Genomic DNA, 97,508 nt, shown 5'->3' with positions numbered 1-97,508 from the left:
TGATGAGATCTGTCATGGTTTTCCAAGAAAAGAAGTCCTTAAAAATGGAGATTTAATCAAAGTTGATACGGTTATTAATTTGAAAGGAGCTTTATCAGATTCCTGTTGGAGCTATGTTGTTGGAGAATCAACTCCTGAGAAGGAACATTTAATGGAAGTTGCTCTAAAAGCTATGTATAAAGGTATTGAACAGGCACAAGTTGGAAACCGTATAGGAGATATCGGTCATGCAATTCAAACGTACGTTGAAAGTGAGAATTTGTCCGTTGTAAGAGACTTTTTAGGTCATGGTGTCGGTCCAACATTGCATGAAGATCCTCACGTTCCTCCCTATGGAGAACCAGGTAAAGGCTTACGGCTGAAAGAAGGCATGGTTATTACGGTTGAGCCTATGGTAAACACAGGAACATGGAAAGTAAAAATGGACGATAATGATTGGACAGCTCGAACAAAGGACGGCGGATTAAGTTGCCAATACGAACACACGATAGCAATTACAAAAGATGGCCCTCGTATTTTGACTTCTCAAAAAGATCAATAATTAAGACTATTTTCAGAAGAAATTAACGATTCAACGCAAAAAGGTCTGGTTTTTAACCAGACTTTTTTGCGTTGAAAATAACCTTAAACTAACAAATTTCTCAATACCCGTTTTTATCCAATATTATGTATTAAAATTGGATGCTGGATTTATCACAATAATAATTTTACTGGAGACGACTATTTATGACTAAATTGACTGAATATAAACAACTTCTTTCAAAGAATTATGATAAAGCAGTTGAATTTTTGCTTAAAAAATATGGTACAGCAGAAGATGATTATTTCAATGAAAAATCATATGAACGATTTTAAAAGGTGAAATAAAAAATATCACAAAAGGGAAGTTTTCAAAGTCTGTTGACGGCTTAGAGTGTCACCATATTGATGAAGACAAATTTTTAAATATGACAAATAAGGATTCTATAAAAGATCAGAGTATTCCTTTTGAATATCACCAAAAAGAAAAATTAGTTTTTTGTGATGTGATAGAACATACTATTCTTCATATCTTAATTGCAAAAGAAACATCATTAAGTTTTGGATCTACAGGGTATATGGTTTTTTTAATACCTAAAATACAGGACTGGTATCTTGATAAAGTTATTCCTCAAAAAAGTAAACACCATATCACTTGTTACCATAAAGCATACATAAAACCAGAAGAAGCATCTGAATTATTAGAAATAATGGACAATATATTGTTCATTACGGAAGAAAAAGCCCAACAAGAAAAGCAAGAAAAGATAAAGAACATAATAGAGAAAGGTAATTTCAAAAGCTTGAATAACGATAGTCCTAGATCTGAGATTGTTCGTGCAATGTATGATTTGAAAAAAACGGGAGCTTCTGGATATTTTTATATATTTGAAGAATTTATTTACTCAAAAGAACGCGGAAAAAGAACACTTCAGCCTGTAGAATTTGAACTTTTTGAAAGAAACATTAAAAAAATATAATCAAGACGGAATACTTAAAAATATATTATTATATATTAGCTATATTGAAGAAGAAATGGATTATCAAGAATATTCTTCAAAATCTAAGTTATACTCTAAAACAAAAGAAGAAATTGAAAATGAAGAAAGAATATAAAAAGAAAGCCTGAAAAAGCTAGAAAAGTTAAAAGCAGAAGAATTTTATTCAACTTATCCCAAATTCAAAAAAATAAATATAAATTATGATGTGAAGCGTAAAGAAATTACTGCATTGTTATTCAAACTTAATGAACAGTATAATAGCTTCATAAAATTCCAGCCAGCAATGAAAAAATATAGTATGGATGAACTTTTAAAAAAATTGCATTCGGTTGTGAAATAGTAATAACAAATTTTATAGTGTCAATTTTAAGTGTACCCAAAATTGACATAGGCAAGACGTTATCTTTTCGCTTTTTAGTGCGGATTATGAGTGACGATTAAATGCATTGAGAAAAAGGAGCGAAAAAGATGAAAGTAGGCTCTGCGCGTGTATTCACGACTGACCAAAATTCAGATCGACAAGTTGATGTCTTGGAAAGAGCTGGGGCAAAGAAGACCTTTCAAGAAAAATGACCAGAAAAAGTCTGACCGAACGATTGGAGCTACAAAAAGCACTTCAATTCCTGCGTGAGAAAGATATTCTGATTGTAGAATCTTTGGATCGGTTAGGACAGAACTACGATGATATTGTCCAAATGGTTCAGAAGCTAGATAAAAAAGAAATTGGTGATCCAAATCTTTAAAAGTTGATTCGAAACATGATTGTGCAGTTATTGTCTTAGACGGCTTAAAATAAACGTGAAGAGATTAAACGGAAACAGCAGCAAGGAGTGGAAACAGCTAAACGAAAAGGGCATTATCAAGGTTGTCCAGTGAAGTATTTAGCGGACGCGAAGAACCCGCGAAATCGGATGACCTACCATGAGATTGTGAATAAGTTGGAGCAAGATGATTGTAGAAGAAACTGGAGTTACAAGGATACGGTCTATCGCATCCGGAAAGAAGTGGAGGTTTATAAATAAAGTATATGAAGATATTCAATTCAAAAAATAACAGTAAACAAATTTATTAATTAAAGGAAAAAATTAGACGTCAAATATTTTATAATGACACAAGAACTTTAATAAGGAGTGAAAATATTGATAGAAGAAAGCATAACATCTATCGAAAATGCATCTGATTTATTATCCTTAATACCCGAGATTGTAAATCTCTTTGGAATAGCTGTATCAGCACTTGTTGCTTTCATTGTTGCAAAGGTACAATCAAAAAATACTGAGATACAATTAGATAAACAAATTAAGGCTGAAGTAGAAAAAATAAAAATTCAATATGAATTGGAACAAAAAAGAGATAATATTAATTTTCTAAATAAATTTAAGTTGGAAAAACTTACTGAATTGTACGATTTAGTCGCACAAAACTTAAGGTACATTAATAAGGTAACTCTTCTTTTTGAAAAGTTACTAAGGAGCAAGCAACTCAGTGAAATTTCAAAAGAAGAAATAGATATTTTTTTGAAAGAACGAAATATTATTGAAGAAGAGTCTTTTGAGAAAGGCATAAAAAAACAAATAAGTATAGTGTCAAATTACTTTCCAATTTTAAAAAATAAGTGGGAACAAATCAGTTCCTTGGAACATAAGATTATCGACTTGTACCCTGATCAAATATTAGGAACCTTAACTATAAAGAGAGAAGAATATTCAAGATTCCTACTTCCTGCCAGTTACACTCTAAATGATTATTTAGAAGATACCCGAGGAGTACAAAGTGAATACTTATCTTATATGGAGATAATAGCCAAAGAAATTGGAAATATAATGGATAGTCTTGAACCTTCCCATAGAACTGATTAGGTTTTGAATTTGAAACCGATAATATAAATTCGGTAAATTTTAAATCTCAAGTCAGTAATGAGAAATCTGAAAGTTAATTAGTTGATAATATTTTAGACCGAAGTAAGACCTTCGGTCTTTTTTTGTATTCATAACTTAAGAGTATTGACTATGATTTTCAGTTTCAGTGAAATCAAAACATACGACGGTGTCATATCTTATAGTTAAAAAGGAAATGGAAAAAGGGCAACAAATTCTCCACTTAAAGAGATTCTTGTTGCCCTTTCTTTATTCCACTTAGAATATGATACCCAACACAAGTGCGCCCAAGATGAACCAGTAGGAGGGAATATTCAACTTCAGGAGGCCAAAGAGAGTCACTACAAAAATGAGGAGGGCTAGCAGGCTGCCGAGGGAAGTGAACGCAGCTGGACACTGACAGATGCCATCAGAGCCAATGAGCCGATGCTCACTCCCCGTAATACAACCGAGAGAAACTGGGACTCTTGAATTTTTCCAAATAGCGGTCCGAGGAAGAAAATCAGCAGGAAAGCCGGCAGGAAAATGCCAATCGTACCCAATATGCCGCCCGGAACGCCATGCAGGAGGGTCTCAATGAACGTTGCTGTCGTGAAGACCGGTCCCGGCGTGAATTCTCCTACCGCGACGGCATCTAGGAGCTGCGACTGAGTCAGAATCTGGTAGTTCTTCACAAATTCCGCTTGCAGGAAGGCAATCAGGATATATCCGCTTCCGTACAGGACAGAGCCTATTTTTAAGAAGGTCAAAAACATCAGGCCGAGTGACATCGGTTCTATAGCGAAATTATATTTCCGACTTTCACTGAACTTGTTCAAAAGCCAGTAAGCCGCCCCGCAAATCAGCAAGGTGGAAATCTCGTTGAGACCTATGAGCAATAGGCCTATACCCAGGACAAGAACCAAGTAAGCAGGGACACCCTTCAACGCATTTCGTGATAATTTCCAGAGAGCCTGGGCGATGACCGCTACCACTACCGGCTGAATAAAGTCAAAAACGGTTTGGATGGCTGGCAAATGGCCGAAACTGCGGTAGAAAAAACCGATTGCCATCACTATCAACATGGCTGGCAGTATGAAGGCAGCGCCAGCTAGGAAGAGGCCCGGCCTTCCACCCATCTTATAGCCAATCAGGATAGCTAATTCCGTCGAATTGGGTCCTGGAATAAGGTTGGTGAACCCCATTAAATCAAGGAACTCCTTCTTTGTCATCCAATTCCGCTTGGAGACCAGCTCCTCCTCCATCATGGCGGTATGCGCAGCTGGTCCCCCAAAAGCCACGGTTCCCATTCTTAGGAACACGAGTATGATTTCCTTATGTATCTTCTTCATTATATCTCCTCCAACTTCACTCTCTTCACAGTTTTTTACCCAGTAAAGCATACCATTAAAAGTATACTTTATTAGTGTGGAGAATGTGTAAAGGTAAAGTAAAAAGGCCACTAGGGCATAAAGTAAGAGGATATATTTTTTATGTTTTGGCATATCTACGGTTTAATTTTTTGTTTTAATATTTCTACATAGTAAATGTGACTAAAATTTACAGCTCTTTTTAAGATGTCTTTTCTCTCAAAAAAAAGACTTTTGCTAATTAATGACAAAATAATGAACGTTTTCTAATTTTGTAAACAGCTTAATGAAAGGGTTTTTAGATGTAAAATTCAATCATTGCCATTTCAGTGTGAGGTAATGTTACATGGTAATTGCATATTTTAATTGATTTCTCATTAAAACATCATTATAATTTTAATTTGTACTAGAGAATAGTGCGTGAATGCTTCAAAATAATGAGATGTTCGTATTTTTTGCAAAAGGAGATGAGGCAACGTTGATTAAACTGCAAAATGTAAATAAATATTTTGGAGACCACCATGTACTGAAAGATATCAGTCTAGAGGTGGCGGAAGGGGAGAAAATCGTTATTATCGGACCTTCTGGTTCTGGTAAAAGTACGACTGTAAGATGTATGAACTTCCTTGAGGAACCGACATCAGGAGAAGTTTTTATTGAAGGCAAACAAGTGACTGCAAAAAATAAATTAGAAGTTGTGCGCAATTCTTCTGCAATGGTTTTTCAACAGTTCAACCTCTATCCGCATATGACGGTGTTGGAAAATCTGACGATTGGTCCAATAAAGCTGCAAAAAAAATCTAAAAAAGAAGCAGAAGAAACAGCCTATAAGTATTTAGATATCGTAGGACTGAGAGAGAAAGCCAATGTTTATCCGTCCACTTTATCAGGAGGACAACAGCAAAGGGTCGCTATCGCGAGATCCCTTTGTTCAGAAACGAAAATCATTTTATTCGACGAACCGACTTCAGCTTTGGATCCGGAAACGGTGCAAGAAGTGCTGGATGTTATGATCCAGCTGTCGAGTATGAATATCACGATGGTCGTCGTGACACACGAAATGGGATTTGCAAGGCAAGTAGCAGATCGAGTTATTTTTATGGATGAGGGAACGATTCTGGAAGTAGGGACTCCAGAACATTTCTTTGATAATCCGACTCATGAACGAACGAAAGAATTTTTAAGCAAAATTTTACGATAAAAAAAGGGATAATCAACTAATTAGGGGGAAAAAGAGATGAAAAAAAGAAATCTATTCGCTACATTGATGTTGTCCAGTTTGTTGTTTTTAGGAGCTTGTTCGTCAGATGAAGGTTCAGCGACTGAGCCGACAAGCAGTGCGGATCAAGTTACCATTGAATCCATCAAAGAAGCAGGCGTATTAAAAGTGGGAGTCAAAGAAGACGTTCCAAACTTTGGTTTGAAAAATACCGAGACCGGAGAAATCGAAGGTTTTGAAATCGATATTGCGAAGAAATTAGCCGAAGATATTTTAGGCGACCCAGACGCTATCGAATTGACGCCAGTTACAGCAAAAACACGTGGACCATTATTGGATAACGGCGAAGTGGATATGATCATCGCTACATTTACCGTAACCGATGAACGAAAAGAAACTTACAACTTTACTGACGCTTATTATGAAGACGCAGTTGGTTTGCTGGTCAAAAAAGACAAAAACTATGAAGGTTTGAAAGATATGGATGGAGCAACTATCGGAGTATCGCAAAGTTCAACAACAGCTGATGCTATTAATGCAGAAGCTGAACAATACGACATCACGATGGACTTTTCTGAGTACGCAACTTATCCAGAAATCAAAGCGGCTTTAGATTCTGGTCGTGTAGATGCATTCAGTGTGGACAGATCAATCTTGGCTGGTTACTTGGATGATTCTACTGTGATCTTACCAGATCGTTTTGCTACTCAAGATTATGGAATTGCGACTAAGAAATCTAATGCAGAGTTGGCAGAGCACGTAAATGAGTTGATCACTACATGGGGAGAAGACGGCACTCTTGATGGATTGGTTTCAGAGTGGGGACTGAATGAATAATGAACAGTACAAATCCGTTCGCTCTTTGGAGATGGGAGGCTCTGTTTCAAAACTTTAACAGTATTGGGACTGGTTTTTTAAGGACACTTCAAATCGCTGTTTTAGCCTTGCTGCTTTCTTTGGTGATAGGTGTATTCGTTGGTATCCTCTCCACAGCTCAAAGCTGGCTGCCGCGTTCTATTGCGCGGGTGTACGTGGAGATTTTCCAAAACATTCCGCTGGTCATTCAGATTTTCTTCATGTACAACGGTTTGGCTATGGCTGGTTTAGTGTTGAGTGAATTCACTATCGGGGTAGTAGGTGTTGGGCTGTATCACGGAGCGTATGTCGGAGAAGTCGTTCGGGCCGGTATCTTATCCATGCCAAAAGGTCAGCATGAAGCCGCCTATTCTCAAGGATTCAATTACACGCAAACGATGCGATATATCATCTTGCCGCAAATGGTGAAAAGTATTTTGCCGCCATTAACGAACCAAGCGGTCAATTTGATCAAAAATACATCTGTATTGGCGATCATCGCTGGGGCAGACTTGATGTATGCAGCTGACTCTTACGCTTCTTATTCGTTAAATTACGGACCGGCTTATGTTATAGCGGGGCTGCTGTATTTCTTATTGTGCTTCCCGCTGGCTACTTTCTCTCGGAAATACGAAGAGAAGTTGAAAAAGAATGATTCCGTAGTAGTGGATATTCCGGAGGTGATGGAATGATCGAGTCTCTAAAAACCGTGTTTACTCAGCCTAACGTACTCTTTTTATTGGATGGGTTAAAAACGACTTTGCTGATTTCTTTAGGAGTGGTCATTCTTTCCATCCTATTCGGAACTCTTTTAGGATTAGTGCGAAATTATGAAAGAAAGTTTTTTGGCAAATTAGCCGGATTTTATATCGAGTTGTTTCGTAATACACCGTTGCTGCTGTGGATGCTGGGTTGCGCCTTCTTGATTCCAGGGAGTACAATCTTATGGAAAGGGTCGTTTGCATTATTCCTGTATACGGCTGCAGTAGTGGCCGAAATCGTTCGTGGGGGATTAAACGCGATTCCAAAAGGACAATTTGAAGCGGCTCACTCTCAAGGGTTCTCATTTTTTCAAACTTTGTGGTACATTATTTTGCCGCAAACGTTCAAAAAAATCATTCCGTCTTTGTTGTCGCAAGTGATTACGACCATCAAAGATACCTCATTCCTTGCTGGGTTGGGAATCATGGAGTTCACTCGAAGTGGACAAGTGATTTTAGGGAAAGTTACTAAAACCTCAGAAGTCTTCATGATTTATGCTTTCTTAGCGTTAGTGTATTTCTTGATTTGCTTTACTTTGTCTGTTTTAGTCAGAACTTGGCATAGCAGAAATTCAGAAAATGTGTGATGGACCTATCATGAATAAAAATAGTGCATATTCCTTAGTGAAAAAGGGTATGTGCTGTTTTTTTTATTTATTTTATTTGAAAAAGAGATTAGATGATAAAATTACGTACATAATGACTTGTTTTTATAATATCGTTCGTTAGGTTGGTTAATGAATTATAAGTTTTCTATAAACATTTTATAGTATATACCAATATATAAAAGTGTTTAGTTTATAATTTATAAAGACTATTTATAAAAGGGTTTTTATTAATTTTTATATCGAAATACAAATATATACCATATTTGATGTCAGGTGTTCTGACATGCAAAGTAAGGTTTAGATAATTATTTTTGCAAATTGAATGAAATGTGTTGCAACCTTCGTTATTTGATGTTAGTTTTTATAACATGTTATAAAAATAGCTGGTCAAAAGGAGGAGTTAAAGATGTTTGAAGCAACAGATACACTTTGGGTTTTGATAGGAACGGTATTGGTGTTTTTTATGCAAGCAGGATTTGCGATGGTAGAAACTGGGTTCACTCGGGCAAAAAATGCCGGGAATATCATCATGAAAAACTTAATGGATTTTGTATTAGGGTCTTTGATGTATTGGATCATTGGGTTTGGAATTATGTTTGGACCGAGTATTGCAGGTTTTATCGGAGCTCCTGATTTATTCGTCCAAGGGAATTATGATTCAACGATTCCTGGTAACGTATTTTTAATGTTTCAAACAGTTTTTGCTGCAACTGCGGCTACGATTGTTTCAGGGGCAATGGCTGAGCGGACAAAGTTCAGTTCGTACTTGATTTATACGTTGGTCATTTCAACTATTGTTTACCCAATATCAGGTCACTGGATCTGGGGCGGCGGATGGTTGTCTGAATTAGGATTTATAGATTTTGCGGGTTCAACGGCAGTTCATATGGTAGGTGGTGTCTCAGCTTTGATTGGGGCTAAAATACTCGGTGCTCGTATTGGGAAATATGACAAAGATGGAAAAGCACGTGCTATTCCTGGTCATAGTTTGACACTGGGAGCTTTAGGAGTCTTCATTCTCTGGTTTGCTTGGTTCGGCTTTAATGGGGCGTCAACGGTATCAGCCACAGGTGACGAAACGTTGACATTGATCGGAACCATCTTTTTAAATACAAACCTTTCTGCAACAACCGCAACGCTAATAGCTATGGCAATCACTTGGATGAAATACGGCAAGCCAGACATTTCAATGACGTTAAACGGCTCGCTTGCTGGTCTTGTAGGAATCACTGCTGGTTGTACAGTCGTTACGCCAATCGGAGCAGTTGCAATCGGAGCGCTCTCTTCTATGGCTTTAGTATACGGTCTGGAATTTATAGAAAATAAAGCAAAAATCGATGATCCAGTGGGAGCTTTTGGAGTTCATGGAATAGCGGGATCTTTAGGAACGATTTTAGTAGGCGTATTCGCTGTTGATGGCGGAATTTTGTATGGCGGAAGCTTTGAATTGCTTAGCGTACAAATACTTGGAGTTTCAGCAGTTGCATTGTGGGTGGCTGTGACGATGACTGCTACGTTCCTTGTAATTGATAAAACCGTTGGACTGCGAGTCAGTAAAGAAGAAGAAATTGCCGGAATGGATGTCTCAGAACATGGCTTGAAATCTAGTTATGGAGATTTTGTTACTGTACCTTTTGGTCAAGTTCCTGTATTTAGAGGAATCAACAAGCAATCAAATGATGCTGAGCTGGCATTTGCCGGAATGAGCTTGGGAGATACAGACTTTGAGATGGAAGACAACAAGCCAGCAGCAAAGACTGGATTACCCAAATTAGAACGACCTCTTTCAGAGAAAGAGAAAATATCAAAAGTCGACATTATTGCTAATGAAGATCGATTTGAAGAGCTAAAAGATGAGCTGAACAAAATTGGCGTTACTGGAATGACGGTGACAAACGTTTACGGTTACGGGATGCAAAAAGGACACACCACTTATTACCGCGGAGCGGAGGTGGATACGAATCTACTGCCAAAAACGCGTATCGAAATCATTGTCAGCAGTGTTCCAGTAGAAAGAGTGGTCGAAGCAGCACGCAAGGTTCTTTACACGGGCCACGTCGGAGATGGGAAGATTTTTGTATTTGAGGTGGAAAATGTGATCCGTATCAGTACAGGAGATTCTGGTTCTGCAGCTTTGGATTATTCTGATAGTGCAGAAACAGTTGTTTAATAATTGAAGGAATTTAGAGACAGTACCTTGATTTCGTGTAGAGAATACAAGGTACTGTTTTGTTGTGAGAGCGTCTATTTATTTTAATGCGTACAATTGGAAATTCTCCTTCATAAGCGTTACCATAAAAGTAGATTCAAATAAAGAAGGAGGAAATATTCATGTCAATAAAAGTAGCGATTAATGGATTTGGACGTATCGGACGTTTGGCGTTGCGCCGGATGTTGGAAATGGACACAGAGTTAGAGGTAGTTGCAATCAATGACTTGACGGATAATGACGACTTAGTTTATTTGCTAAAATACGATACTGCTCAAGGACGCTTCCCTTATGAGGTAGAAGTAGGGAACGACGCGATTATTGTGGACGGAAAAGAAATCAAAGCATACGAAGAAAAAGATGCGAGCCAATTGCCATGGGGCGACTTAGGCATCGATATCGTTCTAGAATGTACTGGTTTCTATACTTCAGCGAAAAAATCTCAAGCTCACTTGGATGCAGGAGCCAAACGTGTATTGATCTCTGCGCCAGTTAAAGCTGCCGGAGCAGAAGTAGACAACACAAAAACCATTGTTTACGGAGTTAACCATGACTCGTTGGATGCAGACGACCAAATCGTTTCTGCAGCTTCTTGTACAACGAACTGCTTGGCACCGATGGCAAATGTGTTGAACAAAAAATATGGTATCAATAGTGCATTGATGTCAACGATTCATGCCTATACAGCAACGCAAGCGCTTCAAGATTCACCGGGTGGACGTAAGAACCGTGCCGGAGCGCAAAATGCGATTCCGGCTTCAACAGGTGCTGCTAAAGCAGTAGGAAAAGTTATTCCTGAATTGGAAGGTAAAATCGACGGTACAGCTGTCCGTATCCCAACCGTTACAGGTTCGATGACAGAGTTGTACTCAGTATTGAATACAAAAGTAACCGTCGATGAAGTCAATGCGGCAATGAAAGAAGCTGCAACGGATGCATTCTTATACAATGAAGATGACATCGTATCTTCAGACGTTATCGGAGTGCCAGCGGGTTCTATCTTTGACGCAACTCAAACGAAAGTTATGGATGGCGAAAGCGGCCAATTGGTCAAAACAGTTGCTTGGTACGACAACGAGTATGGTTTTGTAGCAAACATGGTCGGAACGTTGGAACATTTTGCGAATATCAAATAACTCTTTTTAATCAGCGGGAAGCAAAGAGCTTCCCGCTTTTTTTGTGCTTATTTGTTAGTTAGAGAAATAAAAAAATCAGACGGAAGTAAATGATGACAACAAATAGGCTGTTGAAATAGTTTTTTATTATTTTTCAACAAGAGCAACGTGACCCACGTAAAAGTGAGGATTGCCAGGATTATGCCTCCAGTATAAAAAGCAGCCAGAGCGTTATTTTCTCAAGCTGCAGACTGGTTCGTTAAGAAGCCTGTTTGACATCTACTCGCAAAGATTTATGCATTGAATCATTTCCGATCTCTAACATCACTGCAAAAATTACTTCGTTAATTGATTCAGTTCATCTACTATTTTCTTATTTTGATGCTTTCGATAAAAATAGAAGGCAACAATGTGTAAAACTAAGTTAAGCAGCAACATTGCCCACCAATAGGGTTTAATCATTTCAAACATGTCTTTTGAAAAAAGATAAACTGCCGCAAACCCGCTAATAAAGTTGACCAATGTCGTTACTAAAATATTTACAGGTGCCGCCCAAGTTCCATAGTTCCAAATGTAAGGATAAAGCACACCAAAAATTCCTGCGGCAATAACCGATATCCCCAAAATATGCCAAAAATAACTCAAATTTACTGCAGGGTTGCCATATCCAATTGTTAGGATTCCCATTAACCAGATGGCAGTTAGAAATCCAGCTTGCATAAATTGATTTTTTAGTCTCTTAAACATTGTAATTCCTCCTTGATTTTTTTAGCATAGTGACGGCTGACTGTATGTTTTTGACCATTATTTGTATGAACTTCCAAACGTGCGTACTGACCATTACTAAAACTCACTATTTCTGTCAGGTTGAGCAGAACTGAGTTATTGATTCTCACGATTCCGCTAATGGATAGTATCTCAAGATCTTTAAGACGGCCTTTGACATAGAATACTTTACCGTCAATTGTAAAAACTTTAGATAGATGATCCATCGCTTCAATTAAGTAAATCTCCGAATGTTTGATTTTTGATTTTCGCTCATTCTAGGGGGAAGCGGATTTTGGAAAAACAGAATCTAGCAAGTGCGTATAGAAGATTAAAAAGCCCGAATATCCGAACAAAGAAAAGAGCGTTGAAAATCCTCAAAGAGTTTAAGAGAAAAGCTAAATAGCGTTTGCTTTTTACGGAGAGCTCAAAAATTGAACGATGGAGAGGTTTAGAATGTTTGGAAAATATCGATACGATGCGTAATTATTATTAGGAGGCCAAAATCTTTCTGAAGCAGAAATCTTTAACTATATTGATCAACACCTGAAAGGAGATTGTCTGCTGGTAGTGGGAGATGAGACTTTAATCAAAGTGCACTTCCATACTAATGAACCTTGGTTAGTCATACAATATTGCGCAAACCAAGGAGAAATTTTCGATATTGTGATCGAAGATATGTTCCGCCAGGCTAAAGGTCTTAAGGGATAAGCTTACGAAAAAATCTGTCTATTTAATAAAAACCCGGCATTTTCTAGGAAATGTTGGCTTTTTATTAAATGATAGGCACAAGAAACTCTTTAATCATATGAAATAAAGAATGAATAATACTGAGAACTGTCAGTTCGCTATTCTCCAATAACAATAGATAATTTGTAGTTTGCATGGGCATTTAATTCTTCTAAAAACTGATTCATTAGTTGAGTTGATGGAAATTGACATTCCAGAAGGTAACAGCCCTCTCCGCTAATTTTATAGTTGTTAATCAAGTATTTCTCTTGCATCTTTATAAACCTTAAATAAGGTTTATGAGAAATACTATTTGTCATAATGGTAATGAAAGCATGGTTAAAATAACCTAACTTAGTTTGATTGATTTTAATGGTGTAAGCATCAATGAAGCCATTCTCTTCTAATTTTTCTACTCTTGCTGAAGTGGCAGGGCCTGTTAAATGGACTTTTGAACCCAATTCTTTCATTGTGATGCGACTATTTTTAGTCAACTCTTCTAGAATCAGCCTATCGGTATTGTCTAACATATGCAAAACTCCTTTCATAAATAAAGTCAAAGGGTGATAAGACTTTATTTATTCCGTGTAACTGTCACTGAGTATAGTATAAACTAATTCTAGTATAAATAATATCTCAGAAAAGAGGCTCATTTAGATGGATATACATCACATTCGCAACGCAACTATTATCGTGGAATACGTTGGTAAAAAGTTCTTGATTGATCCAATGTTAGGTGATAAAGGGATTTACCCACCTTTTCCAAATTCATTAAGACAAGATCAAAAAAACCCATTAACAGAATTACCAACTACAATTGAAAGTATTGTTAAAGATACAGATGCAGTTATCGTAACTCATCTGCACTATGATCATTGGGATGAAGCTGCAAAAGAGGTCCTGCCGAAAGACATCCAAATATTTGCTCAAAATGAAGAAGATACAAATGAAATCAAAAGTGCAGGTTTTAAAAATGTTGCTGTTTTACAAGAAGATACGGTCTTTGAAGGCGTGCTGTTGATTAAAACAAAAGGCGAACATGGAAGAGGGGAAATTTTAAAGCGTGCAGGACAAGTATGTGGAGTGGTCTTCAAACATCCAGATGAAAAAACGTTATATGTAGCAGGGGACACTGTTTGGTATGATGCTGTGCAAGAAGTTCTCGACATCCATAAGCCAGAAATCATTGTAGTAAATGCGGGAGATAATCAGTTCTTTGAAGGCGGCTCACTTGTTATGGGGAAAGAGGATGTTTATGAAGTCTGCAAAGCTGCCCCTAACTCTAAAATCATTACTGTCCATATGGAAGCCATCAATCATTGGACATTGTCTAGAGAAGAATTAAAGAGTTTTGTTAACGAAAAAGGCCTAATGACTAACGTGATCGTACCAGATGACGGAGAATTTTATACTTTTTAAGCTGAAAATAAGTATACTGTACGCTAGAGACGTTTATGATATTTTCTAAAGAATAAATACTAATCAATTAAAACAAAGACTAATACAAAATTTATAAGAAAGCAATTATTCCCCTTGTTTGTTACCTAGCTTTATCAAATGTGGGAATAATTTTTTATGCTTAATTTGTACTAATGTGATGGAGAAAATCGAGTTTTACTTTTTGTCTCAGAGCCAATAAATAAAAAGTTGACAAAATAATTAAAAGTAAGTATGCTTCTTTTATACAATTAAATAGTCTTCAGGGCAGGGTGAGATTCCCGACCGGTGGTATAGCCCACGAGCCGAAAGGCAGATTCGATTAGATTTCGAAGCCGACAGTACAGTCTGGATAAAGCGGAGACAACATATAAAATGTGTAAGATTGACACAATAAGTGGCTTTTTTTTTGAGTTGCTTGCAAGATTTCTTATACGACAATTTATACATAGATGAACGCATGAGCCCTGGAATAATTTTATTCCAGGGATTTTTTTATGCTATCAGTTTTTTTGCCGACGAGTTTTTAACTCGAGGTGAATTTTTTTGGCAGGTTCATTTTTGTTGGATTGTTTCACGAATGTTTGTAAGCCCTGATGATTTTCATCAGGGCTATTTTTGTGCGAAAAAGGAGTTGATGGATATGGATAGAGATGAGTATTACATGCGATTAGCATTGAGTCTAGCAGCAAAAGGCAGGGGGGCTGTTGCTCCCAACCCCATGGTAGGGGCTGTCATAGTAAAAAGTGGTCGCATTATCGGACAGGGGTATCATGAGAAATATGGCAATCCCCATGCTGAGGTCAATGCATTTGATTCGATTACTGAGGATGTAGAAGGGGCAACTATCTATGTTACTTTAGAACCTTGCTCTCATTATGGAAAAACGCCTCCGTGTGCAGATCTTATTATCCAGAAAAAAATAAAACGAGTAGTCGTAGGATCTTTAGATCCCAATCCTTTAGTATCTGGTCGCGGTATCAGAAAGTTGCAAGCAGAAGGAATTGAAGTTGCAACAGGTGTTCTTGCTAAGGAAAGTCAAGAATTGAATGAAGTATTCATGAAATTTATCACTACAAAACAACCTTTTGTGGTACTTAAAACAGCTATGAGCTTGGATGGGAAAGTTGCCACACGAACCGGAGCGTCTAAATGGATTTCGGGAGAAGAGTCAAGAAGAAGAGTTCATCAAGAACGTGGTTATCTGTCGGGAATCATGGTGGGAATAAATACCGTTTTAAAGGATGATCCAAAGTTGACAGCTAGAACTCCAGGCAGCAAGAATCCTGTTCGAATTGTGGTAGATAGTCAGTTGAGAATTCCTTTAGATGCAAATGTAGTCCAACAACAAACTGAAGCACCAACCATTATTTTGACTACAAATAAGGCTGATTCAGAAAAGAGGAGTCTTCTTACTGAAAAAGGCATCACTATCCTTATTATTTCGGAGCGGAGCGGACAGGTAGATCTGCAAGATGGAATGACAAAACTAGGTACAAGAAACATTGACAGTATCTTACTTGAGGGAGGATCTGAATTGAATTATTCTGCTTTAGAAGCTGGAATCGTCGATAAAGTACAGATGTATATTGCGCCTAAAATTATCGGAGGCTCAACTTCTTTTACTCCTGTAGGTGGAAAGGGGATCGAGCAGTTGAGTGAAGCTTTTCCGGTGAAGCGGATCACCACTAGAACCATTGGAGAAGATATTCTTATCGAGGGATACCTTAGTGAAAGCAATTATAATAAAAGGGGCGAATGAACGATGTTTACAGGAATTATAGAAGAAATAGGGAAAGTAAAGGATGTCAAAAACGGAAAAAAATCTTCTGTTTTGACGATTGAAGCAAAAACAGTATTAGAAGGCACGTCTATTGGAGATAGTATCTCAGTCAACGGAGTTTGTCTTACGGTGACCCGATTGCTGTCCAACTCATTTGAGATGGATGTGATGGCAGAAACATTAAGTCGCTCCAACATTGGGCAATTAACAGTTGGAGGAGAACTCAATCTGGAAAGAGCACTTAATTTAGAAAAACGATTAGGCGGGCACATAGTTAGCGGACATATCGATGGTATAGGGACTATTCAAAAGTTCCAAGAGGATGACAATGCAGTATGGGTTACTATAGCGACTAGTTCAAATCTTTTGCATTATATTATCGAGAAGGGGTCAATAGCAATTGACGGTATCAGCCTTACGGTAGCTGCAGTAGATGATAGTTCCTTTGCAGTAGCAATCATTCCTCATACTGCTGAACAAACTACTTTTTTAAAGAAAGCAGTTGGTGATACAGTCAACTTAGAGTGCGACATGATCGGAAAATATGTGGAAAAGTTGCTGGGGACAACTTATTCCTCAGCCAACCAATAACGTTAATAACCTTAAGGGTGCGAAAGGAATAAAAGTGATGTTTAATACAATTGAAGAACTATTGGAAGATTTAAAAGCAGGAAAGAATATACTCTTGGTGGATGACGAAGATCGGGAAAATGAAGGTGATTTGATCTGTGCGGCTGAATTTGCTACACCAGAAAATATTAATTTCATGGCTACGCATGGAAAGGGGCTTATTTGTATGCCAATGGCAAAAGAATACACTGAAAAACTGGCATTACCTCAAATGAGCTTATACAATACAGATCATCATACGACTGCATTTACTGTTTCGATTGACTATATTGATACTACGACAGGGATTTCGGCTCATGAACGCTCTTTAACAGCGATTAAATCTGTAACGGATGATGTTGGACCAAATGATTTTCGTCGGCCGGGACACATGTTTCCACTTGAATCAGTTGAGGGAGGTGTACTTGCACGCAATGGTCATACAGAAGCTACTGTTGATCTTGTCCGTTTGGCGGGAATGAAACCAGTAGGACTATGTTGTGAAGTGATGAAGGAGGACGGATCTATGGCACGACGAGATGACTTGCTTTTGATGGCGAAAGAACATGACCTTAAAATCGGAACCATTCAAGATCTAATTGAATATCGAAAAGCTAACGAGTCATTGATAATCCGCGAATCAAAGGCAAAACTGCCAACTGAGTATGGTGAATTTGACGTTTACGCTTATCAACATGTTTTCACAGGAGAGCATCATGTTGCTTTGGTTATAGGGGATGTTGCTGATGGAGAACCGGTACTGTGCCGCATCCACTCGGAATGTCTGACAGGAGATGTATTTCATTCGAAAAAATGCGATTGTGGACAACAACTTGATGAGGCATTGAAGCAAATTGCGGCTGAAGGGCGAGGAGTACTTCTGTACATGCGTCAGGAAGGGCGCGGTATCGGTCTAGTCAACAAAATCCGTGCTTATGCCCTTCAAGATCAGGGACATGATACGATTGAAGCCAACTTGATGTTGGGACTTCCAGTCGATCTGCGTGAATATTATGAATCCAAACAGATTTTTGATGATTTAGGAGCAAGTCGTCTGCATCTCATGACCAACAATCCGCTAAAGGTGGAGAGCATGGAAAAATATGGGTTAAAAGTAGAGAAACGAATTCCTCTTCAAGTACAAGCTTTTGCAGAAGACGAGAATTATTTAGAAGTGAAACGGACAAAACTAGGGCATTATTTAGCCTATTAAAACAGATAAAAAGGAGAAATCAGTATGAAAACATTTGAAGGAAAATTAATTGCGCGAAATTTAAAAATTGGAATCGTGGTGGGACGCTTTAACGAATTTGTAGGCTCTAGTTTATTAAAGGGCGCTATTGATGGTTTAAAAAGACATGGAATGCAAGAAGAAGACATTGAAGTAGCTTGGGTACCTGGAGCCTTTGAAATTTCAGTGGCAGCTCAAAAAATGGCTGCTTCAAAAAAATATGATGCGATTATTACGTTAGGAGCCGTGATTAAAGGCTCGACAGCTCACTTTGATTATGTGTGTTCTGCTGTAACAAGTGGAGTGAATCAGGCAGCATTGAATACGGGTATTCCGATACTATTTGGCGTGTTGACAACAGATACCATTGAGCAAGCCATCGAACGTTCTGGAACGAAAGCAGGGAACAAAGGCTATGATGTTGCCGTTTCAGCAATTGAAATGGCGAATCTTCTGAAAGAGATGTAAGAGAAGTGTGATGGGGAAAATAAAAATCACAGATATCCAAACGATTATTTTTGACTACGATGGAACATTGCATGACAGCACTGAAAACTACATCTTAGCTTTTAAAAAGGCATATGATTATTTAGTCAACCAAGAAAAGGCGAAACCTCGGGAATGGAAAGACACTGAGATCACTAAATGGTTGGGCTTTAATAGTAAGGAAATGTGGGCTGACTTCATGCCGAACTTGGAGCCGCATCATCAACAAACCGCTTCAAAGATCATTGGAAAAATCTTGCAGCAAAAGGCACAGAACAGTGAAGCGGTACTTTATACCGGAGCTTTGGAGACGTTGGAGTATTTGAAGAAAGAGGGCTATACGCTTATTTTCTTGAGCAATTGCCGACATAATTATATGGAAGCCCATCGACGTGCTTTCCAATTGGATCTTTACTTCGATGGAATGTACTGCACTGAAGACTATGACTTTGTTCCAAAACAGACGATATTTATGAAAATTAAGGATAAATACGAGTCGCCGTTTTTGATTATTGGGGATCGAATGCATGATTTTGAGATTGGGAAGGTTCACCAGGTGAAGACTATCGGCTGCAATTACGGATACGGAACGGAACAAGAGTTGATGATGGCAGATGTTTGCATTAATGATGTCCTAGAACTAAAAGAAATCCTTTAAAGCTTGTAAGTAGAATCAAAAAACAAAGAAGAGTTGAACAAATATTCCAAACTAATTGGGCTTACAAGTAAGTAATGGGGAATAGTCTTCTTTAGTTTTGTATAATGATTTTGCTGAAAATAATTAGTCAAGTCTTTTAAAGCCCTTCCTTTCTATTATCAGTACAATCCTGAGAGCAAGTTGATATAATGAATAAATACCTCTATTAATGGTCATGTAAAAATGAGTTTAATAGAGACATTTTTTATTTAGAATTATCGGTTAAACGCTAAAATCATTTCTTTACATAAAGCAATGAATTTCAAGTAAACATCTTTGTGCACGTACTCATCGATTTTATGAGCCATTTTGGTCAAACCAGGTCCAAACATCATGAACGGGAACTCGTCTCCGTTAGAGCGCAGGAAGTTGGATCCGTCAGTTACTCCTGGGGAACCGATCGTTCCGGGTTTTTCGCTGAAATATTTCTCGCTTAAATCTTGAGCGACTTCCACCAATTCAGCTTTGTCGTCTGTGAACACACTCGGCAAAGCCATCGCGACTTCTGCATCGGTCGTTGCCATAAAGCGAACAGCTTTTTCAAGTGCTTGGCTACTTCGATCTCATTTTCATTGACACTGTTGATAGTTGCAAGATCTTCTAAAATGCTTAAAAAGGGTTGTCTCTGAATAGTGAAAAGTGATAGGCTACACTGAGGTACTTATTCAATTGGGGGTATTCTGATGGATATCAAATGGAAAAATAAAATATTTATGATATACGGATTAATTTTACTAAGCATGATATTATCGATTTTATTTGTACAGCAAAACTTTTACTTATACGACCAGCCGATAGCAGAAGTGGTAGAAACTACGGTGACGGATGAAGAAGAAACGATAGATTCATTGGGCAATACAGATCAAGTGTTTGAGCAAATGGTGACCGGAGAAATCAAAAACGGTGACCAAAAAGGACAGCGCATTGTAATGGAAAACCAATATTCCGAATCAGGCGCGGCGGATCACGAATATCAAATGGGTGATAAAATTTTCGTGAATATTCAAAACGATGAAGGGACGCATTTGACAGGAAGTATCGAAGGAGCCAAACGAGATACGTATATCGTAGTCGCTGCTTGGTTGTTTATCGTAACAGTTCTATGGGTCGGGAAAAAAAGCGGTTTGTATTCATTGATCAGTTTAGTCGTCAATGTTTTGGTATTGATGCTGGTGATGAATTACTACACTGAAGGGGAAGACGTGAATTTATTCTGGATCTGCAGCGGGCTGGTGCTTTTCTTTACGGTCTTTTCATTGCTGTTGGTGAGCGGGAACAACAAAAAAACACATGCGGCTATTTTAGCTACTTTGGCAGGAACAGTCTCATCGGTGCTGATCGCTTATACGATCATCAAATTGACAGCTGGAGCAGGGATGCGGTACGAAGAAATGGCTTTTATCACCAGGAATCCGCAATCAGTGTTTTTAGCCAGTCTTTTAGTCGGTTCTCTAGGAGCCGCAATGGACATTGCCATCACGATCACTTCCTCTCTGTATGAACTGACGGAAAAAAATCAGGCGATTGCGTTAAATGACTTAAAGATATCCGGGAGAGAAATCGGCAAAGATATTATGGGGACGATGTCCAATGTACTGTTCTTTGCCTACGTGAGCGGCAGTATTCCGATGATTTTGTTGTATTTAAAAAACGGTATGGCAGTGAATTATACATTGTCGATGAATTTATCGTTAGAGTTGACAAGGGCGTTAGTGGGGAGCATCGGAATCGTCTTAACGATTCCCATCAGCATCTATACAACGATTTACTTCATCCGTAAGGGGAGGGTAATCAAATGAATGCATTGATTTTGTTGGCACTGATTTTATTTGTCCTCATGAAAGTAATCGGCGGGGAAAAAGGGACACGCTCTTTTCTAGCTTTGTTCTTCAATTTCGGAATCATGCTGATCACTATTATCCTTATGACAGACCAAGCAATCAATCCGATTCTTTTAACGATTATTGCTTGTATATTGATTAGCTGCATTAATTTATTTTACATCAATCAATTTAATTTCAAATCTCTTACGGCCTTTGTTTCAACGATCCTTACGCTGATTTTGTTGATCTTCGCTGTGTTTTTCTTGGTAGAAAAATCTAAAGTCCAAGGCTTCGGGATAGAAGAGATCGAAGAATTGTTGTCATTTTCATTTTATGTCGGGATCGATTTCGGCGACATCATCATCTCTACGATCCTCATGGGAACGATCGGAGCAATAACCGATACAGCTATCTCGATTTCTTCTGCGATGAACGAAATCTACCTTCACAATCCGACTTTAGATCGGTACCAGTTGTTCAAATCCGGGATGACGGTTGGAAAAGACATTCTGGGGACAACTACAAACACATTGTTCTTTGCTTTCATCGGCGGATATTTGGCGCTGATCATTTGGTTTAAGGATTTAGGCTATTCTTTAGGTGAAGTTATAAATTCGAAAGTGTTCGCTTCTGAAGCCATCTCGATTTTTTACACAGGGACGGGTGCTATTTTGATCATCCCGATCACAGCGTGGCTTTCGGCGTATAGCATGATCAAATACAAAGACAAGATTCGTTCCAGTGAAGCAGATCAAGAGTAAAAGACCGAGTACTTTTGATGTATGAAAAAATTAGTCTGGAGGAAACAAACTTGTTACAAAGTATTTTTACAGCCATAGCTGTTTATGTTTCTACGAGTATTGATTACTTATTTATCTTGTTAATTATTTTTTCGCAAAGTTATACCAAAAAAGGTGTCCGTCAAATCTATTGGGGACAATATCTCGGCACAGGAATCTTGGTAGCAGTAAGTTTGTTTGCTGCATATGTACTGAATTTTATTCCTCAAGATTGGGTGATTGGGCTTCTTGGGCTGATCCCGATTTATTTAGGAATCCGAGTTGCATTAGTGGGTGAGGAGGAAGAAGAGGAAGATGAAGTAGTTGAAAAATTAGAGTCACAGGGAACAAGCCGCTTGTTCTGGACTGTTGCTTTAATAACGATTGCATCGGGTGGCGATAATCTAGGTATTTACATTCCTTACTTTACCGCTCTGTCAGCTCTAGAAATTGGAGTAGCTCTAGTTGTATTTGCTATTTCGATTGCACTTCTTTGTTATATCAGTTATCGACTGGCAAAAGTTTCTTTTGTCTCTGAAACGCTTGAGAAGTATGAGCGGATCATTGTCCCAGTTGTCTTTATCGGATTGGGACTATATATTATGGTAGAGAGCGGAACTTTCCAAGCACTGCTCAACTTGTTTGCCTGATTCAAAAAATGTGAAACGGCCTCACCAGCAGATCTGGGAGGTCGTTTCTTTATTTTAGGAAAAATATCAAAACTTGATAAGGATCAATTTTTGATTCAAATAAATTGGCTATACTGCAGATGTAAGGAAGAGAAAGTAAGAACCTCTTCTGCAAATAAAACGATAAAGGAGAAATGCATCATGACAAAAGTTGTTTTAACTTTAGAAACGTTGTCTTGTCCAAGCTGCCTGCAAAAAATCGAGAGTGCTGTAAAAGGATTGAAGGGAATCGATAAAGAAAGTGTCAAAGTATTGTTCAATTCCAGTAAAGTGAAAACGGAATTTGACGAACAGATCCTTTCTATCAAAGAAATCGAAAAAGCGATCGCAGACTTGGGTTATCCAGTCCTTAAAACAACCGTTAAATCTGCTTAAACACCTATTTGAGAAAGAGGGAATTCAAGTATGACAGCATTTAAAGAAGCCGTAAACAACCATTATAAACAATTAGACTTGTTCACGTCAGCAATCATTCATGCACATGGAAAGAACCATCCTGAAGCATTTGAAGTGCGTGAATTGTTCACCAAGATAAAAGAAAAAGCACAAGCAGCAGGGATTGCGAGTCCCGATTTGGATACAGAATTTGCAAAATTACGCGAGGTCACAAACCAGTACGCTGTTCCTGACGATGTGTGCGAAACGTATGCAGCAGTGTACAACATGCTTTCAGAGATAGATCGAGCTTATCAGGTGTGACCCATCCTGTGGATTCCAGAAAGTTTTCTGGAATCTTTTTTACGCCAAAAGGCAATAAGCTTCTTAAACTTGATGGCAGTCAATTTTTAAGTTGAAGAAGTCTTTTATACTAGGTTTAACCATAAAAACAGGAGGGAAAAATCATGCAACAGTATGTATTCAGTAAGAAAAGTAAGATTACTTGGATCAGTGGAATGTTGATCATCATTGGATTGTTCAGCCACTTTGTGTTAAAAAATGTAGGAGTTTCTGAGGGAGCATTGATCATGGCGTCTATTCTAGGAGTTGCACCGATTGCTATTCAAGCCGTTCAAGCGTTGAAAGCGAAAGTCGTCAGCATCGATGTTTTGGTCACTATTGCGGTCGTTGGTGCTTTCTTGATCCAAAACTATGAAGAATCAGCTATCGTGACCTTTTTATTTTTGTTCGGGCATTTTTTGGAACAGCGAACATTGAATCAGACTCGTTCGGCGATCAAAGAGCTGACGGAAATGGCACCAGAAAGTGCTTTGCGCCAAATGGAAGATGGAGCATTTGAAGAAGTAGAGGTAGAAGCCGTTGATGAAGGAGATATTCTGCTTGTCAAAACGGGGGCGAAAGTTCCAGTAGATGGCACCGTCTTGTCAGGAGAAGGGCACATCAATGAGGCTAGTATCACAGGCGAATCGGTGCCGGTGAACAAGATGGCGGATGCTGAAGTGTATGCCGGAACGATTTTAGAGAACGGCACTTTACAAATTCGCGCCGATCGAGTGGGCGAGGATACGACATTTGGGAAAATCATTGAGCTGGTGGAAGAAGCACAAGATTCTAAGTCGGAAGCGGAACGGATTATCGATCGCTTTTCCAAATACTATACGCCGGCTGTATTGGTGCTCTCCTTTGCAGTGTGGCTGTTCAGCCAAGATATCGAATTGGCGATCACGATCTTGGTACTAGGCTGTCCTGGTGCTTTAGTCATTGGGGTGCCTGTCTCTAATGTTGCTGGCATCGGAAATGGTGCGCGCAATGGAGTGCTTCTCAAAGGAAGTGAAGTCATCCATGATTTCAGCCGAGTAGATACGATTGTATTTGATAAGACGGGGACATTGACACAGGGGAACCCCGCTGTGGCAGAAATGGAATTTTACGATGGTCAGGCAGATGAAGTTCTTGGGTATTTAGCTAGTGTAGAACGGGAATCCGATCATCCGCTCGCAAAAGCCGTTCTACAAGAAATAGGAGAAACGACTTTTTCGATAGTAGAAGATACAAAAGTTGTTAAAGGCGGCGGTATCACAGCTAAAGTGAACGGTCACCGAGTAGTGGTTGGGAATGCAGCATTGATGGAACAAGAACACGTGCTGCTGAATCAAATAGCACAACCAGATATCAAGCGATTTGAACAAAACGGTAATTCGCTTGTGTTGACAGCGGTAGACGGCGAATTGAAGATTCTGATGGGGATTCGCGATCAGGTTCGCATAGGAGTCAAAAGGGATTTAGAAGAATTGAAGCAGCTAGGCGTGAAAAATCTAATCGTTCTTTCTGGAGACAACCAAGGAACGGTGGATGTAGTAGCTCGCGAGTTGGAGTTGACCGAAGCACATGGAAATATGCTTCCGGAAGATAAAGCAGCTTACATCGCGGAATTGCAGCAACAAGGGCAAATCGTCGCGTTTGTCGGTGACGGGGTCAACGATAGTCCATCTTTAGCTTTAGCCGATATTGGAATTGCGATGGGGAACGGGACAGATGTAGCGATCGAAACGTCGGATGTAGTCTTAATGAACTCTGACTTCAGCCGTTTGCCTCATGCGCTGGGTTTGACCAAAGCTACTGCTCGGAATATGAAACAAAACATCCTTATCGCAGTTGGGGTGGTCGCAGTCTTAATGACCAGCGTCTTTTTCAGCGAAGGGATGAATATGTCGATCGGAATGTTGGTGCACGAGGGCAGTATCTTAGTCGTTATCTTTAACGGCATGCGATTGCTGAGGTATCAAATTAAAAAGGACAAAGAGCGTAAAAGCACGAATGCAGCTTTAACGACAAAGGTTACTGTCTCATAAAATAACATAAATGAGGACATTGATGAATAGCAACAAAAGCACACAAAGAAGAGTAGAGAGGTTTCTCTCTACTCTTTTTTGTGTGTATTTATTTGGGTGAAGAGTTTTATTACTTAACATTTAGGACTTGTTGGAAGGTATACACCGAATTGCTTGTGAAGTTCCAACAGAATGTTGAATAGAAGCAGTCTAAACGAAACTTGCATTAATTTTTGTCAGTAATTATCCAATAGGAATGAAATGTTTTTCTTCCAATTACTGATTTTTCCTCTTTTAACCCTCGTATAAAGAAACCATAAAGAAATCCCTGAAAGATTAACACTATCTTTATAGCTTTTTATATAAGATGAAAAACGTAAAGGAGATGGAAAAAATGGAAATCTTATTAGGGATAGTAGCGACCTTATTGATGGGGTATCTTTTTTGGTTTTTATTTAAGGGGGAAGAAGTATGAGCAGCATGATGTTTCAAGGGATGTTTTTCTTCGCAGTGTTGATTGGAGTTTCCATTCCCTTGGGGTGGTACATAAAAGAAACGATGCAAGGAAAGATTCCAAAATATGTGCGATTTTTAAAGCCAATTGAAAATGGGGTGTATAGGGTTCTTGGTCCAATCAGTGAAACAAATATGGGAGCAAAGTTGTATTTGCTGTCGGTGGCTTTTCTATCGATTGCTTCTTTTGTCTTTTTAACGGCTTTATTGATGGTACAGCATTACCTTCCCGGTGGACAGAATATTGACAACATGTCTTGGGATTTGGCGATCAATACAGCAGTGAGTTTTGTGACCAATACGAATTGGCAAGCTTATTCGGGTGAAACCAGTTTGACGAATGTGTCGCAAATGTTTGGGCTGACGGTACAAAACTTTGTCTCAGCTGGTGTCGGGATAGCTGTCTTATGCGCCTTGTTCCGCGGTATCACGCAAAAGCAAGTGAAATTGCTGGGGAATTTCTGGAAAGATTTAACGAGAAGTTTAGTGTACATCTTATTCCCAATCTCGGTGATCATAGCCATCGTTTTAGTTTCACAAGGAACCGTTCAAACGTTGAGCCAAGGAATGGCGTACACAGGTTTCGAGGGGCAAGATTTATGGATGTATTTAGGACCAGTGGCCAGTCAAGTAGCGATCAAGCAGCTGGGTACAAACGGCGGAGGATTTTTTGGAACGAACTCAGCGTATCCATTTGAAAATCCGACCTTGATCTCCAACTTTGTTGAAAATATCAGTATCTTGTTGATACCGGCAGCATTGATTTTTACGTTTGGGTATTGGGTAAAAGATTGGAAACAAGGAAGAACGGTTTTGATCACGTCATTGTTTTTTGTCATATTGGCGTTTGTTGGTGTAGTCGCTAGTGAAATGCACGGACCTGTTTTTACAAATGTAATGGACTCGATGAACCTGGAAGGAAAAGAAGTTCGTTTTGGCATCGGATGGTCCAGTATGTGGGCAATCAGTACGACAGCTGCTTCCAATGGATCCGTCAATGCGATGCTGGATAGTTTCACGCCATTTGGCGGCGCTATTCCAATGTTTTTGATGCAGCTAGGGGAGATTATTTTTGGAGGAGTCGGCAGCGGGTTGTATGGAATGATCGCATTCTTATTGTTGACGGTATTTATTGCAGGGCTTTTAGTCGGAAGAACGCCTGAGTATTTGGGCAAAAAAATCGATGCTTTCGACATCAAAATGGCCAGTATCGTTGTATTGACCCCGTTGATGCTGACATTATTGGGAGCAATGGCAATCACGCTGCATCCGGAAGTCATGAGCTGGCTGACAAATTCAGGAGCACATGGATTCAGCGAAGTGCTTTACGGTGCAACTTCCCTTGCCAATAATAACGGAAGTTCATTTGGCGGATTGACATCCGACACTGTATTCGTGAATATTCTGGGCAGTATTCTGATGGGTCTGTCCAGATATCTTCCAATCATTGCTATTTTGTTTTTAGCAGAAAATATCGGCAGCAAGAAAAAATCTGCTTTGAGTGAAGGGACATTGTCAACGACCAATACGACGTTTATCACGATGTTGATCATTGTTATTGTCGTCATTGGAGCACTCAGTTTTTTACCAGCTATGGCTTTAGGTCCGATCGCAGATTTTTTCTCTATTAAATAGGAGGAAGTAAAAAATGGAAAATATGTATAAATGGGCAGCCGGAGAATCGTTTAAAAAATTAGACCCACGTGAGCAAATCAAGAATCCTGTGATGTTTGTCGTTTATGTAGGAGCGATATTAACGACTGTTTTAAGTTTTACTGACACTTCAGTTCCCATGTGGTTCAGCTTAACCATCACGGTGTTTTTATGGTTGACGCTGTTGTTCGCGAATTTTGCAGAAGCGATCGCTGAAGGGCGTGGGAAAGCTCAAGCAGACAGCTTGAAAAAAGCGAAAAAAGATGTGGTCACGAATAAAATCGATCAATTGGAAGACGTCGAAAAGGGAAATTTCATAGAAGTTTTGTCCTCTGATTTGAAAAAAGGTGACTTGGTTTATGTACGAGCCAACGAGCAAATACCAGCCGACGGAGATGTGGTTGAAGGGGCAGCGTCTGTTGATGAGAGTGCGATCACAGGCGAATCAGCGCCGGTCATCCGAGAGTCAGGCGGGGACAGAAGCGCAGTTACTGGCGGAACAACGGTCGTTTCGGATTACCTGGTCATCCGAGTCACTTCTGAAAACGGACACTCTTTCTTAGACAAAATGATTTCCATGGTTGAAGGGACCCAACGAAAGAAAACGCCTAATGAAATCGGACTGCAGATTTTCTTGATCACCTTGACGATCATCTTTTTGACGGTCTCGGTGACGTTAGTGCCGTTCACGGATTTCAGCAGCCAGCTGTCAGGAAAAGGAGAAGCTCTATCAAGTGTCATCATCATTGCATTATTGATTTGTCTAGCTCCTACCACTATCGGTGCCTTGATTTCTTCTATAGGGATTGCCGGGATGAGCCGATTGACAAAGGAAAACGTGATTGCGATGAGTGGACGCGCGATCGAAGCTGCTGGAGATGTGGACATTTTGTTATTGGATAAGACAGGAACGATCACTCTTGGAAACAGACGAGCCAGTGAATTCCTGCCTGTTGGGGAAGTGAGCGAGAAAGAATTGGCAGATGCAGCTCAATTGTCTTCCATGGCAGACGAAACGGCTGAGGGACGAAGCATCGTCATATTGGCCAAAGAAAAATTCAACATTCGAGAAAGAGAGTTTCAGCAATCTGAAGTGAAATTTATCGACTTCAGTGCAAAAACTCGGATGAGCGGAATCGATTACCGCGGTGACGAGATCCGTAAAGGGGCTGCGGACACGATAAAGAAATTCGTGGAATCAAAAGGCAAGACTTATCCAGAGGAATGCGACAAGATCGTTGAAAAAATTGCTCGTGCTGGTGGGACCCCTCTTGTTGTAGCCAAAAATGGAGTCGTGTTAGGAGTCGTGTACTTAAAAGACATTGTGAAAAATGGTGTGAAAGATCGATTTGCCGACATGCGGAAAATGGGCATCAAAACCATCATGATCACGGGAGACAATCCGTTAACAGCCGCAGCCATTGCAGCTGAAGCGGGAGTCGACGATTTCTTGGCAGAAGCGACACCAGAAAACAAAATGAATCTGATACGGGAATACCAAGAAAAAGGACACTTAGTAGCGATGACAGGAGACGGGACCAATGATGCACCAGCGTTGGCTCAAGCAGACGTAGCGATGGCGATGAACACTGGGACACAAGCTGCTAAAGAAGCGGGGAACTTGATCGACTTGGATTCGAGCCCAACTAAACTGCTTCAAGTCGTCCGCATCGGAAAACAGCTCTTGATGACTCGCGGGGCGTTGACGACATTCAGTATTGCCAACGATATCGCCAAATACTTTGCGGTCATACCTGTCTTGTTCTACAGCATCTACCCAGAATTGAATATCTTGAATGTGATGAGTCTTGCTAGTCCATTGACGGCCATTTTATCAGCTGTCATTTACAATGCCGTCATCATAATTACGTTGATTCCATTGGCATTAACTGGGGTAAGATACCAAGAAAAACCGGCCAGTCAAATATTAAGATATAACTTATTGGTTTACGGATTAGGCGGGGTCATAGCACCGTTCATCTTTATCAAGTTGATCGATATGTTATTGGCTTTGCTTATTTTATAGGAGGAAAAACAAATGAAAAAGACATTTTTTGCAAGTATCCGTTTTTTAGGCTTAAGCATCATTTTCTTTGGCGGGGTATATACGTTGCTGATTACTGGAATCGGTCAATTGTTTTTCCCCACTCAGGCAAACGGAAGTCAAATCAAGGAGAACGAACAAGTTGTGGGTTCGACATTGATCGGTCAGCAATTTGAGGAGGAAGGCTATTTTACCGGCAGAAGTCCAGACATCAGCCAGCTCTCTCCATTTGCCGAAGAACAAGCTGAATTAGTTCAAGAACGGACAGAAATGCAGCTGGCAGCTAATCCAACGGAAACGGACGTGCCGATTGATCTTGTGACAGCTTCCGCAAGCGGCGTGGATCCGCACATCAGCATTGCAGCCGCTGAATTTCAAATGGATCGTATTGCTGAAATAAGAGATATCAGTCAGGAAGCAATCAGTGATATAATAAAACAAAATAGCCAGAGCGACTTGTTCTCAAGCCGTGAGTATGTCAATATTATGCAATTGAATCAAGCTTTAGACGAACTTCAGTAGTGAGGAAGGGTCGGCACTATGGATGAAATAAATAGAAAATCCGAAGAACTATTAAGAAAGATCCAATTTGAAGAGTCGCATCGGGGCAGACTGAGAGTGTTTTTCGGTTTTGCTGCGGGTGTCGGCAAGACGTACGCGATGTTGTCAGAAGCCCATGAGTTGATGCTCATGGGTAAAAGTGTTGTTATCGGCTATGTTGAACCGCACAATCGACCGGAGACGAATCGATTAGTAGAAGGTCTGCCAAAAGTTCCTGCCAAAAAGTTTCAATACAAGCAACTGACGCTTTACGAGCCGAACATTGATCGTGTGATTGAACTGGCTCCCGATATCGTGCTGATCGATGAGCTGGCGCATTCCAATGCCGAAGGGTCGAGAAATAAAAAACGGTATCAAGACGTAGAAGAATTATTGAACGCGGGTATCAATGTTTTCACAACGATCAATGTGCAGCACGTAGAAAGCTTGAACGACATTGTGGAAGGGGTAACTGGGATCGAAGTCAAAGAAACGGTGCCGGATACCTTTTTTACGCATGCTGTTTTAAAAGTAATCGATGTGGAACCGAATGAGTTGATTGAACGATTGGAACACGGGAAAATTTATGCCAACGAAAATGCCAAGCGGGCGCTGAGAAACTTTTTCGTTCCGGAAAAACTGGATCAGTTAAGGGGATTAGCTATTCAGCGTGCTTCAGATCACATCAATCGATTCCATTCAAAAACAAACGGAATCCAAAGCAAGCTGCTGACGATTATAGAGGATACCTATCCTAAGATGGCTGAGAAATGCATCCGGTGGACTTCCAGACTAGCTCAAGGACTGGGAGCTGAATGGATCGTGATCCAAATCAGATCGTTAGAAAACACGGCTACCACGGTTCCGTTGGCTGAAAAACTAGGTGCAGAAGTGATCAGTATCGAGGCAGAAGATAGTTTTGAAACGATCGTGGAATATTCTAAAATGGTTGGTGCCACAGATATCATCATGGGGAAAAATTTGACCAAAAAATGGTACCAAAAAGTATTTAATGAATCGTTTGAAGACCGGTTGATTAAGCGGTTGAATGAAACAGAGATCCACTTGATTCCTTATAAGGAAGTGAAAAAGCGACCGAGGTTTTCTGTTCAAAAAGTGATAGAAGGTGACAGAAAAGACCTTATGATCGCACTTGGAGGGGTAGTAGGCTCAACGTTCTTGACAGGTGTTCTGCAGACGCTGCATGTAGGCAGTCAGAATCTGATGCTTGTCTATATTTTCTTTGTGCTGATGATCGCCCGGTTGACGTCCGGTTATTTTTGGAGTGCTTTATCGTCTATCTTAGGCGTGCTGGCGTTCAACTGGTTTTTTGTCGAACCATTGTATTCATTGACCGTTTACAAAGAAGGCTACCCGATCACGTTGCTGATTATGCTGATCGTATCTTTGATGATCAGTAATTTGATGGTACGTTTAAAGACACGAGCGTTGACGTCGAAAGAAAAAGAGCAGCAAATGGAAATTTTATATGAATTGAACAAACAATATATGCTGGCGGCAACTAACCAGCAGATTTTCGATATCACGACCACTTACTTATCACGCTTATTAGATCGGGACATCGTTACGTATGACCGAACGGGTGTGAAAAGAAGTTTGAGTAAAATGACATCTGAGTCTTCTTTAGATTCTACGGAGGAATCGGCAGTAGCTTTTTGGGCTGTTAAAAATCAAAAGGAAGCCGGGAACGGGACAGATACGTTGTCTGGCGCGCAAGGATTTTATTTGCCGATCGTTTTAGAGGGAAAGAGTTTAGGAGCTTTGGGGGTCGAACGGAATCCTGAACAAAAATTAGAAAACAGCCAACTGAATTATTTGAAATTGGTTATTACACAACTAGCGATCGTACTGGAACAGTCTTATTTGAAAGACGAGAAAGAACGGATCCAGATAGAAAACGAACGGGAAAGAGTGCGCAGCAACCTGCTTCGAGCGATATCTCATGATCTTAGAACACCGTTGACAGCTATTTCAGGGATCGCAGAAACGCTCAGCGACGATGAATTGGAATTGGAACAAGAAACAAAGAAAAAATTGTTGAGAGACATCCAAGAAGAATCCCAGTGGCTCATCAGGATGGTAGAAAACTTGTTGTCGATTACTCGCATCAATATCGATACGATGAAAGTGAAAAAAACTAGCGAGTCTCTAGAAGAAATCATCGCAGCTGTTTTAAGCCGATTAAAAAAAGTTTATCCCGCACAGAAAATAAGCGTTTCACTGCCTGAAGAAATGATATTTGTGGAAGTAGATCCGATTTTGATTGAGCAGGCGCTGTTCAATTTGCTCGAAAATGCTGTGAGACATGGCGATAAAGAGCAGCCAGTCACATTGAATATCAAGAAAAGCGAAGGCAAAGTCTATTTTGAAATCATCAACTACGGGGAAATACCGGTAGCACAGTTCCAAAAGCTGCAGAATAATTTAGTGATGGACGAGGAAGCGCCGGTGGATTCGAAAAACGGTCTTGGTATTGGATTAAGCATCGTCAAAACCATCATCCACGCTCATAATGGAAAAATGGAAATAGAGACGAATGAAGGCAAAACAGTTGTCAGATTTTATTTGCAATAATTGGAGGCGGCGATCATGTACAAGCAGTTATTATTAGTGGAAGACGATCCTACGATCACAGATTTTATGAAAGTCGTTTTTAGTAAAGAACACTATCAGCTGAAAGTGGCTAAGACGGGTATGGAAGCTTTGACACTGGTGCAAATGGAGACTTTTGATCTGTTGCTGTTGGACTTGGGGCTTCCTGATATTGACGGCATCGAATTGTTGAAGATTTTCAGAAAGCGAATGACGATACCCATCATCGTGGTTTCAGCCAGAACAAATGAAGTGGAGAAAGTGAAGGCATTGGATTGTGGTGCAGATGATTATGTAACAAAACCATTTGGGACAAATGAATTGCTGGCAAGGATCCGGACGTCTTTGCGGCACGCTGGCAATCAACAAGCCATCGCGTCTCCCATTATTGAAAATAAGCATTTAAAGATCGATTTGGACAAGCAGCTGTTTTACAAAAAAGGAAAAGAAGTGCATTTGACGAAAAACGAATATCGGATCTTAACAGTCTTGTTCCAACAGTTGGGGAAAGTTGTTACGTACGATACCTTGATGACCGCAGTCTGGGGACCTTACTCTGGAGATTCACAGATTTTAAGAGTCAACATGTCCAATATTCGAAAGAAAATCGAAGAAAACACACTGGAACCAGAATACCTGACCACTGAGATCGGAGTAGGGTATCGCATGAAAGATTATAGGGAAAACTAAATGGAGTGTTGTTAAGATAAATCAATTTTTCTCCAGAACATTGCAAATAAGTAAGCGTTTTACACTTAATAAGGTTATACTGATAGTAGAATAGAAAAATATTCTGAGCATCCAATCAATTAGGCTTTGAAGGAGGAGACAAATGGGATTTAGAGAAGATTTTTTATGGGGCGGAGCAACCGCTGCAAACCAAACAGAAGGCGGATACAATGAAGGTGGAAGAGGACTGGCCAATGTCGATGTCATTCCGCATGGAGAAGATCGTTTCCCTGTGATGAAAGGACATATGAAAATGTTCGATTTTGACGAGGACCATTTTTATCCAGCGAAAGAAGCTATCGACCACTACCACCGTTATGAAGAAGACATTGCCTTATTTGCGGAGATGGGATTTAAAACGTACCGCTTATCGATTGCTTGGTCGCGTATTTTTCCAAAAGGCGATGAAACTGAGCCAAATGAAGAAGGCATGAAATTCTACGAAAACATTTTTAAAGAATGTAGAAAATACGGCATCGAGCCGCTTGTGACCATTACACATTTTGATATTCCAATGCACTTAGTGAAAGAGTATGGCGGTTGGAGAAACAGAAAAATGATCGGATTTTATGAGAACTTGTGCAACGCTATTTTCCGTCGTTACAAAGGTCTGGTCAAATATTGGCTGACATTTAATGAAATCAATGTGATCATGCACTTGCCGTTTATGGGGGCTGGGCTTTATTTTGAAGAAGGCGAAAATGAAGAGCAAGTTCAATACCAAGCCATTCACCATGAATTGATAGCTAGTGCAATGGCTACGAAAATCGCGCATGAAGTGGATCCTGAAAACCAAGTCGGCTGCATGCTTGCGGCTGGAAAATTTTACCCGTATACACCCAATCCAAAAGATGTCTTGGCTGCACAACAAGCTGATCGCGAGAATTACTTTTTTATCGACGTTCAATCTCGCGGAGAATATCCAGCGTATGCGTTGAAGAAATTTGAACAAAAAGGAATCGATATTCAAATGGAAGAAGGAGACTTAGAGCTTCTTAAACAATATACAGTCGACTTTATTTCGTTTTCTTATTATTCTTCCAGAGTCGTTGCTACAGATCCGGAAGTCGATGAAGTTGGCGGAAATATTATGTCGTCCGTTAAAAATCCATATTTGGAAGCCAGTGAATGGGGCTGGCAAATTGACCCTCTAGGATTGCGGATCACCATGAACGAAATCTATGATCGCTACCAAAAACCATTGTTCATTGTAGAAAATGGATTAGGTGCCGTGGATACGCCGGATGAGAACGGATATGTAGCAGATGATTACCGCATCGATTACCTGGCACAGCACATCCAAGCGATGAAAGATGCTGTGGAGATAGACGGAATCGATCTATTAGGGTACACCACTTGGGGACCAATCGATATTGTCAGCGCGAGCACCGGAGAAATGAAAAAACGTTATGGGTTTATCTATGTAGACCGTGACAATGAAGGAAACGGAACGCTGAAACGTTCCAAGAAAAAATCGTTTGATTGGTACAAAAAAGTCATCGCTACTAATGGAGAAGACCTTTCTTACTAAGTTAGAGTTTCAGAAGTCCATTTGCGTGCCTTTAACTCAAATTTTATGATCTAAACGGAACGCAATTTGATTTTGCGTTCCGTTTTTCTTTCTATTTGATGAAATAAGTCACGCAAATAAAAGAGTCGTGGTTTAGCAAGTTTCATCTATTCAGGAGAGCGCATTTTGATATAACAAAAAAGAATAGCTGAGTATGAAATATAAGTATTAGCCGCTAAAGAAAGCACTGTGTATGATGAGGATGAAAGAAATCAGAAAAGAGGCTGGTGAGGTACTATGAAAGATTTGTTGAAACGGATCATACGTCAAGAAATCGAGAAAGGTTCTCCGCTATTCGACGAAATCCATGTTCAAAAAGCCGGAAATGAACGATTAGTGATGGAATTGAATACAGGTTACCATTCTCCAAAAGAAGTCCTCGAAGCACTTGAAGAAATCACGGGCGAACCGATTGATCCCTCAGTCACTGTTTCTCTGCCTTTTTATACGGATTTTGGCAGACATATTTCATTTGGGAAAGAGATTTTTCTCAATCAAAATGTTACTTTCGTAGACTTGGGCGGGATTTATTTGGAAAATCATGTGCTGATTGGTCCTGGAGCTCGATTACTAACGGTGAATCATTTGACAGACCCGGGAAAAAGAAGAGGGATAATGGTGGATTCGATCCATATCAAAGAAAATGCTTGGATCGGAGCAAACGTGACCGTTTTGCCTGGTGTAACAGTGGGGAAAAATGCTATCGTAGCAGCAGATTCTACAGTGACAAAAGACGTGCCGGACAATGTGATCGTTGCTGGCACACCGGCTCGAATCATTAAAGAAATCAACTAATGGAAAAATAAAAAGACACGTGCTATGCTGAACTCAGTTGATTAACTACTGAAAGGGGATTTCAAATGAAAGTATTTGTTGTAGGTGCCAATGGAAAAGTAGCTCGTCATTTTGCCGACTTTGTGAAAGAAGACGGTGCAATTGATGAAACAGCTATGATACGTAAAGCAGAACAAGCAGGTTTCTTCGAAGAAAGAGGAATAGACACAGTTCTTTTGGACTTGGTCAAAAACTCAATAGATGAATTAGCTGAAGCGATGAAAGGTTCCGATGCGGTTATTTTCAGCGCAGGGGCCGGCGGAAGCGGACTGGATAAAACGATTTTGATTGACCTAGACGGAGCTGTAAAAGCTATGACAGCTGCAGAACAAGCAGGTGTGAAACGTTTCGTTATGGTGAGTACGTTCCGTACAGGTCGCGAAGCCATGTCACAAGAACACGATCTGCAAATTTACACCATTGCAAAAAATTATGCGGATGAATGGTTGAAAAACCGTACGCAATTAGACTGGACGATCGTGCATCCAGGAATGTTAGTCGATACAGATGGTACGAGTCAAATCAAAGTAGGCATGGGGCAAGAAATCAATGAGGTTCCTCGTCAAGATGTGGCACGCACGTTGATCTCTGTACTCAAAAATGACAATACCATTCGTAAAGAATTTGAAGTTCTGGCTGGAGACAAGACGGTTGAAGAAGCTGTCAGAGAATTGTAATCCGAAGTGAATGTTTCATAAATCAAGGAACTCCTCCAAAAGATCAATTGATCTTTTGGAGGAGTTTTATGCGTTAAAAGCTGGCAGTCAATCCTCAAGTAAACGACCGTTGTCATTCCACTGACCATACTGTTTGTTGTTTCTTGTATTCTCAATGAATTTATCTAACCGTTTGTTGAAAAGCTGCGGATCGTGTTTATAACTTTGGATGGTGTCGATTCGGATCGTTCTATACAATTCTGGAAAATCCAAAAAGTTCTGGTATACATGTTCGTCTTCTTTCAAACGTGTTTCGATCTCTTTATCAATGACGAATGATTCAGGACGCATATCAGGCAAGATTTTTAAGCCCTCTTCCGTCATCAAATCCAAACGGATCAGCCTTCTGACTCTTTCTTTATTCAATTCTGTCCAATGGCTTTTTTTCGTTCTGGGAGATAGTCTCTGTGCTAACTCAGTATCTGATAGTTTTTTCTTTGTACCATCGATCCAGCCAAAACACAAGGCTTCTTCCACAATATCAAGGTAAGGAACAGAGTGAGTTCCTTTTGTTGAATTGGTGATGACCCAGCAACAGCTCTCTGAGGTAGAATACGTTCCAAGCCATGTTCTCAGCTCTTGTCGTGTTTGTATTTTCAGCACATTTTCCATGTCCATTTCTGAGCAGCTCCTTTCTAATCACCTTTAGATTTTTTTAAATGGAGCTCTAAGTTTCCTTTGCAGAGCTTGATATGCCTTGAGTTGGCGGCGAGATCGTTCGATTCTTTTATATCGTTCAGGATTTTTTTGATAAAACTGCTGATGGTAGTTTTCTGCCGGCCAAAATGCAGTTGCAGGTTCAATAGAGGTAACGATCGGTTTCGTGTACTTGCCTGAATCAGCTAATCGTTGTTTGGAAGTCTCAGCGATACGACGCTGCTGCTCGTCTTTTACAAAAATGATGGGACGATACTGATTGCCTCGATCTTGAAATTGGCCAGATGCATCAGTCGGATCGGTCAATTGCCAGTACAGTTCCACTAAATCAGCGTATTGAATGATCCGTGTATCAAATATGATTTCGACTGCTTCTACGTGCCCTGTATATTGACCTCTAACTTGGTCATAAGTCGGATGGTCTACCTTTCCGCCAGTGTAGCCGGATAGAACTGAAAGGATTCCGTTACGGTTTTCAAATGGTTCCACCATACACCAGAAACAACCGCCCGCAAATATCGCGGAATCTTGATGAATGGAACCGTCAATAGAGTGTTTGTTGAAATCAAATGGAGTATCAGAAGTAGGGTGATCCGTAATTTTATGATAAAAATCGGTCACGTCAGGCGTTAAATTATTTCTGAGAGCCAACGGACGCAAGTCAGCTTCCAGCTGCGAAAGTTGAGTATCGAGATTCGCACCGTTCTCTAAGGCATTTTTGGCCATCAAGAGTAAAGACCGCTCCCAGTCTCGAGTTCCTGGATTGAGGATTAGGTTATAAAGAGTGGCAAGCGTTTTGTCAGAGTTTATTTTCATTTTACAGCCCTCCTGTACCTCAGATTTATAAAGATAAATGATTCAAAGTCATACTGCTTCATTCTTATTATACAACACTATACCTGAATAGTTAGCGTTGAGTTTTTAAAAGAGCAGATGTTAAAAGCATAGAACTACAGCAAAATTGCTAGTTGAGAAGTCAGGAAGGCGAGCTGTATACTAGATGGAAAAGTCGTGAGACGAGAATGTCCTTTGGCAAGAGACATTATAAGTCTATGACAACCAAAGTAAAACGATTAAAGTGTAGTTATGAGGAGCGAAACCCATGGTGAATTTTTCGGACCGACAAAAAAAAGTATTATCTTTATTATTAAAAAGTGATGATTATATTAAAAGCGATTACATTTCTGGGGAGTTGAATATTTCCACTAAAACGGTACAGCGTGAAATTAAGAGTATCAATACATTATTGTCAGAACTTAGAGCAGATAGTATAAAGTCTTTCAGAGGCAAAGGATACGTCATACTTCTAGAATCAAAAAAGTCTATCCAAATGATTTTTAAGGACTACGAGGACAAGGATGCGCTAATTCCAAATATGCAACAAACCCGTATTGAATGGATCATCAGAAAACTGGCTGTGTTAAGTATGGAAGAAAAAGAATATACCTTAGAAAGATTCGCAGATGAATTATTTGTCAGTTTGACCACTCTTAAAAAAGACATGAACAGTGTCAAAGAAATTTTACAATCGTACACTATTCACTTAGAGAAAGTTTCCAATAAAGGTGTTCGATTACAAGGAGAAGAAAGAAATATCCGTCAGCTGATTGTAGATTATTTGGTTCTTGGGGAAAGTGAATTGCATTTAGAAAAAATATTCAGCATGTCTTATACAGACAAAGCTTTTGTTGAAGAAATTGTGATACGCAATATTCGAAAGTACCACATTCCAATAACAGATATAGGATTTAGAAATCTGATTATACATGTAGAGATTGCAATCGCGAGACTTCGCTTGACGAATACCAGTATACAGCCAAAAACAATAGATATTGAAGTAAACTCGATTGAATATGAGTGTGCCAAATCTATTGCAGAAGAAATAGAAAGCAACATTCATTTGTCCATCCCAGAAAATGAAGTAGTCAATGTTTATTTGCATCTTTTAGGTCAAAAAAAGATGCTGATACAAGAAAAACCTTCAGGCATTGGAATAATAAGTCCAGAAATTCAGTTGATAGAAAGGGTACTAGTTGAGATCAACGAAATGTATCGATTGGATTTTAGAGAAGATGCAATATTAAAAAATGGATTGCTCTTGCATCTGGAAAGTGCTCTTCATAGAATTCGGTTAAATATGCCCATTAATAATGAACTTATCGAAGAGATTAAAATGAATTATCCTTTTCCAATGCAGTTGGCAAAATTGTTGGCGGGTTCTCTAGAAAAAGCTTTTAAACTCAAAATTGATCTGAATGAAATTGGTTTCTTGACACTGCACTTTTGTGGAGCTCTCGAAAGAGCAAACTCTGTTGAGTCTAGTAAAGAAATCCATGCGGTAGTGGTGTGTACGACTGGTTTGGGAACATCGGTCTTGTTGAAAGCCAAGCTTCAATCAAAACTTCAATCTAAAATAAAAGTAATGGGTGTCTATGCACTTTATCAACTGGAAGATATAGATTTTACAAATATCGACATCATTATAACGACCGTACCATTGTCAAAAAAATATTCTATTCCTGATGTCGTCATCACACCTATTGTCAGTGATAAAGATATCAAAAAAATTCAGGACCTAATCACATATGGTGCAGATGAGTTCTCTATTACAGATTTATTCTATGAAGATCTTTTCTTTGAAGAGCTGGATTGTACAACAAAAAAAGAGTGTCTGTCCGTTATGACAGAAAAACTTCTCCAATTAGGTTTTATAGACAAAAAATGTCAAGAATCTATTTTTGCTCGAGAAGAAATGGCAACTACCGAAATTGGTAATGGTGTATGTGTACCGCATAACATGGAAGGAAATGTTTTCCGTTCTTCTATCAGTGTTGGAATCGTAAAAGATCCTATTTTGTGGGAAGTTGGAAAAGTCCAACTAATCATGATGGTGATTGTCGATAAACATACTATTAAAGAATATAATGACTTATTTTTAACTATTTACGAAAAAATCGATTTTCAATATAAAGTAGACGAATTTATTAAACAAAAAAATTTTCATTACTTAAAAAAATTATTTTATTAGGAGGAAAAGAAATGAAAAAAATAATCGTAGCGTGTGGAGCAGGTATCGCAACTAGTACGGTAGCTTTAAGAAAACTACAAGATGGATTGGAAGCAAGAGGTAAGGCGAATGAAGTAAAATTTACGCAAACGTCGTTGGCAGAATTGCCGGCAACAACAAATGGGCATGATTTAATCGTGACCACTGCACAAGGTGGAAGCGGCTATGGGATACCCGTCATTTCTGGATTAGGCTTGATTACTGGAATAGGCGTAGATAAAGTAATCGATGATGTAATCAAGGCTTTAGAGTTGTAGGAGGAATGAGATGTTTTCAGAAGAATTAGTTTATATAAACGAAAGCTATCTTTCTCAAGAGGATCTTTTTGATCGTATTTCAAAAGACCTTTTGGAAAAAGGCTATGTTCATGATACTTATCAAGAAGCACTGAAACAACGAGAAATAAGTTATCCCACAGCGTTGCAAACAGAAGTGTGTGGTATTGCTATCCCGCATACAGAGGCAAATCACATTAAGAAGCAAGCCATTGCGGTAGTTAAATTAGAGGATCCTATTTTGTTTAAAGAAATGGTTGGAGATGCTAATGTACCGGTGAAGTTACTTTTCTTCTTATTAGTTAAAGAAAAACACAGTCAAGTTCAAGTGTTGAGTAATTTAATGAGTTTATTTTCCAATAATCACTTTGTGAATTCATTATTGGAATCTAAAAGTAAATCACAGTTGATAGAAAATGTCAGTAATGAAGTAAAGGAGTAAGATGATGGAGATATTAAATTATTTAGTTAATCTAGGGGCAGCGGTAATGATGCCGATCATTTTTACAATTTTTGCCTTAGTCTTAGGAGTTAAATTTGGGAAAGCCTTAAAGTCAGGTTTGATGGTTGGGATAGGATTTACGGGACTGAATGTCATCATTTCTTTGTTGACAGATAACTTGGGACCAGCAGCTGAACAAATGGTCGAAAACTTCGGGCTGAACTTACGTGTGCTTGATGTTGGCTGGCCTGCAGCGAGTGCAATTGCATTTGGATCAGCAATCGGTGTATTGATTATTCCTGTTTGTATTATTGTAAATCTAATGATGCTTTTTACGAAAACAACAAAAACTATAAATGTGGATATATGGAATTATTGGCATTTTGCTTTTACCGGTTCAATGGTTTACCTTATTACAAATGAAATTGTTGTCAGTTTAATAATGGCTGCCATCAATATGATCGTAATTATGGTTATAGCCGACCGGACAGCTCCAATGGTCGAAAGAGAATTAGGATTGCCAGGAGTATCTATTCCTCATGCTTTTACTGGTTCATTTGCTCCAATCGCATATATATTGAATGCAATCATGGATAAGATTCCTGGAATAAACAAAATCAAGTTGGATGAAAAAGAATTCCAGAAAAAGTTTGGTATATTTGGAGACCCAGCTATTCTAGGAACATTAGTCGGTATCTTATTAGGAGTAGTTGCTGGATACGATATCAAAGGCTCATTGAATCTTGCAATCGTTATGGCTGCTGTGTTGGTGTTGACCCCTAAAATGGCTGCTGTTTTGATGGAAGGATTGATGCCAATCAGTGAAACAGTACAAGAAAAAATCCAAGACAAGTTCAAAGGAAACAGCAAACTATATATTGGTCTTGATTCAGCCGTTGGGGTAGGAAATCCTGTTACTTTAACAATCTCGCTTGTTATGGTTCCTTTAACAATCTTATTGGCTTTCATTATTCCTGGAAATGAGTTTCTTCCGTTTGCCAGCTTAGCAGGACTACCATTTATGTTTGTTTTAATTGCTCCTTTATGTAGAGGAGATTTCTTCAGAACACTAGTGGTTGGTGTAATTATCGTATCTGGCGGTTTATTGATTGGAACAAGCATAGCACCTATCTTTACACAAGCCGCTTCAGCAGCAAACTTTTCTGTGCCTGAAGGATCTAGTTTGATCTCAAGTATTGACTACGGTAGTTCATGGTTGCCATTTGTTATTGTGAAGGTAGCTGAGTATAAGTGGATTGGCGTAGCTGTATCTGCTGTGATTGCCGCAGTATTGATGGTTTGGAATAGAGGATTGATCATAAAAGAAGACAAAGGTGACACCAATTTAGATCTTAAAACCAATGAAATTTAAAAAAACTACCCTTCCCTACGAACGAATCGTTCAGTAGTGGAAGGGTAGTTTTTTTATTTCCAGTATTTTCTCTATCAAAATACTTGTTTAGAATAAGTTTTTGATTTTTTCAATGTTTTTGATCATAACGGATGTAGTACCGTCTGGATTGTTGATGAACTCGACAACTTCAGGATCCTTGTACAAATCGATTGGGATACTGATCTCGATGCCGTTGTCTAACCGGAATTTTTGTTTGGAATACTTAGGTCCGGCAACTGCTACTTCAGCAGGAGCGCGGTCTACATAGCCCATCTCTTGTACTTCTTCAAAGAATTTTTCTTTTTTAGCATAGTTGTCGCCGTAAAGGGTTTCGGCGATTATTTGGTTGTCGATGACATTTTCTTCCGTCATACTGTGGACGATGGCGTCTTTCGTGTCAGCAAGAACTTGGAATTCTTCCTCATTGAAAGCTTTACTGGTTTTTTGAACAGCTTTTTTGATGATGGCTATATTCTCTTTCAAACTAGGTTGAGGTTTGTCTTCTAAAAACATTTCTGTGAAATAAAAGACTTTTTCAGCTAATTCGTCGATCAAATGTTTTTTCTCAATCACATGGTATTCCATCACATTCAAATTCAAGACCATTCCTTCTTGGATCGCTTGACGAGCGCTCGGCAGAATCGATTGATTGACCACCAATTGGTTCGTCAACTGCTCAGACTCATAAGAAATGTGATGCGTGATGCTGTTGGAGTAATTCAGTTTGAAAAGTCCCAAGTGAGGCACTTCATCCATTGTAAAATAAACAAACAACAAATCAGCCGGGGGTATTTCCGGGTTTAATTTGGTGATTGAAAAGAACTTCTCTGTTAAAGCTTTTGTGGTTTCAATAAAATCTGTTGTTAAGGTTGAAAAAGTTGAGATCATAGGGTTGCCTTCAGCCAAGACTCCCTTTTTCATATTGTCCGAATCTTCCACTTTTTCGATCATTGCGTGGATATAGTCCATGGTAAATTTCTCCGAGATATCTAATCCGGCAAAGGAAAAAATCGGTTCATTGCTATTCACATCAAAGATATGCAAAATGGCTTCTTTTATATAAATCATGTCGTTACCTCCGTTTTCAGTCACGCTTAGTAGTATCTCATAAATCTGAAAACTGCAAAAGAGATATTTTGAGAAAAAGGATTGGAAGATTGAAATTACACACAATTTACTTTTGAGAGAATGATTTATATCCCATCTCAATACCTTATTTATGCAGAAACATTCTTTTTACACTTGAGCCTATATAGCAAATATTAACTAGATGATATAGAATCATGTTATAAAGGAGTGGTTTACTTTGGTGCAAGTATTGACTAAGTTGAAAGACCAAACAAATTTTACAAACACGGAAATGAGAATTGCCGATTATGTTGTACAGAACATCACCAAGATTCCTACGATATATATTGAGGATCTGGCAAAATTAACGTACACTTCTCATTCGACGATTATCCGTCTCTGCAAAAAAATGGGGTATGATGGTTTTAGAAGTTTTAAGAATGCTGTATCTGGTGTTGTTTACAGTCAGTTGCATTTACCTAGTGAAGTGGATGCTAACTTTCCTTTTAAACAAGAAGATTTAACCATGGATATTGCTAAGAATATAGCCAATTTAACAATGGACACAATAAAAAAAACATTGAATCAATTAGATGAAGAGTTGCTGAAATCAGTGGCAGAAATTCTTTTCAAATCTAAGCATATTTTTCTATTTTCTCGTGGTGATTCACAAATACGAGCGAGAAGCTTTCAAAATAAATTAGTAAAGATTAATAAATTTGCAATTATTTCTGAAGAATATGCAGACGAGGCATGGAATGCTTCTAACCTTACTGCGGAAGACTGTGCTCTGTTTTTATCTTATAGTGGAACTAGTCCGCAATATAAGCGTATGTTACAACATTTTTCTAACAAAAATATCCCGACTATTTTAATAACCGGAAATACAGAATCTGATTTGATTTCACTAGCTGCTAAAACAATAGTGATAGTTCAGGAAGAATATGATTTTGTAAAGGTGGGCACTTTTGCATCACAAGTAGCCTTTCAATATGTATTAGATACGTTATATTCTATTTTATATGCAAAAGAATATAGAAGTAATGTGGAAAAATTAAAAGAAAAACAGTTGCTAATTCAAAATGGAATTTTGTCAGAAGAACTCTGACACGACCATCTATTGAAAAAGCATCTGTTTTTCACTTTTTAAGATTATCCTAGTGATATACCTGCAGTTTCTAATCCTTTATCTACAATAGACATGACTAGTTGACTGTGATCAAGTTGTTTGGTCATAGTTTCAAAGTCAGATTCTCTAATGATTCTTTCAAATTCAACAAATTCCTCATACATCCGATGTGTATGCACTTTAAAATCAACTATTTGGCTGTTATTTTGATGGTCTATTACAGTAAACCGATCAATGGTGCTTGTAGGTCCTTCAATAACTATTGAACCATTATTACCTTGAATTATGGTTCTTACTGGAGCTGTAGAATCTTTAGCACCTATACAGACTGCCTTTTTATCCCTGTAATCAAGACTCAGAATACCAGAAGTGTCAATTCTATTTTCCACATTTGCCGAATAGTTTATTTCTTGTGGTTCTCCAAAAATTCCTGTTACAAAATGGATGTTGTAAATGTTAATATCCATTAAAGCTCCACCACCCATTTTGGGATTGAAAGCCGGTAAGATATCCCCTTTTTTGAAGGCATCGTATCGTGACGAATACTGTGAATAATTACATTCAATAAGTTTGATATCTCCAATTGTTTTTACTGCTTCTTTTATTTTTTTGTAATTGGTCAAATATTGATTGGTTATAGCTTCTAACAGCATGACGTTGTTTGCTGAAGCCAGTTCTCTCAGTTCTTTCATTTCGGATAAATTTAAGGTAAAGGGTTTTTCACAAATAACATTTTTTTTACTGACTATGGCTTGTTTGGCAAAAGAAAAATGCAGATGATTTGGTAATGCGATATAAACGGTATCGATATTCTGATCGTTTAAACAATCAGAATAATTAGTTGAGACTTGGCGAATGCCATAGTTGGTTTTCAAAAGCTTCATTTTCTCAATACTTCTATCCGTTCCTACGATTGCCTCTAATTGAATCCCTGAAATATCCCGGACCATAGTTAAAAAATCATTTACGATCATTCCAGAACCTATAATGGCGAGTTTCATTATAAACCTTCTTTCTTAGTTGAGTCATTCCTATTTTTTAAACGAATGGATAAGTTAGTGCTTCATATTTTGAATACCTTCTTCAAGTATCTCTAGTTGGCGAATCGTTTCTTCATCTTTCACTGTTTTATCTTTTCCATTGATAATCGACTCATACAATCCTTCATAAACATGACTGTAGTCTCCGATTTCAGAAACAACTTTTTCTTCATGGTATAAACCATCAGTATCCATATAGGTCACAGTACCATAATGTTCTGGAGTATCCACGCCAAAATCAGCATTAGTAGGCATATAGAATAATTTTAAGTGTTCTTCCTGTCTATCTTTCTCTTGCTTGGTAAACATACCTTTTTTACCATACAGAACAAAACTTGGTCGCGGTTTGATCCTGAAGTAACTTGATTTAATCGAAACCTTTATTTTTGAATAATAAAAGTCCAAATCGAAATAATCGTTCATTCGATTAGATCCCAGTAATTGTCTTACATCATAATGAATAGAATCTGGATCTCCAAAATAGGAAAGAACTTGATCAATGGTATGGCATCCATGTCCATATAAATAGCTTGAAGATGCTGAAAATTCGGTGCTGTTTTCTGGAACTTCTGGTCTGAAATAATCATAATGCATTTCGACTTCCAGTAATTCACCTATCATACCGCTTTCGATAACTTTTTGAGCGGTCAGGAAATCTGAATCGTAGCGTCTGTTTTGGTAGCATTGAACGAGCAAATTTTTTGATTTTGCTAGCTTAAATAGTTCTCTTGCTTCTTCAGCAGTTTCAGTAAACGGTTTTTCAACTAGCGTGTGTTTCCCTTTTTCCAGTGATAATTTTGCAAATTCAAAATGTAATGAACCTGGAAGGCAAATTGCAACCAATTGAATTTCCGGATCATCCCAAATATCTTCTAAATTCGTTGTGTAGTGGACTCCAGGAATCTTGTCCCAAGAGCTGTTTTCATGACGAGAATAGATAGTCTTCACTGTAATATTTTCTGTTTTTAATGAAAAAGGTAAATGATAGCGATTAGTACTTTTTCCGTTGCCGATATAAGCCACTGTTAACATAAAAAACCTCCTATAATATCTAATAGTTAGATTATATAGGAAAATGATGGATATAAGCGGCTGCTTATCCATTCTGGTTCTCATGTTCTTTTTTCTTCTAAATAAAGTGATACATACTGAACATTATGTTCATAGAATTTTTTACAGGAATATTAGAATCATTCAGAAAAAACAATCTATGTTGGTAATGTAGATTTTGATACTCACCATTTGATGATATGTGAATTTTTTTAGGAAGAGACTTGCAATAAGTGATAGGGGCTTTGATTATTAGAAAACTAAACGAGCGATATTATTAGAAGAATGCATTTTAAAAAGTCCTAAAGATGACACTTCCATCAAGGCAAAGGAGAGAACTAATAAACCAGCTGTTGAATTTTCTAGATTGGTTTTTGTAAGGGGGATTTTTTTTCAGTTCATATTTTTGTAGAGTCGAAAAAGTCATCTTTATTATAGTAGAAACACACTAAAATAAAGAGTATCACAAACACACACTTCCAAAACTATGAATGATTGTGTTTGGTAGTGGAAGTATGTGTTTACCTATTTGAATTAAAGGAAGGCAGCTGTTTTTTGACAATCATTCAGGCAGAAATTGAATAGAATTGGATACTAAAAACAAGTCACTCGTTGAACACAATGGTCCTGAGTAACCTGTTTTGTATTTTCCATAATTTATTCCTCCAGTTTAAAGAGAGCCGTTTGCATATCTTTTGTAATCTCCATCATAGATTGGAAGAACTGAGTGACTTGTGGTTCGAATTGCGGGTCTTTTAAACGACTAGTATTTTCCTCGATGACCGCTTGTTCGCGGCTAGTATCCAATACCGGTAAGTCATATTCTTTTTTATACTGACCAACTTTTAAAACTGTGTTCAAACGCAATTCGAACAAACGAGTCAACTCTTGATCAATCGCATCAATGTCTTTACGGTATTGTTCTATTTCACTCATTCGATTGTCCTCCCAGCATCAAGTCCATCATACCGATAGCAGTAACCGCCTCTAGAACAGGCAGTACACGAGGTACGATACAAGGGTCGTGGCGACCTTCGACTTCCAGTTCAGTTTCAGTACCTTCTTGGATGTTGATCGTTTGCTGTTTTTTCTTGATGGAAGCAGGTGGTTTTACAGCAGCTCGAAAGACGACCGGCATCCCGTAAGTAATTCCGCCGATTATTCCGCCGTTGTTGTTAGTACGCGTTTTGATTTGGTCGTGTTCGTCATAGTAGTATTCGTCGTTGGCTTGAGATCCGCGCATTTTAGTGATGTCGAACCCTGTACCAAATTCAATCCCTTTAATCGCTGGAACGGCAAAGACTAGATGAGCCAATTGAGATTCAACAGAGTCAAAGAATGGATTTCCATACCCGGCATCTAATCCAAGGACAAACGTCTCAACAACGCCGCCAACAGAGTCGCCATCTTCTTTTGCTTCCAAGATTAAATCAGTCATCTCGGTTTCTTTTTCAGCATCAAAAAGGGGAAGTTGCTGCTCTTTTAACTGCTTGATTTGTTCCAAAGTGACGTTTTTTTGAGTTTCAAAAGGCGTGTCTTCAATCTTTCCAATAGATTGTATGTGAGCACCGATCGTAACACCCTTTTGTTTCAACCATTGTTGGCAAATAGCCCCTGCGAATACTAATGGAGCAGTAATCCGTCCTGAGAAGTGCCCGCTGCCTCGATGGTCGTTGTACCCATTATAACGGATACGTCCAGGGTAATCGGCTTGTCCTGGACGCATGACGTTTTTCAGCATACTGTAATCTTTTGAGCGTGTATTGGTGTTCCAGATGATAGCTGTCAATGGTGCACCAGTTGTTTTACCATCTAAAAGTCCGCTTAAGATCTCTGGATGGTCTTTTTCTTTTCTTGGTGTGGTCAATGCATTTTTTCCCGGTGCTCTACGCGCCATTTCAATTAAGACTTGTTCCATATCCAATTCCAAACCTGGCGGCAGGCCATTGATAGTGATTCCGATAGCGACACCATGTGATTCTCCAAATAATGAAAGTTGTAAATTGTTACCCCATATTCCGCTCATGAATTTCTCCTCCTAGTTGCTGAAATATTTCCCAAAAATCAGGATAAGACTTTTTGACACAGTCGCTGTCTTTTACGTGAATCGGATCAAGGCAGACAGTTGAAGCAATAGCCAACATCATAGCTATTCGATGGTCCTTATGGCTCCATACATCTTGACCGCCTGCTAATTGTGAAACTCCTTCAATCAACAGTGAATCTCCTATGATCTCAATTCGTGCTCCTAAAGCAGCTAACTCTTTTTGAGTAGCAACTAAACGATCGCTTTCTTTGATTCGCAATCGTTCCAGATTGGTGATCGTTGTTTTGCCTTTACTTAATGACGCAACTAAAGCAACAATTGGAATGATATCCGGTATTTGGGCTCCGTCGATGATGCGTTCGCTCTCATCAAATTCGGTATTCAATATATTTAAAACATCTATAATAGCGCGATCTCCTTGTAGAGAAGAGGAATCTAAACCTGTTACGGAAAGAGTATTTCCTAGTGCATTTGCACTCAGCCAAAATGCCGCTTGCGAATAATCACCTTCTACTTCGTATTGACGGGCAACATAAACTTGATTACCTTTGATCTGGAATTCTTGACCGTTTTCATCTTGTTTGATGACAATGCCAAATGATTCCAACACAGAAAGGGTCAAATCAATGTAGCCTTTTGATTCCAAATGAGTTGTTATCTTCAAGACAGAATCTCCATCTAGTAAAGGCAATGTCAGAAGCATACCGGTGATGAATTGTGAGCTGATATCGCCGCGCATTTCATAAATCCCAGGAGTTAGTGGCCCTTTGACAGACAAGTGCAAGTTTTTTGGACCAACCAAATGGTAAGGGAGAGATTGATCTGTAAATAGTTCTTGATAAGGTTCAAGTGGACGTTTGCCCAATTGTCCTCTACCGATAAATTGCGTTTCACCTGCAAATAAAGTCGCTAAAGGAATAAGAAAACGCAGAGTAGATCCTGACTCATTGCAATCAATCGTGCGACTCTGAAAAATTTCTCCAAAAGGTGCTCCATCAATAGTCAATGCCTTATGGTTATAGGAAATAACTGCTCCAAACGAGCGCATTCCTTCAATGGTAGCAATGATGTCATCTGATAGCTGGATATTCTTGATCGTACTGCGACCTGTTGCCAAACTGGCACAAATCACTGCGCGGTGAGCCATACTTTTAGAGGGCGGGACTGTGACCGTTCCTGTTAAATTTTTAGGAGTTAGTGTTAAATGCGTCATGCTGTTGTCCCTCCAGTTTTTAAAGAGTCAAAGAATGAAAGAGCTGTTTGGTGCCTTTGAGCAGATCCTATATCAGTTAAAATAATCACCGTCAAATGACCTTCGATATTTTTTTTGTCTTTGTTGATATAAGGCAACAATTTAGGGTAATCTTCAAGAGACGTTAATTGTGTAGGTAAATGATGCTGCTGTAGGAGCGCTACTAGTCTATCAGTGGTTCCTGCTTTAGTCAGCTGCTTTTTTTCTGCGATTCTTGATATCGCGACCATACCAATTGCAACGCCTTGGCCATGAGTGTGTTTTTCATAATGGTAGTACGCTTCTATCGCATGCCCCAATGTGTGCCCGAAGTTCAACAGCATACGTTCGCCTACATCTTTTTCGTCTGCTTGCACAACCATTTGCTTGATCGTGCAACAGGTTTCAATGACCCACTCAATGTGCTGCATGACTTCTGTTCGTGAAGACAGTTCCATAAGACGATTAAATAAATCCAGATCTTTGATGCAGCCGTATTTGATAACTTCAGCCATTCCATCTGCAAAAGCCGAATCAGTCAATGTCTCCAACACTAAAGGATCAATCAAAACAAGAATTGGATGGTAAAAAGCCCCAACTAAGTTCTTTCCTTCCAGTAAATCGACACCCACTTTTCCGCCGACACTGCTGTCAACTTGTGCGAGCAGTGTGGTAGGGATCTGAACATAGGAGATGCCTCGTAAGTAAGACGAAGCTGCGAAACCAGTGATATCACCGATGACGCCGCCGCCCAAAGCAATCATCAAGTCGCTTCGGGTCAAACCGGATTTGGCTAACGCACTATAAATTCTGGGCATCGAATCAAAAGTTTTGGTTTGTTCGCCAGAAGGAAGAACAATGCACTGCACCTCAAAGCCCACTGCTTCCAATTGTTTAGTGACAGATCTTCCATAGTGTTCATACACAGTCTCATCTGTGACAATGGCGATTTTAGCCCCAGTAAAGACTTTTGAGATTTCATGACTGATGTTGTTGAGCAATCCTTTTTCAATTTTTAAATCATAAGCTACTTCCTGTGAGGGAAGTTTAACGGTCAGTACAGACATATCTTATCCCTCATCTTCTTAGTTTGTTAGAATAGTTGATGCTTCTTGGATCGAATGTCCTTCGAGATCAGCCAGCTTGCGAGCTTTTTCCATCAGACCAGCGAATTCATCTGGTGTCAGACATTGTTCGCCGTCGCTCCAAGCATTGGCTGGGTCGTTGTGGACTTCGATCATCAATCCGTCTGCTCCGGCAACGATTCCTGATTTAGCACCTGCTTCCACCAAGTAAGACATTCCGCCAGCATGACTCGGATCGACAATGATCGGCAAGTGAGAAAGTTCTTTGATGACAGGCACGGCTTGGATATCCAAGGTATTTCTCGTTTCCGTTTCAAATGTTCGAATGCCGCGTTCACACAAAATAACATTCTCATTTCCTTCTGACATAATGTATTCCGCTGACATCAACCACTCTTTGTAAGTTGCAGATAAGCCGCGTTTCAAAAGTACCGGTGTCTGCGTACGACCAACTTCTTTCAGCAAATCAAAGTTTTGCATATTACGTGCGCCGATTTGGATGATGTCTACAGAGTCTACAAATTGATCGACCCATTTGGTAGACATCAATTCAGTCACGATAGGTAATCCAGTTTCAGCTTTTGCCACTTCCAGCATTCTTAAACCTTCTAGTTCAAGCCCTTGGAAACTGTACGGAGAAGTTCTTGGCTTGAATGCACCGCCGCGTAAGAAGTTGGCGCCAGCTTGTTTAAGTTGTTTAGCGATTGTTACAATTTGCTCTTCACTTTCTACAGAACAGGGACCAGCGATGATACTTAACTGATGACCACCAATCGTTTCGTTTCCAACAGTAATGATGGAGTTTTCAGGATGGAATTTTCTGTTCGCTCGCTTGTAAGGGTCTTCTACTCGAATAACTTGTTCCACTTCTGGAGCTGCTTTTAAGTGATGAATATCGATTCCGCTAGTATCGCCGATCAATCCTAAAAAATCACGCTTGATATCTGTAAAGTGGCTCACTGCTACTCCTTGTGTTTCTAATTTAGCCGATAATTCTTTAATAGAACTTGCATTAACTCCTGTTTTTAAAACGATGATCATGATCATTCTCCTCTGTATTGTTAGTTTATTTTGTACAAACACCACACCATTACTGGTTCGTAGCGGGCTTCTATCGTATATTCTGTTGTTTTCTCTTTTTCAAACACATCCTCGCTGATAATCGTGTATTTCAAATTTTTCTTACAAAAGGCTGACCAGGCTTTGTATTTACTATCTGTAAATTCAATTACCGTGTCCTCATTTTTTTCGGTTAAATACTTTTTCAAAAAAATAGTGGTTGCCGGATGGATCATCGCGTGGTCTTCTGCATAATAGTTATTTTTGATCAAGACCATGGGTTTAGTTTTTCGTTGAAAGACTTCTACAAGATCAACTTTATCCCAGTAATCATAATTAAATTCTTTCCAGCCATAATCTTTTCGCGCGCTTTTAAAAGCTACCGGAAACAACACATGTTGCCCGGTCATTTGATCTATGTTGTGGAGCAGACTGTCAAAAGACGGATACTCTACAATACCATCGTCTTCTGATTGCATAAAAGATTCTGCGATGGCATAACTATCGGTGCTGCTTGGACCTAACGTATGAATGATCATCTATTCTTCCTCCACTAAAATTATTGAAAAACGAAAAAACGCCACACCCGATAGTCTTGTGAAAGAACATCGAATGTAGCGTTGGGTAGATTAACTCATAAATTAAAGTTTGGTATTTACTTGTTCGCCCCATTCGATTTCTTTTAAAGAATCTATAGGGCGACTGTTGTCAACAGCTCAAATATCTCTAGCCTCCATAGATTTGTTCCTAAAGAAGCTAAAGTAATAATTATTCAATTGTAGGTCTGTAACTATTTGAAGTTGTAAGTTCATTTTAGTCTCTCCTCAATTGTTTGGTATCAGCTGCTGTCCAACTGGTGAGACCAATACTAGCAATTACAAAAATCATTGTCAACAAAAAGAAAAATATTTTGTGAAACATTTTTCTAAAAAAGCACCCTGAACCGTTGAGAGTAAACGAATCAGGAGTATGCAAAAAAATGTTTATTTATATTTCTAATTGAATTTTATATTTCTTTTGTCTATACTTCAACACATTATCAAATGATTGGAAGGGGTGCTTTATGAACTTTTACGGATTATTTGGAGAATCTCTGGCACACAGTTTTTCGCCAAGCCTCCATAAGATGATTTATCAAAAAACAGGAATAGAGGCTGCATATAAGCTTTTTGCGTTTCCTCCATCACAGTTGAAATCAGCAATAGATGGAATTCAAACACTATCGATCAAAGGAGTTAATGTCACGATTCCTTATAAAGAAGCTGTTATGCCTTATTTGGACGAGATCGATCGATTTGCCAAAAAATTGGGGTCAGTAAATACGATTGAAAATGTAAATGGGAAATTGATAGGACACAACACTGATTATAGTGGCTTTGGTTTGATTCTCAACCGTAGAAACTGGGATATAAAAGGCAAGACAGCTGTTGTTTTAGGTTCAGGCGGAGCAGCAAAAACAGTTGAAGCTTATTTGATAGACCATGGAATCAAACAGCTCTATATTGTTTCAAGGACTCCAGAGCGTTTTGAAGATACCAAAAATAAAAGGTATACCAATTATGAAGAAGCAGAAAAGCTCAGTGGAGATTATTTGATCAATACGACACCTGTCGGGATGTACCCTAACGTTAAAGTTTCTCCATTAAGCGAAACCTCTATCCAGCGATTTGATTATTTGATCGACTTGATTTACAACCCTGATCAGACAACCTTTTTAAGACTGGGGCAGAAAAACAATAAACAAACTGCTAACGGATTAGATATGTTAGTTGGACAAGCGATTCGAGCAGTGAAGATCTGGGAAAATTGTTCTATTGATGAACAAATTACGGAACAACTGATTTCACAATGGAGAGGACGAAAAGGAGAAAGCCTATGAAAATGAATCTGGTATTGATTGGTATGACAGGAAGCGGGAAGAGCAGCATTGGTGAACAGCTGAGTCAACAATTAGCTTTGCCTTTTAGAGATATCGATTTGTTTATTGAACAAATAACCAATCAGTCTATTCCAGAATTATTTGAAGTGAGCGAAGCTCATTTCAGAGCTATAGAAGCTGAAGCTTGTAAAGAAATAGCTGCAAAAGAAACCCATACTGTCATTTCGTGTGGCGGCGGCGTAATTCTTGATCCAGAAAATATAAAGGCGTTAAGAAAAACTGGCTGGATCGTTTTTATTGATCGGCCTGTTGAACAGATCATCGAAGATATTGAAATTGGGCATCGGCCTTTGTTAAAAGAAGGAGAAACCAAGCTGTACCAATTGTACGAAGAACGCTTTGAGTTATATCGAGCAGCCGCAGATTTTAGAGTGGAAAATCAGTCTACTTTGGAATATGTATTAACCGAAATCAAGACTCATCTTCCAGAAACTATTATCCCAAAAAGGAGAGCATAAAATGAAAATTGTCATTATCAATGGACCTAATTTAAATTTTTTAGGTACCCGAGAACTAGAAGTATATGGAACTCAAACTTTGGAAGAGATAGAAAGTAAAATACAAGAATATGCCGAAAAACAAGGAGTAAGCTGTTCTTTTTTTCAAAGCAACTCTGAAGGGGACTTAATTGATTGCATCCAACAAGCTCATATGGATAAAGCAGATGGAATCGTCCTAAATCCGGCTGCCTATACCCATTACAGCTATGCGATTCATGATGCAGTAAAAGCTGTGGCTGTACCAACTGTTGAGATACATTTAAGTGCAATCCACGCTCGTGAGTCGTTTCGCAAAGAGTCTGTCGTAGCGCCAGCCTGTATTGGACAAATCTCAGGATTTGGTCCGACTGGCTACTTGTTAGCTGTACAAGCACTAATAGAACGGACAACATAAGGGGGAAAAAATGAATATTGCTATTGTGGGATTAGGAGTCATTGGTGGTTCGTTTGCGATGGGACTTCAAGCAGCCGGATACCAGAACATTTATGGTATAGATATCAATGAGGAGACTTTACTAACAGCTGAAACAGAGGGCATGATTCAAAAAGGATTTAGAGATGGAAAAAATATTCTGCAGGAGATGGATGTAATCATATTATCTCTATATCCGAGTCAAATTGCTCCGTTTGTTGAACAGTACCAAAGTATACTGAAAAAGGGAGCTGTTCTAACGGATGTGACAGGGGTTAAGGCTGCCATCATAGAACAAGTCGCTGAAGTTCTACCTAGAACTGTAGATTTCGTATTTGCTCATCCTATGCGCGGAAGTGAAAAAAAGGGAATCGAGGGAGCTGATCACAAGCGGTTTATAGGAGCCAATGTATTAGTGACACCTATCTCTTCAAATAAAGAGACTTCTTTAAAAATGGTTGAAAAGCTTTATAAAGATATTGGTTTTGCTCAAGTGACACGGGTAACTCCTGAAAAACATGACGAACAAATCGCTTATGTCAGCCAATTGATGCATGCGCTGTCTGTAGCGGTCACTAACAGTGCGCAAGCTTCAGAAGAAACTTTGATTTTTGCCGGGAACAGTTTTCAAGAGTTGACAAGGATTGCAGATATCAATACAGAATTATGGAGTGAGCTGTTTCTAAACAATCGATTAGCTTTATTAAAATCAATTGAACAATTCGAACGGGAATTGAATGCATTGAAAAAAACACTAGAAGAAAATGATGAAGAAAAACTGAGAAAGATCTTCAACCAAGCTGCTCAAAAACGAAGAGAGTGGTATTGAGAGAATCATTATTAGAAAATGGTTGGCTGGATATGGTGTGACAAAACAGTAAAATTAATCCAGCCATGTTTATTTTAGGCTAAGTAAACTTTCGACAAAATCTGCATTTAAAACTGAAACAAGAAAATACATTCCCCGACTATTGGCAGGTACTTTACTACATCATGGGATAAGATAACCTAAGAATGCTATTACATAAAATTGTCTTATTATGCTAAAATGAAACCGAATTCAGTTTGAGGAGGAAAATGAATGACCGTTCAAATGAGTATGCAAGAATTAGCCAATATGGTAGACCATACTTTACTAAAAGCAGATGCACAAAAATCAGGGTTTGAAAAATTATGTCAGGAAGCTGACGAGTATGGGTTTAAAATGGTGGCAATCAATTCAGCGCCGGTAGCTCTATGTAAAGAGTTGTTAGAAGACAGTCCAGTCCATGTGGGAGCAGCTATTGGTTTCCCCTTAGGACAAACGTCAATCGCGGTAAAAGTTTTTGAGGTCAAAGATGCTATCAAAAACGGAGCTGACGAAATCGACTATGTCATCAATATCCGAGAATTAAAAGATGGGAACCTAGACTATATCAAACAGGAAATGACTGAAATCGTAACCGTTTGTCGTGAGCATGATATTTTAAGCAAAGTAATCTTAGAGAATTGTTACCTGACCAATGAAGAAAAAACTGCTGTGTGTAAAATAGCTAAAAAAGTTAAACCGGATTTCGTTAAAACATCTACTGGTTTTGGAACTAGCGGTGCCACTGTTGAAGACGTGAAACTGATGAAGGACATCGTCGGTTCTGAGGTTAAAGTAAAAGCAGCCGGCGGTATTCGAGATTTTGCGGCAGCTAAAGCAATGATAGAAGCCGGTGCAGAGCGAATAGGAACGAGTGCTGGAATTCGGATTGTGGAAGAATATAAGACAATGTATAAAGAATCATGATTTTGACATGAAAAGAAAGAGCGAGGATAAATTCCTCGCTCTTTTAATGCTTGTAGGTAATTTTTGTACTCTAAAATGTGTGAAAGCAACTCTATTAGTCAAAGGAAGAAGGAAAGCATTGTCACTTGATTAATAGAAATGAGCTATTAATCAAATGAAAGATTTAGCAGTGGTCATTTGATCAATAGAAGCAAGCTATTAGTCAAGTGAAGACTCAAGTATTCTCCATTTGACTAATAAAACCAATTTACTTATCCAATTAGAATATGTAACAGTTGTTTAGTTCCTTTCTGGAGACTCTATTATTAAATGTCCTAACAAAAATGTTAAGTATTTATGGGCTTCTTCAAGGGAAATCGGCTGTTTTTTCAAAAAAATAGCCTCTAAAATCAGCATCACAGTGTTGCTGAAGTGATCAACGACTAATTCTAACGGTATATCTTTACTGCTGAAGTCTAAGTATTCATGAAAGATGTTTTGGATGACGCGTTTTAAGTAATTGCTGAAGTGATTGATCAAAGAACTGTTGCTGGGGTTATTCTTTAAAATATCATTCAGTAAGTCATTATGTGAGGATAATAAATAATACGTCCGATCGAACAATGTACTTAGTATTTTCTCGGAAGCAGCATTGGATGGTTCGTTGAGATAAATCTGGTTGCTCAATAAGTGCCAACAGTAATTCAATAGATCGTATTTGTCGTCAAAATAATTGTAAAAAGTAGCTCGAGGGAAATTGCTGATCTCGCAAATCTCGTTCACGCTGATTGACTCAAAGGACTTTTTAGCTAACAGATTGAACATGGTTTTTGAGAAAGCTTCGAGCGTTCGTTGAGCGCCGCGGGTCGGTTTTTTGGACAGGTCATATTTCATTTTACTACCCCTCTTTTATTTGCAGATTTTTGATTTTGTCTAAATTTAAACACAGGATTTAATCTGTATCTTGCCTTCGTTTCAAATAGAATCTATCATGACTTTATGAGTTTTACAAGTGTCTAAAAATGTTCTGTTGAAAATAATTTAGGCATAGGTTAGAACAAAAGAAAGAGGGAAGTAGTGTCATGATAAAAAAAGAATGGAAATTTATCGCACAACATAAATTTCTTATCATTGTATTGAGTGTTATAGCTCTAATACCGGCTTTATATAATCTGATTTTCTTGGGTGCTCTATGGGATCCCTATGGAAATGTCGATCAGTTACCCGTAGCGGTAGTCAATAAAGATGAGGTAGTGGATTTTCAAGGAAAAACGTTGGGAATCGGAAATCAGCTGGTAGATAATTTAAAAGAGAGCAAAAGCTTAGACTTTCATTTTGTGTCGGAAAAAGAAGCGAATGAAGGACTCTCTAAAGGGGATTACTACTTAAAACTCACTGTCCCAGAGGACTTTTCTCAGAATGCCACGACATTGTTGTCCGACCATCCGGAGCAAATGGTCGTGGATTACCAGACAACACAAGGAAGAAATCTGACTGCTTCTAAAATGGCGGCTTCAGCGATCACCGAATTGAAAAGCCAAGTCTCCAATCAAGTCACAGAAATGTATACAGTGACTATATTGGAACAATTTGGCAATGCAGGATCAGGTATGGAAGAAGCGTCAGAAGGCAGTCAAAAACTGAAAGACGGAACGACTCAATTAGCGGACGCCAGCGAGTCGATTCAAACCAATTTGGAAACATTGGCTTCCAGCTCGCTGGAATTTGCAGAAGGCAGTCAAACGTTGAGTATTGGATTGAAAGACTACGTGGCCGGCGTCGCTCAAATTGATGATGGAGCAGATCAATTGTCAACAGGAATCGATGCCTTGTCAGAAAACCTCCCTGCTTTAACAACGGGTATCAATGAGTTAAACAGTGGTGGCACTACTTTGGTTAATGGAGTCTTGCAATACACAAACGGTGTGGGGTCATTGTCTACTGGTGCAGTTCAATTGAATAACGGACTTCATGGACTTTCAGAACAGATACCTCTGTTGACAACGGGAATTAGTGAACTAGATGCTGGAGCATCCAGTTTGGAAAATGGAATTCAACAGTACACATCTGGTGTGAGTGCGGTCAACGAGGGTACTGAACAGTTGAATGGCGGGTTGACTCAAGTGGTTGATCAGACAAAAAATCTGCCCACACAAGTCCATCAATTGAATGATGGAGCGAACCAGTTAGCCAATAATTTAAAGGAAGTAAATTTAACAGAAGAAAATAGAAACCAATTGCAACAATATTTGACTGGTGTACAATCGTATGTTAAACAAGTTTCACAAGTGTTAGGAGCTTCAAATTCTGAGGTTGATATAAATCCTATCGAAGCGAGTTATGAAGCAGATTTAGCAGTGAACGCTGATGCGGTCATGCAAGCTTTAACAGATAGCGGAGTGAATTTGACAGAAGAACAGCAAGCGTTGGTTTTAACAACTATGCAGAATCAATATAGCCAAACGTTGACAGCGGTAGAAGATTTGTTACTTAATAGTCAAGCAGAACCAGATCTGAAAACAGCTACAGAGCAACTAGTGAGAGTGACAGATGTACAAACAGAATCTTTGACAGCAATCGTGGATAGTGTATCTGTTCTTTCCCAAAAAGCTGCTCCTGTTGCTCAAAGTATCGCTGCAGCTACGGAACAATTGAATCAATCAGTGCCGGTATTGACAGCTTCCTTGCAACAACTGCAAGAAGGAAGCCAGTCGATTTTAGAAGGTACGAATGAATTAGCAGAAAAAAATGACACGTTAAATAGCGGCGCAGCACAAATTTCTAACGGGTTAACGTTGTTGAATGAAAAAACAGGTGCTTTGGTAACAGGCGTGGATCAACTGGTTGAAGGTTCTAGTCAAATCGCTGCCGGAGCCGATCAATTAGACCGAAATTCAGCTGGTTTGATAAGCGGAGCAGATGCCATAGCAAATGGTCTGTCAACAGTGGCGAAAAAAATCCCGACATTAAGCAATGGAGTAACGGCTTTGCAATCTGGAGCACAAACGTTGGCAAATGGAACTTCTCAATTGGCAGCTAACAGCAGTAAATTAGTAAAGGGCTCTGATCAATTATCCGATGGAGCTCAACAAATTTCATCTGGAAGCGGACAATTAGCGGACGGTGAAGCCAAAATTGCGGGATCTTTGAAAGAGGTTGATGCCGGCTTAGCAACATTGTCAGATAGTTTGACTGATGGAGCAACTCAGATTCGAGAAGTGAATACGAAGGAAGATGCAGCAGCAGCTGTTTCGGATCCTGTCACGACCCATCATACAGATAAAGACAAATTAGCCAATAACGGAACATCTATGGCCCCGTATATGATGTCCGTAGCATTATTTGTAGGAACTTTGACAGCGAATATGATGTTTGATGCTTATAAGCCGAAAACACAACCAACTTCAGGTATCGCTTGGTGGGCAAGCAAAATGTCGATTCTCGGTTTAGTGAGCATCTTGCAGGCTCTTATTGTCTTTGTTGTGTTGATTTATGTATTAGGGATGGACCCGATCTCTCCTGGAAAAGTCTTAGGTTTCTTGATACTGGAATCGATGGCCTTTATGTCATTGGTGACATTGTTCAATGTTGTCTTAGGCAAAGTAGGTGCTTTCTTGATGCTGATCTTTATGATTTTGCAGCTGGCAAGTTCTGGAGGGACATACCCCATCGTACTATCAAACAGTTTTTACCAAAACATGTATCCTTACTTGCCAATGACTTACGCAATCGAGGCTTTAAGAAATGCGATCTCGATCGGCGGATCTATGACGACAGCAGTGTGGTTGTTTGCAGCATTACTACTAGTGAGCAATGGGTTGATGATAATATACTTTGGAATCAAAAAGAAGAGCTACTCATTTGATAATGAAGAAGCAGCAGAAAGATAGATCGGTAACCATGTTAAAAATCCCTTACTGCAGCACTTGTCTGCAGTAAGGGATTTTATTATATTCTAAACAGCAGAAATAAAAGATGGTCTAGCTGACTATCTTCCCTCTTCTAATAAAGAATAAATTTGCAATAAGTCATTTATAGTATAAGTTGCAGCTGAAGACGATAGGATTTGTTCTGGATCATAAAGAACGCTATCGATTTCGACGTTTTGGGCCCCTAAAATATCAGAAGATAAACTGTCTCCAATCATTAAGCAAGATGCTTTATCTGTAATATGCAACGAATCAAATAAAGTATCAAAAAAACGAGGATCAGGTTTTTCATAGCCTATTTCTTCTGAAATAAACAGGTCATCAAAATAGGGCAGCAGTCCAGAATCCGTTAATCGTTTTCTTTGAGTAATTCCCATTCCGTTAGTACCTGCATAGATCTGATAGTTTCTTTTCTTTAATTTGCTCAAAAGTATATCGGCATTTTCAACGGTCTTGCAGCCGTCATTCAAAAATCCACGGTATAGTTTTTCTGCTTTTATCCCATCAACATCCAAGTTGTATTCCTTAAAAAATAAGGCAAATCGAGTATTGAAAATATCTTCTCTAGCGATTGTTCCTTTTTCTAAAGAAGACCACAAGCCTTTATTGATTGATTTGTATGTATCAAAGGATTCAGCAGTTTCTGGAACGTTGAATGTTTTAAATACACTCTTAAGCGCTTGTTCTTCTGTATCATTAAAGTCCAGCAATGTATTGTCTAAATCAAAAATCAAATATTTATACTTTTTCATTTCTTTCACCTCTCTACTAATTTACGCTCAAATACAGTATATTAATAGGAGATATATCCTACTATGAGGTGATAGTTTGAAAAAAATGCCCATAAAAAATATGAATCAGCTTGATATTCTAAAAGAAATTCAGACATTAGAAGAAATGATGGCAAGTAATTCAACTGCGATAGTCCGCCAAGCATCAGTAGTTGAATTTGAGCCGAAAGAAATGGTCATGAATTTGGGAGAAGAACCTGATTACCTTTACTTTGTTCTTCAAGGACGAGCTAAGATTTATATGGTCCATGAGAACGGGAAACGATCCTTGCTGCAGTTCATCAGTGCGAGGGATATGATTGGTGAACTGTCATTATTAGAGGTTGAAAAGCAGACAAAAGATATCATGGCGGCCGATACATTGGTTTGTTTGGCTATACCCATGTCAGTCGCCAAAACTGTCTTATTGAAGGACAATCAGTTTATGAATTATTTGTCTAAATATTTAGCTGAAAAACTATTGATTCGGGTCAATCATTTTACGAATGGGCAGAATTATGAATTGAAGTATAGATTGGCTACGTATCTATTAACTGTAGAAGTCGATGGAATGTACACGGAGAAAAAAACAGAGACTGCTGAATTTTTAGGAGTCAGTTACCGACATTTGATCCATACATTAAAACAATTCCAGCAACAAGGTTTTTTGGTAAAGGAAGGAACAGATTACCTCATCAACAAAAAAGAATTGAAGAAATTAGAGATAAAAAATTTTTTCTAAGAAGTAATTAGTGAGATCAAGAACACTCAGTGACTGTCACGTTTGTTAATTTTTGCCGTTCCACCTATAATTGAAATAGAAAACACTTAGTTAAATGAAGTATCGAAAAGTATTTGGAAGGGGATAGTTATGGGATTATTAGTAGATGGCAAGTGGCACGACCAGTGGTATGACACAGAAGGAAACGGAGGGCGTTTTATTCGCACGGAAGCGCAATACCGCAATTGGATCACTCCAGACGGCAGTCCAGGTCCAACCGGTGAAGGTGGATTTAAAGCAGAACCGAATCGGTACCATTTGTATGTAGCGATGGCTTGTCCATGGGCGAACCGAACTTTGATCATGCGCAAATTAAAACATTTGGAAGACATGATTTCCGTATCCGTTGTTAACCCATTGATGGCAGAAAACGGGTGGACATTTGAGCCGGCAGTGGGCGTTATCCCGGATCCTGTGATCAACGCGACTTACTTGCATGAGCTGTATACTCATGTGGACCCTAATTATAGTGGGCGAGTCACAGTACCTATGCTGTATGATTTGAAGCAAAATAAAATCGTGAACAATGAATCTTCTGAAATCATGCGCATGCTGAATACAGCTTTTTATGGCGTAGGATCCAAGGAAGGCGATTATTACCCGAAAGAACTGCAGGAAGAGATCGATGCGGTCAACGAACTAGTGTACCATAACGTCAATAATGGCGTGTATAAAGCAGGTTTTGCTACTAGTGAAGGAGTCTACCAGGAAGAAGTAGGCAGGTTATTCAAAACGTTGGACCAGTTGGAAGCTCGGTTAGAAAACCAGCGCTACTTAGTGGGCGATCAGATCACGGAAGCAGACTGGCGCTTGTTTACCACGCTGATTCGCTTTGACAGTGTGTATTACAGCCATTTCAAATGCAACATCCGACAAATCCGCGACTATAAAAATCTGTGGCGCTACACGAGGGAATTGTACAATGTGCCAGGAATTGCTGAAACCGTGAATTTCCAGCATATCAAAGAACACTATTACCGCAGCCACAAAAACATCAACCCGACAGGAATCGTTCCAGTCGGACCGATATTGGATTTTAGTTTAGATTAAACGACTTTGAATACGGCCTTCTTGGAAGCAACTACTGTTTCCAAGAGGGCTATTTGTATTGTAAGAAGAGCTATTAGTCAATTGAGGCGCGAAATGTTATTCAATTGACTAATAGAACAGGCCTATTAGTCAATTGAGACCAAAAATACTACTCACTTGACTAATAGGGGCAGTCTATTAATCAAGTGAGACGCTGATTGATACTCATTTGATCAATAGAAGAAAATCAGAATTTCTAAAACGTATTTTAATAATGAATCTATTGATTACTGAGCAAAAAGGCGGTACAATAACTGTTCGCTATTAAACAGACAGGGGGCAACACAGATGGTTGACACAGAGTTCAAGAAAGAGCAAAAGCACCTTCAGTTTGTGTACGAAAGGCTTTTAGCCGCAGAACAGACACTTAGGGATTCGATAGAGCAAAATAAGACAGAGGGAATCGCGGCATTGAAAAATATGTCAGGGGATTCCAGCTTGAATTTTGATAGTACATTGGACAATTTAGATACCTTTTTAGGGCTGGAAATGAAGAGCCGTGAGATTGACCAAATGAACATCAAACTAAAAGCAGCTCTTGTGTTATTGGAAAAAGTGGAACGGTTATTGCAGTCGCCTTATTTTGGTAAAGTGACAGTGGACTTTTTGGATGATGAACCTCATGAAGAGTTTTATATCGGGATCAATGGATTTGCGGATGAAGAAGGCGACAACTTGATTTATGATTGGCGTTCACCGATTGCGGAGTTGTTTTACAACAATATTCTGGGAGACTCATCTTATGAGGTGAATCAAGATACGATAGATGTCGAGATCAAGAGCCGCCGACAATTGATTATCGAAGCTGGACGCTTGCTGAATTATTTTGATACGACAGTGGCTATCCAAGATGATGTGCTGCTGGAAGCCTTGGAGCAAGACACAACTGAGCAAATGAAAGATATCACGGCGACCATTCAAAACGAGCAAAACGTGATCATCAGAGACACTAAGCATCCGATCTTGTTGGTGAATGGAGTTGCCGGAAGCGGGAAGACCTCTACCGTCATGCAGCGGATCGCTTATTTGCTCTATTCTTTGCGCAAAGAGATCACGTCGGACAATGTATTGATTTTGTCCCCTAACAATCAATTCATCAATTATATCTCGAATGTACTGCCATCTTTAGGAGAGAAAAATCCGTTGAACATGACGTTGCTGCAATTTGTCGGGCAACAAGTCAATTGGAAGATGGAAACAGAAGAAGAATACTTCTCGCGCATCAGCCAACCAATTGTTGATAAGCAGACGGCAGTGTTGAGAAGTCTTGAATTTGTAGATTTCATTAAGCAAGCAAATGAAGTCGTGGCTGCTGAAGGTGATCTGTTCAAAGATTTGATGCACAAAGGCAAAATCATCATTTCAAAAGAAAAAATGATGGATATTTACCGAACGACGCCGGAATCTAGTCCAACGATTGATAGAATTCAAGCAACGAAGAGCCGTCTGGCGAGTTATTGGGAAAGACGCTTGATTGCCCAATCGAAGACTCATGCGATTCAAGATCAGATCCTAGAAATGTCTGAAAAAAATCAAATGAAGCATTTTGGGGAATTGATCACAGAAGATAATGAAGAAAAAGTAATCGAATATGGAGAGCAATTGTTGCGGAAAAAATACCGCAACGTCACCAAAGGGATCGAACAAAACAAATGGGTCGATCTGCAGCAAATATTTGATGCATTGTACTTTCACTATCAAAAAGAATCGTATGTCCATGATAGAAAAGTTCTGACAGTTGACGAGGCAGTAACCTATCTGCTGATCATGAATACGTTCGTCGAAAGAATCTCATTCCCATTGATGCGATTTGTCTTAATCGATGAAGTGCAAGATTATACTCCAGCGCAAATGAGCTTGATAGCAGACTTATTTGTGAAGAGCGACTTTACGATGGTTGGAGATGAGAATCAAGCAATTTTCAATTCTTCGATCACATTTGCTGAAATCGCCGGAATCATTGAAAATAAACAAAAAAATGTTCAACGGTACGACTTAGTGAACAGCTACCGTTCCAGCGGGGCGATTACGGAAGTCTTTAGTCGTTTGATCTCAGGTGATCAGCAAATCGAGATCATACCGGTACGCCCATACGGAAATGAGCCGGAATGGTTTGAAGTATCGGATAATGCGGATTTGAAAACTGTTTTTGACCAGCTTTTATTGGAGTTGGATGGAAAAGCTTTGACGGTTATTACGAAAACCGAGGAAGAAGCAAAAGAATTAACGGATTACTTGAATATAGAATTTCCATTTGCCTACACGATCAATGTGCTGCCAATCAGCTTGTCTAAGGGATTGGAATTCGACAATGTCTTAGTTTACGATGTGTCAGAGGACAACTATACGGACGAACGCGACCAGCGCATTCTTTATACCGCTGTCTCTCGTGGGATGCAAAACTTGTTTATGACTTACAAAGGAAATAAAAGCCGTTTTTTAGCTAAATAAAACAATATGAGCTGTTGCGATTTCAGATAATGACTGAAACCGCACCAGCTCATATTTGTTGTGTGAGGACTTAGCCTTAAAATGATGAAAATAGAGTCTATTAGTCAAGTGAAGGCTGAAAAACTGTCCACTTGATTAATAGAACTACTCTATTAATCAAGTGAGACTTTATTTGATGCTCACTTGATCAATAGGACCATTCTATTAGTCAAGTGAGCATCGATTCGTCTCTCACTTGACTAATAGCGGATTATCTACGACGTAATATGTGAATCTCCGGCTGCTGTGAGAAAGATAATGACCACTCAACGCCCGTTGAACACGCTGTTCGGTGTAAATTTTGCCGCACCAGTCATGAATCTGGTTTTTGGTAACTTTAAGATCTGGAAAAAGCAGGTGAAATTCTTCTGTCGAGCGGATGATTGCTTTTGCGATCGATTCTTTGTGCCCGCATCTTGTACAGATACGAGTTTCTCGCATATTGTCATGTTCAAATGAAAAACACACTGGGCACAAAATGCCTTTTTTCAGACCGGTATACTCGTATTCTGGCAAGTCCAGCGGACGATAATCGGATACATGCAATTCGCATAATCTGTTGGCGAGCTGTTTTGTTTTTGTAGTCACTGTTGCAGAATGATGTTGCTCAGCTAATTTTTCAAAATGCGGGCTCAACTGATTTGAAAAAAGAAATGGTTTGTCTCTTGGCAAATGATACAAGTAAAAATCAGGATGGATAAAGACAACTTGCGGAACAACTTTCATTTTATAGCCTAACTTCCGAATCAGGTTATATAAAAAAGGATGACTTCTATGCACTTGAGTCAAAGGATTCACAATCACAAAATCAGATCGAGCGTAGAGAGCATCTTCTTTGTAATCATAGCTGCCGGAATAATTTTTGATTTCATATAGGTAAATAGTGTCGTTCGTCAAAATCAGCGCATCAAGTTGGACCATTGACCCGCTTTCTTTGAGTCGCAAGTCATTCAGGATCAACCAGCTGCAAGGCAAGTTTTCCAGGTAACGATCGAATTGAATTTCACCTTCATACCCTTTCAACTGATTCAAATAGTCTTTCTTCTCTAAAAAAGTGAGCATGCTTCGATAATTCAATGATTCTAAAATTTGAAGAATAATCGATTTTGTGCGTTCTTTTAAGATCACATCTAAACTCCTTTCGTAAAATAGACTTCATTCATAGTATGCGCAAAAAAGAGTTTTTTCCTTATCTAAGTAAGGAAGTTGTTGCCAAAAGATAAGCATGTTATATTTGATACAGACATTTAGAGGAAAGCCAAGCAAGTAAACAATTCTGTATTCCTCGTATTTAAATGAAAAATGGACACATAAAAGGAGATCAACAATATGAAATCACGCGCAGCAGTTGCATTCGGACCAGGTCAACCCCTTGAAATCGTAGAAATCGATGTAGAAGGACCTAAAAAAGGGGAAGTATTAGTTAAAATCACAGATACAGCTGTGTGCCATACTGATGCGTATACATTATCCGGTACAGATCCAGAAGGCGTTTTTCCAGCAGTATTGGGACATGAAGGCGGCGGGATCGTTGTCGAAATCGGAGAAGGAGTTACTTCGGTTCAACCAGGAGACCATGTTATTCCGTTATACACACCGGAATGCGGAAAATGCGAATACTGTACTTCAGGCAAAACAAACTTGTGCCAAGCTATTCGAGAAACACAAGGAAAAGGATTGATGCCTGATGGAACGACTCGTTTTTCTTACAAAGGAGAGCCAATTTACCACTACATGGGAACAAGTACGTTCAGCGAGTATACAGTGCTTTCTGAAATATCAGTAGCTAAGGTCAATCAAGAAGCTCCTTTAGAAAAGGTTTGTTTATTAGGTTGCGGAGTGACGACAGGAATTGGTGCTGTCAGCAATGCAGCGAGAGTAGCAGAAGGCGACACGATCGCTGTTTTCGGATTAGGTGCGATCGGATTAGCAGTCATTCAAGGAGCTGTCCAAGCAAAAGCAGGACGCATCATTGCGATTGATACGAATCCTGACAAATTTACATTGGCAAAAGAAATGGGTGCTACAGATTTCTTAAACCCTAAAGAATACGACCGTCCGATCCAAGAAGTGATTGTTGAGTTAACAAATGGCGGAGTAGAGTACAGTTTTGAATGTATTGGAAATGTAGATGTTATGCGTTCAGCTTTAGAATGCTGTCATAAAGGATGGGGAGAAAGTGTCGTTATTGGTGTTGCCGGAGCAGGAGAAGAAATCAGCACGCGTCCGTTCCAATTGGTTACCGGTCGTGTTTGGCGCGGTTCAGCATTTGGCGGAGTCAAAGGACGTACTGAATTACCAGGTATGGTAGAAAAAGCCATGACTGGCGAGATTCAACTAGACCCGTTCATCACACATACGTTGCCATTTGAACAAATCAACGAAGCGTTTGACTTGCTGCACGAAGGAAAATCAATTCGTACGGTACTTTCTTACTAATTATTTTCCAATTTAAATTCATACTAGGAGGATATTGATGTCTCAATTAGAATTACTTGAAGAGCATGTTGTTTTTGATGGTACGCAGTACAAATACCGTCATGATTCGACCGTCTTAGGCTGTCCGATGACGTTCAGTTTGTTTTTGCCAAACAAAGAAACATTCTCCAAACCGCCTTTATTTTGGTGGTTGTCAGGGCTAACGTGTACCGATGATAATTTCACGCATAAAGCTGGAGCACAAAAAGCAGCTGCTCGTTTAGGTGTGGCTATGATCATGCCTGACACCAGCCCTCGGGGCGAACAGATAGCCGATTCAGAGGATTGGGATCTAGGCCAAGGAGCGGGTTTTTACCTCAACGCTACGGAACAACCATGGGCACCTCACTATCAAATGTATGATTACATTACTAAAGAGTTATCCGCTATTGCTCATGACCATTTCCAATTGACCGGTCCAGAACTTATATCCGGCCATTCCATGGGAGGTCATGGTGCTTTGGTGATCGGGCTGCGTAACGCTGATCGATTCCGTTCGATTTCTGCATTTGCACCAATTGTTAATCCTAGCGAAGTACCTTGGGGAGTAAAAGCTTTCACTGAATATCTAGGCGATGATCAAGAAAAATGGAAAGAATGGGATGCAACAGAACTGCTGAAGAGTCATAACGGCAGAGAAATCCCTGTCTTGATCGACCAAGGAGATGCTGATTCTTTTTATGAAAAACAATTGCAGCCATCTAAGATTGCAGCGGCCGCGGATGAGAAAAATTATCCGTTAACGGTTCGCATGCAAAAAGGCCATGACCACAGTTATTACACGATTGCGACGTTTATCGAAGAACACTTGGAATTCCATTTGTCTCAATTAAAAAGCGACAACTAATCGAAGAATCAACCACAAAAAAAGACCGCAGTGCCAACATGAATAGGCACAGCTGTCTTTTTTTGTGGATTCCCGTTTCAAATTCTGTCTTCGATTGGTACTATATAGAAAATGAGCCGCATATCAACCAGCTCATATACTTAATTTAAGGAGAATCACTATGGATGTCAGAGTATTGCGTTACTTTATTGCAGCAGCAACAGAAAAGAATATTTCTTCAGCTGCACAGTCGCTGCATCTTTCTCAACCTGCTTTGTCAAAACAACTGAAGGAATTGGAAGCAGAGTTGGGGACTAAGCTGTTTTCAAGAGGAAATAGAGGGATCGCATTAACGGATCAAGGAAATTATTTGCTGAAAAAAGCCAAAGAAATCGTCGAACTGGTGGATAAGACAGAAAGCAACTTCAATGAACCAGAAGATGACATCAGTGGAGAGATTTTTATCGGTTGCGGGGAAACGGAAGGCATGAGATTCGTAGTGCAGACGCTTAAAAAGCTGCAAGAAAATTATCCAGCGATTCGTATCCATTTGCACAGCGGAAATGCTGATGACATCTCGGAAAAATTAAACAATGGATTATTGGATTTTGGTATTTTCATTGATCCAACAGACAAAAGCCGCTATGACTACATCAAATTACCGTATAAAGATCGGTGGGGTGTATTAATGAGAAAAGATAGTCCTCTTGTTGAAAAAGATACCATCAAACCGCAAGATCTGTTCGACAAACCGTTATTGGTTTCCCGGCAAAGTACAGTGAATAATGAACTGTCCGGCTGGTTGGGGAAAAGTATTGAAGATGTTTCTATTGTTGCTACATATAATTTGATTTACAATGCAGGGTTGATGGTGGAAGAGAGCTTTGGTTATGCGTTGTGTCTAGACAACTTGGTAAAGACAGAAGGCGATAACGAATTGTGTTTCAGACCACTCGATCCTCCGCTAGAAGTCAACTTGAATATCGTATGGAAAAAACACCAAGTTTTTTCCAGAGCCGGAAACAAGTTTTTGGAACAATTAAGAAAAGACATCGAAAACAGCCGTACACAATAAAATGAGAGTGGGAAAAAAGGCGCTTAGCCCCGAATCACTTCACGAATAATGCTCGAATGGTCGTAGACCATTCGAGCATTATTCGTGAAGTGGATGTCGGGCTGTCTTTTTGAGCATGTTTACGAAACCAATTTTGTAAAAAAGAAGAGACTGGGAGTTATTTCCCAGCCCCATTTTGGTACATATTTTTATTTAAGAGCTGCTTCTAAAGCCACATTGATCATATCATTGAAACTTGTTTGACGTTCTTCAGCAGTTGTTTGTTCACCTGTCAGTAAATGGTCACTAACTGTTAAAATACTTAGGGCACGTACATGGAATTTAGAAGCTAAGTAGTAAAGACCAGCAGTTTCCATATCTACTCCTAATACATCCATTTTAGCCATGTTTTTCATGATATCTTCATTGTCATCGTAGAAAGAATCTGAAGAGTAAACATTTCCGACATGAACGTTCATGTCCTTTTCTTTTCCGATCGTGTAAGAATTGCTGATCAATTCGTAGTTTCCGATCGGCGGAAAGTAAATAGGCGCCATTTCTTTATAGATAAGAGAAGAATCCGTCGCAGCAGCTTGTGCAACGATCACATCGCGAATGTGGACATCTTGTTGAAGAGCTCCACAAGTTCCTACACGAATCAATGTTTTAACGCCGTAATCATTGATCAACTCGTGGATGTATAAAACTGCGGATGGCATACCCATTCCTGTACCTTGTACAGATATTTTTTTGCCTTTATACGTTCCTGTATAGCCTAGCATGTTTCTAACAGTATTGTAGCAAACGGCATCTTCTAAAAATGTTTCAGCAATGTATTTTGCTCGTAAAGGATCTCCTGGTAATAAAACGATGTCAGCAATCTGACCTTTTTCTGTATTAATGTGAAAACTCATGTTCATTTCCTCCTCTATTTGGTGTTAGTACCCATGATAAAGGAGAAAAAGCAAAACTGTTATGAAGGCGTTATCATATTTTGAGTAATCATGTTCACAGTAAAGTTGTTAGTTGGTTCATTGTGAGAAAACGCTTTCTTTATTAAGATGAACATAGACATTAGAAGTCTAATAGTTGTTAGCATAATCCTGCAGTTTCTCTAAATTGAGAAGTTGAATCAACTTCGGTTTCAAAGAAAGAATCTTTTCGTCTTGCAAATCTTTGAAAACTTTTGAGACAGATTCACGGGTTACACCGACCATGCTGGCGATCATGCTTTGATTGACATTTGTTATGATCCATTCAGTTGGGTCTTCGTCTTTCTTGTCTTCAAGAAATTCCAGAAGCAAACGGCAGACACGTGTGTGTGCACTATAGAAAGTTAAATTTCGGATAGATTCATTCAACGTTTCAAAACGATGATGATGAATACGAAAAATGTTTTCTAAAATCGTCTTATTTTCATAGATCAACGCAATAAAATCTGATTGGGAAAGGTGATAAATCTCAGCGTCTTTAATGACTTCTACAGAAGAGAGAGCAGGACTTTTAGAAAACAGCTCTACTTCACCCAACACTTCATATTCTTTGACTAAATCGAGTATGATCTCTTTATCTTCATAGGTACGATAGATTTTTAAGATCCCAGTTTTTACGATGTAGACTCTATCAATGGGATCATCTTCAAAAATCAAGATATGATTTTTTTTATATTTCTTAGATGGGACGGTAGACAAGATGTTTTTAACTTGTTCATCTGACAAACCATCGAATAATTGAACACTTCTACTCATGCTTTCACCTCGTTAAAAATTTAAGAACAATACTATTATAGCATCAAATAGGAGGAAATGGACTATGAAATGTAACCGGATACACATGATTGTTTTAGATTCAGTCGGAATTGGAGAGGCAGCTGATGCTGCAGCGTTTAATGATACAGGAACTCACACACTGGGGCATATTGCAGAAGGAATGGAATTAAAATTACCCCATTTGGAAAAAATGGGTCTAGGAAATATTGCGGACATCAAAGGCGTTGAAAAAGTAGAGACCAGCCAAGCTTATTGGACAAAATTAGCTGAAAAAAGTGTAGGAAAAGATACTATGACAGGCCATTGGGAAATAGCTGGCTTACAAGTCGACACTCCATTCAGAGTTTTCCCGGAAGGCTTCCCTGCAGAACTGTTGGATAAAATTTCAGCCTATTCAGGAAGAAAGATCATTGGAAATAAACCTGCTTCAGGAACAGGTATCCTAGATGAACTGGGTGAAGCACAAATGAAAACAGGAGCGTTGATCGTATACACTTCTGCAGACCCTGTTCTTCAAATCGCAGCACACGAAGACATCATTCCCTTAGAAGAATTGTATGACATTTGCGAGTATGTCCGTGACATCACTAAAGACGATCCTTATATGATCGGACGCATCATTGCACGGCCCTATTTAGGACAACCTGGGTCGTTCAAAAGAACAGCTAACCGACACGATTATGCGCTAAGTCCATTTGGACCGACTGTTCTAGACAAATTAAAGGAACACGAAAAAGATGTGATTGCAGTAGGAAAAATCAGTGACATCTTCAACGGCCACGGCATCACTCAAGCTGTTCGAACAAAAAGCAATATGGATGGTGTAGATCAGCTGTTGAAAGTGATGGAACAACCTTTTGAGGGACTTTCTTTTACAAACTTGGTAGATTTCGACGCTTTATACGGACACAGAAGAGATACGATAGGATACGGAAATGCATTAATGGCATTTGATGAACGATTGCCAGAGATCATTGAACGGCTTGAAGAAGACGATGTGCTGATCATTACGGCAGATCATGGAAACGACCCGACAGCTCCAGGAACGGATCACACTCGCGAATACGTACCATTGCTGGTCTTCTCAAAACAATTTCAACAAGCAGGAGAACTGAAGACGGCTCAACACTTTGCAGATATCAGTGCAACGATCGCAGACAATTTTGGAATAGCAAAAATGGAAAATGGAACAAGTTTCTTATCAGAATTAAACTAACCTATAAAAATACAGGAGTGATAAATATGAAACACACAACTATCAAAGCTATCGGAGCTGCTTTACTATCAATGACATTGTTGTCAGCTTGTGGAGGCGGCAATGAAGCATCAAGTGCTGGTGAAAGTGATTTTAACATCGGAATGGTAACAGACTTAGGAAGCGTAAACGATAAATCTTTCAACCAAAGTGCATGGGAAGGATTACAACAACTGCAAGAAGATGAAGGATACAAAGTGAAATACTTAGAACCCACAGCGGATTCAGAAGTAGAGCCGAGTTTGCTTCAATTTGTCAACAGCAATACGGATTTGACTTGGGCGACAGCCGCTACATTAGCAGATGCGGTTACAACGATTGCCAATAACAACCCTAAAGCACAGCTGGGAATCGTAGATGCTGAGATCGAAGGAATCGAAAACATCGTTTCTGTTTCTTTCAAAGAAAATGAGGGAGCATTTTTAGCAGGTGTAGTAGCAGCAAGTATGACGGAGACTGATAAAGTTGGATTCATTGGCGGAATGGAAATTCCAGTTATCCAACGTTTCCATGCTGGATTTGAAGCAGGAGTTCTGGCGGTCAATCCAGATGCGACAGTAGTAGCCAACTACACAGGGGTCTTCAACCGTGTAGATATGGGTAAATCAGCAGCAGGCACAATGTATAACGATGGAGTAGACATCATTTTCCATGCTGCAGGAGGTACAGGAAACGGAGTCTTCAACGAAGCACAAGAACGTTTCAATAATGGAGAAAAAGTATGGGTCATCGGAGTAGATAAAGATCAGTCGTTAGAATTTGGGGATGACATCACATTAACTTCTATGATGAAAAACGTTGATAAAGCTGTTTATGACATTTCAGTAGAGACAGCAAATGGAAACTTCCCAGGTGGAGAAGTAGTTCGTTTAGGATTGGCGGAAGATGCAGTTGGACTAGCAGATACTTCTGAGAAAAACGTGCCTCAAGAAGTGTTAGACACTGTAGAACAATACAAAAAACAGATTATTTCTGGAGAGATCACCGTTCCTGATAAACCATAAGGGAGAGAAAAATGATGAAACAAGCACGAGTTGAAAAAGTGTTAGAGTTGAAACATATTACAAAAAAATTTGGTGATTTTGTTGCTAACAATGATGTTTCGCTAACTGTAAGACGTGGAGAAATCCACGCCTTGCTGGGCGAAAACGGTGCAGGAAAATCTACTTTGATGAATGTTGTATTTGGTATGTACCAACCTGAGGGCGGCAGTATTTCGGTGTATGAAAATGAAACAAAAATCGAAAACCCTAATCATGCTATTCACTTAGGAATCGGAATGGTTCATCAGCATTTTAAATTGATCGAGAACTTTACGGTGGCTGAAAACATCATTATCGGTATGGAACCAAAGAGCGGCATGCGTTTGAATATGAAAGCAGCCGTGAAAGAAGTTAGAGATATTTCTGAAAAATACGGATTGAAAGTAGATCCAAACAGCAAGATAGAAGATCTTCCAGTCGGGATGCAGCAAAAAGTGGAGATTTTGAAGTGTTTGTACCGCGGTGCGAATCTGCTGATCTTTGATGAGCCGACAGCGGTATTGACGCCGGATGAGATCAACGAACTGCTTGAAGTCATGCAGTTGTTGGTTGCTGAAGGCAAATCGATCATTTTGATCACACACAAATTGAACGAGATCATGAAAGTAGCAGATAAATGTACTGTTATTCGCAAAGGGAAGTACATTTCCACTGTAGACATTAAAGAAACCAATAAAGAAGAATTGGCTGAAATGATGATCGGTAAAAATATTTCTCGTGAGATCATGAAAGAAGATTACAGTCCGAAACAAAATGTATTGGAAATCAAAAATCTGACGATGTTTGGTTCAAGCCAAAAGAAAATTTTGAACAATATCAACTTGTCAGTTGCTGCAGGAGAAATCGTAGGGATTGCAGGAGTGGATGGCAACGGACAGACAGAGTTATCGGAAGCCATCGTAAAAATGCGGGCATTTGATGAGGGAGACATTCTTATCAACGGTGTTTCTCAAAAAACGAAAACGACTCGTGAAATTTACGAATCAGGTGTGAGTTATGTGCCGGCAGACAGACACAAACATGGATTGGTGCTGGACAACAATATTGCTGAGAACTTGATTTTGATCGAGTACTACAAAGGTAAATACAATCAAGGCATTAAATTAAACAAAGCTTTGATGTATGAGGAAGCAAAAGAAGCTATGCGGAACTATGATATTCGTGCTGAGAATGAAAATACGATCGTGCGCGGAATGTCAGGCGGGAACCAGCAGAAAATTATTCTATCAAGAGAAATCAGCCGAAACCCTGATCTGTTGATCATTGTACAACCTACTAGAGGATTGGATATTGGAGCGATCGATTTCATTCATCGCCAAATTATTCGCTTGCGCGATCAGGGTGTAGCTATATTATTGGTTTCCTTTGAACTGGAAGAAATCTTGACATTGTCAGATAGAATAGACGTTATTTTCGATGGACAAATCATCGGACAAACCAATCCTAAGGAGACAAATGATAGAGAACTAGGATTAATGATGGCCGGTAAAGGATCGGGTGAGGGATGAGAATATGGAAAAAATCAGACGAAATACAAAAAATAATTATGTAATGATTCCGGTAATTGCCGTTCTTATCGCACTCTTTATCGGAGCAGCGGTCATGCTGATCGGCGGATACAGCCCATTAGTGGCTTATGAATCATTGGTTTTTAAAGTAGTGGGAACAGTTTATGATATGGGTGAAACGATTCGTGCAATCATTCCTCTGATTTTAAGTGGATTTGCCGTTGCGGTAGCCAGCAAAGCGGGCATTTTCAACATCGGGGTCGATGGACAGATTATTATCGGAAGCGTCAGTTCTCTCTTAGTGGGAACGCTTGTGGATCTGCCTCCAGTCATTCACGGCATCGTGGCAATCATGGCCGGTGTCGTTGCTGGTGGAGTATGGGGCGTATTGATCGCTAGTTTTAAATCAAGATTTGGGATAAATGAAGTCATCAGTTCAATCATGTTGAACTACATCGCTTTGTACTTAAGCCACATTTTGATCAAAGTTTTTGCAGCACAAGAGGGAACACAACGTTCTGCTATGATCAAAGAATCGGCAGGGATCACTTTCCCATCATTGAATGAAATGTTTAATGGCGCTCGTATCCATTGGGGATTCATCATCGTGCCGTTCGTTATTTTTGGGTTTTACTACTATTTTGAAAAAACACGTTGGGGTTATGAAACAAAAACAGTCGGACTGAATGCTAATGCTTCTAACTACTCGGGGATGAAAGTAAACAGCATTTTGACTCGTACTATGTTTATTTCCGGAGCTTTAGGCGGATTGATCGGTGCATTGGATACTTTAGGGGTATACGGATATGTAGCAATCGTTTCTTCTACAAGCGGTATCGGTTTCGACGGAGTAGCTATTGCGCTATTAGGAGGCAATTCTACATTAGGAACGACTTTATCCGGAATTCTGATCGGAGCATTGAATTATGGGTCTCAAGGGATGCAATTTGGAGCAGGTGTACCAAGTGAAATTATCGGAATCGTTGTTTCGTTGATCATCTTCTTTGTAGCAGCTCCTGGAATCGTGAAAGCAATGCTGCCTAAAAAAGCATTGCTGAAAAAGGAGGTAAAATAAATGACAGCCAATATTATAAGCGGAAGTTTGATTTTTGCCACGGCATTGTTGTTTGGTGCTCTAGGAGGGATGCTTAGTGAGAAAGCTGGGGTCATCAATCTAGGTGTAGAAGGATTTATGGTTTCCGGTGCATTCTTTTCTGCCGTAGGAGCATATTTTGCTGAAACAGCTGGTATGGGCAAATTCAGCCCATTCATTGGTTTACTAGCAGCATTTGTGTTTACTTCGATATTTTCAGGTATGCATGCTTTAGCCACACTGAAGTACAAAGCGAATCACGTTATCAGCGGGGTAGTTATCAACTTGTTAGCTTCGAATGTGACATTCTTTTTAGTCAAATTGTTATTTGATGGAGTAGCTGAAACGCCGCGTTTGAAAAATATGTTTTTGAAAGCGTCCATTCCAGTGTTGTCTGATATTCCATTTATTGGCAAAGCGTTGTTCCAATCTTATCCGACAACCTATCTGGCATTTGCAGCGGTTCTGATTTTAGGATATCTTTTCTTCCGCACATCTTTAGGATTGCGCCTAAGAGGTGTTGGGGAAAATCCTGGAGCTATCGATACAGCTGGGGTCAATGTCATGAAAATCAAATTTTGGGCTGTTATGTTAAGCGGATCAATCGCTTCTCTAGGGGGAGCTACGATCGTATTGACGACTAACGGCAACTTCTCATTCAACACAATTGCAGGACAAGGATATATTGCGATCGCCGCCGTCATTTTAGGACGCTGGAATCCAGGCGGAGTGTTACTTGGAGCATTGTTATTCGGATTTGCACAATCGATCAAAGACCAAATCCAAATTCTAGATTTTGCAAATGCGATCCCTACAGAAGTATTTTATATGCTGCCGTACCTAGTTACTTTACTGGCATTGATCTTCACTGGAAGAAAAACACGTGGACCTAAGGCTTTGGGAACCCACTATGATGCGAGTGTGAGATAATGCAAGGAATACAGCAATTTTTTCAGATACAAGAAAAAGGGAGTAATTTAAAAACAGAGATCGAAGCAAGCGTCACATCTTTTGTCTCTGTCGTGTATATAGTTGCCGTAAATGCGCTGATTTTATCTCAGACCGGTATGAGCTACAATTCGGTAATGATCGCTACGATCTTAACAACTGCACTGAGCAACATGTTGATGGGGCTATATGCTAAATCGCCATTGATCTTAGCGCCTGGGATGAGTGACAATGCCTTCTTTACGTACATTTTAGTGGGTGCCTTTGCCTTTACGTGGCAAGAAAGTTTATCGATCGTCTTGATCGTGGGAATACTATTCTTCCTATTGACTTACTTTAATATCACCGGCAAGTTGCTTTTGGCTATACCCGGGACGATGATCAAAGGAATGAGTGCTGGAGTAGGATTCTTCTTGATTTTTCTAGGATTGAAAAACAGTGAAATCATTGTTTCTTCTCCAGGAACGATCGTAGCCTTGAACAATATCTTCCAGCCGGTTCCATTGACGATGCTATTGACCTTATTGATTGGGTTAGTATTGTTTGTCAGAAATGTTAGAGGGAATTTCTTGCTGACGATTATCTTCGGAGTGATTGTTTCGATCGTTTTAGGTGTAACAGACATTGGTTCATTCTCTTATTCATTGATCGACACGAATACCTTAGAACCGTTTATGTTCCAGTTCGATTTTTCAAATGTATTCACCGTCAATTACTGGATAGCAGTCTTCTCGCTGCTGATACTAGTAGTTTTCCAAAATCTTGGAACACAAATCAGTTTCTTGAATTCTGAAGATCCGACAGTATTGAAAAAAACGTTGGAATCCAATGCATTATCCGTTGTATTAGCCAGTGTATTAGGCTGCAGCTCTACATGTACAAGTGCAGAAGGAGCGACAGGAATCACAGTTGGCGGAAAAAGCGGATTAACATCCTTTTTGGTAGGTATATATTTCTTATTTACGATCTTATTGATTCCGTTTATCGCTTTGATTCCTTTAGCGGTCATTTCTGCACTGCTTGTCATTGTCGGTGCTTTACTGATTGCAGGCAACTTAAAAGATATTGATTTTACAGATTTTACCGAATATTTCCCAGCTGTATTGATGGTCTTGATGATGGTCTTGACGTTTAATATCGCCGATGGAATCGGATGGGGATTTACTTTCTATACATTCCTTAAAGTATGTTCAGGAAAACAGGCCGCTGTCTCTAAAATCATGTACGTTTTATCCGGTGTGTTTGTAGCATATTTTGTATTGAAATTTATTTAACAAAGAAACCTGTCTGCAGTTCTGCGGACAGTTTTTTTCAGTTATAATGAAACAAGATCCTTTAAAAATAAAGTAAGGAGCAAATCAGATGATCAGAAAATTACAACTAGATGAAGCGTTACCAATGGATTTATTGCTGCTGGCAGATCCTTCGCAAAAAATCATTGAAACTTATTTAAAAAGAGCGGAGTGCTTTGTGATGGAAAACCAGAATCAAATCATTGGGGCATACATATTATTGCCTACCCGACCTGAAACGGTTGAGCTGGTAAATATAGTCGTACGAGAAGATTTTCAAAGTAAAGGAATCGGAAAACAATTGATCAGTCATGCTTTGGAAAAAGCGAAAGAACAAGGTTATCAAACACTAGAAGTTGGAACAGGGAACTCTAGTATTGCACAATTAGCATTTTATCAAAAATGCGGCTTCAGGATAACAGGTGTGGACAGAGATTTTTTCACTGAACATTATGAAGAAGAACTAAGTGAAAACGGCATACCCTGCCGCGACATGATCCGGCTGTCAAAATCATTGAGATAAAAAGGTACAGCAAGTACAATTTTCTAGAAAGAATAAAAGAAGAAAAAGATATAGAGGAGGAATAGAGTGGATTATCCATTATTGCCAAAACAAATGCCTGACCGAATCAAAAAAGTGTGGAAAAAAAGCAATCTGGTGGCAACAGGAATTTTCTTGATCATAGGAATTGGAGTAACTGCTTTTCTAAATTGGCTGGAAGTATTAGAAGGAGTATGGGTGTGGAGCATTGGGATTTATTTTGCCGTTGTTTTGATATATTCAATCATTGCGATGCTTTTGATTCCTTATCGTTACCAATTCCATCGATATGAGATCACACCTGAAGATTTATCTTTTCAAGATGGTTATATTTTTAGAACCATTACTCATGTACCCATCAATCGGATCCAACATATCGAAACAGAACAAGGACCCTTTTTACGCAAAGAAAAATTAATGGAGATCGTCATACATACAGCAGCATCGAGTCACCATATATCGGGATTAGATGTAGAAGAAGCCGTTCAATTGCGCCAACAAATCATTGAATTGGTAAAGGTGGCGAAAGAGGATGTCTGAACGAAAAAAATTTCATCCTCTGGCGATCGTTATTTATTTATTTAGTGGGTTGAAGAGATGGTCAGTTGCATTCCTTTTATTAGTTTTTAATGGAGAATTGATGACCCTCTTTGGATTGATCGCTTTATCTGCGGTAGTTTTACTGGTGTTGATTCAAGCTCTGTGGAAATATTTTTCTCAATCTTACCAAATTTCTTCCGAAAAAATCATCCTCTATCGAGGTGTTTTTCGTAAGCGAGAAACCGATATCCCTTATGAACGCATCCAAACGATCAAGCAGCGCCAATGGTTTTTCTTTAAACCATTTAATGTGATCCAGCTATTGATCGAAACGGCTGGAGGAGATAGTACACAAGCAGAAGCCTCTATGCCAGCAGTAAATATTGAGGTATGGGAATGGATTGAAAAGTATCGCCAAGGAGAACAACCAAAAAGCGAAGTCCATTCAGCAGGTCTGGAGATGGAAAAAGATTTGAACTCTGCAGACTACACAGTCACAAACAGCCAAATTGTCTTATTTGCCTTAACAGATTTGAGCATCATTGCAACATTGATCGCTGTTATTATCTTCATTTCTGAGTTTATTCCGGAAAATTGGATAACAGCCGGCACCTCAATGGCAGAAAGTGTGTTGCGAGCTGGTTGGTTGGCTTCATTATCGATTTTATTCGTCAGTTTGGTTTTTGTGATGCTATTATCTCTTCTAAGAACCTTTATCCAGTACTATAACTTTCAAGTCAATCGTGCAAATCAGACGTTAACAATTGAAAGTGGATTATTCGAACGTAAAATTCAAAAGATTCCTTTAGAAAAAATCCAAGGTCTGAAGATCAGACAGCAACCGGTAAGGAAAATACTAGGTATCTCTACTGTTGAGTTGCTTTTGGCAGGCGGTCAAGAAGCAGAAGGAGAAAGCGGAATCGTCAAAAAACTCTATATCTTGCCGATTATTTCTGACAATCAGCTCTATGAGACGTTGTCGGAATTGCTGCCGGAATGGAACTTCACTCGTCCTGAAATAAAGTTCGTATCCCGCAAAAAATTGTGGTACTTCTGGAGATGGAAATTGTTCTTTATTCCGATTTCTGCAGGATTGGCGTTTCTGAATTATTGGCTGGCACTAGCAGCTGTAGCAGGGATGGCAGTGTTGCTGCTGAGCTCATGGCTTGAAGAACAACACCAAGGATATCACATTCAGACCACTCATCGAGTATGTATCCAAAATATAGAATGGTTCACAAAAGTTCAAACCTTTGTCGAACGTCAAAAAGTCCAATCCTTTTCTGAACAAACAACCAGATGGCTGTTCCCTAAACAAATTGGACACATCAATCTGTTTATAAAAACAGGTGATGCTCTGGAAGTGCTTGGTTTAAATTTTATAGATGAAACTGACATACAAAAACTAAAAAGATTCTATCGAAATAAGGATTAGATAAATCTGGTTCTTTGTCAATTGATGTTGGTACAGAAATTCCTTCCAGAACCGAGGTTGCTTTTTAAGAGCCACGGGAATGCTTGGAGCCAAGGTCTCCAAACTTACAAGCTTCAAACAAAACCTAAGCGCTGAAACGCTAAGATCTTGTAATTTGTCATGACTGTAGTTGCTTTAGCAACCTCGATTCTTCCAGAAATTTTTAAAATTTTGTGTTTGGTGGTTTAAAATGTTGACTAACGCTAGATGATGAAGAACCAAGAAATTAATAAGAAAGCTGTTTGCTCTTGATGGATTAAGAGTAAACAGCTTTTTTGGTTGTAAAGATAGTTAGAATTGGATAAATATCAATTGGAAAGGTAAGCTTGTGTATAGATAGAAGCAGGGGTGATGATGGATGAAATTCACCGTATTAAAAGCAGTAGGCAGTTTAAGCGTGGTTTTAGGATTAGCTGGTTGTGCGGAAGCAACCAATACGACGAACGAAGATTTCGACTATGGTGTTTTTTTGAGTTTGGAAGGGAGAGGAGCTGTTGAAGCCAGTGAAGGATTCGAAATAACTGTTATTGATGCCCAGAATATCTCTGCAATCGATATTGCAGAGATGAAAGCTCGAGACCAAGAAGTTTACAGTTACTTAAACATAGGCTCACTAGAAACGTTTCGCTCTTACTATAAAGAATACCAACATCTTATTCTAAAGCCTTACGACAATTGGGAAGAGGAATACTGGGTGGAGGCAGGAAATGAAGAATGGCAGAAATTTGTTTCAGGTATTTTAGCTCAAGAATTACTTGAGAAAGGTATCGATGGATTTTGGATCGACAATACGGATGTATATGGTCAATTTGCAGATGAAGAGGTCTATGATGGTGTGGCAACTATCCTGAAAACGTTAATGAGTTATGAAAAGCCGGTTGTGATTAATGGAGGGGACCAGTTCGTGCTGACTTATTTAGAGCGGAATGGGCAGGTTGATGATATTTTGACAGGTATAAACCAGGAAACGGTCTTTTCATCGATCGACTTTGATGAACAGACATTTATAAGCCAATCAACAGATGACCAGCAATATTATTTGGATTATTTAAGTGCAGTGGATGAAGAGGGAAAAGAAATCTACTTGCTGGAGTATACAACTGACGATCGTTTAGTCCAGAAAATACAGGAGTATATCAGACAAAGAAGATGGAAAGGATACATCTCTGATTCAATCGAATTGGACGGCTGAATCATTCATTCTATTGAATACAAAAAAGTCGCATCAGCTCTCATGAGCTTGAGCGACTCTTTCTAGTATTAAGATAATGGTTGACCGCAGTTCGGGCAAAAATTGGACTGTTGTGGATTTGGATGTCCGCAATTGGGGCATTTTGAAGTATAGGCTCCTTGTGACAACAGTTGCGTCAAATCGCTTTCCTCGATATGCACCGATTGTTTCTTCTGGATCGCTTTACCCGTTTGCTTGTCTAACTCGTACCAAGAATTACAGCAAGTCGTATGAACCAGATATTTCTTTCCAAAGGTAAATAGAGGAATGAAAAACAAACGGAAGCGACTGCCTGTAATATAAACTTCATAACGACCGAAACGACCGCAATGAGGGCAAGTCATAGATTGGTTGAAACCCAGCTGTTGATTGAATGAACGGATATCAAACATAATAAACATAGGAGCTGCTCCTTTCTAAAAAAATATAAGTACTATGGATTGAGTCTGCTTTAAGATTATTGTAAAACAATCAGACTAAAAAATACATTTTTTAGTGCATTAAGAAATTCGATATTTATGTTGCAAATGCAACAAAAATATTTTACTATAAAGTTAATAAATGAAGCAGAATGGAGAAAGCAGATGACGGAGATTTTAAGGGATATCGGAATGATTGCCAGAGCACTGGATTCCATTGCTAATATCGAGTTCAAACAGTACGATCTGACTCGCGGACAGTATCTTTATTTGGTACGTATTTATGAACAACCAGGCATCATACAAGAAAAGTTGGCTGAGATAATCAAAGTGGATCGAACAACAGCAGCTAGAGCCGTCAAGAAGTTGGAAGATAATGGCTTTATCGAACGGCAAGATGACACGGAAAATAAAAAAATCAAACGGCTGTTTCCAACTGAAAAAGGGAAAGAAGTGGCTCCTCACATTTTAGCTGAGAATACTTATTCTAACGCGGTTGCGTTGAACGGATTATCAACAGAAGAGGCCAAGCACCTTTCTGATCTGCTAGAAAAAGTGAGAGAGAATATAGAAGTGGACTGGAATGCTGTAAAGAAAGGTCACAAAAGGGATTATTAACAGAAAAAGGAGAATGGATAATGTTGATTGAAGTCAAAGAATGTACTGTAGAAGATTTGCAGATGTTGCAAAAAGTGAGTGTCGAGACGTTTCGAGATACTTTTCAAGACCAAAATACCGAAGAAGATTTGTACAACTACTTAGAAAAAGCTTATAATACAAAACAACTTACATCGGAATTACTAAATCAACAGTCAGAATTCTATTTTGTATTTAATGGTAATGATTTAGCAGGATATTTAAAAATCAATATCAATGAAGCCCAATCTGAAACAAAAGGTGAGGATACCTTAGAAATAGAACGGATCTATGTTCTGCCTCAATTCAAAGGGAAAGGGTTGGGCAAGATACTGATTCAACAAGCTGTAGAACGAGCGCAGATTCATCAAAAAACAAACATTTGGCTAGGTGTCTGGGAACATAATCATGCTGCTTTGGCTTTTTATAAAAAACTAGGATTCGTTCAAACAGGTTCACATTCCTTTTTCATGGGCGAAGATGAGCAGACCGATTTGATCTTAACGAAAAATTTAACGAAAAAATAGGAGTGAAAGCGATGAAACAGTTTAGAGTTGAAGAGGATTTTTGGGAGTTGTTTCCTGAAGCACAGCTTCATTTATTGGTAGTGAAAGGAATCAATAATCAAAAACCACAAGATGAGCACTATTTGATCAACTTATTGAAAGATGGTAAAGAAGCCGCCAAAGGATACTTAACAGAAGATGTTTTCAGCCAAAACAGCGTCATCAAAGACTGGCGAGAAGCATTCAGCACATTTAAAACTAAAAAAGGAGCACGTTCTTCAATCGAAGCTCTGTTGAAACGTGTTGATCAAGACAGAGATTTTCAACCAATCAATCCTTTAGTAGATATTTACAATAGTATTTCTTTAACGTACGCTTTGCCTTGTGGAGGAGAAGATCTGAAGTCTATTGAAGGAGATTTGTATCTTGGTGTAGCCGTGGGCGGCGAAGAATTTTTACCTTTAGGAGCAGAATCAGATGCACCTGCCTTACCTGGAGAGATTATTTATGGAGATGAAAAGGGAGCTGTTTGTCGTTGCTGGAACTGGCGGGAAGCACAGCGAACGATGCTGACGGAAGAAACTACCGATGCTGTACTCGTTATTGAATCCATTAATGCAGAACAACATCAGCGCGCAGATAAAGCTGTAAAAGAACTAAAACGATTGGTAGATGTTTATTTTGAAACTGAAAGCCTTGTCGAAAAGATAGTCAAACCTATTTCTAATATTCCACTATAAAGACAGTGGAAAAACTGATGAATATTCGATAAATTCCGAATATTCATCAGTTTTTTTATTATCAAAAGGCTGAAGCCGGATCTGTTTTGTCGGTTTCTATGAATAAGTCGGGAATGTTTCTTTGTTGAAATTGATTGATACGCTGATCAATAATTCGCCCACGATCAATAATTAAGGCATCTTCTAAGATGGTATTTGTGCGGTCTTCAATCAAATCATCTATATACTTAGCTGTTTCAGTTGAAATGGCGCTTGAAGAAGTGCGGTAAAAGAGGGTAGGGGTATGATCCACTGCGTAATGAATCACATGGTCGATCTCATAAATTGGATCGCTTAAAGTAGTTGGTTTAGTAGTTTCAATAGCGCCATTCTCATCGCAGCTAACATCAATGATCAAAGTGCCTGGTTTTAGTCGTTTTAAATCTGTTTTATAGACTAAATGATCTGTACGAGCAGTATCCCACAAGACTGCATTGACGATCACATCAAATTCGGCCATTTCTTTATGGAACAGCTTTTCTTGGTGCCGGTTATAAACACAAACCTCAGCCCCTAAGCTGGTCAAAATACGTTGTGCTCCACGAGCTGTGTTGCCGCGACCTAAGATAGCCGCTTTTGTTTCATAAGGCATTGATCCATTTAGTTGATAAGCATGCATCACAGCTGCTTCACCAGCCAGCTCATTATTGCGCCAATAAGAATGGCGATTGTCTTCATACATATCTTCCCAAGCATAGGCAGATAATTCGTTAGCTACTAAGATATTTGTCACTTCTTTACTCTGGACGGCGTGAACCCAGCCAAACAAGGTCTGTCCTAATTGCAGATCCTTTAAATAGTCTGCATCACCAATCTTAGGATCGCAAATAATATCTTGGGCTAAGGCTACTTCTTTTGATACGATTTGACAGCCTAGATCTGCATATTCCATATCAGAAATATTTAGACTAGTTCCATAACCTTCTTCAAAAAATAAATTTTCCCTATGTTCTATTTGGATGATATCCTTAGGCAGCAAGGCTATTCTTTTTTCACCCATTTTAGAACTGTTGACAAATCCAACCGTTTTTAATTGTTCTAATTTCATTGTCTTGACCCCCTAATATATATTCATCGACTTAAGAAAGCCGATTATCTTCATTATGTCACTAACGGGAAACGTTTTCAAATTTAGGTGGATTTAAGAGGCTGTTTTTGTGCTTATTTAGAATCATAGTGACTAAAATAAGACGAAAGAACCATCTATCCCTATAACGGGTAAATGGTTCTTCGATAAAATAAATTCAACAAGAGTACTTCAGAATGTTAATTGAACTCTGCGTAAGAATCAGCGATCCAAGCATCAAAATCTTCTTGTTTTTCATATTGCATCACGTCATACATCTCTGGAGAAACAATTTGGAACTGCTTTTTAAATACAGCTAGGTCAAATTCTTCCATTTGTGTATCACGTTTTACACGGTTGAAAATTTTCGCGTAAGCTTTCTTAGTATAGCCTATTTTTTTTCTTGGTGTTGGCAATTGCTCGCCTTTTTCAGTAACGCCCATAAAACGAGCGGCATAAAAAGCAGCTTCTTTAACAGCGAAAACGCGGTCGCTAGTAGCCAGTTTAGTTAAGATGTATCTAGATTTTTGACAGTCATACTTAGCTAATTCTTTTACAGCTTCCATTCTGACTTTCCAATCATCTTTTGTGTTGGCTTTGATTTTCAATTCATCTATATTAGCGGGTTCTTCTTTAATAATCTTCATTTATTATTGGCCTCTTCCTCTTTTTGGTCTCATCGTTCATACTATAGAGTTCAAACCAGTTTTACAAGAAAATTTTAACCATACCGTAAATCAGTAAAAGAATTCCTGCTGTAAAGCCTAAAATCGGCAGTAATTTAGTTAACAACCAAGAGATAATAGTAGATAATTTTTTATAAAATGCCGTTAAACAATGTTCAAAGTATAGAGAAACAATATAAAGGAAGATCAAAGGCCAACTGAACAGGATATTGTATATCACTAAAATTAGAATAACGAGTAATGTATCTAGAGAATATTGTAGTAAGAAAGTCAAAAATGCAAGGTAAGGAACAGCACTTGTCAATTCCATCACAGTTGCCATGACGCCTAATCCGAATAGCTGAATAAAGCCTAACTTTCTTGATGTTACTTGATTATTTTCAAGTGACTGATTTTTATTTTTGTTAACGGATTGTTTGGCAGTATAAATCAATAAAATTAACCCAAATGAGATGCTTAACATAGGTAAAAAGTTTGGAATATGCTCAGTAATTTTTAGAAACAGTTGCTGAAGCAATTGAGCTAAGCCAAAGTAAAACAGCAGACCAAAAGCAAAGTTTGTTAAGGCAATTCCAATAACAAATCCTAGAATATCTTTTTTTCGTTTAGAAACGGACTGTAAAATCATTTGCTGAGTGATAGCGATTGGATTCAAACTATCCGTAAAGCTTGCGACAAAAGTAACCCCTAATAATGACAACATACATAAACTCCCCCTTAAAATTAGCCAAAAAAATAGATGCCTCCCCCTGTACTGTCAATGGCCTAAGTACAAGGGGAAACATCTATATCCGGCGATATATGCTTATTTAATTATTCATATCATAGCAACAAAAAAATATAGGGGCAATGTATGTTAGAAAAAACTTACATAAGAAAAATAAAAATAGTTGACATAAATACCAGTGGTATGTATTATGTATTTACATACCACTGGTATCTAAAACGAGGTGATTTTGTGGCAAGAAATAAGTATCCAGAAGAAACTAGGAAAAAAATTCTGGAAGTAGCAGAAAAGTTATTCTTAGAAAAAGGATATGATGGAACATCGATCCAAGATATCGTTGATGGCTTGGGGAACATGACTAAAGGAGTTATTTATCATCATTTTAAATCGAAGTTTGCTATTTTAGAAACGCTGATGGACGAAACAGGCGAGCAGCCTATGTTGGATGATTTAAAAGGTGATAATGGTTTTGAAAAATTGCAAAATACGTTAAAAGACGCTTTCCATGCTTACCGGCAACAATCAATCGGTTATTCGGCTGCTGTAACTTTACGGAGTCCACGAATATTGGGAGAGCAGTATTTGCAAGTCTTTGAAGAATTGGTTCCAGAAGTAGAAAAAATCGTTCAGGAGGGAATTGATGACGGATCGATCCAAACGGAATATCCAAAAGAAATTTCTGAATTACTGATGTTGACATTGAATTTATGGATCGGATTCCAAATCAGTGTATTATCATTGGAAGAATTAAAACGGAAAACTAAGTTTATCCAGAAGATGTTTGAGGGGTTAGGCGTTCCACTATTGTCAGACGAATTAGTCGAAGATGCTTTCCATTTATTTTCGAAGCTAAAAAAAGAATAGCTTTTGAACAGCTATTTTTTTAAGTTGAAACATACCAGTGGTATCTATAATAAACAACTAGCTATTCCTATAAAAGAGAGGAAGATAGAAATGATGAATGTAGTGGAAGTACAAAATGTAGAGAAGAATTATGGAGCAAAAGAAGTATTGAAAAACCTGAGCCTAAGCGTTCAAAAAGGCGAAATCTACGTGCTGCTTGGAAGAAACGGCGCTGGGAAATCTACTTTATTTAAACTGTTAACAGGACTGTCAAAAGCAACTAATGGAGAAATTAGTATTTTCAATGAAACGAAAGATATTGAAAAAGTGAAAACCAAAATCGGCTCCAATATCAATGAACCTGTTTTTTATGAACATTTGAATGCCGTAGAAAATCTATCCATCCACTGCGATTACATGAAAGCTTCCAAAAATAGAATTCAAGAATGGTTGGAAGTCGTAGGCTTGAGTGGCGATAACGATCGACCGGTCAAGGAATACTCTTTAGGAATGCGCCAACGGTTAGTGTTAGCTCGTTGTTTAGTTCATGACCCTGAGCTGCTGGTGATCGATGAACCATTGAATGGTTTAGATCCTAGAGGAATTAAGCAATTCAGAGAGCTGCTGGAAGAAATTTCATTATTAGGAAAGACGATCATTATGTCGAGTCATATTTTAACGGAAGTCGAATTAGTCGCGACTCGTATCGGCGTGATTTACGACGGACATATGGTATTGAATGACCAAAAAACGGCACTCGTTGCTGCACATCAAGATCAGTTGGAAGACTTTTTGATCAGTAAAATGGAAGGGGAGTATTAATATGAATTTAATCAAACTAGAAATGAAAAAAATAGCTCTCAGCCCTTATTTTTTAGCAGCCATCATTATTCCGATAGCGGCTTTAGCGATGGTAGAGCTGATGGCTTATGCGCCGCAAATAGATCCCAGTTTCTCTGTAGCCGATACTGAAATGATGACCTATGAATTTTTGTATTTCACTTCTTTTATTGTTAATATCGCTGGATTTGCGTGTTTAGGAACTGCGCTGCTAGGAAAAGTAATCATGGAATCTTACAACGACAACTACATTTATTTGACCTTGAGTTATCCAGTATCCAGAAAGAGAATCTTATGGGCAAAAATCATTTTTTGTGTTGTGTTCTCGGGATTAGGCGTTTTTATAGGACTTTTTTTAACCAACGTATTGTTCTTTATTTCTGAATCTATTTTTCCGTTGGTCCAAGATACATTATCCTTTAGTCAACTCATCAACCAGCTTCCGCTCCTATTGATCGCTGCAGTTTTGGTAAGCAGTGTAAGCTTGATTTCTTTAACGATTGGCTGGTGGAAAAAATCATTACCTTTAGCCATCGTAGCCGCAGTTGTATTGTGCAGCATCCTCAGCAACTTAGTGATGGCAGGAGGACAAGGCATTGTGATAGTAACCTCTTTGTTTTTACTGGTAATCAGTCTTCTAGTAACAGTCACCATGACAAGAAAAGTTTCACGATTAGAAGCTTAGTCTATAAAAAACAAGCATCAGACGGATTCAGTCTGATGCTTGTTTTTTTGCTTATAGTCTAAAACAGGATTTTTTTCTGGGCGACTTGGAATAACGGCAAATAAATAAATAAAAAGTGATACCGACTGTCAGAATCGTCAGGCCTACTTTTACTGGGAGTAAAGGTGCGAAATAAATAGAAAAGCTCATCATCAAATAAATGTTGAACAAAATCTTCCATTTGCGCTTTGTAGGGATCATCCGATTTTCCATATAGTCGGCAATATAGATTCGATATAGTCTAGATTGTTTAAGCCAAACGTCAAATCGTTTTGAACTTCTGGCAAAACAGTAAGCACTCAATAATAAAAAGGGTGTGGTAGGTAAAACTGGAAGAATCACCCCGATTGAGCCTAAACCAAAAGATACCAAACCTATCGCTAGTAATAGCATTCGCTTCATTCATTCTACTCCTTCCAAATCAACTCTGGAAAAACTGTCCGATTATAAGCTATGTATTATAGAGTAGTCTTAATGCTCATTTCTGAGCTTAAAGATAGAAAAATAAGAGCTTTTAAGATTGTAATGTATATTTTATCTCTCTAATACAGTGTTATCTTAACACAGGTTACTTTGTGAATAAAGAAACTTATTGTAAGGTAATATCTTTTTAAAATAATATGTCATATAACTTTCATAAAATAAGAGTTTAATCCCTTGAAAATGATTTGAATTAACCGCTAACAAGGAGAAGAAAGGGTGTAATTGCCTTAAACTAAGGAAATCTCCTTGAAAAAATTTGTGAAGTAGCTGACAATAGAAGAAGTATCAAAATGTTATTGCCTAGTTGTGAAGAAACCAGAGCCTCACTAATTGCATTTTACAAACAGCTACAGGAAAATAGACACATTTTGTTTACCGGTTTCTAAAAACGGCCGGATGATTTGTCATCTAATGAACACAAATCATTAGAAGCTGAACAACGGTTGATAGTGTTGTAGAAATTGAAAGTAGGAGAAAAAGTGGTTAAATTTATGAGTAAAATACCAGCAGGGACATTTTTAGTTCCCATGCTGTTAAGCGCGATATTTTATACGATATGGCCGAATTTATTTAGTGGAGTCGGTGGAATCACGGAGGCTTTCCTAGGAGGAAGCGGAACGAGTTTTATAATTGCTATGATTTGCTTTTGTTCTGGAATAGGCATCAATGTTAAAACATGAGGAAAGCTGTTCAAACGTCATGGAGTTTTATTGGTTGTGAAGTTCATTTTAACAGTTGGATTGGGATTATTGTTTATTGCTTTCTTTGGACAAGAGGGTATATTTGGCATTAGTGCTTTAGCTTTTGTGGTCGCTATGTGCAGTATGAACCCGGCTCTTTATGTTTCACTGGCTAACGACTTTGGAGATGATGTCGACAAAGCTGCGATTGGTTTAGTAGGATTGTTTGGAATTCCGGCTGTGCCGATGTTCATTTATGCGATATCTGGTCAAGGTGAGATTGATTGGATGCCGATCATCTCGACGATTTTTCCTCTTATTTTAGGTATGGTATTAGGAAATGCCGATAAAGATTTTTCGAAAATTTTTGGGACTGGGATTACAGTCCTGCTGCCGTTGTTGGGATGGAACATTGGACAAAGAATGAATTTGTTTGAAGGTTTGCAATCAGGTGTCTACGGGATTGTTCTTGTAGCAGCCTTTTATTTATTAATGAGTCCAATCGTTTTAGTCGATCAAAAATTACTTAAAAACGATGGGGTAGCAGCCTTATCGATGAATTCGGCAGCAGGAGTCTCTGCATCGTTTCCAGCGATCATTGCTCAAGCGAATCCCGGAGTAGCACCTTATGTGACAAGCGCAACGACTCAAATCGTTACTTTAGCAATCATTACAATTATCGTGACGCCTATATTGGTCCGTAAATTGTATGGTAAAACTCATTCATTAGAAACTAAATAATGAATCAAGAAAGGAGGATCAATGAAATATCGATTCTCCTTTTTTGCTGTACATTATTCAAACTTCTCTTTTAAAATGTCCATTCGGTCTTCAAAGCTGACTTCATGATGGATTTCGTGCAGCATCCAGACATAACCAAACGGATCTAAGAATTGAGCTTTTGAAATATCAAATTCTTCCATTCGCGTGATGCCTTGAATTTCTGTACAACCATTCTCCATAGCTGATTGGTAGGTTTTTTCAATATCATTTACCATGATGTTGAACCAAAAAGATTGCGGATGTCCTTTTACAGGAGCAACCAAGTAATATTCCGGATTTTCATCCAGCATGTGAAAACGGGTACCGAAAATAGTGAATACCACTTCATTTGCTCCAGGCTTAAAATCAGTTGCTTCCAAACGTTGAACTGGAAAAATCTTCTCATAGAGCTCCAACGCCTGCAAACTATCTTTTACCACAAAATCAAATTCTACAGCGTCCATTGTATACCACCTCTGCTTTTTGTTTTAGTATAGCAGAAACAGTAAAATGAACTCTAATCATAGAACAGAATAAGTTGTTGACATAGCTAGGATAACTTTGTTATATTTTAGGCGAGAATAAATAATACCTAGAAGAATGGGGATTGTTACTGTGAGTGTACCAGGTATCTAATTCATAAGTTGAATAGCTGAATAAACGTAGGTTTATTTAGCATGCTTATAAGTGATACCTGTCGATAAATAGAATTTTTATTTTCTAAGGACGGTAGTATGACTATCGTCTTTTTTTGTATACTCTAGGTTAATAGTTATTTTTGGAGCAGGTATCTCTTCATTTGAAAGGGAGAGAGCTATGAACGAAGAATCATTCACTAAATTACAATTTGATAAAGTACAAAGAGAAGTACAAGCTAGAGCGATTGGAAATTACAGCAAAATTCGTATTGGAGAACTTTCACCACAAACAAACTTGGCCACTGTAACTGTTTGGCAGCAAGAAACACAAGAAGCACGTCTGATTTTGGACAGCAACCAACATGTTCCTTTCATGGGACTGACCAGAATCGATTCTTTAATGAATCAAGTAAAAAAAGGATTAGTGTTGAACGCCTATGATTTGATCGAATACGCAGATTTCTTGAGAAGCAGTCGAATGATCAATACCTTTTTTGAGAAGAATCAATACCAAACGCCTTTATTGTATCAGTATAGTAAAAATCTGCCGAGTTTGATAGAAATCGAAGACGAAATTTATCAAAAAATTCAGCACCATAAAGTATCAGATGCTGCATCAAAGAATTTAAGGAAAATCCGCAAACAAATCCGAGAAACCGAAAAAGAGATACAAGAGAAGTTAACCAAATTTTTGAAGCATCCGAGCAATAAAGACATGATCCAAGATAGAATCATTGTTCAAAAAGATGCTCATTACACGATCCCTATAAAGGCTAGTTATAAGAACAAAGTAATTGGAAATGTTATTGAACAATCCAATAAAGGAACAACAGTCTTTGTAGAACCGATAGCTGCAGCAAAATCAAATGAACAGCTGATTCTTTTAAAAGCAGAAGAAACAGCTGAAGAGTATCAGATTTTAGCGGAGTTAACAGGGTACTTGGCTGAAAAAGAAGCTGCCGTTCAATTTATTATGGAAACCATCACCGCTTTTGATATCATTTTTGCTCGGGCAAAATACAGTCGAGAGTTGAATGGAATCACTCCAGAAGTCAATAAATCAGAAATGATTCATATCAAAAAGGGGATTCATCCATTTTTACCCACTGGAGCTGTTCCCTTGGATTTCATTTTAGGAGAAGAGTGTCGTGGGCTGGTGATCACTGGAGCAAATGCCGGTGGTAAAACGGTCGTATTGAAAACAGTAGGTTTATTGACACTAATGACAATGTTTGGACTTCAAATCCCTGTTCAAGAAGGAACGGCTATTGCGGTCTTTGATGAAGTATTTGTGGACATCGGTGATCAACAAAGTATGGAAAATGCTTTAAGTACTTTTTCAGGTCACATGGACAATATAGCTGCTATCTTGAACAAATCAAAACGCCATACATTAGTCTTGTTAGACGAGATAGGCAGTGGCACCGAGCCTAGTGAAGGTGCAGCTTTAGCGATTGCTATCATGGAAAACTTGTACGCTAAAGGAGCTTTAATTGTGGCGACCACACATTATGGGGAAATCAAGCGATTCGCTGAAGAACATGAAGACTTCACTCCGGCAGCAATGGAATTTGACCGGGAAACATTGACTCCTAAGTTTGTTTTGCACTTAGGAGAGAGTGGGGAAAGCCAAGCTTTATGGATCGCAAAAAAAGTCCACATGTCTCCTGCATTGATCAAGCAGGCAAAAGAGTATATGGGAAATAAAAATTATTCTACTCAGAAGAAAGCATTTGTAAAAAATGAGAATCAGAAACCAATAGACAACGGAAAGAAAGTTACATTCCATAAAGGAGACCGCGTACTGTTAAAAGAAAATCAAAAAAATGGATTGATCTATGAAGATGAAGGATCAGACATTATTGTAGTATATTCCGATGAGGTCTTCTTAGAAGTTTCGAGGAACCGTCTTCAGTTGTTGACCCGTGCTGCAGAACTTTATCCTCAGAACTACGATATAGACAGTCTGTTTACAAATTACCACACACGTAAAACGAAAAGAGATCTAGACCGTGGGTCAAAAAAAGCGCACAAATTGTTAGATAAAGAAATGAGAAATAGAAGAGCAGAGGAATGACTTTTTTGTTAGATACATGTTGACAGCACTAGAATATCGATGGGGACAAGTTTACATGAAAAGAATCATTTTAACTGAAAATAAAGAATTAAAAACGCACATTGAGCAAAGTCTCAATGTGCGTTTTTAGATTTTAAAGGTTTTCTGTTAGCTTGCTTATCCTTCTTTGGTATACGCCAACGTCTTATTCAAGAAAAACGGCGTGTAGAATGCTACCGTGTCACTCAAAGGTAAAACATCATCTGACAAGTCGATCTTGATCACGTTTTTGATGTAATTTCGTCTCGTTTCAATTCGGTTCCATACATCAGGGTAGCTTTCTTTCAATTCGGCTTGCAAAGCTTTATCTGCAATAGCGACAGGTTCTTCACAACTTGCTCCTGAGTAGCCCGAGACACTTGGAATGATGTCTACTTGAAAGAGTTGTCCGCTTTTCACTTCAGCTTTTGAACCTTTAAAAAATGGCGATGACATCCATTCATCGTCTCCTGTATAGTGTCCTGGATTCAGTGTCCACCCGTAAACATCAGAAGGAAGGACTTCTTGGATCATAGAATAAAATTCATCTCCCACAGTGCCGACTTTGATGTTTTCCAACCATGCCGTGTAAGCAGTAAAGTAAGGAATACCGACTTTTTCCAAATAGTCCGATTGATTTTCAGGCAAATCATCTTTAGAAGCTGCCACGAATCCAGCTCGGCTGCTCAATCCGCCTTTGTAGCCGACTGTCATAGAATAATTGTCGCCTAACGAAGCTTTTTTGTCTCTTGGATACAGAGTTGCGTGTGTAAAGCGCTGGCCGGCTGCACTAATAGTGGTTACCGTATTTGGTTGGCCTTCTTGAGCAAGAAAAGCACCGATTTCTTTTTCTGTTTTGCCAACTCCTAAAGCTTGGATTGCTTCGAACATGCCTTTTCCAGCCAAAGTAGCTCCGTACTCAAAATGAGCAATTTCATTGGCGTTATGCGTTGTGCGCAACCCGCCTTCTGGGGAGATAAGAGCTGAAGCAAAGTTTTGTAATTGTTTACGATCCGAAACATATTGGATCAAACTGTCTACAATGTAGAACGGCAAATCGAATAATCCACTATTATCATAGTGGGTAGAAGTAAATAATTTCCATCCAATAACGCCTATGGTTGCATCAGGAGAAATGTGACACTCTTTGAAATGATCCGCAAGAGTTTTTTCGCCAGTCATCGGTTGATTTGGTAAAGAAAAGTAAGGAACATGAACAGCTTTTGCCGGAGTGCGAGAGTGTGAGGCTAATTTCAAGTTTTCGTTCCCTAGCATCAAATAGCTGTCCCCATTGGCGTGGATGACTAAACAAGCTTCTTCAAAACGGGGAATAAACCCGGTAAGGTATTCAAAATTGGCGCCATGCTCGCGGTCGGCGTAAATGATTGCCGTATCGATAGCTTGCTGTTTCATTTTCTCTAAAAAGTTTTTTTTTCGAGCAGTCATTGTCTCATTTGATAAAATGACTGACTCAAGATTTGTGTGGATAGTAGGTAAAGCGACTTCATTTAAGTTGATTGTCATGTTCATTTTCCTCCTGTTTGGTTGATAAAATGGTTGTTAAGGATTCTAATTTTTTAAAAACCGGCTGTTGCGGATTTAGATCCGTCACGATTAGATCAAAATCTTCTGCGTTGCCGATCTTATAAAAATAAGAAAGGTCAAATTTTTTGTGATCAGCGACCAATATTGTTTTCTTCGATTGATCCATTACAGCCTTTTTCGTAAAAGTATCCTCTTCATCCAAAAGAGTGACACCATCGTCTGAACTGATTCCTTCAGCGCCGAGAAAAGCTATATCGAAGTTGAATTGTCTGATGAAAGCAGCTGTTTCCAATCCTAAAAAACCTTTAGACAATTCGCGGTACTTTCCGGGAACAGCGTGCAAATTGATCCCCTCATACTGAGACAAAGAATTTAGGACCAATAACGAATTGGTATAAAACCGGCATCCTTCAATATTAAAAATCTCTCTCGCTACAGCTAAAGCAGTTGTACCTGTTTCGATAAAAACCGTACTTCCAGGCTCAACGAGATTTCTGCAGAACTTGCCGATTTGTTTTTTCTCTTGGACACTGACTTCTTCTTTGATTGAAATGGGGTTTTCGACAGCTTGTTCACCTCGATAAACAGCTCCGCCATGAACGAGTTGAACATTTCCCCATGTGGAGATCTCTTTTAAATCACGGTTGATCGTCATCATTGAGACACTTAGTTCAGCTGCCAATTCAGGTGAAGATACTTCGCCATTCACTTTCAGCAAATCAAAAATCATTTCCTGCCTTTTTAATTGATTCAATAAAACACCTCCAAGAACTTTCTACTTATGTGTATCTTACCATTCCACCAAACTAAATCAACACATAATAACATTTTAATTAAAATTAGTTATTTAGTGTTAAGTGAATAATTGCTTATACAAATTATCCTCTTTACAAATTATACCTGGCGGGGTATTATATAAATACGGCGGGGGGTATAAAAATGAAGAAAGTGATTTTAAAAGGTATTAAGGGATATCAAAAAGGAATCTCTCCTTTATTTCCACCTAATTGCCGCTACTATCCTACTTGTTCACATTATGCTGTTGAAGCAATTGAAAAGCATGGAGCAGCAAAAGGATCTTTGATGGCGACGTCACGCATTTTAAGATGTCATCCTTTTGTAAAAGGCGGTTATGATCCAGTACCGAATACTTTTTCCTTAGAAAGAAACACTACTTTAAAAAACAAATAGAGAGGAAAGATAATATGACAGTAAAAGTAACAGATTCAACTTTAGCTTCAGAGGTACAACAAGGTATCACTTTAGTAGATTTTTGGGCTCCTTGGTGCGGTCCTTGTAAAATGTTGGGGCCAGTATTAGAACAATTAGAAGAAGAGTT

General features: G+C 38.9%; 97 protein-coding genes, 2 pseudogenes and 1 riboswitch (1 of these 100 only partly in view). Of the genes and pseudogenes, 70 read left to right on the top strand and 29 right to left on the bottom strand.

Going from position 1 to position 97,508, the window contains the following annotated elements:
- From map to ACE025_RS08340, 5 genes and pseudogenes are all read left to right on the top strand, one after another.
- Positions 1 to 541: type I methionyl aminopeptidase (gene map / locus ACE025_RS08360; protein WP_485939237.1), on the top strand; the 541-nt coding region annotated here is incomplete at its 5' end.
- A 185-nt stretch (positions 542 to 726) separates the two neighbouring features.
- A pseudogene (locus tag ACE025_RS08355) lies at positions 727 to 1,499 on the top strand (SAV1803-related protein).
- Positions 1,474 to 1,635 carry a hypothetical protein gene (locus tag ACE025_RS08350; RefSeq protein ID WP_485939236.1) on the top strand — a complete coding sequence of 54 codons (162 nt, stop codon included), beginning with the start codon at positions 1,474 to 1,476 and terminating at the stop codon, positions 1,633 to 1,635. Before ACE025_RS08355 ends, ACE025_RS08350 begins: the two are co-directional and overlap by 26 nt.
- Before the next feature lie 454 nt (positions 1,636 to 2,089).
- A complete protein-coding gene (locus ACE025_RS08345) occupies positions 2,090 to 2,263 on the top strand; it encodes a recombinase family protein (RefSeq protein WP_485939235.1) in 174 nt (57 codons plus the stop codon).
- Between the two features lie 396 nt (positions 2,264 to 2,659).
- Positions 2,660 to 3,379 (top strand): hypothetical protein, encoded by a 720-nt coding sequence (locus ACE025_RS08340; RefSeq protein ID WP_485939234.1) that lies wholly within the window; start codon positions 2,660 to 2,662, stop codon positions 3,377 to 3,379.
- 377 nt (positions 3,380 to 3,756) lie between these two features.
- Here ACE025_RS08340 and chrA read toward each other — a convergent pair whose 3' ends face one another.
- Positions 3,757 to 4,881 (bottom strand): chromate efflux transporter, encoded by a 1,125-nt coding sequence (gene chrA / locus ACE025_RS08335; protein WP_485939233.1) that lies wholly within the window; start codon positions 4,879 to 4,881, stop codon positions 3,757 to 3,759.
- Positions 4,882 to 5,170: 289 nt separating this feature from the next.
- Here chrA and ACE025_RS08330 point away from each other — a divergent pair, with 289 nt between their 5' ends.
- The 6 genes from ACE025_RS08330 to gap all read left to right on the top strand — a co-directional run bounded on the left by ACE025_RS08330 (position 5,171) and on the right by gap (position 11,534).
- Entirely contained in the window at positions 5,171 to 5,947 is a 777-nt protein-coding gene (locus tag ACE025_RS08330) for an amino acid ABC transporter ATP-binding protein (protein ID WP_485939232.1), read from the top strand.
- Positions 5,948 to 5,983: 36 nt separating this feature from the next.
- Positions 5,984 to 6,802 (top strand): transporter substrate-binding domain-containing protein, encoded by an 819-nt coding sequence (locus tag ACE025_RS08325; protein ID WP_485939231.1) that lies wholly within the window; start codon positions 5,984 to 5,986, stop codon positions 6,800 to 6,802.
- The gene (locus tag ACE025_RS08320; RefSeq protein WP_485939230.1) at positions 6,802 to 7,512 is read left to right on the top strand and encodes an amino acid ABC transporter permease; all 711 of its coding nucleotides are present in this window, start codon (positions 6,802 to 6,804) and stop codon (positions 7,510 to 7,512) included. Before ACE025_RS08325 ends, ACE025_RS08320 begins: the two co-directional genes overlap by 1 nt.
- A complete protein-coding gene (locus ACE025_RS08315) occupies positions 7,509 to 8,168 on the top strand; it encodes an amino acid ABC transporter permease (protein ID WP_485939229.1) in 660 nt (219 codons plus the stop codon). The genes ACE025_RS08320 and ACE025_RS08315 overlap by 4 nt, the downstream gene beginning before the upstream one ends.
- Positions 8,169 to 8,595: 427 nt before the next feature.
- On the top strand, positions 8,596 to 10,359 hold the full coding sequence (locus tag ACE025_RS08310) for an ammonium transporter (RefSeq protein ID WP_485939228.1): 1,764 nt from the start codon (positions 8,596 to 8,598) through the stop codon (positions 10,357 to 10,359).
- Positions 10,360 to 10,520: 161 nt separating this feature from the next.
- Positions 10,521 to 11,534 (top strand): type I glyceraldehyde-3-phosphate dehydrogenase, encoded by a 1,014-nt coding sequence (gene gap / locus ACE025_RS08305; protein WP_350470851.1) that lies wholly within the window; start codon positions 10,521 to 10,523, stop codon positions 11,532 to 11,534.
- Between the two features lie 315 nt (positions 11,535 to 11,849).
- Here gap and ACE025_RS08300 read toward each other — a convergent pair whose 3' ends face one another.
- Together ACE025_RS08300 and ACE025_RS08295 are read right to left on the bottom strand one after the other, a co-directional pair.
- The gene (locus ACE025_RS08300; protein WP_485939227.1) at positions 11,850 to 12,260 is read right to left on the bottom strand and encodes a hypothetical protein; all 411 of its coding nucleotides are present in this window, start codon (positions 12,258 to 12,260) and stop codon (positions 11,850 to 11,852) included.
- Positions 12,245 to 12,538, bottom strand: a complete 294-nt coding sequence (locus ACE025_RS08295) for a LytTR family DNA-binding domain-containing protein (RefSeq protein WP_485939245.1) — start codon at positions 12,536 to 12,538, stop codon at positions 12,245 to 12,247. Before ACE025_RS08295 ends, ACE025_RS08300 begins: the two co-directional genes overlap by 16 nt.
- Positions 12,539 to 12,570: 32 nt before the next feature.
- Between ACE025_RS08295 and ACE025_RS08290 the strand changes: the two genes are divergently transcribed.
- Both ACE025_RS08290 and ACE025_RS08285 read left to right on the top strand, forming a co-directional pair.
- Complete coding sequence (locus ACE025_RS08290; RefSeq protein ID WP_485939244.1) at positions 12,571 to 12,684, top strand: putative metal homeostasis protein; 114 nt, start codon at positions 12,571 to 12,573, stop codon at positions 12,682 to 12,684.
- A 116-nt stretch (positions 12,685 to 12,800) separates the two neighbouring features.
- Positions 12,801 to 12,989 carry a kinase to dihydroxyacetone kinase gene (locus ACE025_RS08285; RefSeq protein ID WP_485939243.1) on the top strand — a complete coding sequence of 63 codons (189 nt, stop codon included), beginning with the start codon at positions 12,801 to 12,803 and terminating at the stop codon, positions 12,987 to 12,989.
- Positions 12,990 to 13,126: 137 nt separating this feature from the next.
- Here ACE025_RS08285 and ACE025_RS08280 read toward each other — a convergent pair whose 3' ends face one another.
- Positions 13,127 to 13,537: an Lrp/AsnC family transcriptional regulator gene (locus ACE025_RS08280; protein WP_485939226.1), complete on the bottom strand. Its 411-nt coding sequence runs from the start codon at positions 13,535 to 13,537 to the stop codon at positions 13,127 to 13,129.
- A gap of 127 nt (positions 13,538 to 13,664) precedes the next feature.
- Between ACE025_RS08280 and ACE025_RS08275 the strand changes: the two genes are divergently transcribed.
- The 6 genes from ACE025_RS08275 (at position 13,665) to ACE025_RS08250 (ending at position 19,211) form a co-directional block, all read left to right on the top strand.
- On the top strand, positions 13,665 to 14,426 hold the full coding sequence (locus tag ACE025_RS08275) for an MBL fold metallo-hydrolase (RefSeq protein ID WP_485939225.1): 762 nt from the start codon (positions 13,665 to 13,667) through the stop codon (positions 14,424 to 14,426).
- A gap of 272 nt (positions 14,427 to 14,698) precedes the next feature.
- A riboswitch (FMN riboswitch) is annotated at positions 14,699 to 14,813 on the top strand.
- A 274-nt stretch (positions 14,814 to 15,087) separates the two neighbouring features.
- Positions 15,088 to 16,206: a bifunctional diaminohydroxyphosphoribosylaminopyrimidine deaminase/5-amino-6-(5-phosphoribosylamino)uracil reductase RibD gene (gene ribD, locus ACE025_RS08270; protein WP_485939224.1), complete on the top strand. Its 1,119-nt coding sequence runs from the start codon at positions 15,088 to 15,090 to the stop codon at positions 16,204 to 16,206.
- A gap of 3 nt (positions 16,207 to 16,209) precedes the next feature.
- Positions 16,210 to 16,818, top strand: a complete 609-nt coding sequence (locus ACE025_RS08265; RefSeq protein ID WP_485939223.1) for a riboflavin synthase — start codon at positions 16,210 to 16,212, stop codon at positions 16,816 to 16,818.
- Positions 16,819 to 16,852: 34 nt separating this feature from the next.
- On the top strand, positions 16,853 to 18,049 hold the full coding sequence (locus ACE025_RS08260; RefSeq protein WP_485939222.1) for a bifunctional 3,4-dihydroxy-2-butanone-4-phosphate synthase/GTP cyclohydrolase II: 1,197 nt from the start codon (positions 16,853 to 16,855) through the stop codon (positions 18,047 to 18,049).
- Between the two features lie 24 nt (positions 18,050 to 18,073).
- The gene (ribH, locus tag ACE025_RS08255; RefSeq protein WP_485939221.1) at positions 18,074 to 18,535 is read left to right on the top strand and encodes a 6,7-dimethyl-8-ribityllumazine synthase; all 462 of its coding nucleotides are present in this window, start codon (positions 18,074 to 18,076) and stop codon (positions 18,533 to 18,535) included.
- Between the two features lie 10 nt (positions 18,536 to 18,545).
- Complete coding sequence (locus ACE025_RS08250) at positions 18,546 to 19,211, top strand: HAD family hydrolase (RefSeq protein ID WP_485939220.1); 666 nt, start codon at positions 18,546 to 18,548, stop codon at positions 19,209 to 19,211.
- Positions 19,212 to 19,465: 254 nt separating this feature from the next.
- Here ACE025_RS08250 and ACE025_RS08245 read toward each other — a convergent pair whose 3' ends face one another.
- Complete coding sequence (locus ACE025_RS08245) at positions 19,466 to 19,774, bottom strand: M20/M25/M40 family metallo-hydrolase (RefSeq protein ID WP_485939219.1); 309 nt, start codon at positions 19,772 to 19,774, stop codon at positions 19,466 to 19,468.
- 159 nt (positions 19,775 to 19,933) lie between these two features.
- Between ACE025_RS08245 and ACE025_RS08240 the strand changes: the two genes are divergently transcribed.
- From ACE025_RS08240 to ACE025_RS08175, 14 genes are all read left to right on the top strand, one after another.
- Positions 19,934 to 21,049 (top strand): YibE/F family protein, encoded by a 1,116-nt coding sequence (locus tag ACE025_RS08240; protein WP_485939218.1) that lies wholly within the window; start codon positions 19,934 to 19,936, stop codon positions 21,047 to 21,049.
- Positions 21,046 to 21,834 (top strand): YibE/F family protein, encoded by a 789-nt coding sequence (locus tag ACE025_RS08235; RefSeq protein WP_485939217.1) that lies wholly within the window; start codon positions 21,046 to 21,048, stop codon positions 21,832 to 21,834. The genes ACE025_RS08240 and ACE025_RS08235 overlap by 4 nt, the downstream gene beginning before the upstream one ends.
- 50 nt (positions 21,835 to 21,884) lie before the next feature.
- The gene (locus ACE025_RS08230; RefSeq protein ID WP_485939216.1) at positions 21,885 to 22,502 is read left to right on the top strand and encodes a CadD family cadmium resistance transporter; all 618 of its coding nucleotides are present in this window, start codon (positions 21,885 to 21,887) and stop codon (positions 22,500 to 22,502) included.
- Positions 22,503 to 22,682: 180 nt separating this feature from the next.
- Entirely contained in the window at positions 22,683 to 22,916 is a 234-nt protein-coding gene (locus ACE025_RS08225; protein WP_485939215.1) for a heavy-metal-associated domain-containing protein, read from the top strand.
- Positions 22,917 to 22,946: 30 nt separating this feature from the next.
- A complete protein-coding gene (locus tag ACE025_RS08220) occupies positions 22,947 to 23,240 on the top strand; it encodes an iron-sulfur cluster repair di-iron protein, ric (RefSeq protein WP_485939214.1) in 294 nt (97 codons plus the stop codon).
- 143 nt (positions 23,241 to 23,383) lie between these two features.
- The gene (locus ACE025_RS08215) at positions 23,384 to 25,291 is read left to right on the top strand and encodes a heavy metal translocating P-type ATPase (protein WP_485939213.1); all 1,908 of its coding nucleotides are present in this window, start codon (positions 23,384 to 23,386) and stop codon (positions 25,289 to 25,291) included.
- Between the two features lie 450 nt (positions 25,292 to 25,741).
- The gene (gene kdpA, locus ACE025_RS08210) at positions 25,742 to 27,418 is read left to right on the top strand and encodes a potassium-transporting ATPase subunit KdpA (protein ID WP_485939212.1); all 1,677 of its coding nucleotides are present in this window, start codon (positions 25,742 to 25,744) and stop codon (positions 27,416 to 27,418) included.
- Positions 27,419 to 27,431: 13 nt separating this feature from the next.
- Positions 27,432 to 29,462, top strand: coding sequence for a potassium-transporting ATPase subunit KdpB (gene kdpB / locus ACE025_RS08205; protein WP_485939211.1), 2,031 nt, complete (start codon positions 27,432 to 27,434; stop codon positions 29,460 to 29,462).
- A gap of 12 nt (positions 29,463 to 29,474) precedes the next feature.
- A complete protein-coding gene (locus ACE025_RS08200) occupies positions 29,475 to 30,002 on the top strand; it encodes a potassium-transporting ATPase subunit C (RefSeq protein ID WP_485939210.1) in 528 nt (175 codons plus the stop codon).
- Positions 30,003 to 30,020: 18 nt separating this feature from the next.
- Positions 30,021 to 32,615 (top strand): DUF4118 domain-containing protein, encoded by a 2,595-nt coding sequence (locus ACE025_RS08195; RefSeq protein ID WP_485939209.1) that lies wholly within the window; start codon positions 30,021 to 30,023, stop codon positions 32,613 to 32,615.
- Positions 32,616 to 32,630: 15 nt separating this feature from the next.
- Positions 32,631 to 33,323, top strand: a complete 693-nt coding sequence (locus tag ACE025_RS08190) for a response regulator transcription factor (RefSeq protein ID WP_485939208.1) — start codon at positions 32,631 to 32,633, stop codon at positions 33,321 to 33,323.
- 142 nt (positions 33,324 to 33,465) lie between these two features.
- Positions 33,466 to 34,893, top strand: a complete 1,428-nt coding sequence (locus ACE025_RS08185) for a 6-phospho-beta-glucosidase (protein WP_485939207.1) — start codon at positions 33,466 to 33,468, stop codon at positions 34,891 to 34,893.
- Positions 34,894 to 35,169: 276 nt separating this feature from the next.
- On the top strand, positions 35,170 to 35,727 hold the full coding sequence (locus tag ACE025_RS08180; protein WP_485939206.1) for a DapH/DapD/GlmU-related protein: 558 nt from the start codon (positions 35,170 to 35,172) through the stop codon (positions 35,725 to 35,727).
- Positions 35,728 to 35,792: 65 nt separating this feature from the next.
- Complete coding sequence (locus ACE025_RS08175) at positions 35,793 to 36,443, top strand: SDR family oxidoreductase (protein ID WP_485939205.1); 651 nt, start codon at positions 35,793 to 35,795, stop codon at positions 36,441 to 36,443.
- 87 nt (positions 36,444 to 36,530) lie between these two features.
- Here the strand turns inward: ACE025_RS08175 and ACE025_RS08170 are convergent, their stop codons facing one another.
- The gene (locus ACE025_RS08170; protein ID WP_485939204.1) at positions 36,531 to 37,100 is read right to left on the bottom strand and encodes a YdeI/OmpD-associated family protein; all 570 of its coding nucleotides are present in this window, start codon (positions 37,098 to 37,100) and stop codon (positions 36,531 to 36,533) included.
- Between the two features lie 27 nt (positions 37,101 to 37,127).
- Complete coding sequence (gene msrA / locus ACE025_RS08165; protein ID WP_485939203.1) at positions 37,128 to 37,955, bottom strand: peptide-methionine (S)-S-oxide reductase MsrA; 828 nt, start codon at positions 37,953 to 37,955, stop codon at positions 37,128 to 37,130.
- Positions 37,956 to 38,241: 286 nt separating this feature from the next.
- Here msrA and ACE025_RS08160 point away from each other — a divergent pair, with 286 nt between their 5' ends.
- Genes ACE025_RS08160 through ACE025_RS08145 form a run of 4 tightly spaced genes read left to right on the top strand, consistent with a single transcriptional unit; the run spans position 38,242 to position 42,295 of the window.
- The gene (locus tag ACE025_RS08160; RefSeq protein WP_485939202.1) at positions 38,242 to 40,167 is read left to right on the top strand and encodes a BglG family transcription antiterminator; all 1,926 of its coding nucleotides are present in this window, start codon (positions 38,242 to 38,244) and stop codon (positions 40,165 to 40,167) included.
- An 11-nt stretch (positions 40,168 to 40,178) separates the two neighbouring features.
- The gene (locus ACE025_RS08155) at positions 40,179 to 40,463 is read left to right on the top strand and encodes a PTS sugar transporter subunit IIB (protein ID WP_485939201.1); all 285 of its coding nucleotides are present in this window, start codon (positions 40,179 to 40,181) and stop codon (positions 40,461 to 40,463) included.
- A 10-nt stretch (positions 40,464 to 40,473) separates the two neighbouring features.
- A complete protein-coding gene (locus ACE025_RS08150; protein ID WP_485939200.1) occupies positions 40,474 to 40,923 on the top strand; it encodes a PTS sugar transporter subunit IIA in 450 nt (149 codons plus the stop codon).
- A gap of 4 nt (positions 40,924 to 40,927) precedes the next feature.
- Positions 40,928 to 42,295, top strand: a complete 1,368-nt coding sequence (locus ACE025_RS08145) for a PTS galactitol transporter subunit IIC (protein ID WP_485939199.1) — start codon at positions 40,928 to 40,930, stop codon at positions 42,293 to 42,295.
- An 87-nt stretch (positions 42,296 to 42,382) separates the two neighbouring features.
- Here ACE025_RS08145 and ACE025_RS08140 read toward each other — a convergent pair whose 3' ends face one another.
- On the bottom strand, positions 42,383 to 43,384 hold the full coding sequence (locus ACE025_RS08140; protein WP_485939198.1) for a nucleoid-associated protein: 1,002 nt from the start codon (positions 43,382 to 43,384) through the stop codon (positions 42,383 to 42,385).
- A gap of 241 nt (positions 43,385 to 43,625) precedes the next feature.
- On the opposite strand from ACE025_RS08140, the gene ACE025_RS08135 reads away from it, so the two are divergent.
- On the top strand, positions 43,626 to 44,492 hold the full coding sequence (locus ACE025_RS08135; protein ID WP_485939242.1) for a MurR/RpiR family transcriptional regulator: 867 nt from the start codon (positions 43,626 to 43,628) through the stop codon (positions 44,490 to 44,492).
- A 44-nt stretch (positions 44,493 to 44,536) separates the two neighbouring features.
- Here ACE025_RS08135 and ACE025_RS08130 read toward each other — a convergent pair whose 3' ends face one another.
- The 8 genes from ACE025_RS08130 to ACE025_RS08095 form a co-directional block, all read right to left on the bottom strand.
- The gene (locus tag ACE025_RS08130) at positions 44,537 to 45,514 is read right to left on the bottom strand and encodes a Gfo/Idh/MocA family protein (protein WP_485939197.1); all 978 of its coding nucleotides are present in this window, start codon (positions 45,512 to 45,514) and stop codon (positions 44,537 to 44,539) included.
- Positions 45,515 to 45,568: 54 nt separating this feature from the next.
- Positions 45,569 to 46,585: a Gfo/Idh/MocA family oxidoreductase gene (locus tag ACE025_RS08125; RefSeq protein ID WP_485939196.1), complete on the bottom strand. Its 1,017-nt coding sequence runs from the start codon at positions 46,583 to 46,585 to the stop codon at positions 45,569 to 45,571.
- A gap of 675 nt (positions 46,586 to 47,260) precedes the next feature.
- Positions 47,261 to 47,539, bottom strand: a complete 279-nt coding sequence (locus ACE025_RS08120; protein WP_350458768.1) for a chorismate mutase — start codon at positions 47,537 to 47,539, stop codon at positions 47,261 to 47,263.
- The gene (gene aroC / locus ACE025_RS08115; protein WP_350458767.1) at positions 47,532 to 48,629 is read right to left on the bottom strand and encodes a chorismate synthase; all 1,098 of its coding nucleotides are present in this window, start codon (positions 48,627 to 48,629) and stop codon (positions 47,532 to 47,534) included. Before aroC ends, ACE025_RS08120 begins: the two co-directional genes overlap by 8 nt.
- Positions 48,610 to 49,863 carry a 3-phosphoshikimate 1-carboxyvinyltransferase gene (aroA, locus tag ACE025_RS08110; RefSeq protein WP_350458766.1) on the bottom strand — a complete coding sequence of 418 codons (1,254 nt, stop codon included), beginning with the start codon at positions 49,861 to 49,863 and terminating at the stop codon, positions 48,610 to 48,612. Before aroA ends, aroC begins: the two co-directional genes overlap by 20 nt.
- Positions 49,860 to 50,948: a 3-dehydroquinate synthase gene (gene aroB / locus ACE025_RS08105; RefSeq protein WP_350470882.1), complete on the bottom strand. Its 1,089-nt coding sequence runs from the start codon at positions 50,946 to 50,948 to the stop codon at positions 49,860 to 49,862. The genes aroA and aroB overlap by 4 nt, the downstream gene beginning before the upstream one ends.
- 18 nt (positions 50,949 to 50,966) lie before the next feature.
- On the bottom strand, positions 50,967 to 52,007 hold the full coding sequence (gene aroF, locus ACE025_RS08100; RefSeq protein WP_485939195.1) for a 3-deoxy-7-phosphoheptulonate synthase: 1,041 nt from the start codon (positions 52,005 to 52,007) through the stop codon (positions 50,967 to 50,969).
- A 20-nt stretch (positions 52,008 to 52,027) separates the two neighbouring features.
- Positions 52,028 to 52,564, bottom strand: a complete 537-nt coding sequence (locus ACE025_RS08095) for a hypothetical protein (protein WP_485939194.1) — start codon at positions 52,562 to 52,564, stop codon at positions 52,028 to 52,030.
- A gap of 524 nt (positions 52,565 to 53,088) precedes the next feature.
- Here ACE025_RS08095 and aroE point away from each other — a divergent pair.
- The 5 genes from aroE to deoC all read left to right on the top strand — a co-directional run bounded on the left by aroE (position 53,089) and on the right by deoC (position 56,650).
- Positions 53,089 to 53,904, top strand: a complete 816-nt coding sequence (gene aroE / locus ACE025_RS08090; RefSeq protein ID WP_485939193.1) for a shikimate dehydrogenase — start codon at positions 53,089 to 53,091, stop codon at positions 53,902 to 53,904.
- Positions 53,901 to 54,422 carry a shikimate kinase gene (locus tag ACE025_RS08085; RefSeq protein ID WP_485939192.1) on the top strand — a complete coding sequence of 174 codons (522 nt, stop codon included), beginning with the start codon at positions 53,901 to 53,903 and terminating at the stop codon, positions 54,420 to 54,422. The genes aroE and ACE025_RS08085 overlap by 4 nt, the downstream gene beginning before the upstream one ends.
- A 1-nt stretch (position 54,423) precedes the next feature.
- Positions 54,424 to 54,858 carry a type II 3-dehydroquinate dehydratase gene (gene aroQ, locus ACE025_RS08080; RefSeq protein ID WP_485939191.1) on the top strand — a complete coding sequence of 145 codons (435 nt, stop codon included), beginning with the start codon at positions 54,424 to 54,426 and terminating at the stop codon, positions 54,856 to 54,858.
- A gap of 10 nt (positions 54,859 to 54,868) precedes the next feature.
- Entirely contained in the window at positions 54,869 to 55,705 is an 837-nt protein-coding gene (locus tag ACE025_RS08075) for a prephenate dehydrogenase (protein ID WP_350458759.1), read from the top strand.
- 252 nt (positions 55,706 to 55,957) lie between these two features.
- Positions 55,958 to 56,650, top strand: a complete 693-nt coding sequence (deoC, locus tag ACE025_RS08070) for a deoxyribose-phosphate aldolase (protein WP_350470886.1) — start codon at positions 55,958 to 55,960, stop codon at positions 56,648 to 56,650.
- Between the two features lie 279 nt (positions 56,651 to 56,929).
- Here deoC and ACE025_RS08065 read toward each other — a convergent pair whose 3' ends face one another.
- Positions 56,930 to 57,523 (bottom strand): TetR/AcrR family transcriptional regulator, encoded by a 594-nt coding sequence (locus ACE025_RS08065; RefSeq protein ID WP_350470888.1) that lies wholly within the window; start codon positions 57,521 to 57,523, stop codon positions 56,930 to 56,932.
- Positions 57,524 to 57,711: 188 nt separating this feature from the next.
- On the opposite strand from ACE025_RS08065, the gene ACE025_RS08060 reads away from it, so the two are divergent.
- Positions 57,712 to 60,519, top strand: a complete 2,808-nt coding sequence (locus ACE025_RS08060) for a YhgE/Pip family protein (protein ID WP_485939190.1) — start codon at positions 57,712 to 57,714, stop codon at positions 60,517 to 60,519.
- A 98-nt stretch (positions 60,520 to 60,617) separates the two neighbouring features.
- Here the strand turns inward: ACE025_RS08060 and ACE025_RS08055 are convergent, their stop codons facing one another.
- Positions 60,618 to 61,310: a YjjG family noncanonical pyrimidine nucleotidase gene (locus ACE025_RS08055; RefSeq protein ID WP_485939189.1), complete on the bottom strand. Its 693-nt coding sequence runs from the start codon at positions 61,308 to 61,310 to the stop codon at positions 60,618 to 60,620.
- Between the two features lie 85 nt (positions 61,311 to 61,395).
- Here ACE025_RS08055 and yeiL point away from each other — a divergent pair, with 85 nt between their 5' ends.
- The 3 genes from yeiL to helD all read left to right on the top strand — a co-directional run bounded on the left by yeiL (position 61,396) and on the right by helD (position 65,649).
- Positions 61,396 to 62,070: a transcriptional regulator YeiL gene (yeiL, locus tag ACE025_RS08050; RefSeq protein WP_485939241.1), complete on the top strand. Its 675-nt coding sequence runs from the start codon at positions 61,396 to 61,398 to the stop codon at positions 62,068 to 62,070.
- A 129-nt stretch (positions 62,071 to 62,199) separates the two neighbouring features.
- Entirely contained in the window at positions 62,200 to 63,159 is a 960-nt protein-coding gene (locus tag ACE025_RS08045; RefSeq protein ID WP_485939188.1) for a glutathione S-transferase family protein, read from the top strand.
- A gap of 327 nt (positions 63,160 to 63,486) precedes the next feature.
- Complete coding sequence (gene helD / locus ACE025_RS08040) at positions 63,487 to 65,649, top strand: RNA polymerase recycling motor HelD (RefSeq protein WP_485939187.1); 2,163 nt, start codon at positions 63,487 to 63,489, stop codon at positions 65,647 to 65,649.
- Between the two features lie 231 nt (positions 65,650 to 65,880).
- Here helD and ACE025_RS08035 read toward each other — a convergent pair whose 3' ends face one another.
- Positions 65,881 to 66,816, bottom strand: coding sequence for a nuclease-related domain-containing protein (locus tag ACE025_RS08035; RefSeq protein WP_485939186.1), 936 nt, complete (start codon positions 66,814 to 66,816; stop codon positions 65,881 to 65,883).
- 201 nt (positions 66,817 to 67,017) lie between these two features.
- Between ACE025_RS08035 and ACE025_RS08030 the strand changes: the two genes are divergently transcribed.
- The 3 genes from ACE025_RS08030 (at position 67,018) to ACE025_RS08020 (ending at position 70,067) form a co-directional block, all read left to right on the top strand.
- The gene (locus ACE025_RS08030; RefSeq protein ID WP_485939185.1) at positions 67,018 to 68,127 is read left to right on the top strand and encodes an S-(hydroxymethyl)glutathione dehydrogenase/class III alcohol dehydrogenase; all 1,110 of its coding nucleotides are present in this window, start codon (positions 67,018 to 67,020) and stop codon (positions 68,125 to 68,127) included.
- Positions 68,128 to 68,164: 37 nt separating this feature from the next.
- Positions 68,165 to 69,013, top strand: a complete 849-nt coding sequence (fghA, locus tag ACE025_RS08025; RefSeq protein ID WP_485939184.1) for an S-formylglutathione hydrolase — start codon at positions 68,165 to 68,167, stop codon at positions 69,011 to 69,013.
- Between the two features lie 160 nt (positions 69,014 to 69,173).
- Positions 69,174 to 70,067: a LysR family transcriptional regulator gene (locus ACE025_RS08020; RefSeq protein ID WP_485939183.1), complete on the top strand. Its 894-nt coding sequence runs from the start codon at positions 69,174 to 69,176 to the stop codon at positions 70,065 to 70,067.
- A gap of 188 nt (positions 70,068 to 70,255) precedes the next feature.
- Here ACE025_RS08020 and deoD read toward each other — a convergent pair whose 3' ends face one another.
- Positions 70,256 to 70,960, bottom strand: coding sequence for a purine-nucleoside phosphorylase (deoD, locus tag ACE025_RS08015; RefSeq protein ID WP_485939182.1), 705 nt, complete (start codon positions 70,958 to 70,960; stop codon positions 70,256 to 70,258).
- 168 nt (positions 70,961 to 71,128) lie between these two features.
- The gene (locus ACE025_RS08010; protein WP_485939181.1) at positions 71,129 to 71,794 is read right to left on the bottom strand and encodes a Crp/Fnr family transcriptional regulator; all 666 of its coding nucleotides are present in this window, start codon (positions 71,792 to 71,794) and stop codon (positions 71,129 to 71,131) included.
- Positions 71,795 to 71,858: 64 nt separating this feature from the next.
- On the opposite strand from ACE025_RS08010, the gene deoB reads away from it, so the two are divergent.
- From deoB to ACE025_RS07960, 10 genes are all read left to right on the top strand, one after another.
- Positions 71,859 to 73,031, top strand: coding sequence for a phosphopentomutase (gene deoB / locus ACE025_RS08005; protein WP_485939180.1), 1,173 nt, complete (start codon positions 71,859 to 71,861; stop codon positions 73,029 to 73,031).
- Between the two features lie 26 nt (positions 73,032 to 73,057).
- On the top strand, positions 73,058 to 74,074 hold the full coding sequence (locus ACE025_RS08000; protein ID WP_485939179.1) for a BMP family lipoprotein: 1,017 nt from the start codon (positions 73,058 to 73,060) through the stop codon (positions 74,072 to 74,074).
- Positions 74,075 to 74,088: 14 nt separating this feature from the next.
- A complete protein-coding gene (locus ACE025_RS07995; protein ID WP_485939178.1) occupies positions 74,089 to 75,621 on the top strand; it encodes an ABC transporter ATP-binding protein in 1,533 nt (510 codons plus the stop codon).
- A gap of 4 nt (positions 75,622 to 75,625) precedes the next feature.
- On the top strand, positions 75,626 to 76,696 hold the full coding sequence (locus ACE025_RS07990) for an ABC transporter permease (protein ID WP_485939177.1): 1,071 nt from the start codon (positions 75,626 to 75,628) through the stop codon (positions 76,694 to 76,696).
- Positions 76,697 to 77,644 (top strand): ABC transporter permease, encoded by a 948-nt coding sequence (locus ACE025_RS07985; RefSeq protein ID WP_485939176.1) that lies wholly within the window; start codon positions 76,697 to 76,699, stop codon positions 77,642 to 77,644. It begins immediately after the preceding gene.
- Complete coding sequence (locus ACE025_RS07980) at positions 77,644 to 78,936, top strand: NCS2 family permease (protein WP_485939175.1); 1,293 nt, start codon at positions 77,644 to 77,646, stop codon at positions 78,934 to 78,936. The genes ACE025_RS07985 and ACE025_RS07980 overlap by 1 nt, the downstream gene beginning before the upstream one ends.
- A gap of 88 nt (positions 78,937 to 79,024) precedes the next feature.
- Positions 79,025 to 79,477 (top strand): GNAT family N-acetyltransferase, encoded by a 453-nt coding sequence (locus ACE025_RS07975; RefSeq protein ID WP_485939174.1) that lies wholly within the window; start codon positions 79,025 to 79,027, stop codon positions 79,475 to 79,477.
- Between the two features lie 66 nt (positions 79,478 to 79,543).
- Complete coding sequence (locus tag ACE025_RS07970; RefSeq protein ID WP_485939172.1) at positions 79,544 to 80,035, top strand: PH domain-containing protein; 492 nt, start codon at positions 79,544 to 79,546, stop codon at positions 80,033 to 80,035.
- Complete coding sequence (locus ACE025_RS07965) at positions 80,028 to 81,470, top strand: PH domain-containing protein (RefSeq protein WP_485939170.1); 1,443 nt, start codon at positions 80,028 to 80,030, stop codon at positions 81,468 to 81,470. Before ACE025_RS07970 ends, ACE025_RS07965 begins: the two co-directional genes overlap by 8 nt.
- A gap of 397 nt (positions 81,471 to 81,867) precedes the next feature.
- Positions 81,868 to 82,701, top strand: a complete 834-nt coding sequence (locus ACE025_RS07960; protein ID WP_485939168.1) for an endo alpha-1,4 polygalactosaminidase — start codon at positions 81,868 to 81,870, stop codon at positions 82,699 to 82,701.
- Positions 82,702 to 82,769: 68 nt separating this feature from the next.
- Here the strand turns inward: ACE025_RS07960 and ACE025_RS07955 are convergent, their stop codons facing one another.
- Positions 82,770 to 83,141: a zinc ribbon domain-containing protein gene (locus ACE025_RS07955; protein WP_485939166.1), complete on the bottom strand. Its 372-nt coding sequence runs from the start codon at positions 83,139 to 83,141 to the stop codon at positions 82,770 to 82,772.
- Between the two features lie 183 nt (positions 83,142 to 83,324).
- Between ACE025_RS07955 and ACE025_RS07950 the strand changes: the two genes are divergently transcribed.
- From ACE025_RS07950 to ACE025_RS07940, 3 genes are read left to right on the top strand one after another with little or no spacing between them, the layout of a single operon-like run.
- On the top strand, positions 83,325 to 83,777 hold the full coding sequence (locus ACE025_RS07950) for a MarR family winged helix-turn-helix transcriptional regulator (protein WP_485939164.1): 453 nt from the start codon (positions 83,325 to 83,327) through the stop codon (positions 83,775 to 83,777).
- A 20-nt stretch (positions 83,778 to 83,797) separates the two neighbouring features.
- A complete protein-coding gene (paiA, locus tag ACE025_RS07945) occupies positions 83,798 to 84,322 on the top strand; it encodes a spermidine/spermine N(1)-acetyltransferase (RefSeq protein WP_485939162.1) in 525 nt (174 codons plus the stop codon).
- 11 nt (positions 84,323 to 84,333) lie between these two features.
- Positions 84,334 to 85,041: a B3/B4 domain-containing protein gene (locus tag ACE025_RS07940; RefSeq protein WP_485939160.1), complete on the top strand. Its 708-nt coding sequence runs from the start codon at positions 84,334 to 84,336 to the stop codon at positions 85,039 to 85,041.
- Between the two features lie 61 nt (positions 85,042 to 85,102).
- On the opposite strand, the gene ACE025_RS07935 is transcribed toward ACE025_RS07940, so the two are convergent.
- The 3 genes from ACE025_RS07935 to ACE025_RS07925 all read right to left on the bottom strand — a co-directional run bounded on the left by ACE025_RS07935 (position 85,103) and on the right by ACE025_RS07925 (position 87,535).
- A complete protein-coding gene (locus ACE025_RS07935; protein WP_485939158.1) occupies positions 85,103 to 86,128 on the bottom strand; it encodes a N(5)-(carboxyethyl)ornithine synthase in 1,026 nt (341 codons plus the stop codon).
- A gap of 218 nt (positions 86,129 to 86,346) precedes the next feature.
- On the bottom strand, positions 86,347 to 86,793 hold the full coding sequence (locus tag ACE025_RS07930; protein WP_485939156.1) for a HEAT repeat domain-containing protein: 447 nt from the start codon (positions 86,791 to 86,793) through the stop codon (positions 86,347 to 86,349).
- Positions 86,794 to 86,854: 61 nt separating this feature from the next.
- Positions 86,855 to 87,535: a GAP family protein gene (locus tag ACE025_RS07925; protein ID WP_485939154.1), complete on the bottom strand. Its 681-nt coding sequence runs from the start codon at positions 87,533 to 87,535 to the stop codon at positions 86,855 to 86,857.
- Between the two features lie 255 nt (positions 87,536 to 87,790).
- On the opposite strand from ACE025_RS07925, the gene ACE025_RS07920 reads away from it, so the two are divergent.
- The 3 genes from ACE025_RS07920 to ACE025_RS07910 all read left to right on the top strand — a co-directional run bounded on the left by ACE025_RS07920 (position 87,791) and on the right by ACE025_RS07910 (position 89,927).
- Positions 87,791 to 88,423, top strand: a complete 633-nt coding sequence (locus tag ACE025_RS07920) for a TetR/AcrR family transcriptional regulator (protein WP_485939152.1) — start codon at positions 87,791 to 87,793, stop codon at positions 88,421 to 88,423.
- Between the two features lie 90 nt (positions 88,424 to 88,513).
- Positions 88,514 to 89,224, top strand: a complete 711-nt coding sequence (locus ACE025_RS07915; protein ID WP_485939150.1) for an ABC transporter ATP-binding protein — start codon at positions 88,514 to 88,516, stop codon at positions 89,222 to 89,224.
- Positions 89,225 to 89,246: 22 nt separating this feature from the next.
- The gene (locus ACE025_RS07910; protein ID WP_485939148.1) at positions 89,247 to 89,927 is read left to right on the top strand and encodes a hypothetical protein; all 681 of its coding nucleotides are present in this window, start codon (positions 89,247 to 89,249) and stop codon (positions 89,925 to 89,927) included.
- A 51-nt stretch (positions 89,928 to 89,978) separates the two neighbouring features.
- On the opposite strand, the gene ACE025_RS07905 is transcribed toward ACE025_RS07910, so the two are convergent.
- On the bottom strand, positions 89,979 to 90,368 hold the full coding sequence (locus ACE025_RS07905) for a YbaN family protein (protein WP_485939146.1): 390 nt from the start codon (positions 90,366 to 90,368) through the stop codon (positions 89,979 to 89,981).
- A gap of 572 nt (positions 90,369 to 90,940) precedes the next feature.
- On the opposite strand from ACE025_RS07905, the pseudogene ACE025_RS07900 reads away from it, so the two are divergent.
- Positions 90,941 to 91,870 (top strand): annotated as a pseudogene (locus ACE025_RS07900) (2-keto-3-deoxygluconate permease).
- A 53-nt stretch (positions 91,871 to 91,923) separates the two neighbouring features.
- Here ACE025_RS07900 and ACE025_RS07895 read toward each other — a convergent pair.
- On the bottom strand, positions 91,924 to 92,355 hold the full coding sequence (locus ACE025_RS07895; protein ID WP_485939144.1) for a VOC family protein: 432 nt from the start codon (positions 92,353 to 92,355) through the stop codon (positions 91,924 to 91,926).
- A gap of 352 nt (positions 92,356 to 92,707) precedes the next feature.
- On the opposite strand from ACE025_RS07895, the gene ACE025_RS07890 reads away from it, so the two are divergent.
- Positions 92,708 to 94,606: an endonuclease MutS2 gene (locus ACE025_RS07890; protein ID WP_485939142.1), complete on the top strand. Its 1,899-nt coding sequence runs from the start codon at positions 92,708 to 92,710 to the stop codon at positions 94,604 to 94,606.
- Between the two features lie 156 nt (positions 94,607 to 94,762).
- Here ACE025_RS07890 and ACE025_RS07885 read toward each other — a convergent pair whose 3' ends face one another.
- On the bottom strand, positions 94,763 to 96,154 hold the full coding sequence (locus ACE025_RS07885) for a M24 family metallopeptidase (RefSeq protein ID WP_485939140.1): 1,392 nt from the start codon (positions 96,152 to 96,154) through the stop codon (positions 94,763 to 94,765).
- Complete coding sequence (locus tag ACE025_RS07880) at positions 96,129 to 96,923, bottom strand: DeoR/GlpR family DNA-binding transcription regulator (RefSeq protein ID WP_485939139.1); 795 nt, start codon at positions 96,921 to 96,923, stop codon at positions 96,129 to 96,131. Before ACE025_RS07880 ends, ACE025_RS07885 begins: the two co-directional genes overlap by 26 nt.
- Positions 96,924 to 97,108: 185 nt before the next feature.
- On the opposite strand from ACE025_RS07880, the gene yidD reads away from it, so the two are divergent.
- Both yidD and trxA read left to right on the top strand, forming a co-directional pair.
- Positions 97,109 to 97,360 (top strand): membrane protein insertion efficiency factor YidD, encoded by a 252-nt coding sequence (gene yidD, locus ACE025_RS07875; protein WP_485939137.1) that lies wholly within the window; start codon positions 97,109 to 97,111, stop codon positions 97,358 to 97,360.
- Positions 97,361 to 97,374: 14 nt separating this feature from the next.
- A protein-coding gene (gene trxA, locus ACE025_RS07870; RefSeq protein ID WP_485939135.1) for a thioredoxin crosses the window boundary here: on the top strand, positions 97,375 to 97,508 show its beginning. The gene runs 187 nt beyond the window's last position; 134 of the gene's 321 nt are visible here — the first part of the coding sequence; its start codon is at positions 97,375 to 97,377; its stop codon lies beyond the right edge, outside the window.

The sequence above is a fragment of the Desemzia sp. AGC72 genome (genome assembly GCF_057334175.1).
The sequence above is the reverse complement of the archived record's forward strand: the minus strand, read 5'-3'. Positions and strand labels throughout refer to the sequence as shown.

Bases quoted from the DNA above. Each gene is read 5' to 3' on its own strand.
- ACE025_RS07965 (WP_485939170.1), top strand. From the start codon at position 80,028: ATGTCTGAACGAAAAAAATTTCATCCTCTGGCGATCGTTATTTATTTA.
- ACE025_RS07950 (WP_485939164.1), top strand. From the start codon at position 83,325: ATGACGGAGATTTTAAGGGATATCGGAATGATTGCCAGAGCACTGGAT.
- ACE025_RS08265 (WP_485939223.1), top strand. From the start codon at position 16,210: ATGTTTACAGGAATTATAGAAGAAATAGGGAAAGTAAAGGATGTCAAA.
- ACE025_RS08170 (WP_485939204.1), bottom strand. From the start codon at position 37,100: ATGGACATGGAAAATGTGCTGAAAATACAAACACGACAAGAGCTGAGA.
- ACE025_RS08300 (WP_485939227.1), bottom strand. From the start codon at position 12,260: ATGTTTAAGAGACTAAAAAATCAATTTATGCAAGCTGGATTTCTAACT.
- kdpB (WP_485939211.1), top strand. From the start codon at position 27,432: ATGGAAAATATGTATAAATGGGCAGCCGGAGAATCGTTTAAAAAATTA.
- ACE025_RS08315 (WP_485939229.1), top strand. From the start codon at position 7,509: ATGATCGAGTCTCTAAAAACCGTGTTTACTCAGCCTAACGTACTCTTT.
- paiA (WP_485939162.1), top strand. From the start codon at position 83,798: ATGTTGATTGAAGTCAAAGAATGTACTGTAGAAGATTTGCAGATGTTG.
- ACE025_RS07930 (WP_485939156.1), bottom strand. From the start codon at position 86,793: ATGAAGATTATTAAAGAAGAACCCGCTAATATAGATGAATTGAAAATC.
- fghA (WP_485939184.1), top strand. From the start codon at position 68,165: ATGTCTCAATTAGAATTACTTGAAGAGCATGTTGTTTTTGATGGTACG.
- ACE025_RS07955 (WP_485939166.1), bottom strand. From the start codon at position 83,141: ATGTTTATTATGTTTGATATCCGTTCATTCAATCAACAGCTGGGTTTC.
- ACE025_RS08185 (WP_485939207.1), top strand. From the start codon at position 33,466: ATGGGATTTAGAGAAGATTTTTTATGGGGCGGAGCAACCGCTGCAAAC.
- ACE025_RS08145 (WP_485939199.1), top strand. From the start codon at position 40,928: ATGGAGATATTAAATTATTTAGTTAATCTAGGGGCAGCGGTAATGATG.
- ACE025_RS08250 (WP_485939220.1), top strand. From the start codon at position 18,546: ATGGGGAAAATAAAAATCACAGATATCCAAACGATTATTTTTGACTAC.
- ACE025_RS08220 (WP_485939214.1), top strand. From the start codon at position 22,947: ATGACAGCATTTAAAGAAGCCGTAAACAACCATTATAAACAATTAGAC.
- ACE025_RS07995 (WP_485939178.1), top strand. From the start codon at position 74,089: ATGAAACAAGCACGAGTTGAAAAAGTGTTAGAGTTGAAACATATTACA.
- ACE025_RS08310 (WP_485939228.1), top strand. From the start codon at position 8,596: ATGTTTGAAGCAACAGATACACTTTGGGTTTTGATAGGAACGGTATTG.
- ACE025_RS07975 (WP_485939174.1), top strand. From the start codon at position 79,025: ATGATCAGAAAATTACAACTAGATGAAGCGTTACCAATGGATTTATTG.
- chrA (WP_485939233.1), bottom strand. From the start codon at position 4,881: ATGCCAAAACATAAAAAATATATCCTCTTACTTTATGCCCTAGTGGCC.
- gap (WP_350470851.1), top strand. From the start codon at position 10,521: ATGTCAATAAAAGTAGCGATTAATGGATTTGGACGTATCGGACGTTTG.
- aroF (WP_485939195.1), bottom strand. From the start codon at position 52,007: ATGATCATCGTTTTAAAAACAGGAGTTAATGCAAGTTCTATTAAAGAA.
- aroC (WP_350458767.1), bottom strand. From the start codon at position 48,629: ATGAGCGGAATATGGGGTAACAATTTACAACTTTCATTATTTGGAGAA.
- ACE025_RS07910 (WP_485939148.1), top strand. From the start codon at position 89,247: ATGAAAAAAATAGCTCTCAGCCCTTATTTTTTAGCAGCCATCATTATT.
- aroE (WP_485939193.1), top strand. From the start codon at position 53,089: ATGAACTTTTACGGATTATTTGGAGAATCTCTGGCACACAGTTTTTCG.
- ACE025_RS08055 (WP_485939189.1), bottom strand. From the start codon at position 61,310: ATGAAAAAGTATAAATATTTGATTTTTGATTTAGACAATACATTGCTG.
- ACE025_RS08065 (WP_350470888.1), bottom strand. From the start codon at position 57,523: ATGAAATATGACCTGTCCAAAAAACCGACCCGCGGCGCTCAACGAACG.
- deoC (WP_350470886.1), top strand. From the start codon at position 55,958: ATGACCGTTCAAATGAGTATGCAAGAATTAGCCAATATGGTAGACCAT.
- ACE025_RS08240 (WP_485939218.1), top strand. From the start codon at position 19,934: ATGGATATCAAATGGAAAAATAAAATATTTATGATATACGGATTAATT.
- ACE025_RS08125 (WP_485939196.1), bottom strand. From the start codon at position 46,585: ATGTTAACAGTGGCTTATATCGGCAACGGAAAAAGTACTAATCGCTAT.
- ACE025_RS07890 (WP_485939142.1), top strand. From the start codon at position 92,708: ATGAACGAAGAATCATTCACTAAATTACAATTTGATAAAGTACAAAGA.
- ACE025_RS08195 (WP_485939209.1), top strand. From the start codon at position 30,021: ATGGATGAAATAAATAGAAAATCCGAAGAACTATTAAGAAAGATCCAA.
- ACE025_RS08120 (WP_350458768.1), bottom strand. From the start codon at position 47,539: ATGAGTGAAATAGAACAATACCGTAAAGACATTGATGCGATTGATCAA.
- ACE025_RS08325 (WP_485939231.1), top strand. From the start codon at position 5,984: ATGAAAAAAAGAAATCTATTCGCTACATTGATGTTGTCCAGTTTGTTG.
- ACE025_RS08345 (WP_485939235.1), top strand. From the start codon at position 2,090: ATGACCAGAAAAAGTCTGACCGAACGATTGGAGCTACAAAAAGCACTT.
- yidD (WP_485939137.1), top strand. From the start codon at position 97,109: ATGAAGAAAGTGATTTTAAAAGGTATTAAGGGATATCAAAAAGGAATC.
- ACE025_RS08150 (WP_485939200.1), top strand. From the start codon at position 40,474: ATGTTTTCAGAAGAATTAGTTTATATAAACGAAAGCTATCTTTCTCAA.
- ACE025_RS07915 (WP_485939150.1), top strand. From the start codon at position 88,514: ATGATGAATGTAGTGGAAGTACAAAATGTAGAGAAGAATTATGGAGCA.
- ACE025_RS08225 (WP_485939215.1), top strand. From the start codon at position 22,683: ATGACAAAAGTTGTTTTAACTTTAGAAACGTTGTCTTGTCCAAGCTGC.
- ACE025_RS08130 (WP_485939197.1), bottom strand. From the start codon at position 45,514: ATGAAACTCGCCATTATAGGTTCTGGAATGATCGTAAATGATTTTTTA.
- msrA (WP_485939203.1), bottom strand. From the start codon at position 37,955: ATGAAAATAAACTCTGACAAAACGCTTGCCACTCTTTATAACCTAATC.
- ACE025_RS08215 (WP_485939213.1), top strand. From the start codon at position 23,384: ATGCAACAGTATGTATTCAGTAAGAAAAGTAAGATTACTTGGATCAGT.
- aroA (WP_350458766.1), bottom strand. From the start codon at position 49,863: ATGACGCATTTAACACTAACTCCTAAAAATTTAACAGGAACGGTCACA.
- ACE025_RS07895 (WP_485939144.1), bottom strand. From the start codon at position 92,355: ATGGACGCTGTAGAATTTGATTTTGTGGTAAAAGATAGTTTGCAGGCG.
- ACE025_RS08180 (WP_485939206.1), top strand. From the start codon at position 35,170: ATGAAAGATTTGTTGAAACGGATCATACGTCAAGAAATCGAGAAAGGT.
- ACE025_RS08175 (WP_485939205.1), top strand. From the start codon at position 35,793: ATGAAAGTATTTGTTGTAGGTGCCAATGGAAAAGTAGCTCGTCATTTT.
- ACE025_RS08060 (WP_485939190.1), top strand. From the start codon at position 57,712: ATGATAAAAAAAGAATGGAAATTTATCGCACAACATAAATTTCTTATC.
- ACE025_RS07885 (WP_485939140.1), bottom strand. From the start codon at position 96,154: ATGAACATGACAATCAACTTAAATGAAGTCGCTTTACCTACTATCCAC.
- deoB (WP_485939180.1), top strand. From the start codon at position 71,859: ATGAAATGTAACCGGATACACATGATTGTTTTAGATTCAGTCGGAATT.
- ACE025_RS08000 (WP_485939179.1), top strand. From the start codon at position 73,058: ATGAAACACACAACTATCAAAGCTATCGGAGCTGCTTTACTATCAATG.
- deoD (WP_485939182.1), bottom strand. From the start codon at position 70,960: ATGAGTTTTCACATTAATACAGAAAAAGGTCAGATTGCTGACATCGTT.
- ACE025_RS08140 (WP_485939198.1), bottom strand. From the start codon at position 43,384: ATGATTTATATAAAAGAAGCCATTTTGCATATCTTTGATGTGAATAGC.
- ACE025_RS08280 (WP_485939226.1), bottom strand. From the start codon at position 13,537: ATGTTAGACAATACCGATAGGCTGATTCTAGAAGAGTTGACTAAAAAT.
- ribD (WP_485939224.1), top strand. From the start codon at position 15,088: ATGGATAGAGATGAGTATTACATGCGATTAGCATTGAGTCTAGCAGCA.
- ACE025_RS07940 (WP_485939160.1), top strand. From the start codon at position 84,334: ATGAAACAGTTTAGAGTTGAAGAGGATTTTTGGGAGTTGTTTCCTGAA.
- ACE025_RS07960 (WP_485939168.1), top strand. From the start codon at position 81,868: ATGAAATTCACCGTATTAAAAGCAGTAGGCAGTTTAAGCGTGGTTTTA.
- helD (WP_485939187.1), top strand. From the start codon at position 63,487: ATGGTTGACACAGAGTTCAAGAAAGAGCAAAAGCACCTTCAGTTTGTG.
- ACE025_RS08190 (WP_485939208.1), top strand. From the start codon at position 32,631: ATGTACAAGCAGTTATTATTAGTGGAAGACGATCCTACGATCACAGAT.
- ACE025_RS07990 (WP_485939177.1), top strand. From the start codon at position 75,626: ATGGAAAAAATCAGACGAAATACAAAAAATAATTATGTAATGATTCCG.
- ACE025_RS08075 (WP_350458759.1), top strand. From the start codon at position 54,869: ATGAATATTGCTATTGTGGGATTAGGAGTCATTGGTGGTTCGTTTGCG.
- ACE025_RS08010 (WP_485939181.1), bottom strand. From the start codon at position 71,794: ATGAGTAGAAGTGTTCAATTATTCGATGGTTTGTCAGATGAACAAGTT.
- aroQ (WP_485939191.1), top strand. From the start codon at position 54,424: ATGAAAATTGTCATTATCAATGGACCTAATTTAAATTTTTTAGGTACC.
- ACE025_RS08275 (WP_485939225.1), top strand. From the start codon at position 13,665: ATGGATATACATCACATTCGCAACGCAACTATTATCGTGGAATACGTT.
- aroB (WP_350470882.1), bottom strand. From the start codon at position 50,948: ATGTCTGTACTGACCGTTAAACTTCCCTCACAGGAAGTAGCTTATGAT.
- ACE025_RS08200 (WP_485939210.1), top strand. From the start codon at position 29,475: ATGAAAAAGACATTTTTTGCAAGTATCCGTTTTTTAGGCTTAAGCATC.
- ACE025_RS08095 (WP_485939194.1), bottom strand. From the start codon at position 52,564: ATGATCATTCATACGTTAGGTCCAAGCAGCACCGATAGTTATGCCATC.
- ACE025_RS07985 (WP_485939176.1), top strand. From the start codon at position 76,697: ATGACAGCCAATATTATAAGCGGAAGTTTGATTTTTGCCACGGCATTG.
- ACE025_RS08245 (WP_485939219.1), bottom strand. From the start codon at position 19,774: ATGGCAACGACCGATGCAGAAGTCGCGATGGCTTTGCCGAGTGTGTTC.
- ACE025_RS07905 (WP_485939146.1), bottom strand. From the start codon at position 90,368: ATGAAGCGAATGCTATTACTAGCGATAGGTTTGGTATCTTTTGGTTTA.
- kdpA (WP_485939212.1), top strand. From the start codon at position 25,742: ATGAGCAGCATGATGTTTCAAGGGATGTTTTTCTTCGCAGTGTTGATT.
- ACE025_RS08045 (WP_485939188.1), top strand. From the start codon at position 62,200: ATGGGATTATTAGTAGATGGCAAGTGGCACGACCAGTGGTATGACACA.
- ACE025_RS08160 (WP_485939202.1), top strand. From the start codon at position 38,242: ATGGTGAATTTTTCGGACCGACAAAAAAAAGTATTATCTTTATTATTA.
- ACE025_RS07980 (WP_485939175.1), top strand. From the start codon at position 77,644: ATGCAAGGAATACAGCAATTTTTTCAGATACAAGAAAAAGGGAGTAAT.
- ribH (WP_485939221.1), top strand. From the start codon at position 18,074: ATGAAAACATTTGAAGGAAAATTAATTGCGCGAAATTTAAAAATTGGA.
- ACE025_RS07935 (WP_485939158.1), bottom strand. From the start codon at position 86,128: ATGAAATTAGAACAATTAAAAACGGTTGGATTTGTCAACAGTTCTAAA.
- ACE025_RS08020 (WP_485939183.1), top strand. From the start codon at position 69,174: ATGGATGTCAGAGTATTGCGTTACTTTATTGCAGCAGCAACAGAAAAG.
- ACE025_RS08155 (WP_485939201.1), top strand. From the start codon at position 40,179: ATGAAAAAAATAATCGTAGCGTGTGGAGCAGGTATCGCAACTAGTACG.
- ACE025_RS08320 (WP_485939230.1), top strand. From the start codon at position 6,802: ATGAACAGTACAAATCCGTTCGCTCTTTGGAGATGGGAGGCTCTGTTT.
- ACE025_RS08030 (WP_485939185.1), top strand. From the start codon at position 67,018: ATGAAATCACGCGCAGCAGTTGCATTCGGACCAGGTCAACCCCTTGAA.
- ACE025_RS08330 (WP_485939232.1), top strand. From the start codon at position 5,171: ATGCTTCAAAATAATGAGATGTTCGTATTTTTTGCAAAAGGAGATGAG.
- ACE025_RS08085 (WP_485939192.1), top strand. From the start codon at position 53,901: ATGAAAATGAATCTGGTATTGATTGGTATGACAGGAAGCGGGAAGAGC.
- yeiL (WP_485939241.1), top strand. From the start codon at position 61,396: ATGCCCATAAAAAATATGAATCAGCTTGATATTCTAAAAGAAATTCAG.
- ACE025_RS07925 (WP_485939154.1), bottom strand. From the start codon at position 87,535: ATGTTGTCATTATTAGGGGTTACTTTTGTCGCAAGCTTTACGGATAGT.
- ACE025_RS08235 (WP_485939217.1), top strand. From the start codon at position 21,046: ATGAATGCATTGATTTTGTTGGCACTGATTTTATTTGTCCTCATGAAA.